Source organism: Caballeronia calidae (assembly GCF_900044055.2).
GTDB classification, from domain to species: domain Bacteria; phylum Pseudomonadota; class Gammaproteobacteria; order Burkholderiales; family Burkholderiaceae; genus Caballeronia; species Caballeronia calidae.
In genome coordinates, this window is record NZ_FCOX02000006.1 from 57,484 (window position 1) to 170,190 (window position 112,707).

General features: G+C 65.2%; 108 protein-coding genes and 1 pseudogene (2 of these 109 cut by a window edge). 54 read left to right on the plus strand and 55 right to left on the minus strand.

Annotated elements, in window-relative coordinates; translation table 11 throughout:
- Positions 1 to 761, plus strand: a pseudogene (locus tag AWB78_RS48240) (IclR family transcriptional regulator) (it extends 1,089 nt beyond the left edge of the window).
- Here the strand turns inward: AWB78_RS48240 and pdxY are convergent.
- Positions 758 to 1,639 (minus strand): pyridoxal kinase PdxY, encoded by an 882-nt coding sequence (pdxY, locus tag AWB78_RS08325; protein ID WP_062604093.1) that lies wholly within the window; start codon positions 1,637 to 1,639, stop codon positions 758 to 760. The pseudogene AWB78_RS48240 and the gene pdxY overlap by 4 nt on opposite strands.
- A 28-nt stretch (positions 1,640 to 1,667) precedes the next feature.
- The gene (locus tag AWB78_RS46370) at positions 1,668 to 2,060 is read right to left on the minus strand and encodes a hypothetical protein (protein ID WP_157697437.1); all 393 of its coding nucleotides are present in this window, start codon (positions 2,058 to 2,060) and stop codon (positions 1,668 to 1,670) included.
- Between the two features lie 96 nt (positions 2,061 to 2,156).
- Between AWB78_RS46370 and glgC the strand changes: the two genes are divergently transcribed.
- The 4 genes from glgC to AWB78_RS08355 are packed head-to-tail and all read left to right on the plus strand — an operon-like array spanning position 2,157 to position 7,258.
- Positions 2,157 to 3,431, plus strand: a complete 1,275-nt coding sequence (glgC, locus tag AWB78_RS08340; protein ID WP_062604096.1) for a glucose-1-phosphate adenylyltransferase — start codon at positions 2,157 to 2,159, stop codon at positions 3,429 to 3,431.
- Between the two features lie 34 nt (positions 3,432 to 3,465).
- The gene (gene glgA / locus AWB78_RS08345) at positions 3,466 to 4,929 is read left to right on the plus strand and encodes a glycogen synthase GlgA (protein ID WP_062604097.1); all 1,464 of its coding nucleotides are present in this window, start codon (positions 3,466 to 3,468) and stop codon (positions 4,927 to 4,929) included.
- Between the two features lie 57 nt (positions 4,930 to 4,986).
- Positions 4,987 to 5,787 carry an SDR family oxidoreductase gene (locus AWB78_RS08350; RefSeq protein ID WP_062604098.1) on the plus strand — a complete coding sequence of 267 codons (801 nt, stop codon included), beginning with the start codon at positions 4,987 to 4,989 and terminating at the stop codon, positions 5,785 to 5,787.
- Positions 5,788 to 5,821: 34 nt separating this feature from the next.
- Complete coding sequence (locus tag AWB78_RS08355) at positions 5,822 to 7,258, plus strand: dihydrolipoyl dehydrogenase (RefSeq protein ID WP_062604099.1); 1,437 nt, start codon at positions 5,822 to 5,824, stop codon at positions 7,256 to 7,258.
- A 69-nt stretch (positions 7,259 to 7,327) separates the two neighbouring features.
- Here AWB78_RS08355 and AWB78_RS08360 read toward each other — a convergent pair whose 3' ends face one another.
- The 3 genes from AWB78_RS08360 to AWB78_RS08370 all read right to left on the minus strand — a co-directional run bounded on the left by AWB78_RS08360 (position 7,328) and on the right by AWB78_RS08370 (position 10,393).
- Positions 7,328 to 7,684: a hypothetical protein gene (locus tag AWB78_RS08360; RefSeq protein ID WP_062604100.1), complete on the minus strand. Its 357-nt coding sequence runs from the start codon at positions 7,682 to 7,684 to the stop codon at positions 7,328 to 7,330.
- Positions 7,685 to 7,962: 278 nt separating this feature from the next.
- Positions 7,963 to 8,847: a 3-hydroxyisobutyrate dehydrogenase gene (gene mmsB, locus AWB78_RS08365; RefSeq protein ID WP_062604101.1), complete on the minus strand. Its 885-nt coding sequence runs from the start codon at positions 8,845 to 8,847 to the stop codon at positions 7,963 to 7,965.
- A gap of 13 nt (positions 8,848 to 8,860) precedes the next feature.
- Positions 8,861 to 10,393 (minus strand): CoA-acylating methylmalonate-semialdehyde dehydrogenase, encoded by a 1,533-nt coding sequence (locus AWB78_RS08370; RefSeq protein WP_062604102.1) that lies wholly within the window; start codon positions 10,391 to 10,393, stop codon positions 8,861 to 8,863.
- Between the two features lie 213 nt (positions 10,394 to 10,606).
- Here AWB78_RS08370 and AWB78_RS08375 point away from each other — a divergent pair, with 213 nt between their 5' ends.
- The 6 genes from AWB78_RS08375 (at position 10,607) to infA (ending at position 15,560) form a co-directional block, all read left to right on the plus strand.
- Positions 10,607 to 11,563 (plus strand): LysR family transcriptional regulator, encoded by a 957-nt coding sequence (locus AWB78_RS08375; RefSeq protein WP_062604103.1) that lies wholly within the window; start codon positions 10,607 to 10,609, stop codon positions 11,561 to 11,563.
- Positions 11,564 to 11,855: 292 nt separating this feature from the next.
- Positions 11,856 to 12,806: a M23 family metallopeptidase gene (locus AWB78_RS08380; protein WP_232477644.1), complete on the plus strand. Its 951-nt coding sequence runs from the start codon at positions 11,856 to 11,858 to the stop codon at positions 12,804 to 12,806.
- The gene (locus AWB78_RS08385) at positions 12,793 to 13,158 is read left to right on the plus strand and encodes a hypothetical protein (protein WP_062604105.1); all 366 of its coding nucleotides are present in this window, start codon (positions 12,793 to 12,795) and stop codon (positions 13,156 to 13,158) included. Before AWB78_RS08380 ends, AWB78_RS08385 begins: the two co-directional genes overlap by 14 nt.
- A gap of 60 nt (positions 13,159 to 13,218) precedes the next feature.
- Positions 13,219 to 13,653, plus strand: coding sequence for a bactofilin family protein (locus AWB78_RS08390; protein WP_062604106.1), 435 nt, complete (start codon positions 13,219 to 13,221; stop codon positions 13,651 to 13,653).
- A gap of 166 nt (positions 13,654 to 13,819) precedes the next feature.
- Positions 13,820 to 14,797 (plus strand): magnesium/cobalt transporter CorA, encoded by a 978-nt coding sequence (gene corA / locus AWB78_RS08395; RefSeq protein ID WP_062604107.1) that lies wholly within the window; start codon positions 13,820 to 13,822, stop codon positions 14,795 to 14,797.
- A gap of 496 nt (positions 14,798 to 15,293) precedes the next feature.
- Complete coding sequence (infA, locus tag AWB78_RS08405) at positions 15,294 to 15,560, plus strand: translation initiation factor IF-1 (protein WP_006999277.1); 267 nt, start codon at positions 15,294 to 15,296, stop codon at positions 15,558 to 15,560.
- A gap of 163 nt (positions 15,561 to 15,723) precedes the next feature.
- Here the strand turns inward: infA and AWB78_RS08410 are convergent, their stop codons facing one another.
- The 3 genes from AWB78_RS08410 to zwf are packed head-to-tail and all read right to left on the minus strand — an operon-like array spanning position 15,724 to position 19,033.
- Positions 15,724 to 16,608: a Cof-type HAD-IIB family hydrolase gene (locus AWB78_RS08410; protein WP_062604109.1), complete on the minus strand. Its 885-nt coding sequence runs from the start codon at positions 16,606 to 16,608 to the stop codon at positions 15,724 to 15,726.
- The gene (locus AWB78_RS08415) at positions 16,605 to 17,429 is read right to left on the minus strand and encodes an ROK family protein (RefSeq protein WP_062604232.1); all 825 of its coding nucleotides are present in this window, start codon (positions 17,427 to 17,429) and stop codon (positions 16,605 to 16,607) included. The genes AWB78_RS08410 and AWB78_RS08415 overlap by 4 nt, the downstream gene beginning before the upstream one ends.
- A 38-nt stretch (positions 17,430 to 17,467) precedes the next feature.
- Positions 17,468 to 19,033 carry a glucose-6-phosphate dehydrogenase gene (gene zwf / locus AWB78_RS08420; protein WP_062604233.1) on the minus strand — a complete coding sequence of 522 codons (1,566 nt, stop codon included), beginning with the start codon at positions 19,031 to 19,033 and terminating at the stop codon, positions 17,468 to 17,470.
- A gap of 203 nt (positions 19,034 to 19,236) precedes the next feature.
- Between zwf and AWB78_RS08425 the strand changes: the two genes are divergently transcribed.
- From AWB78_RS08425 to AWB78_RS08450, 7 genes are all read left to right on the plus strand, one after another.
- A complete protein-coding gene (locus tag AWB78_RS08425; protein WP_062604110.1) occupies positions 19,237 to 20,076 on the plus strand; it encodes an arylamine N-acetyltransferase family protein in 840 nt (279 codons plus the stop codon).
- Between the two features lie 52 nt (positions 20,077 to 20,128).
- On the plus strand, positions 20,129 to 21,832 hold the full coding sequence (locus AWB78_RS08430; protein ID WP_062604234.1) for a peptidoglycan D,D-transpeptidase FtsI family protein: 1,704 nt from the start codon (positions 20,129 to 20,131) through the stop codon (positions 21,830 to 21,832).
- Positions 21,833 to 21,960: 128 nt separating this feature from the next.
- Positions 21,961 to 22,326: a hypothetical protein gene (locus tag AWB78_RS08435; protein WP_062604111.1), complete on the plus strand. Its 366-nt coding sequence runs from the start codon at positions 21,961 to 21,963 to the stop codon at positions 22,324 to 22,326.
- An 11-nt stretch (positions 22,327 to 22,337) separates the two neighbouring features.
- Complete coding sequence (locus tag AWB78_RS08440; RefSeq protein WP_062604112.1) at positions 22,338 to 22,625, plus strand: hypothetical protein; 288 nt, start codon at positions 22,338 to 22,340, stop codon at positions 22,623 to 22,625.
- 86 nt (positions 22,626 to 22,711) lie between these two features.
- Positions 22,712 to 22,939 carry a hypothetical protein gene (locus AWB78_RS46375; protein WP_157697438.1) on the plus strand — a complete coding sequence of 76 codons (228 nt, stop codon included), beginning with the start codon at positions 22,712 to 22,714 and terminating at the stop codon, positions 22,937 to 22,939.
- Positions 22,920 to 23,228 (plus strand): hypothetical protein, encoded by a 309-nt coding sequence (locus AWB78_RS08445; RefSeq protein WP_062604113.1) that lies wholly within the window; start codon positions 22,920 to 22,922, stop codon positions 23,226 to 23,228. The genes AWB78_RS46375 and AWB78_RS08445 overlap by 20 nt, the downstream gene beginning before the upstream one ends.
- Before the next feature lie 197 nt (positions 23,229 to 23,425).
- Positions 23,426 to 23,758 carry a hypothetical protein gene (locus tag AWB78_RS08450; RefSeq protein ID WP_062604235.1) on the plus strand — a complete coding sequence of 111 codons (333 nt, stop codon included), beginning with the start codon at positions 23,426 to 23,428 and terminating at the stop codon, positions 23,756 to 23,758.
- A 12-nt stretch (positions 23,759 to 23,770) separates the two neighbouring features.
- Here AWB78_RS08450 and AWB78_RS08455 read toward each other — a convergent pair whose 3' ends face one another.
- Together AWB78_RS08455 and AWB78_RS08460 are read right to left on the minus strand one after the other, a co-directional pair.
- The gene (locus AWB78_RS08455) at positions 23,771 to 24,655 is read right to left on the minus strand and encodes a formate/nitrite transporter family protein (protein ID WP_062604114.1); all 885 of its coding nucleotides are present in this window, start codon (positions 24,653 to 24,655) and stop codon (positions 23,771 to 23,773) included.
- 82 nt (positions 24,656 to 24,737) lie between these two features.
- A complete protein-coding gene (locus tag AWB78_RS08460) occupies positions 24,738 to 25,805 on the minus strand; it encodes a HoxN/HupN/NixA family nickel/cobalt transporter (RefSeq protein ID WP_062604115.1) in 1,068 nt (355 codons plus the stop codon).
- Between the two features lie 185 nt (positions 25,806 to 25,990).
- Between AWB78_RS08460 and AWB78_RS08465 the strand changes: the two genes are divergently transcribed.
- From AWB78_RS08465 to AWB78_RS08495, 7 genes are all read left to right on the plus strand, one after another.
- Positions 25,991 to 27,007 (plus strand): fatty acid desaturase, encoded by a 1,017-nt coding sequence (locus AWB78_RS08465; RefSeq protein WP_062604116.1) that lies wholly within the window; start codon positions 25,991 to 25,993, stop codon positions 27,005 to 27,007.
- Positions 27,008 to 27,064: 57 nt separating this feature from the next.
- Positions 27,065 to 27,877 (plus strand): phosphate/phosphite/phosphonate ABC transporter substrate-binding protein, encoded by an 813-nt coding sequence (locus tag AWB78_RS08470; RefSeq protein ID WP_062604117.1) that lies wholly within the window; start codon positions 27,065 to 27,067, stop codon positions 27,875 to 27,877.
- Between the two features lie 116 nt (positions 27,878 to 27,993).
- A complete protein-coding gene (locus AWB78_RS08475) occupies positions 27,994 to 28,989 on the plus strand; it encodes an LLM class flavin-dependent oxidoreductase (RefSeq protein WP_062604118.1) in 996 nt (331 codons plus the stop codon).
- Positions 28,990 to 29,230: 241 nt separating this feature from the next.
- Positions 29,231 to 29,476 (plus strand): hypothetical protein, encoded by a 246-nt coding sequence (locus AWB78_RS08480; RefSeq protein ID WP_062604236.1) that lies wholly within the window; start codon positions 29,231 to 29,233, stop codon positions 29,474 to 29,476.
- A 444-nt stretch (positions 29,477 to 29,920) separates the two neighbouring features.
- Positions 29,921 to 30,172 (plus strand): H-NS family nucleoid-associated regulatory protein, encoded by a 252-nt coding sequence (locus tag AWB78_RS08485; RefSeq protein WP_374729451.1) that lies wholly within the window; start codon positions 29,921 to 29,923, stop codon positions 30,170 to 30,172.
- Positions 30,173 to 30,696: 524 nt separating this feature from the next.
- A complete protein-coding gene (locus tag AWB78_RS08490) occupies positions 30,697 to 31,101 on the plus strand; it encodes a helix-turn-helix domain-containing protein (RefSeq protein WP_062604120.1) in 405 nt (134 codons plus the stop codon).
- Positions 31,102 to 31,141: 40 nt separating this feature from the next.
- Positions 31,142 to 31,747 (plus strand): copper-binding protein, encoded by a 606-nt coding sequence (locus AWB78_RS08495; protein ID WP_062604121.1) that lies wholly within the window; start codon positions 31,142 to 31,144, stop codon positions 31,745 to 31,747.
- A gap of 178 nt (positions 31,748 to 31,925) precedes the next feature.
- On the opposite strand, the gene rhaS is transcribed toward AWB78_RS08495, so the two are convergent.
- The 6 genes from rhaS to rhaM form a co-directional block, all read right to left on the minus strand.
- Complete coding sequence (gene rhaS / locus AWB78_RS08500; protein ID WP_062604122.1) at positions 31,926 to 32,939, minus strand: rhamnose ABC transporter substrate-binding protein; 1,014 nt, start codon at positions 32,937 to 32,939, stop codon at positions 31,926 to 31,928.
- Positions 32,940 to 33,013: 74 nt separating this feature from the next.
- A complete protein-coding gene (locus tag AWB78_RS08505; protein ID WP_062604123.1) occupies positions 33,014 to 34,018 on the minus strand; it encodes an ABC transporter permease in 1,005 nt (334 codons plus the stop codon).
- Positions 34,011 to 35,021 carry an ABC transporter permease gene (locus AWB78_RS08510; RefSeq protein ID WP_232477652.1) on the minus strand — a complete coding sequence of 337 codons (1,011 nt, stop codon included), beginning with the start codon at positions 35,019 to 35,021 and terminating at the stop codon, positions 34,011 to 34,013. Before AWB78_RS08510 ends, AWB78_RS08505 begins: the two co-directional genes overlap by 8 nt.
- 29 nt (positions 35,022 to 35,050) lie before the next feature.
- Positions 35,051 to 36,565, minus strand: coding sequence for a sugar ABC transporter ATP-binding protein (locus AWB78_RS08515; protein WP_062604124.1), 1,515 nt, complete (start codon positions 36,563 to 36,565; stop codon positions 35,051 to 35,053).
- Positions 36,566 to 36,576: 11 nt separating this feature from the next.
- Positions 36,577 to 37,467 carry an amidohydrolase family protein gene (locus AWB78_RS08520; RefSeq protein ID WP_062604125.1) on the minus strand — a complete coding sequence of 297 codons (891 nt, stop codon included), beginning with the start codon at positions 37,465 to 37,467 and terminating at the stop codon, positions 36,577 to 36,579.
- Between the two features lie 30 nt (positions 37,468 to 37,497).
- Positions 37,498 to 37,812: an L-rhamnose mutarotase gene (gene rhaM / locus AWB78_RS08525; RefSeq protein ID WP_062604126.1), complete on the minus strand. Its 315-nt coding sequence runs from the start codon at positions 37,810 to 37,812 to the stop codon at positions 37,498 to 37,500.
- A gap of 163 nt (positions 37,813 to 37,975) precedes the next feature.
- Here rhaM and AWB78_RS08530 point away from each other — a divergent pair, with 163 nt between their 5' ends.
- Positions 37,976 to 38,929 (plus strand): LysR family transcriptional regulator, encoded by a 954-nt coding sequence (locus AWB78_RS08530; protein WP_374729452.1) that lies wholly within the window; start codon positions 37,976 to 37,978, stop codon positions 38,927 to 38,929.
- Between the two features lie 7 nt (positions 38,930 to 38,936).
- On the opposite strand, the gene lra1 is transcribed toward AWB78_RS08530, so the two are convergent.
- The 5 genes from lra1 to AWB78_RS08555 form a co-directional block, all read right to left on the minus strand.
- Positions 38,937 to 39,719 carry an L-rhamnose 1-dehydrogenase Lra1 gene (gene lra1, locus AWB78_RS08535; protein ID WP_062604127.1) on the minus strand — a complete coding sequence of 261 codons (783 nt, stop codon included), beginning with the start codon at positions 39,717 to 39,719 and terminating at the stop codon, positions 38,937 to 38,939.
- Between the two features lie 70 nt (positions 39,720 to 39,789).
- On the minus strand, positions 39,790 to 42,249 hold the full coding sequence (locus AWB78_RS08540; RefSeq protein WP_062604128.1) for a hypothetical protein: 2,460 nt from the start codon (positions 42,247 to 42,249) through the stop codon (positions 39,790 to 39,792).
- 133 nt (positions 42,250 to 42,382) lie between these two features.
- Complete coding sequence (gene rhmD / locus AWB78_RS08545; RefSeq protein WP_062604129.1) at positions 42,383 to 43,561, minus strand: L-rhamnonate dehydratase; 1,179 nt, start codon at positions 43,559 to 43,561, stop codon at positions 42,383 to 42,385.
- A 19-nt stretch (positions 43,562 to 43,580) separates the two neighbouring features.
- Positions 43,581 to 44,906 (minus strand): MFS transporter, encoded by a 1,326-nt coding sequence (locus tag AWB78_RS08550; protein WP_062604130.1) that lies wholly within the window; start codon positions 44,904 to 44,906, stop codon positions 43,581 to 43,583.
- 22 nt (positions 44,907 to 44,928) lie between these two features.
- Positions 44,929 to 45,690 carry an SDR family oxidoreductase gene (locus AWB78_RS08555; protein ID WP_062604131.1) on the minus strand — a complete coding sequence of 254 codons (762 nt, stop codon included), beginning with the start codon at positions 45,688 to 45,690 and terminating at the stop codon, positions 44,929 to 44,931.
- A 216-nt stretch (positions 45,691 to 45,906) separates the two neighbouring features.
- On the opposite strand from AWB78_RS08555, the gene AWB78_RS08560 reads away from it, so the two are divergent.
- The 3 genes from AWB78_RS08560 to AWB78_RS08570 all read left to right on the plus strand — a co-directional run bounded on the left by AWB78_RS08560 (position 45,907) and on the right by AWB78_RS08570 (position 48,403).
- Positions 45,907 to 47,391 carry a Fic family protein gene (locus AWB78_RS08560; RefSeq protein WP_062604132.1) on the plus strand — a complete coding sequence of 495 codons (1,485 nt, stop codon included), beginning with the start codon at positions 45,907 to 45,909 and terminating at the stop codon, positions 47,389 to 47,391.
- Between the two features lie 462 nt (positions 47,392 to 47,853).
- Positions 47,854 to 48,123, plus strand: coding sequence for a hypothetical protein (locus tag AWB78_RS08565; RefSeq protein WP_232477645.1), 270 nt, complete (start codon positions 47,854 to 47,856; stop codon positions 48,121 to 48,123).
- A 76-nt stretch (positions 48,124 to 48,199) separates the two neighbouring features.
- Positions 48,200 to 48,403 carry a cold-shock protein gene (locus tag AWB78_RS08570; RefSeq protein WP_062604133.1) on the plus strand — a complete coding sequence of 68 codons (204 nt, stop codon included), beginning with the start codon at positions 48,200 to 48,202 and terminating at the stop codon, positions 48,401 to 48,403.
- A gap of 49 nt (positions 48,404 to 48,452) precedes the next feature.
- Here the strand turns inward: AWB78_RS08570 and AWB78_RS08575 are convergent, their stop codons facing one another.
- Positions 48,453 to 48,971, minus strand: coding sequence for a DUF6622 family protein (locus AWB78_RS08575; protein ID WP_062604134.1), 519 nt, complete (start codon positions 48,969 to 48,971; stop codon positions 48,453 to 48,455).
- A gap of 133 nt (positions 48,972 to 49,104) precedes the next feature.
- Here AWB78_RS08575 and AWB78_RS08580 point away from each other — a divergent pair, with 133 nt between their 5' ends.
- A complete protein-coding gene (locus AWB78_RS08580; protein ID WP_074173413.1) occupies positions 49,105 to 49,773 on the plus strand; it encodes a TetR/AcrR family transcriptional regulator in 669 nt (222 codons plus the stop codon).
- Between the two features lie 193 nt (positions 49,774 to 49,966).
- On the plus strand, positions 49,967 to 50,821 hold the full coding sequence (locus AWB78_RS08585) for a helix-turn-helix domain-containing protein (protein ID WP_062604136.1): 855 nt from the start codon (positions 49,967 to 49,969) through the stop codon (positions 50,819 to 50,821).
- Between the two features lie 22 nt (positions 50,822 to 50,843).
- Here AWB78_RS08585 and AWB78_RS08590 read toward each other — a convergent pair whose 3' ends face one another.
- From AWB78_RS08590 to AWB78_RS08605, 4 genes are all read right to left on the minus strand, one after another.
- Positions 50,844 to 52,682: an ATP-binding response regulator gene (locus tag AWB78_RS08590; protein WP_062604137.1), complete on the minus strand. Its 1,839-nt coding sequence runs from the start codon at positions 52,680 to 52,682 to the stop codon at positions 50,844 to 50,846.
- Positions 52,683 to 52,685: 3 nt separating this feature from the next.
- Positions 52,686 to 54,323 (minus strand): ATP-binding domain-containing protein, encoded by a 1,638-nt coding sequence (locus AWB78_RS08595; protein WP_062604138.1) that lies wholly within the window; start codon positions 54,321 to 54,323, stop codon positions 52,686 to 52,688.
- 76 nt (positions 54,324 to 54,399) lie between these two features.
- Positions 54,400 to 55,071 (minus strand): glutathione S-transferase family protein, encoded by a 672-nt coding sequence (locus AWB78_RS08600; protein ID WP_062604139.1) that lies wholly within the window; start codon positions 55,069 to 55,071, stop codon positions 54,400 to 54,402.
- A 332-nt stretch (positions 55,072 to 55,403) separates the two neighbouring features.
- Positions 55,404 to 56,468 (minus strand): acyltransferase family protein, encoded by a 1,065-nt coding sequence (locus tag AWB78_RS08605; RefSeq protein ID WP_062604140.1) that lies wholly within the window; start codon positions 56,466 to 56,468, stop codon positions 55,404 to 55,406.
- A gap of 515 nt (positions 56,469 to 56,983) precedes the next feature.
- Between AWB78_RS08605 and AWB78_RS47585 the strand changes: the two genes are divergently transcribed.
- Positions 56,984 to 57,154 carry a hypothetical protein gene (locus AWB78_RS47585; RefSeq protein ID WP_198399239.1) on the plus strand — a complete coding sequence of 57 codons (171 nt, stop codon included), beginning with the start codon at positions 56,984 to 56,986 and terminating at the stop codon, positions 57,152 to 57,154.
- 45 nt (positions 57,155 to 57,199) lie between these two features.
- On the opposite strand, the gene AWB78_RS08610 is transcribed toward AWB78_RS47585, so the two are convergent.
- From AWB78_RS08610 to AWB78_RS08620, 4 genes are all read right to left on the minus strand, one after another.
- Entirely contained in the window at positions 57,200 to 57,610 is a 411-nt protein-coding gene (locus tag AWB78_RS08610) for a response regulator (protein ID WP_062604240.1), read from the minus strand.
- Positions 57,611 to 57,960: 350 nt separating this feature from the next.
- Complete coding sequence (locus tag AWB78_RS08615; protein ID WP_062604141.1) at positions 57,961 to 58,767, minus strand: AraC family transcriptional regulator; 807 nt, start codon at positions 58,765 to 58,767, stop codon at positions 57,961 to 57,963.
- 106 nt (positions 58,768 to 58,873) lie between these two features.
- Positions 58,874 to 59,020, minus strand: coding sequence for a hypothetical protein (locus tag AWB78_RS48245; protein WP_232477646.1), 147 nt, complete (start codon positions 59,018 to 59,020; stop codon positions 58,874 to 58,876).
- A 363-nt stretch (positions 59,021 to 59,383) separates the two neighbouring features.
- Positions 59,384 to 60,121 (minus strand): response regulator transcription factor, encoded by a 738-nt coding sequence (locus tag AWB78_RS08620; protein ID WP_062604142.1) that lies wholly within the window; start codon positions 60,119 to 60,121, stop codon positions 59,384 to 59,386.
- A gap of 528 nt (positions 60,122 to 60,649) precedes the next feature.
- Between AWB78_RS08620 and AWB78_RS08625 the strand changes: the two genes are divergently transcribed.
- The 3 genes from AWB78_RS08625 (at position 60,650) to AWB78_RS46380 (ending at position 63,739) form a co-directional block, all read left to right on the plus strand.
- On the plus strand, positions 60,650 to 61,942 hold the full coding sequence (locus AWB78_RS08625) for an MFS transporter (protein ID WP_062604143.1): 1,293 nt from the start codon (positions 60,650 to 60,652) through the stop codon (positions 61,940 to 61,942).
- 123 nt (positions 61,943 to 62,065) lie between these two features.
- Complete coding sequence (locus tag AWB78_RS08630; protein WP_232477647.1) at positions 62,066 to 63,520, plus strand: MFS transporter; 1,455 nt, start codon at positions 62,066 to 62,068, stop codon at positions 63,518 to 63,520.
- A gap of 51 nt (positions 63,521 to 63,571) precedes the next feature.
- Positions 63,572 to 63,739: a hypothetical protein gene (locus tag AWB78_RS46380; RefSeq protein ID WP_157697440.1), complete on the plus strand. Its 168-nt coding sequence runs from the start codon at positions 63,572 to 63,574 to the stop codon at positions 63,737 to 63,739.
- 81 nt (positions 63,740 to 63,820) lie between these two features.
- Here AWB78_RS46380 and AWB78_RS08635 read toward each other — a convergent pair whose 3' ends face one another.
- Positions 63,821 to 64,093 carry a hypothetical protein gene (locus AWB78_RS08635; RefSeq protein WP_062604144.1) on the minus strand — a complete coding sequence of 91 codons (273 nt, stop codon included), beginning with the start codon at positions 64,091 to 64,093 and terminating at the stop codon, positions 63,821 to 63,823.
- 124 nt (positions 64,094 to 64,217) lie between these two features.
- The gene (locus tag AWB78_RS08640; RefSeq protein WP_062604145.1) at positions 64,218 to 65,036 is read right to left on the minus strand and encodes a helix-turn-helix domain-containing protein; all 819 of its coding nucleotides are present in this window, start codon (positions 65,034 to 65,036) and stop codon (positions 64,218 to 64,220) included.
- Positions 65,037 to 65,300: 264 nt separating this feature from the next.
- Between AWB78_RS08640 and motA the strand changes: the two genes are divergently transcribed.
- A complete protein-coding gene (motA, locus tag AWB78_RS08645; RefSeq protein WP_062604146.1) occupies positions 65,301 to 66,173 on the plus strand; it encodes a flagellar motor stator protein MotA in 873 nt (290 codons plus the stop codon).
- Between the two features lie 30 nt (positions 66,174 to 66,203).
- A complete protein-coding gene (gene motB / locus AWB78_RS08650) occupies positions 66,204 to 67,184 on the plus strand; it encodes a flagellar motor protein MotB (protein WP_062604147.1) in 981 nt (326 codons plus the stop codon).
- A 77-nt stretch (positions 67,185 to 67,261) separates the two neighbouring features.
- Here motB and AWB78_RS08655 read toward each other — a convergent pair whose 3' ends face one another.
- The 4 genes from AWB78_RS08655 to kce all read right to left on the minus strand — a co-directional run bounded on the left by AWB78_RS08655 (position 67,262) and on the right by kce (position 71,195).
- Positions 67,262 to 68,053 carry an SDR family oxidoreductase gene (locus AWB78_RS08655; RefSeq protein WP_062604148.1) on the minus strand — a complete coding sequence of 264 codons (792 nt, stop codon included), beginning with the start codon at positions 68,051 to 68,053 and terminating at the stop codon, positions 67,262 to 67,264.
- A gap of 21 nt (positions 68,054 to 68,074) precedes the next feature.
- Complete coding sequence (locus tag AWB78_RS08660) at positions 68,075 to 68,815, minus strand: beta-ketoacyl-ACP reductase (RefSeq protein WP_062604149.1); 741 nt, start codon at positions 68,813 to 68,815, stop codon at positions 68,075 to 68,077.
- A 26-nt stretch (positions 68,816 to 68,841) separates the two neighbouring features.
- Positions 68,842 to 70,188, minus strand: a complete 1,347-nt coding sequence (locus AWB78_RS08665) for an MFS transporter (protein WP_062604150.1) — start codon at positions 70,186 to 70,188, stop codon at positions 68,842 to 68,844.
- 68 nt (positions 70,189 to 70,256) lie between these two features.
- Positions 70,257 to 71,195, minus strand: a complete 939-nt coding sequence (gene kce / locus AWB78_RS08670) for a 3,5-dioxohexanoate:acetyl-CoA acetone transferase (protein WP_062604151.1) — start codon at positions 71,193 to 71,195, stop codon at positions 70,257 to 70,259.
- Between the two features lie 154 nt (positions 71,196 to 71,349).
- Between kce and AWB78_RS08675 the strand changes: the two genes are divergently transcribed.
- Entirely contained in the window at positions 71,350 to 72,375 is a 1,026-nt protein-coding gene (locus AWB78_RS08675; RefSeq protein WP_062604152.1) for an AraC family transcriptional regulator, read from the plus strand.
- Positions 72,376 to 72,378: 3 nt separating this feature from the next.
- On the opposite strand, the gene AWB78_RS08680 is transcribed toward AWB78_RS08675, so the two are convergent.
- Entirely contained in the window at positions 72,379 to 72,711 is a 333-nt protein-coding gene (locus AWB78_RS08680; RefSeq protein WP_062604153.1) for a cupin domain-containing protein, read from the minus strand.
- 31 nt (positions 72,712 to 72,742) lie between these two features.
- Complete coding sequence (locus AWB78_RS08685; protein ID WP_062604154.1) at positions 72,743 to 74,074, minus strand: Nramp family divalent metal transporter; 1,332 nt, start codon at positions 74,072 to 74,074, stop codon at positions 72,743 to 72,745.
- A gap of 316 nt (positions 74,075 to 74,390) precedes the next feature.
- Between AWB78_RS08685 and AWB78_RS08690 the strand changes: the two genes are divergently transcribed.
- The 7 genes from AWB78_RS08690 to AWB78_RS08720 all read left to right on the plus strand — a co-directional run bounded on the left by AWB78_RS08690 (position 74,391) and on the right by AWB78_RS08720 (position 83,596).
- On the plus strand, positions 74,391 to 74,660 hold the full coding sequence (locus tag AWB78_RS08690; RefSeq protein WP_062604242.1) for a DUF4148 domain-containing protein: 270 nt from the start codon (positions 74,391 to 74,393) through the stop codon (positions 74,658 to 74,660).
- Positions 74,661 to 74,885: 225 nt separating this feature from the next.
- Entirely contained in the window at positions 74,886 to 75,152 is a 267-nt protein-coding gene (locus tag AWB78_RS08695; RefSeq protein WP_062604155.1) for a DUF4148 domain-containing protein, read from the plus strand.
- Between the two features lie 242 nt (positions 75,153 to 75,394).
- Positions 75,395 to 78,580: an efflux RND transporter permease subunit gene (locus AWB78_RS08700; RefSeq protein ID WP_062604156.1), complete on the plus strand. Its 3,186-nt coding sequence runs from the start codon at positions 75,395 to 75,397 to the stop codon at positions 78,578 to 78,580.
- 20 nt (positions 78,581 to 78,600) lie between these two features.
- Positions 78,601 to 79,839, plus strand: a complete 1,239-nt coding sequence (locus AWB78_RS08705) for an efflux RND transporter periplasmic adaptor subunit (RefSeq protein ID WP_062604157.1) — start codon at positions 78,601 to 78,603, stop codon at positions 79,837 to 79,839.
- The gene (locus tag AWB78_RS08710; protein ID WP_062604158.1) at positions 79,836 to 81,302 is read left to right on the plus strand and encodes an efflux transporter outer membrane subunit; all 1,467 of its coding nucleotides are present in this window, start codon (positions 79,836 to 79,838) and stop codon (positions 81,300 to 81,302) included. Before AWB78_RS08705 ends, AWB78_RS08710 begins: the two co-directional genes overlap by 4 nt.
- A 96-nt stretch (positions 81,303 to 81,398) precedes the next feature.
- Positions 81,399 to 82,112 (plus strand): heavy metal response regulator transcription factor, encoded by a 714-nt coding sequence (locus AWB78_RS08715; RefSeq protein ID WP_062604159.1) that lies wholly within the window; start codon positions 81,399 to 81,401, stop codon positions 82,110 to 82,112.
- On the plus strand, positions 82,109 to 83,596 hold the full coding sequence (locus tag AWB78_RS08720) for a heavy metal sensor histidine kinase (protein ID WP_062604160.1): 1,488 nt from the start codon (positions 82,109 to 82,111) through the stop codon (positions 83,594 to 83,596). The genes AWB78_RS08715 and AWB78_RS08720 overlap by 4 nt, the downstream gene beginning before the upstream one ends.
- Before the next feature lie 9 nt (positions 83,597 to 83,605).
- Here AWB78_RS08720 and AWB78_RS08725 read toward each other — a convergent pair whose 3' ends face one another.
- The 10 genes from AWB78_RS08725 to AWB78_RS08770 form a co-directional block, all read right to left on the minus strand.
- On the minus strand, positions 83,606 to 84,220 hold the full coding sequence (locus AWB78_RS08725; RefSeq protein WP_232477648.1) for a hypothetical protein: 615 nt from the start codon (positions 84,218 to 84,220) through the stop codon (positions 83,606 to 83,608).
- A 156-nt stretch (positions 84,221 to 84,376) separates the two neighbouring features.
- The gene (locus AWB78_RS08730) at positions 84,377 to 85,369 is read right to left on the minus strand and encodes a hypothetical protein (RefSeq protein ID WP_062604162.1); all 993 of its coding nucleotides are present in this window, start codon (positions 85,367 to 85,369) and stop codon (positions 84,377 to 84,379) included.
- Between the two features lie 146 nt (positions 85,370 to 85,515).
- On the minus strand, positions 85,516 to 85,863 hold the full coding sequence (locus AWB78_RS08735) for a hypothetical protein (protein ID WP_062604243.1): 348 nt from the start codon (positions 85,861 to 85,863) through the stop codon (positions 85,516 to 85,518).
- 123 nt (positions 85,864 to 85,986) lie between these two features.
- The gene (locus AWB78_RS08740; protein ID WP_062604163.1) at positions 85,987 to 86,337 is read right to left on the minus strand and encodes a hypothetical protein; all 351 of its coding nucleotides are present in this window, start codon (positions 86,335 to 86,337) and stop codon (positions 85,987 to 85,989) included.
- Positions 86,338 to 86,526: 189 nt separating this feature from the next.
- A complete protein-coding gene (locus AWB78_RS08745) occupies positions 86,527 to 86,688 on the minus strand; it encodes a hypothetical protein (protein WP_157697441.1) in 162 nt (53 codons plus the stop codon).
- 309 nt (positions 86,689 to 86,997) lie between these two features.
- Positions 86,998 to 89,733: a nitrate reductase gene (locus AWB78_RS08750; protein ID WP_062604165.1), complete on the minus strand. Its 2,736-nt coding sequence runs from the start codon at positions 89,731 to 89,733 to the stop codon at positions 86,998 to 87,000.
- A 22-nt stretch (positions 89,734 to 89,755) separates the two neighbouring features.
- Complete coding sequence (locus tag AWB78_RS08755; RefSeq protein ID WP_062604166.1) at positions 89,756 to 91,015, minus strand: NAD(P)/FAD-dependent oxidoreductase; 1,260 nt, start codon at positions 91,013 to 91,015, stop codon at positions 89,756 to 89,758.
- A complete protein-coding gene (nirD, locus tag AWB78_RS08760; RefSeq protein WP_062604167.1) occupies positions 91,012 to 91,356 on the minus strand; it encodes a nitrite reductase small subunit NirD in 345 nt (114 codons plus the stop codon). The genes AWB78_RS08755 and nirD overlap by 4 nt, the downstream gene beginning before the upstream one ends.
- 26 nt (positions 91,357 to 91,382) lie before the next feature.
- The gene (nirB, locus tag AWB78_RS08765; RefSeq protein ID WP_062604168.1) at positions 91,383 to 93,923 is read right to left on the minus strand and encodes a nitrite reductase large subunit NirB; all 2,541 of its coding nucleotides are present in this window, start codon (positions 93,921 to 93,923) and stop codon (positions 91,383 to 91,385) included.
- Positions 93,924 to 93,935: 12 nt separating this feature from the next.
- Positions 93,936 to 95,261, minus strand: a complete 1,326-nt coding sequence (locus AWB78_RS08770) for an MFS transporter (protein WP_062604169.1) — start codon at positions 95,259 to 95,261, stop codon at positions 93,936 to 93,938.
- 629 nt (positions 95,262 to 95,890) lie between these two features.
- Between AWB78_RS08770 and cobA the strand changes: the two genes are divergently transcribed.
- The 4 genes from cobA (at position 95,891) to AWB78_RS08790 (ending at position 99,015) form a co-directional block, all read left to right on the plus strand.
- Positions 95,891 to 96,658, plus strand: a complete 768-nt coding sequence (cobA, locus tag AWB78_RS08775; protein WP_062604244.1) for a uroporphyrinogen-III C-methyltransferase — start codon at positions 95,891 to 95,893, stop codon at positions 96,656 to 96,658.
- Between the two features lie 84 nt (positions 96,659 to 96,742).
- On the plus strand, positions 96,743 to 97,318 hold the full coding sequence (locus tag AWB78_RS08780; protein ID WP_062604170.1) for an ANTAR domain-containing response regulator: 576 nt from the start codon (positions 96,743 to 96,745) through the stop codon (positions 97,316 to 97,318).
- Positions 97,319 to 97,339: 21 nt separating this feature from the next.
- Complete coding sequence (locus AWB78_RS08785) at positions 97,340 to 98,470, plus strand: CmpA/NrtA family ABC transporter substrate-binding protein (protein WP_062604171.1); 1,131 nt, start codon at positions 97,340 to 97,342, stop codon at positions 98,468 to 98,470.
- 59 nt (positions 98,471 to 98,529) lie between these two features.
- Positions 98,530 to 99,015: an adenosine-specific kinase gene (locus AWB78_RS08790; protein ID WP_062604172.1), complete on the plus strand. Its 486-nt coding sequence runs from the start codon at positions 98,530 to 98,532 to the stop codon at positions 99,013 to 99,015.
- Here AWB78_RS08790 and AWB78_RS46385 read toward each other — a convergent pair.
- Complete coding sequence (locus AWB78_RS46385; RefSeq protein ID WP_157697442.1) at positions 99,003 to 99,257, minus strand: hypothetical protein; 255 nt, start codon at positions 99,255 to 99,257, stop codon at positions 99,003 to 99,005. The genes AWB78_RS08790 and AWB78_RS46385 overlap by 13 nt on opposite strands.
- Positions 99,258 to 99,340: 83 nt before the next feature.
- Here AWB78_RS46385 and AWB78_RS08795 point away from each other — a divergent pair, with 83 nt between their 5' ends.
- From AWB78_RS08795 to AWB78_RS08810, 5 genes are all read left to right on the plus strand, one after another.
- Positions 99,341 to 99,922 (plus strand): DUF2760 domain-containing protein, encoded by a 582-nt coding sequence (locus AWB78_RS08795; protein WP_062604173.1) that lies wholly within the window; start codon positions 99,341 to 99,343, stop codon positions 99,920 to 99,922.
- Positions 99,919 to 101,811 (plus strand): Hsp70 family protein, encoded by a 1,893-nt coding sequence (locus tag AWB78_RS08800; protein ID WP_198399240.1) that lies wholly within the window; start codon positions 99,919 to 99,921, stop codon positions 101,809 to 101,811. The genes AWB78_RS08795 and AWB78_RS08800 overlap by 4 nt, the downstream gene beginning before the upstream one ends.
- A complete protein-coding gene (locus AWB78_RS08805; RefSeq protein ID WP_062604174.1) occupies positions 101,812 to 104,598 on the plus strand; it encodes an Hsp70 family protein in 2,787 nt (928 codons plus the stop codon).
- Between the two features lie 152 nt (positions 104,599 to 104,750).
- A complete protein-coding gene (locus tag AWB78_RS46390; RefSeq protein ID WP_157697443.1) occupies positions 104,751 to 104,909 on the plus strand; it encodes a hypothetical protein in 159 nt (52 codons plus the stop codon).
- 295 nt (positions 104,910 to 105,204) lie between these two features.
- Positions 105,205 to 107,208, plus strand: coding sequence for an ATP-binding response regulator (locus AWB78_RS08810; RefSeq protein WP_062604246.1), 2,004 nt, complete (start codon positions 105,205 to 105,207; stop codon positions 107,206 to 107,208).
- Here AWB78_RS08810 and AWB78_RS08815 read toward each other — a convergent pair.
- From AWB78_RS08815 to AWB78_RS08835, 6 genes are all read right to left on the minus strand, one after another.
- Positions 107,199 to 107,717, minus strand: coding sequence for a fimbrial protein (locus AWB78_RS08815; RefSeq protein WP_062604175.1), 519 nt, complete (start codon positions 107,715 to 107,717; stop codon positions 107,199 to 107,201). The two genes, AWB78_RS08810 and AWB78_RS08815, sit on opposite strands and share 10 nt — an antisense overlap.
- Before the next feature lie 64 nt (positions 107,718 to 107,781).
- Complete coding sequence (locus AWB78_RS45200; protein ID WP_062604176.1) at positions 107,782 to 108,918, minus strand: fimbrial protein; 1,137 nt, start codon at positions 108,916 to 108,918, stop codon at positions 107,782 to 107,784.
- Positions 108,902 to 111,466 (minus strand): fimbria/pilus outer membrane usher protein, encoded by a 2,565-nt coding sequence (locus AWB78_RS08825; RefSeq protein WP_062604177.1) that lies wholly within the window; start codon positions 111,464 to 111,466, stop codon positions 108,902 to 108,904. Before AWB78_RS08825 ends, AWB78_RS45200 begins: the two co-directional genes overlap by 17 nt.
- A 142-nt stretch (positions 111,467 to 111,608) precedes the next feature.
- Positions 111,609 to 111,830, minus strand: a complete 222-nt coding sequence (locus AWB78_RS49555) for a fimbrial biogenesis chaperone (RefSeq protein ID WP_332460092.1) — start codon at positions 111,828 to 111,830, stop codon at positions 111,609 to 111,611.
- A gap of 26 nt (positions 111,831 to 111,856) precedes the next feature.
- Entirely contained in the window at positions 111,857 to 112,351 is a 495-nt protein-coding gene (locus AWB78_RS08830; RefSeq protein ID WP_332460093.1) for a fimbria/pilus periplasmic chaperone, read from the minus strand.
- Between the two features lie 101 nt (positions 112,352 to 112,452).
- A protein-coding gene (locus AWB78_RS08835) for a fimbrial protein (RefSeq protein WP_062604178.1) crosses the window boundary here: on the minus strand, positions 112,453 to 112,707 show its 3' end. The gene runs 282 nt beyond the window's last position; 255 of the gene's 537 nt are visible here — the last part of the coding sequence; the start codon falls outside the window, past its right edge — the gene reads right to left on this strand; its stop codon occupies positions 112,453 to 112,455.

The window sequence follows — 112,707 nt, forward strand, 5'->3', positions numbered from 1 at the left end:
GCGGCATCAACGCGCTCGACGCGACGGGCGAGCTCCTGCGCGCGCTGGTCGCGGCGGGCAGGCCGCTCACGCTGCGCGATCTCGCCGCCGCCGCCGGCATGCCGCCCGCGAAGGCGTTCGCGCATCTGGTGAGTCTCGTGAAGGTCGGCCTGCTCGCGCGCGACGACGCGGGTCTCTTCCACGCGGGTCAGTTGAGCCGCGAGCTCGGGCTCATCGCGCTGCAACGCCTTTCGCCGATCCGCGACGCCGAAGCGGAGATCGTCGCGCTGGCGGCGAGCACGTCGATGACGGTCGCTGCCGCCGCGCTCGGACCGCTCGGTCCGACCGTGATCCGGCTGGAGGAATCGGCGCGGCCGCAGCACGTGAGCTTGCGCGTGGGCACGGCGATGTCGCTCGTGAATACGGCGATCGGACGGGTGTACGCCGCGTATCTGCCCGCCGACATGCTCGCGAGCCTGATGGAGCAGGACGGCATCCGGCTCGCCGGAACGAAGGGCGCGAAGCCGGACCCGGCGCGCCTCGATGACATCAGGAAATGCGGCCTCGACACCGCCCTCGGCGCGCCGGTGCCCGGCATCCATACGCTGGCCGCGCCCGTGTTCGATCACACCGGCAGCGTGTGCCTCGTGATCGCGCTGATCGGCTCGGCGGGCGGCTTCGACAGCGCCGCGGACGGCCCGCTCGCGCGTGCGCTGCTCGCGGCGACACGGCGCTTGTCCTGGCGCTTCGGATGCATGGAAACGGGCGACGCAACGGCCTAGCTGCCCCTGACCAGTTCGGTGCCGGTCACGCGGATGGCGGGGAAACGGTCGGTGGGCTTCGCGATCTCGTCCTGCGACGCGACGATCTCCAGCTCATAGCGCCCCGCATCGTAAGTGGCCCTGACGACGGCATTGACCGCCGCGAGCGTGTGCTCGAGCGCGTTGCGCAGCGAATCGCCCTGCAAGGTGCGCGCGACGAACACCGCGCTCGTCAGATCGCCGACGCCCACCGGCTGCCGCGCGAACGGATAGAGCGGGCGCTGCGCGAACCATGCTTCGGTCGGCGTGACGGCGAGCATGTTGAAGGTGTCGGCGCGGCTGTTGCGATCGAGCAGATGCTTCACGAGCACGATGCGCGGCCCGCGCGCGATTACTTCCCGGCATGCGTCGACGGCTTCCTCCACTGTCTCGATGGTGCGCCCGACGAACTTCTCCAGCTCGACGTGGTTGGGCATGATCGCGTCGGCGATTCCGGGCATCGTCGTGACGAGGTAATCCTCGATGCCGGCCGCGACCGTGCAGCCGCCCGTCTGGCCCATCACCGGATCGCAGAAATAGAGCGCGCGCGGATTCACCGCCTTCACCATCTTCACGATCTCGACGACCGCGCGGCCCTGCTCCGGCGCGCCGAGATAGCCGGACAGCACCGCGTTGCAGCGCGCGAGCACGCCGATCGCGCCGATGCCTTCGATCACGTTCTGCAGTTCCTCGGCGTCGAACGCGCTGCCGGTCCAGCGGCCGTATTGCGTGTGATTCGAGAACTGCACGGTGTTGAGCGGCCAGACGTTGACGCCGAGACGCCGCATCGGGAAGACCGCCGCGCTGTTGCCCGCATGGCCGAACACCACATGCGATTGAATGCTCAGGACGTTGTTCATGTTCTGATTCCCGATGGATCGTGTCCGGTCAGGTGAAACGTTTGGCTTCGCGGAAGTCGTGCAGCGCAGCGCGCACGCCGCGTTCGTGGAAGACGGCCCGCGCTCGCCCCTTCACGCGCATGACAACCTTCGTATTGTGCCGCGCCTCGACGCACTGCGGCATGGCGTGCTCGTTATAAATTGCGCGGACGCGTTTTGTCGAGCAATGCGATCGATAGACGCCCAAAAGGTCGCGCGGCTGCAACACCGCGACGCTTTCACGCATCACGCGCGGCACGGCCGTTCGCGTTCGGCACGCGGCTTGCTCGATCCGCACCGGCCGATCCGCATGCAGCATCCGGCGAAAAAAACGAGCGACTTGAGTACACGAATTTGAACGCGCGCCGGATAATGCTTCAACGACGAAAACGCGCCGCGCCATCCTGGCCGCCGCGCCGCACGCATCGTACGAAACAGGCATACGAGGACGAACACACGGCAATACATCAATAGTCGCAGGTCAAATCAGGAGGCTGGCATGGAGACGCTGTCCAAGAATCGCACCGATTTGCAGAAGTCGACCCTCGCAATCGTTCTCGCCGGCGGGCGCGGCACCCGCCTCGGCCCGCTCACCGACAAGCGCGTGAAGCCGGCCGTTCACTTCGGCGGCAAGTACCGCATCATCGACTTCGCGCTGTCCAACTGCCTCAATTCCGGCATTCGCCGCATCGCCGTCGTCACGCAATACAAGGCGCACTCGCTCATCCGCCATCTGCAGCGCGGCTGGGGTTTCCTGCGCGGCGAGTTCAACGAGTTCATCGATATCTGGCCGGCGCAGCAGCGCGTCGATTCGAGCTGGTATCGCGGCACCGCCGACGCCGTGTACCAGAACCTCGACATCGTGCGCTCGATCGGGCCGGAGTTCGTCATCGTGCTGGCGGGCGACCACATCTACAAGATGGATTACACGCGCATGGTGCTCGACCATGTGGAGAGCGGCGCGGACTGCACGGTCGGCTGCATCGAGGTGCCGCGCATGGATGCGGTCGCGTTCGGCGTGATGCACGTCGATGAAAACCGCCGCGTCACCGACTTCCTCGAGAAGCCCGCCGATCCGCCCGCGATGCCCGGCAAGCCCGACATCGCGCTCGCGAGCATGGGCATCTACGTGTTCAGCGCGAAGTATCTCTACGACATGCTGCAGGAGAACATCGAGACGTCGAACACGGATCACGACTTCGGCAAGGACATCATTCCGCGCGTCGTGACGACGGGCAAAGCCATCGCGCATCCGTTCGGCATGTCGTGCGTGACGTCGAGCAGCGATCCCGAAGCGCCCGCGTACTGGCGCGACGTCGGCACCGTCGATGCGTACTGGGCCGCGAACCTCGATCTCGCATCGACGATTCCGGAGCTCGATTTGTATGACCGGAAATGGCCGATCTGGACCAACCAGGAACAACTGCCTCCCGGCAAGTTCGTGCGCGACCTTAACGGCCAGCAAGGCGCGATCACGAATCTGCTCGTGTGCGGCGGCTGTGTGATCTCGGGATCGCAGGTCTCGAAGTCGGTGTTTTCGTCGGCGGTGCGGGTGCACTCGTTCTGCAACATCAATGAGGCGGTCGTGCTGCCGCAGGTGACCATCGGGCCGAGTTGCCGGCTGCAGAAGGTCGTGATCGACCGCGGCTGCACGGTGCCCGAAGGGCTCGTGGTCGGCGAGGATCCGGACGACGACGCCGAGCGCTTCTTCCGCACGGAAACCGGCGTGACGCTCATCACGCGCGACGCGCTGGCGCGCTTGTCGCAGCGATAGACATCGACACCAAAATCAATCGACGGGAGCGCCGATGACCGTATGCGTGCTGCATGCCGCAGCAGAAATGTTTCCGCTGTTGAAAACCGGCGGCCTCGCGGATGTAGTCGGCGCGCTGCCGCCCGCGCAATCGCAACTGGGCACCGACGCGCGCGTCGTGCTGCCGGGCTTTCCCGCCGTGCTCGCGGGCCTCGCGGACCTCGAGCCCGTCGCCGATCTGGGCGGCGCGTTCGGCGCGGGCAACGTGCAGCTCGAGCGCGGTGTCTTGCAGCCGCACGGCGTCGTCGTGTATGTGGTGCGCGCGGACCGCTTCTACGACCGTCCCGGCAATCCGTATCTCGATGGCGGGCATCGCCCTTACGCCGACAACGACCGCCGCTTCGCGCTGCTCGGCTGGGCCGCGGCGCGCATCGCGACGGGCGCGGATCCGTCGTGGAAGCCGCAGATCGTGCACGCGCACGACTGGCACGCGGGACTCGCGCCGGCCTATCTGCGCGCGTTCCAGCGCGGCGGCGCGGCGCAGGTCGGCAGCGTGATGACCGTGCACAACCTCGCGTACCAGGGCACGTTTCCCGCGTCGGAGTTCGGCGCGCTGCAACTGCCGGCCGATTTCTACGCGATGGAAGGCGTGGAGTTCTACGGCCACGTCTCGTTCCTGAAGGCGGGCCTCTACTATGCCGACCGCATCACGACGGTCAGCCCGACCTACGCGCGAGAGATCCAGACGCAGGCTCACGGCGCCGGGCTGCACGGCCTCCTGCAGACGCGCACGCACGACATCACCGGCATTCTGAACGGCGTCGATTATTCGATCTGGAGTCCGTCCGCCGATGAAACCATCGCGGCGAAATACACCGCGTCGAAAGTGTCGGGCAAGTCGAAATGCAAGGCCGCGCTGCAGGAACGCATGGGCCTCGCGCGCGAGGACGACGCGCTGCTCTTCGGCGTCGTCAGCCGGCTGACCGAGCAGAAGGGGCTCGATCTGCTGCTCTCGGCCGTGCCCGATATCGTGCAGCGCGGCGGGCAGCTCGTCGTGCTCGGCACCGGCGACCCCGCGCTCGAAAACGGCATGAAGAACGCGGCGGCGGCGCATCCGGGCGCCGTCGCGGTCGAGCTCGGTTTCGACGAGGCGCTGTCGCATTCGATCATCGCGGGCAGCGATATCGTGATGGTGCCGTCGCGCTTCGAGCCGTGCGGCCTCACGCAGCTCTACGCGCTCGCGTACGGCTCGCCGCCGCTCGTGCATCGCGTGGGCGGTCTGGCCGACACCGTCGTCGATTCGTCGCTCGAAAATCTCGCCGACGACCTCGCGACCGGCTTCGTCTTCGATACCTTCGATCGCGCGGGCATCGTCGGCGCGATCCGGCGGGCCTTCGCGCTCAAGGCGCGGCGCACGGAATGGAAAGCCGTCGTCAAGCGCGCGATGGGCCGGAACTTCGGCTGGGAAGCGGCCGCGCTCAAGTACGCGGAGGTGTATCAGGGGCTGCCCGGCGCGTGAGATCCGGCGGGCGCGCATCTTGCGACGCGCACGGGGAAACCTCACACGAGAACGGACATGCACGAACCCCTCGCAGGGCAGATCGCGCTCGTGACGGGCGCGAGCTCGGGCATCGGCTCGGGCGTCGCGACGGCGCTGGCCGATGCGGGCGCGCACGTCGCCATCAACTATCACTCGCATGCGCAACCCGCCGAAAAGCTCGCCGCCGCGATCACCGCGAAAGGCGGCGAGGCGTTCGCCGTCGGCGCGGATGTGTCCGACGAAACGCAGGTCGACGCGATGTTCGATGCCGTCGTGAAGCGCTACGGCACCGTCGATATCGTCGTCGCGAATTCGGGTTTGCAGAAGGACGCGAAGTTCACCGCGCTCACGCTCGCGGACTGGAAGACCGTCATCGAAACGAATCTGACCGGGCAATTTCAGACGGCGCAGCGCGCGGTGCGCGAGTTCGAGCGGCGCGGCATGCGCGGCGTGTCGAAGGCGCTCGGCAAGATCCTCTGCATGAGTTCGGTGCACGAAGTCATTCCGTGGGCGGGACACGTGAACTACGCTGCGTCGAAGGGCGGCATCCAGATGATGATGAAGACGATCGCGCAGGAAGTCGCGCCGCTGCGCATCCGCGTGAACGGCATCGCGCCCGGCGCGATCCGCACGCCGATCAACAGGGATACATGGGACACGCAGGAGAAGCTCGACAAGCTGCTGACGCTGGTTCCCTATGGACGCGTCGGAGAGGTCGAGGATATCGGCCGCGCGGCGGTGTGGCTCGCGTCGGACGATAGCGATTACGTCGTCGGCACGACGCTTTTCGTCGATGGCGGCATGACGCTCTATCCGGGATTCGCGGACAACGGCTGATCCCGCGCGCAACACGAATCGAACGGGAAACGGGATGAACGACATCAAGGTGGACGTCGCCGTGATCGGCGCGGGCACCGCGGGCATGGCCGCGTTTCGCGCGGCGCGGATCGCGGGCGTGAGCGCGGTGCTCATCGAAAGCGGCGAGCTCGGCACGACCTGCGCGCGCGTCGGCTGCATGCCGTCGAAGCTGCTGCTCGCGGCGGCCAACGGCCTGCACGATGCCCAGGCGCTCGCGCCGCGCGGCATCGAAGGCACGCATGCGCTCGAAGCGGACTACGCGCATGTGCTCGACTATGTGCGGCGCGAACGCGACTACTTCGTCAAGGGCGTGCTCGACGAAATGGAAGCGCTTCCCGGCGGCATGCTGCTGCGCGGACAGACGCGCTTCGAAACGGCGACGCGGCTCATCGTCGGCGACGCTGCGCGCGTCGAGGCGAAAAGCATCGTGATCGCGACGGGCGCGGCGCCTGTCGTGCCCGACGAGCTCAAGGTGTTCGGCGACAAGCTCATCACGAGCGACGATCTCTTCGAACTGCGCACGCTGCCGAAGCGCGTCGCGGTGTTCGGCGCGGGGCCGATCGCGCTGGAACTCGGGCAGGCGCTCGCGCGGCTCGGTGTCGAAGTCTTCATGTTCGGCAAGGGCGGCCACGTCGCGGCGCTCACCGACACGCCCGTGCGCGACACGCTCGCCGCCGCGCTCGCCGACGAGTTCTACTTCGATCCCGACGCGAAGTTCGAAGGGATGTCGCTTGAAAATGGCCAGCCGACGCTGCGTTTCACGTCGCCGGACGGACGCGCGCATGTCGAGCGCTTCGATCTCGTGCTCGCCGCGACGGGCCGCGCGCCGAACCTGAAGCCGCTCGCGCTCGAACATGCCGGCATCGAACTGAACAAAAAGGGTGTGCCGCTATTCGACGAAGCCACGATGCAGTGCGGCAAAAGTGCGATTTTCATCGCGGGCGATTGCGACGGCACGCGCCCGTGGCTTCATGACGCGGCCGATGAAGGCAAGCTCGCCGGCGACAACGCGGCGCGCTTCCCCGACGTGCGGGCGATCAGGCGCAAAGTGCCGTTTTCCATCGTGTTCAGCGAGCCGCAGGCGGTGAGCGTCGGCGCATCGTACGACGATCTCGACAAGCAGATGACGGTGACCGGCGAAGTGAGTTTCGAGAATCAGGGCCGAAGTCGCGTGATGCGTCAGAATCGCGGCCTGCTGCATGTCTACGCCGATGCCAAAACCGGCAAGCTGCGCGGCGCCCAAGGCTGCGGCCCGGCGATGGAGCACATCGGGCATCTGCTCGCCTGGGCATTGCAACTCGAGCTCACGCTGGACGAAGCGCTCAAGCTGCCCTTCTATCATCCGGTGGTCGAAGAAGGCTTGCGCAGCGCGCTGAAGGACGCGGACAGAAAGTGCTACGAGGAACGGTCCGAAACGCCGCCCGCGCTGCCGAGCGCGGCAGGATGCTAAAAAAGAAAAACGCCGGTTGCGGGCAACCGGCGTTTCGTCTTCCGAATCAAACAAGGCTTTCGCTACGACTTAGCTTCCGCTCAAGCCATATTGCAGCGCGAGGTCGAAGCCCAGCACCACCATCGAGCAGAAAAGCCCGAGCAAAAGATTGGCCAGCCGATGGCCGACATCCTTGTGCTTCGTCAGAACGGCACCCGCGAGGAACGCGACTTCCACGATGATTTGCATACAGAACACGGCAATCATCAACGCGAACTCATAACCCATCGAGTTGAAGTTCATGAAGTTGAAGCCGTTCACCGCGACCCAGGAACCCACTCGCCAAGCTTCGTATGCCAATAGCAGCAACGGGAAGAAATAGCTGGCTACATAAGTCGGCACCGTGGCGTGCCGCAATTCCATATTTAAGTGACGTGTTACTTGCATCGCGTACTCCTCATCTGAGTGCCCGAAAACGACGGGCGTTCTACCTGCACCGTGGCGCAACCGGAGCGTTCTGAGTGAACGGCAGACGGGCGTCGTGCTTTCAGAATAGGACAATTTTCGGGAAAGCGAATCATCGTATTCCCGATGGTCTTTATCAGAGATGGAGTACACGCACGGTATTGTGCAGCGCAACTGAATAAAGCAGTTATATCCGGCCCTTGAATTCGGCACGCGCGTGCGTGCCGAATCAATCCCTTATTTGATTTATTTCGCGGATTTCAGTTCTTCGCGTACAGCTTGATAATGCCCGAAAAATCGAGTCCGCCGAGTCCTTGCTGGCTCATCGACTGATACAACTGTTGTGCCAGCGCGCCCATGAAAACCGGTTGCTTCGCGCCGCGTGCCGCATCGACGGCGAGGCCGAGATCCTTCAGCATCAGATCCGCGCCGAAGCCGCCCGAATAGCCGCGCGAAGCAGGCGCCGTTTCGACGATTCCCGGATAGGGATTACACGTATCCGAGCTCCAGCAACGTCCCGTCGATGTATTGACGATGCTCGCGAGTTTCGTCGGATCGATGCCGAGCGTTTCGCCCAGCTTCATCGCCTCCGCGACGCCGATCATGGAAATCCCGAGCAGCAGGTTGTTGCAGATCTTCGCGATCTGCCCCGTTCCGGTTTCGCCGCAGCGCACCATATTCTTGCCCATGCCGGACAAGACCGGACGCAATGTCTCGAAGAGCGCTTCGTCGGCGCCGACCATGAAAGTCAGCGTGCCCGCCTGCGCGCCGACGACACCGCCCGACACCGGCGCATCCGCGAACGGATTGCCCTGCTTCGCCGCCGCTTCGGCGATGAGCTTCGCCGTCGCCGGGTCGATCGTGCTGCTGTCGACGAGCGGCACGCCCTTCGCGACACCGGCGAGCACGCCGTCATCGTTCAGATAGACTGCCTTCACATGCTGCGCCGCAGGAAGCATCGTGATGACGACTTCCGCGCCTTCGGCAGCCGCGCGCGGCGAGGCGGCAAGCGTCGCGCCCGCCGCTTTCGCCGCTTCGAGCGCGGCGGGCACGAGATCGAACGCGGTGACCGCGTGCCCCGCTTTCAGCAGGTTCGCGGCCATCGGGCCGCCCATGTGGCCGAGACCAATAAAGCCGATACGCATCTCGTTCTCCTTTTCAGCGCAGCGCGATGGTCGTGTTGACGCCGTCGTTCACGGTGGCGTCGTCGAACCAGCGCGCGGTCACGGTCTTCGTCTGGGTGTAGAACTGCACGACCTGCTTGCCGTACGGCCCGAGATCGCCGAGCTTCGAGCCGCGCGAGCCCGTGAAGCTGAACGCCGGCACCGGCACCGGAATCGGAATGTTGATGCCCACCTGGCCGATGTCGATCTCGCTCTGGAACTTGCGCGCCGCCGCGCCGCTCTGCGTGAAGAGGCCGACGCCGTTGCCCATCGGATTGCGGTTGACGAGCGCGATGGCATCGTCGAGCGTGTCCGCTTCGACCACACACAGCACCGGGCCGAAGATTTCGGTCTTGTAGATCGACATGTCCGTATCGACCTTCGTGAAGATCGTCGGGCCGATGAAGTTGCCGCTCTCGTAGCCCTTCACGTCGACATCGCGGCCGTCGAGCGCGAGGGTCGCGCCCTCTTCCACGCCCTTCCCGATCAGCCCGAGGATGCGCTCCTTCGCCGCCTTCGACACGACCGGCCCCACATCCGTATTCGGCTCCGTGCCGCCGTTGACCTTGAGCGTCTTCGCTTTCTCGACCAGTTCAGGCACCCAATCCTTCGACGCCCCGACGAACACCGCCACCGATGTCGCCATGCAGCGCTGACCCGCCGCGCCGAAGCCCGCGCCCGCGAGCGCGTTGAGCGTCTGCTCCTTGTTGGCGTCGGGGAGCACGACGGCGTGATTCTTCGCGCCCATCATCGATTGCACGCGCTTGCCGTGCTGGCTCGCGAGGTTGTAGACGTGCGTGCCGACGGCCGTCGAGCCGACGAACGAAATCGCCTTGATATCGGGATGCGTGCAGATGGCATCGACGACTTCCTTGCCGCCGTGCACGACATTGAGCACGCCCGCCGGAATGCCCGCTTCGAGCGCAAGCTCGACGAGCTCCATCGTCGAAAGCGGGTCCTGTTCCGATGGCTTGAGCACGAACGTATTGCCGCAGACGATGGCCATCGGGAACATCCATAGCGGGATCATCGCGGGAAAGTTGAACGGCGTGATGCCCGCGCAGACGCCGATCGGCTGACGCAGCGTGTACGTATCCACACCGCCCGCGACGTTCTCCGAGAATTCCCCTTGCTGCAGCGTGCTGATCGAGCACGCGTGCTCGACGACTTCGAGGCCGCGGAAGATGTCGCCCTCGGCATCGGCGAGCGTCTTGCCCTGCTCGGCGGTCAAGGTTTGCGCGATGCGCTTCTGGTTCTGGCGCACGAGATCCTGGAACCTGAGCATCAGGCGCATGCGCGTGCCGAGCGGCGTCGTGCGCCAGGTCTGAAACGCCTTGTGCGCCGCGGCAACGGCGGCGTTCACTTCATCCATCGTCGCGAAGGGCACGCGGCCGACCACTTCCTGCGTCGCCGGATTGACGATGTCCCGCCACTCGGTCGTCTTCGAATCGACGAACTGGCCGTCGATGAGCAGCTTGGCCGTACGGACGGACGCACTCTGCGCCGGATGTTCAGCAGCGATATTCACGAGTCACTCCTTGATTGGAAAGATGCAACGTGCGGAAGGGATGGGAAGCGAAGACGCGCTGCAAACGCCTGTTGCGGCGCCGAGGAAAAGGCATGGCGTCTCCGTTTATAAGAAATCGGCCTGCGGCTTGGCAGGCTCGTTTCCTTGAGTATAGTTATGCAAAAGTCCATCATGGCACTATAAAAATACCCGATCGATATGCAAAAACAGGCCATGCAAAACACCGGCAAGCTCGACCTCGCCCGGCTCAACTGGGACGATCTGCGCTTTTTCCTCGAAGTCGCCCGGACGCAGCGCGCGAGCGGCGCGGCCAAGCGCCTGGGCGTCGATTACACGACGGTCGCGCGGCGCGTGCGCGCGCTCGAGGACGCGCTCGGCACGCTCCTGTTCGACAAGTCGCGCAGCGGCGGATTCATTCTGACCGCCGAGGGCCAGCGCCTGCTCGGCTTCGTCGATTCGATCGAGACGACGGTGCAGTCCGCGACCGAGCAGATCGCCAACACGGGACACGCGCTGTCGGGGCACGTGCGCGTCGGCTCGACGGAAGGCTTCGGCTGCTTCTTTCTCGCGCCGCAGCTCGCGCGTTTTCAGGACGCGCATCCGAACATTTCCATCGACCTGCTGCCGGTGCCGCACTTCGTGAGCCTCTCGAAGCGCGAGGCGGATATCGCGGTGACGCTGGAGCGGCCCGAGCAGGGTCAGTATGTCTACACGAAGCTCTGCGATTACCGGCTGAAGCTCTATGCGACCGCCGACTATCTGGAAACGCACGAGCCGATCCGCACGACCGACGACCTGCGCCGTCATCGCTTCGCAAGCTATATCGACGACCTCGCGTTCAGCTACGAGCTGTTGTATCTGGAACGCGCGGTGCCGGGCGCGGAGTCGCGCTGGCGCAGTACGAGCGCGATCGCGCAGTACTTCGCGGCGCTGCAGGGCCGCGCGCTCGCGATTCTGCCGTGCTTCATGACCTCGCCCGATCCGCGCTTCGTGCCGGTGCTGCCCGACGAGATCGTCGTGACGCGCGCCTTCTATCTGTCATGCCGCGAGGATCTGCGCAAACTGAAGCGCATCACGGCCGTCTGGGACTATCTGCGCGCGGCGGCCGAGGCGAACCGCGCCTTTTTGATGGGAGACGGCACCCACATGGCGTGGGTCGACGTCAAGTGATCCTGAAAGATCGAAGTAATTTGACAGCGAAAGCGCGGCAAACGTGCTAGCGAATCCACGCCCGCGCCCCGCGACAAAATTTGACTCGATAAGATCATGTAATTTTGCTTCGATATCCTGCTGAAAACACGAACGGCGCGCAAAGGGTACGGCATAATCGCCGCCCAGTTTCCTCGTTTGCCGTGGAGAGCGCGGCACACTGCATCCCCGTGATTTATTTTAGTTTTTTCCTTGCCGGCCTTTCGGGCCGCCCCGCGCGCTGATGGCTTTCGTCATCTGGTCACGGCGGACCATGTCCCACCAGCGCATCCGCTTCGTCGAGGCGCGCACGGCGCGCACGATCGCCATCGTCGGCGCGATCACGCTGCTGATCGCCGCGCTCGCGCTCGGCATCGCGATCGGCACCGTGTTCGCGCGCAGCCATCTCGGCGAGGAGCAGGCGCTGATGTCGCGCCGCTCCTATGAAATCGAAGAGCTCGGCCGTATCAACGCCTCGCTGATCGAGCTCACGCCGCGCGTCGAGGGGCTGTCCGCGAAAGTCAACGAGCTGCACGACTTCGACGAACATCTGAAGGCCGCGCACGGCACGAACGGGCCATCCGGCGTGCACGACGTGCCGCCGCTGCCCGACAGCGAAGAGCCCGCGGCGCCGCTCGACGGCGCCGGCGGCCCGGCGCTGCCGCCCCGCCTGTGCGATGTCGAGCGCGCCAACGGCGGTTCGTCGCGCCAACGCCTGAAGAGCACGCAGCGCATCATCGATTGCCTGAACGATCAGGTGTCGCAATTGGAGACGCAGACGCTCGCCCACTATGCGTCGTACATGGCGTTTCCCGGCCGCAATCCGGCGCCGGCGGCGCGCAGCGGCTCGCCTTACGGCAATCGGTACGATCCGTTCACCGGTCATCTGAGCTTTCATCCCGGACTCGATCTCGTGGCGCCCACCGGCACGCCTATCCTCGCCAGCGCGGGCGGACGCGTCGTGCAGGCCGGGGAGCGCAGCGGCTACGGCAATGCGGTCGACATCCGTCACAGCAATGGCATGGTGACGCGCTACGGACATGCGTCGCGCCTCCTCGTGCGGACCGGCGACTACGTGATGCCCGGGCAGGAGATCGCGGAGGTCGGGTCGACCGGACGCTCCACCGGCCCGCATTTGCACTTCGAAGTGATCGTCGACGGTGCGCAGCTCAATCCCACTCCTTATCTCGCGCTCTTCAAGCGCAAGCCGAATGCGCAAAGCTGATTCGAAGCGGCGGTCGCTGCAACTCACTCGCCAGTCCTATTCGCTCACGCCCAAGCGCGGCGCGAGCCTCTGGCTGGGCTCGATCGCGGCCGTGTGCGCCATCGCCGCGCTCGGCGCCGCGGGCCTCGCGCTCAAGCGCTCGCACGAAGACGTGCGCAAGCTCGACACGCTCTGCGCGCCGCCCGTCTCCGAGCAGAAGCTGCGCGAGCAGCTCGCCCACGCGCAGCTCGCGCTCGACCAGGAAGCGGCCAGCCGCGCGGCCCTCACGCAGCGCGTCACCGACAGCGCCGCCGAAATCCAGCGCCTGCAAACCGATCTCGCCTTTCTCAAGAAACAGCACAAACCCGATTGAGCAGCGTGTGCTTCACGCTCTCGCTTCGCGCAACCCTTCACCGCATCACAAGGATTCGACATGTTCTCATCGAAGAAAGACCCCCATAGCGTCAAGCTCGCCAAGCTCGCGACGCTCGTCGCGCATAACGTTCACATCTCGGGCGATCTCGAGTTCAGCGAAGGCCTGCGCATGGACGGCCAGGTCACAGGCAACGTGGCGGGCCGCCCCGGCGAAGAGACGCTGCTCGTCGTGAGCGATCAGGGCGCGATTCGCGGCAACGTGAGCGCCTACGACGTCATCATCAACGGCTGCGTCACGGGCGATGTGACCGTCGGGCACTTCGTCGAACTCCAGTCCAACGCGCGTGTGCTGGGCAACATCTACTATCAGCAATTGCGCATGGATATCGGCGCGACGGTGGAGGGCAAACTCACCAAGATCGATTCGCAGTCCGCGCATGTCCCGTCGCTGCCGGCGCCGCCGGAATATGGCGTCGACTACGTCACGAACTGACCGCGGGCAACGAGCGCGGCTCTACCCGCGCTCGTTGGCAACAGCGCGTCTGTCCAGCTAAGATTCGAAGGATGGAGGCCACGCGCTCGCGCCCCGCGAATCACGCGATTTCGAGCGCCCATCGACGCGTGGCCGGTGACATCGAAATGAATAAAAAGGGCGCCCCATGCTGGTCAATTGCGCGGCTTATCAGAACGGCCGAAAGCTCGCGGACGTGCTTATCGACGATATCAACTCGTATCGCGATCTGCCCGATTCTTTCATCTGGGTTGCATTGAAGGAGCCCGGACCCGGCGAGCTCGCGCACATGACGCAACAGTTCGGCCTGCACGAACTGGCGGTCGAGGATGCGCAGCACGGTCATCAGCGGCCGAAGATCGAGGAATACGGCGATTCCCTGTTCGCGGTCTTTCATACCGTCGAGTTCGATGAAGAAGGCGAAGTGCTCGTCGGCGAGATGAACGTGTTCGTCGGCAGGAACTACGTGCTTTCGGTGCGCAACCGCACGACGCAGGGCTTTCAGGAAGTGCGCAAGCGCTGCGAGCGCGAGCCGCATCTGCTCAAGCACGGGCCGGCCTTCGTGATGTACGCACTGCTCGATGCCGTCGTCGATCGATACTTTCCCGTGCTCGAAACGCTCGGCGCCGAAGTCGACGAAGTGGAGGAGCGCATCTTCGAGCAGAAGGGCTCGGTGGAATCGCGCGAGATCATCGAGGATCTGTATTCGCTGAAGCGCCGCATGACGATCCTGCAGCATCACACGGCGCCGCTGCTCGAAGCCGTCAGCAAACTGTATGGCGGGCGCTCGCCGGGCGTCTGTTCGGGCATGCAGGAATACTTCCGCGACGTCTACGACCATTTGCTGCGCATCGTGAAGACGATCGAGGGACGGCGCGAAATGATCGTCACGGCGATCCAGGTGAATCTCGGTCTCATCGCACTGGCGGAAAGCGAGGTGACCAAGCGTCTCGGCTCGTTCGCCGCCCTCTTCGCCGTGCCGACGATGATCGCCGGCATCTACGGCATGAACTTCAAGTCGATTCCGGAGCTCGACTGGGTTTATGGCTATCCGACCTGTCTCGCCGTCATGCTGGTCGTGGACGTCGTGCTGTACTGGCGCTTCAAGAAGGCCGGCTGGCTGTAGCAGAAAAAGTCCCTTTCAGGAACCTTCAGGCGAAATTCGTTGTCTAATCAAACGATTTGCGCGAGAATACCGGTTTGGCTTGCAAAATCGGCCATCGACCTTATATGACGTAAGCGCACGGCAGACGCGCTCACTTCCGCAGCTTCATCGCAGCACACGTCGCTTTTCCGATTCAAACCGCACGTCGGCCTTGCTGTTCGCCGATGTCGCCGTCCCGGTCATGCCGGCCACGGCGTGCCGCCTGCGCGGTTCGCCCTGTCGTCCAGCCTATGCCGTCAAGCTCACGACGAGCCTGAAGAGAGACGCGGCGCGCTCCGATCGCACGTTGTTCAACGTGCCGGACGTGCCAGGCCACGCTTTTGCTTCGCCTTTCATGAGCCGCGCGACGTTGCTTCCGGGCAGCCTCGCAGGATCGTTCATTGGCGTGAAACGCGCGTTCTGCACACTCTGCACGATGCGCGGCAGCACCCACTACAACTCAACACAGGAGCCCCATATGGCGAAAGAAGAACTCATCGAACTCGACGGTATCGTTGACGAAGTGCTTCCCGACAGCCGCTATCGCGTGACGCTGGACAACGGCGTCGTCGTGGGCGCGTACGCCTCGGGCCGCATGCGCAAGAACCACATCCGTATTCTCGCCGGCGACCGCGTGACGCTGGAGCTGTCGGTGTACGACCTGACCAAGGGCCGCATCAACTTCCGTCACAAGGACGAGCGCGCAGGCGGCGGCGCCCCGCGTGCACCGATGCGCCGTCGCTGAACGCCGCATTCTCTCTGTCGTATCCGTCATGAGCGTGAGCCCGATCCGCAGCGCACGCCCCTGAACCACCTCGCGGATCACCCAACTTCGACGCGGCCGCATGCCTCGCGCATCGCCGCACCGGCTGCGCCACGCGTCGATGCCCTCCTTCCTGCCTCAGCCTTCAGCACGCGCCGCGAGCAGCGAGCAGCGCGTCGATGCCGATCGCGAAGCCGTCCTCGTCGTTGCTCTTCGAGACCAGGCTCGCGCGACGCTGCACGCTGTCCGACGCCTGCCCCATCACGATCGACACGCCCGCGATCTCGAACATCGCCACATCGTTGCCCATGTCGCCGAGCACGGCCACGCGCTCGAGCGGCACGTTCGCGAGCTGCGCGAGCTCGCGCACGGCGGTGCCCTTGTTCGCTTCGAGGCTCGTGATATCGAGGTAGTAGGTCTGCGAACGCGCCGCATGGCCGCGCCCTTCGAGCTGCTTCTGCAAGCCGCTTTCGACGCGCGCGAGCAGCGCCGTATCGGCCGTCGAGCCGACGATTTTATCGACCGCATCGAGATCGACGTCGTCGAAGCGCGTGACGAGCACGCCTTCATAGCCGACCGTGCGCGTCTCGAGCGGCACGTAAGTGCCACCGGGATTCGTCAGATACCAGGCATCGTCGATGAACACCCACGCGTCGACGTTCGCGGCAGCGAGCGCTTCGAGCGACGTCTGCACGACCTCGCGCGGCAGCTTGTGCGACGACAGCACTTCCCACGTGCGCGGCCTGACGAGACTGCCGCCGTTGTACGACGCGTAGGGCATGTCGACCGACAGCGCTTCGACGATATGCCGCATGCCCTTGCCCGGCCGGCTGCTCGCGACCGTGAAGCGCACGCCCGCCGCCTGCAGGCGGCGCACGGCGTCCTTCGCGGGATCGCCCAGCGCCTTGTCGGTGTAGAGCAGCGTGCCGTCGCAATCGGTGACGACGAGTTCCGCCTTCGCGAGCGCTTCGAAGGCCGCGGCGCCGTCGCCGGTCGCGCTGTGCAGGCCGTATTTGCCGATGGCGTTCATCGGGCCGCCCCTTCATGCCGGGTGAAATGCGGCAACTGCCGCGTCTCGCGCACCGAGCGCGGGTGCCACAGCCGCGCGCCGCCTTCGATGCCCGCCGCGTTCGACACGATCGCCACGTTGTCCGGCAGCTTGAACTTGATGTGCGCCGCGTTGCCGCCGCCGATCCAGAGCCGGTCGTAGTTCACGAGCGTCGCGAGGATGCCGATGATCTTCTCCACGCGCCGGCTCCAGCGCTTCTTGCCCGCCTTCTCGCGCGCCGCGTTGCCGATGTATTCGTCGTAGGTCTTGTCCTTCGCGACCGGATGATGCGCGAGCTCCAGATGCGGCATCAGCTCGCCGTCACGAAAGAGCGCGGTGCCCGCGCCGGTGCCGAGCGTCAGGACCAGTTCGATGCCGCGCCCTTCGATCGCCGCGAGCCCCTGCATCTCGGCGTCGTTGATCATGCGCGCGGGCATGCCGCCGAGGCGCCCGGAGATCAGTTCCGCGAGCGGCACGCCGCGCCACGCCGGCGTGCCGAGATTCGGCGCGGTCAGCACGACGTTGTCGCGCACGACGCCCGGGAAGCCGATGGAGATATGCGTCGGCGGCTCGGCGACGATCGGCGCGACGAGCCCGACGAGCGTCTCGACGACCACGTCGGGCTTCGCCGGATGCGGCGTCGCCACGCGCAGGCGGTCGCTCTTCATCTCGCCGTCCTCGGAAATGACGGCCGCCTTCAGCCCCGTGCCGCCGATATCGATCGCGAGAATGCGCTCGGCCTTGATCGCGAGTTTGTCCGCCGTGACGTGGGTCTTCTGTCTGGTTTTCGATTCTGTTCTCACGCTCGTTGTCCTCTGGTTTTGCTCGTCGTTGGATGCGTTCAGTCCGTCTTGCGCGTATCGGTCAGCGAGCGCCACGCGCGGCCGTCCTGCGCCAGCAGGCGGTCCGCTTCGGCCGGTCCCGCGCTGCCCGCCGCGTAGCCGTGCACGGGAAGCGGACTCTCCGGATGCAGCACGCGATCGACCGCGGCCCACGCCGTCTCGATGCTGTCCGCGCGCTGGAAGAGCGTCGCGTCGCCGAGCATGCAGTCGTAGAGCAGCGTTTCATAGCCGACGTTCGCGCGCTCCGCGAAGAAATCCGCGTAGTTGAACGCCGAGCGCACCTTGCCGATCTGCATCAACGGGCCGGGCACCTTCACGTTGAAGTCGAAACCCGTGCCGTGCGCCGGATCGATGCGCAAGGTGAACACGTTCGGCGTGAGCGCATCGACGGGTGTGTCGCGAAACATCAGAAACGGCACGGCCTTCAACTGCACGGAAATTTCCGTGCGCCGTTCCGTGAGCCGCTTGCCGGTGCGCAGATAGAACGGCACGCCGGCCCAGCGCCAGTTCTCGACATACACGCGCGCCGCCGCATAAGTCTCGGTGCGGCTGTCCCTGTCGACGCCGGGCTCTTCCTTGTAGCCCGCCCCGGCAGGCCCGGCTTCGTACTGGCCGAGCACGACATCGTTCGGCGTGAGCGGACGGAACGCATCGAAGACTTCGGCTTTCCTGTCCCGCACGGATTCGGCATCGAACGAATTGGGCGGCTCCATCGCCACCATGCCGAGCAGCTGGAACAGATGGTTCGGCAGCATGTCGCGGAACGCGCCCGTATGCTCGTAGAACGGTCCGCGCCCCTCCACGCCGATCGTCTCGGCCGCCGTGATCTGCACGTTGTCGATGTACTCGCGCCGCCACACGGGCTCGAACATCGCGTTGGCGAAGCGCACGGCGAGAATGCTCTGCACCGTGTCCTTGCCGAGAAAGTGATCGATGCGATACACCTGCGATTCGTCCGCATACCTGAGGATGCAGGCGTTGAGCGCCCGCGCCGACGCCAGATCGCTGCCGAACGGCTTTTCGATCACGAGCCGCCTGAAGTTGCCGTCCTTCTCCTCGAGCAGGCCCGCGGCGCCGAGATGCTCGACGATCGGCGTGAAAAAGCGCGCGCCCACCGCGAGGTAGAACACGACGTTGCCGGACTTCGCCTTCTCGAGCCGCGCCTTGAGCCGCGCGAAGGTCTCGTCTTCCTCGAACTCGCCCGGAAAATATTCGAGCCGCCCGGCGACCCAGTTCCACGCGTCCTCGTCCAGTTGCGACGTATGGAAGGTCGCGGCCTTGTCCGCGGCGAACTTGCGCAGCGACTGCGTGAGTTCGTCGCGCCAGTCGGACGTCTCGCGCTCGCCGTGATTCACGCCGATGATTTCCATGCTGCCGTCGAGCAGCTTGTCGGCGGAAAGGTTGTAGAGCGACGGCATCAGAAGCCGCTTGGTCAGATCCCCGCCCGCCCCGAAGATCACAAGCGTGCAAGGTGGCGCGGGATGCTTGCCGGCGCATGTCGCGCTCGCCGGCTTCGCCTGATCCGCTGCGTTCGATGGATTCGCTTCGTTCGATTCTTTCGGCATGGCGTGTCGCCCCTTGTCAGTTGCGCTGAACCTGGAAAGACCTTCTTCGATGCGGCACAGTTCATTCGGATGCCGCGCCGCAAGGCCGCGCGACAAAAACGTATGCTGTTTGTAATTTATAAGCTTTCGTGTCGTAAAATATGCGCGCTTGCGACTGTGCTCGCGGACATTACGACATCGCACGACTCCGGCCGGGATTCCACATGAACGCACACGAAACTTTCATCGACCTCGACGCGTACTTCGAGCGCATCGGCTTCGGGGGCCGCTCGCGCCCCGAGCCCACGCTCGACACGCTGCGCGCGCTGCACCTGCTGCATCCCCAGGCCATCCCCTTCGAAAATCTCGATGTGCTGCTCGGCCGCCCCATCCTGCTCGATCCCGCATCCATCCAGCGCAAGCTCGTCGTCGCGCGGCGCGGCGGCTACTGCTACGAACACAACCTGCTGTTTCGCAGCGTGCTTCAGACGCTGGGCTTTCGCGTGCGCAGCTACGCGGCTCGCGTCCTGTGGGGCCGCGACGCGTCCTCGGGCATGCCGGGGCGCACGCACATGCTGCTCGTCGTCGATCTCGACGAAGGCCCCTTCCTCGCCGATGTCGGCTTCGGCGGCATGACGCTTTCCGCGCCGCTCGCGTTCGAAACGGGCCTCGAGCAGATCACGCCCCACGGCGTGTTCCGTCTCGACGATGCCGGCGGCGAGCCGCGCAGCACCATCCTGCAGGCGCTCGTGAACGGCGCATGGACGAGCGTCTACCGCTTCGACCTCGACCCGCAGTATGACGCCGACTACGAAATGGCCAACCATTTCGTGTCGACATATCCGCAGTCGATATTCGTGCACAACCTGCTTGCCGCGCGCCTCGCGCCGGGCAAGCGCTACGGCCTTTTCAACCGGCGTTTCTCGGCGCACGACGAACGCGAAGGCACCGTCCACTGCGAACTCGCGGACGCGGCCGACCTGCGCCGCGTGCTCGAAAACGAGCTCGGCATTCGTCTGCCGGATGGCGCCGATCTCGACGCCGCCCTCGCACGCCTGCCATAAACGCGTCCCCGACGCGTCCCCCGGCACAACCAAGCTTAATCACAAGACCACGATGTTCAAGAAGAAGACGCGCGGCGGCAGCGATTTCCAGACGCATCATCGCAGCACGGTGCTCGCAACCCAGTTGCCCGCGTGGCGTTCGCGCCTCGTCATCATCGGCGTGACGGCGGCCTTCATGGCGCTCGCCGGGCGCGCGCTCTGGGTGCAGGTCATCGATCACAAGTTCTATATCGGCGAAGGCCAGAAGCGCTATCAGCGCACGCTGGCGCTCTCGGCGACGCGCGGGCGCATCGTCGATCGCAACGGCGCGATGCTCGCCGTGAGCCTCGCCACCTACGAAGTGTGGGCGACGCCCAGGCTCTTCGACGGCGACCACGGCAACGAGATCGCGCGTCTGCTCGACATGCCGCCGAAGGATCTGCAGCGGCGCATCGACGGAAACCGCGCGTTCGTGCTGCTGAAACGTCAGGTGGAAGCGGAAACCGCCGAGCGCATCGCGACCATCGGGCGCGCGGGCATCACGCTCGTGCCGGACACGAAGCGCTTCTATCCCGAGGGCGAATCGGCGGCGCATGTGGTCGGCTTCACGAACAACGAGGATCACGGTCAGGAAGGCGTCGAGCTCGCCGCCGATGCGCGTCTCACCGGCGAAGCGGGCCAGCGCGAGGTGATCCGCGACCGGCTCGGGCGCATCGTGTCGCAGATCGGCGAGATCGACCTGCCGCAGAACGGCGAAACCATTCAACTGACGATCGACCGGCGCATCCAGCAGCTCGCGCACGCGCAGCTGAAGGCGGCGATCGCGAAGCACAAGGCGCGGGCGGGCAGTGTCGTCGTGCTCGACGCGAAGAACGGCGAAGTGCTCGCGCTCGCCAACTATCCGAGCTTCGATCCGAACGATCGCGCGCGTCTCACCGGCGAGCAGTTGCGCAACCGCGCGCTCACCGACACCTTCGAGCCCGGCTCGACGATCAAGCCGCTCGTCGCGGCACTCGCGATCGATCTCGGCAAGGTTCGGCCGGATACGCGCATCGATACCGGGCCGGGCAGCTTCAAGCTGGGCCCCAACGTCATCCACGACACGTCGAACCACGGCGTCATCACCGTGGCGCAGGCGGTGCAGATGTCGAGCAACATCGCGCTCACGAAGCTCGCGCTGCAACTGCCCGCGCAGACGATCTGGGACAAGTATCGCGAATACGGCATCGGCCGCGCGCCCGAGCTGACCTTTCCGGGCGCGGCGACGGGGCGTCTGCGCGCGCCCGAGCGCTGGAAGCCGATCGAGCAGGCGACGATGGCCTACGGCTACGGCATGTCGCTGTCGCTCGTGCAGATCGCGCAGATCTACACCGCCTACGCCGGCGACGGGCGCTTTCACGCGGCCACGCTGATCCACCGCGAAACGCGCCGCGAGCCGCTGCAGGTCACGAAGCCGGCCACCGCGAAGGCCGTGCGCGAGATGCTCGAAATGGCGATCGGCGATCACGGCACCGGGCGCGCGGCGGCGGTGGAGGGCTATCGCGTCGGCGGCAAGACCGGCACCGCGCGCAAGCAGATCGGGCGCTCCTACGCGGCGAACAAGTACCGCGCGTCGTTCGTCGGCATCGCGCCGATGAGCGATCCGCGCGTGATCGTCGCCGTGATGATCGACGAGCCCACGGGCGGCACCTACTACGGCGGCACGGTGGCGGGGCCGGTGTTCTCGGGCATCGTCGGCGCGACGCTGCCGCTGCTCGGCGTGCCGCCCGACGCGTGAAGGGCCGCGCACGCGGGCGCGGGCCTTGCTGCATCGACCGGAACGTCCGAAGCGCGGACCCGGCGGGACTGTAAAGGGCTTGTGCTCTAATGTCGGGTCCGGCACCAAGGGATCCAATGGAAAAGACCATGAACAGACTTGCCGCGGCGCTCGCGCTGCCTGTGCTCCTGGCCGCCTGCGGCCAGTTCCACAACGAAGACGCGGGACAACCCGAAGTCGAAAAATCGGCGACCGACAACAGGGTGAACAGCATCGTGCAATGCATCGCCGACGAAGCGAAGAAGCACGACGCCAAATATCAGCGAACGGCCATCCCGCAAGGCGTGATGCTCGAATTCGGCGATTCCAACGTGATCAAGGTCCGCTACGACAACGGCGAGACCACGTATCGCTACTATCCGGGCCAGCGCCATCCGTCGAACCTGTGGATCGAGGGCGCGGGCAAGAAATGCGCGCCCGCGGACCCGACCAGCCAAGACTCACCTCAGAAATAATCACGCGAATCATGCGCTCGACCAAAGCCATCAGCGCCGTCGAACGGCTCAAGACCCGCAGCGGCAACGCCGGCTACGCGGCCGTCTCAATGCCCGGCGGCTACTTCTATCTCGCCGAGCGCTCGCCCGAAGGCACGAAAAAGCTCTCCGAGCCGATGCCGATGGACGACTTCGTCGCCTTCGTCAATGCGCGCGAGCCGGGCAAGCCGCGCAAGGTCAGCAAGCTCGATCTCGCGATGGAAGAGCAGATCGGCCGCAGCGGCAAGCGCACGGCGAAAGCGCCCGAGGGCGAAGCGTAAGCGCGGCACCGGCAGCCGCCCGCTGCGCTGCGCCTCGATCCGCAGCGCAACATCGAAAGCCTGATCCTCCCCCACATGAATGTGCGATGACAGACGGTGCCGCGAGGCCCCCGTTGCGTACATTTTTGCTAACGGTCGAAGTCCGCAAAGACGGCCAACGATCGGTCATCCGAAGAAAAGAGCAAGGGCCGCCCGCGACGGTTCAAAAATATGGCGCGGGTGAACGGGGTGCCTGGACGGCGCGCGTGTCCGATGTCGGGATCACGCGCCGCACGGCCGAGAGGAAGACCACAGATGAAAAAGAAAAAAAGTGAGGCCAAGGGCAGCCTTCTGCCCTCGGCATTGGCCGATATCGAGCTTCAACACATCGAGCGTGCGGTCGCACAGCTTCGCACGATGAACAAACAATCTTCCGGCACGCTCAACGTCGAGTACTGGCGCGAGCGTCTCACGGCCGTGACGAAGGGCTATGCGCTCGTTCCGGCGCAAAAGCAGCGCATCGAGGCGCTGCGCATCGCACTCGACACCGTCGACAGCGGCCCGCGCGACGGCTCCGGCGGGCGCAGGAAGTCCACCAACAGGCTTTGGGCGAAAGCGGCCTGACACACCGCTTTCGCCACTCGCGCCTCGGCGCGATCCCCGCGTTCGCGCCCGCGTCTCGCATCGAGCCGGCGCGCGACGGTCATTCGAACCGACGACGATTCACGGTCCGCCGCACGCGCGTTGCGAACGCGTGCGCCCGGCCCGTCAGGCGCGCTTCCTGCTCGAAAGCAAGTCTTTCGATCTTGCAGGGAGCCGCCATGTCCGTTCATCGACACGAACCCACGCACGGCCCGCGCCGACGGCCATCCGTGCTCGTCAGCGCGATCCTCGCCGGCGTCATCGCTACGTTCAGCACTTACGGCGTCGCGCAGATCACGAACGGCGGCGGCTCGGAGCGCCAGGAGAGCCGCCAGTCCGATTCGAGCCAGCGTGCCGATCCGTCCGGCAGCCCGATGCACGAATCGCACAAACCGCAATCGAAGGACGCGGCGCAGGGGCGCAAGGCGACCGCTGACAAGAACCAGAAGTCGGAAGGCAATACCGGCTTCGGCAATGGCCTGTACGGCACGGGCGCCGGCAACAACAAGTGATGCGGCGCGCGCTCAGTCCTGGCGCCGCTTGGGCACGCTCGTGATCTCCGGCGCGATGGCCGCGTGATTGATGATCGCGACGAGCGACACGCCGCCGATCACGTTGCCGATGAACGTCGGCACGAGGAACACGAGGAAATAATCGGAGAGGCCGGCCGCGCCGATCATCACCGCATACGCCGCTTCGACCGATCCGGCGATCGCATGCGTGAGCTTGCTCACGGCGACCGTGTAGGTCACGAGCAGGATCGTCAGCAGACGGCCCGAGCGCGCGCTCGGCAGCAGCCACACCATCAGCGCGATGAGCCAGCCCGAAAACACGCCGCGCACGACGGTCACGCCGAAATCGGCGGAAAGCGGCGTCATCGCGACCTCGGCGAGCGCTTCGGTCACTTCGGGCGAGAACACGCCGCGAATCTGCAGGATGCCGGCGAAGATCGCGGTGCCGATCAGGTTGAAGAACAGCACGATCGCCCAGAGACGCAGCGCCTTGAACAAGGTCGCCGCATCGCGCCGCGTGAGCACGGGCAGCACCGCCGTCAGCGTGCTCTCGGTGAAGAGCTGCTGGCGCCCGAGGATCACGAACACGAAGCCGATCGTATAGCCGAAGCTCGATATCAATCCGCTCCAGTGCGCCTTCGGCAATGCGCTTTCCAGTATCGACTGGACGAGAAACGAGAAGCCCATCGACAGGCCGGCGGCGAGCGCCGACCACATCAGCGCGGCGAAGGTGCGCTCCATCGCGACTTCGCCCTCCTCCCGCACGATCTCATGGATGACGAGCGGATGCGGCGCGGAATGCTCGGCGGCCTGCTCCTGTTCGGCGCTGTCGAGATGTGGGGAATCCGCCCCTGCGGAAGTCCCCTTGGGGGGCGCCCCTGCTTGCGGATCGTTCATGATCGTTCTCCCTGAACGCCGCTCGATACGAGAAAGGGGATGAGCGGCTGGCGCAACCACGAAGCAGGAAGAATGCCCGCGCCTAGCGGGCGACGCGTCCGTCGAGGCCGTCGTAGCCGCGCCACTTGTAAATCAGCGCGGAGACGAGCCAGCACGCGGCGAACAGCGCGACGATCCCATAGCCGAGCATCCCGAAGTGCGCCGACAACGACGACGCCGCATCCCACAACCCGCCCTTCAGCTGCAGCCGGTCCGCGACGAGCCCGAGCGCCTCGATGCCGCCGACCAGCACCGCGATCAGCACCGACACCAGCGTGACCGTGAGGTTGTAGTAGAGCTTGCGGACCGGCTTCATGAACGCCCAGCCGTAGGCGCCGGTCATCAGCAGACTGTCGGCGGTGTCGATGAGCGACATGCCCGCCGTGAAGAGCGCCGGAAACACGAGGATCGCCCACACCGGCACGCCGCGCGCCGCTTCGGCCGCCGCGATGCCCATCAGACCGATCTCGGTGGCCGTATCGAAGCCGAGCCCGAAGAGAAAGCCGAGCGGATACATATGCCAGCTCTTGCCGATCAGCCGGAAAAGCGGCCGCGCGATGCGCGCGAGCGGGCCGCCGCCGACGGCGAGCATGTCGATGTCCTCGTCGCGGCACGCCTCGCCGCGGCGCACGCGCCTGAACGCGCGCCAGACGCCACGCAGCACGAAAAGATTCATCGCCGCGATGGCGAACAGAAAGAGCGACGACACCGACGTCCCGATGATCCCGCCGATCTCGCGAAACTCGGCGAAGCGCCCCTGCACGGCCATCGCGGTTGCGGCGATCAGCGCGCTGGCCGCGACGACGATCGTCGAATGCCCGAGCGAAAAGAAGAACCCGGCGAAGAGCGGGCGCTTGCCTTCCTGCATCAGCTTGCGCGTGACGTTGTCGATGGCGGCGATGTGGTCGGCGTCGACCGCGTGGCGCAGCCCGAGCGAATACGCGAGCAGCGACGTGCCGAGCAAGAGCGGATAGTGACGGAACGCGACGAGCGCCCAGAGCCACGCCAGCACGTTGAACGCGATCAGCCCGGCGACGAGCCGCGCCGATTTGCGCGGCAGTGCGCGATGCGCCGGATGCGGCGCGGAAGCGGGCTGGATCGGGTCGGTCATTTAAGCGCGCGGTGAGGACGGAGGAACCAAGAATACCGTGCGCAACGTGGCCGCCAATAATCGGCCGCGTCGCGAATGCTTATTGCGCCGATCGCGGAAACCTTAGCCGGATTCCTTGGTTGGGACGCGCAACACGCGCCGCTACGATGGCGCTTCGCCCTCAACGGAACAGCGCGAAGTCCGCCATGCCCCGCTATCTCGACGACGCCCAACGCCACGAACTCCAACATCAGCGCGAAACCCGGCGCTGGCGCAGCGAATGGCCGACCTGGGCGGTCATCGTCGCGATCTACGGCGGCTGGTTCGGCGTCGCGCTCAACGCGCGCACGCTCGGCCTCGCGCCGGCCATCGCGCTGCTCGCGGTGCTGTCGTGCTGGTATATGTCGCTTCAGCACGAACTGATGCACGGACATCCGACGCGCTTTCCGGCCGTCAACAAGCTGCTCGGGCTGGCCCCGCTTGCGGTGTGGTTTCCGTACGAGGTCTATCGCGACTCGCATCTGCGTCATCACGACGACGCGCATCTCACCGAGCCCGGCCGCGATCCCGAAAGCTATTACGTGACGCCCGCCCAGTGGGCGAGCGCGGGCCCCGTGCTGCGCGCCGCGCTCGCCGCGCGCAATACGTTTCTGGGGCGTGTGCTCATCGGGCCGTGGTTCTCGATCGCGGCGTCGTGGCGGGAGGCGGCGCAGGCCGTCGTCGAGCGGAAATGGCGCATCGTCGCGAGCTGGGCCGTGCATCTCGCGCCGCTCGTGCTGCTCGCGAACTGGCTCGACACGCGCTGCGGCATTCCGTGGCGCGCATTCGTGTTCGGCGTCGGATATGGGTCGCTGGCGCTGGCATCGGTGCGCTCGTTCCATGAGCATCGCGCGGCGGAACGCGAAAGCGAACGCACGGTCATCAACGAAGCCGCGTGGCCGTGGCGGCTGCTCTTTCTCAACAACAACTACCATGCGGTGCATCACGACCTGCCCGGCGTGCCGTGGTTCGCGCTCGGCGAGATCTACGCGCGCCGGCGCGACGCGTATCGCGCGAGCAACGGCGGCTTCGTCGTGCGCGGATACGGCGAATGGGCGAGCCGCCATGCCTTTGCACACGCTGCGGCGCCGGTGCATCCGTTCGCCGCTCCGGGCGAATCGCGCGCGCCGGCCGTTCCAGCCCGAAACGCGCGCAGCGCCGATGCCGCCCGCCTCGCGGGCTGACGCGCCGCCCTGTACGATTCGGCATCGTCTTCCCGCTCGCTCGCCGTTTTTTTCACGATGCACTGGATCGCCGCCCTGCCGATGTACAACGTCACGCCCGCGCTCGCCGCGGACTGGCGCACGCTGCTCGAGCGCGTCCGCGAGCGTCTCGCGGAATGGCTCGGCGCGCGCGGCGATACGCTCGGCATCGTCGATGCGGGTCCGGATCTCACCGCCTTCTGGCTGCGCGACGACGTGCTGCTTTCGCAGACCTGCGGCTATCCGCTCGTGCACGCGCTCGCGAATCGCGTGCGGCTCGTCGCGGCGCCCGACTTCGATGTGCCCGGCTGCGAAAACGGCACGTATCGCAGCGTGATCGTCGCGGGCGCGCATGTCGCGGCGACGTCGATCGAAGCCTGCCGGGGCCTGCGCGCCGTCTACAACGACGACGATTCCAACAGCGGCATGAACCTCTTCCGGCACGCCGTGGCGCCGTTCGCGCTCGACGGACGGTTCTTCGCGTCGGTGACGAAAACCGGCGCGCACCTCGCGTCGCTGCGCGCGCTCGCCGAGTCGCGCGCCGATATCGCCGCGATCGATTGCGTCACGTTCGCCTATGCGCAGGCCCATCTGCCGGAACTGGCCGGCGCCGTGCGCGTGATCGGCACGACGGCCGATGCGAGCGCGCTGCCGTTCATCGCGTCGACGCGCGTGCCGCACGACGCCATCGACACGCTCTTTCAGGCGCTCGCGGACTCGCTCGCCCAGGACGCCGCGCTCGCCCGGCGTCTCCGGCTCAGGGGCTTCGTGCGCCGCACGCCGACGGATTACGAACCGATCCTCGGCTACGAGCGCGAAGCCGTCGCGCGAGGCTATCCGCGCCTCGCCTGAGCGAATCCGGGCAACGCGCGCCGGTCCGTTCCGGCAGATTTTCCGGAGTTTCGGCACAATCGGTTTTTTCAGCGCGTGGCCCGCAGCGCGCGCCGCCACGCTTTCGGAAAGCCGCAATGATCCCCTTCTCGCTACTCGACCTTTCTCCGGTTCCGCTCGGCGCGACGCCCGCCGACGCCTTCGCCCATTCGCTCGATCTGGCCCGGCACGCCGAACGCTGGGGTTATCAGCGCTACTGGCTCGCCGAGCATCACAACATGACGGGCATCGCCAGCGCGGCGACGGCCGTCGTGATCGGCCATATCGCGGCGGGCACGAAGACGATCCGCGTCGGCTCGGGCGGCATCATGCTGCCGAATCACGCGCCGCTCGTGATCGCCGAGCAGTTCGGCACGCTCGCCTCGCTGTTTCCGGGGCGCATCGATCTCGGGCTCGGACGCGCGCCCGGCACGGATCAGACCACCGCGCGGGCGCTGCGCCGCGACCTGCAGGGCAGCGCCGAATCGTTCCCCGACGACGTCGTCGAGTTGCAGCGCTATTTCGCCGATCCGGTCGAAGGCCAGCGCGTGCGCGCGGTGCCCGGCGCCGGTCTGCACGTGCCGGTCTGGCTGCTCGGCTCGTCGCTCTTTTCCGCGCAGCTCGCCGCCGCGCTCGGGCTGCCGTTCGCGTTCGCGTCGCATTTCGCGCCGGATTACCTGCTGACGGCGCTGGAGGTCTATCGCACGCAGTTCCGCCCGTCCGCGACGCTGAAAAAGCCGTACGCGATGGTCGGCGTCAACGTCTTCGCCGCCGACACGGCCGACGAGGCGCAATTTCTCTTCACGTCGCTGCAGCAGCAGTTCATCAATCTGCGCCGCGGCACGCCCGGCCAGTTGCCGCCGCCGACGCGATCGATCGCGTGGACCGATGCCGAGCGCGCGGGCGTCGAGCACTCGCTCGCGTGCTCCGTCGTCGGCGACCCGGCGGATGTCGAAGCCGGCCTGCGCTCGGTCATCGCCCAGACCCAGGCCGACGAGCTGATCATCACGGCGCAGATCTTCGACCACGCCGCGCGTCTGCGTTCGTTCGAGATCGCGAGCCAGGCGCGGGACGCCATCGGCCGGAACGCCTGACGGCAAGCAATCGGCCGAAAATAACGGGGCCGCAAGGCCGCCGACTATCCTCACGCTGGACGCGCGCACTTTCGACAGGCAATAATGGGGCAACCGGAGGGCGGCGCGGGCCGCGGCGTCCTTCGCGTCCGCTTCATTCGCCAAGCCGAAATCCCACGTAACGCGCCCGAATTTCGTGCACGCCGGTGGCGGCGCGGCGACACAACAACAATGACGTCGCAAGACGGGAGGAAGAATGTCGATGCCGAGAAGCGCCGTCACCGGCGCCATGACGCTCCTGACGGAATACGACGAAGCCAGCGGACAGGAAGTCCGTTCGCTGCGCCTCGAACCGGCGGCGGACGGCAAAGCCGTACTGCTGATTGAAATCGACGAGCGCAAACCCGGCATTCACCGCCAAGTGCGTTATGAAATTACCCCGGCGGAACTGATTGCCGCCATTCGCGCGCATGGTGCGGAATTACCGGGAGAACAACACAGTCGTTAAAACGATTTAACAGTTGCCATAAGCAGCATACAATAGAGTTAGCGAGGTTTTCGGCCGCCAGCCGTATCGGCGGCGCCGGCTTCGTCTCCGGTTCGTGGCTCCCGGCGTGACTTTCCGCGTGCATCCGTTGCGCGCGTCCGTCACGACGATGTTCGGGCGGGCGAACGTTCGCATTCGGGGCAATGTCCGCATTAAAGGCAAAGTCGCCGGGCGAATTAATAGACGTGCGGTAAATACACTAATTGACGTGAGGCAAGCGCTGCGTCACGCTTCATAAAACACATATATTCAAGTCATCGAACCGCCCCGGTCCGCGCGGGGTATCGGTTCGTCCTTTGAAAATCAAAAAGCTGAATCAGGAAAGCCGTGGACGAAAGAAAGCGAGACAGCATCATTGCGTATTTGCGCAGCCGAATGGTCGAGTTCGGCATTACGGAAAGAGCGTTGGCCGAAGCATTGGCCGAAGCGCCGGTGGTGACCCCACCGCCCTCCTTCACCAAGACCAACGGGACTCATGGCGCGCCCAAGGCAAGGCGGCCGATGCCGCAATTGCCGTCACTGCCGCATTCGGCGGGTGGCGCGGAGCCGATATTCCGCAACGCGAACGGCGACACGTGGGACGGACTCGGCGACATGCCCGAGTGGCTCAAGCGCGCGGTGCACGCGGGTCAGGACATCGAGTTCTATCGCGTGTGACGCGTCGTGGCCGTTGGCCCGGGCAGCCGTCGAAAGACGCGCGGTGTCCCGCGCACGCGCAGCGCATATGAAAGACATGCCGTCATCCGCGGGCATCGGCCTGCTGGATGACTCCGTGCATCCCATCGAACACGCGTTGAAACGGACGCGCGCCGCGTTGCGCGCGCCGTGTCGCCGTCTGCCGGTCTGCTGCTCATAGGCAATTCACGGGGATTTATCAAGGCCAAAAAATTTTCGCCGATGGTTGCCCATCGAGCCTGAAAACGTTTATTGGTACGTCTCTGTAAGACGGCTCGCTCAGAGCCGCGCATCGACCAGACGTCAAGCACGCCCGATCCAGTCCCGCCGTCTCCACTCGACGAGGAGGCACGCATGAACGCATACGGACGCCGCAACGTTGCACCTGCCTCCCGCGCGCATCGGCGCGAACAAGGACGAGCGCCGGACGCCGACGCCGGTCCGCAGCGCCGCGCCTGACTTCTCAGGCAATCGCAAGCAATCCGAACCATCGAGCGGCGCGCGCCATGCTCTCCCGTCCCGACACACTGCCGAGCGTCGTGCGGCGCATGACCGCCGGCCGCATGCTGCTCGAAGGCGCTTCGGTCGAGACGGTGGCCGAGCAGCTGCATCTGTCGACGCAGACCGTGCGGCGCTACAAGGCGATCGTCTCCGAGGGCGGCCTCGATGCGCTCGCGAAGATGGGCGTCGGCGGGCGCGCGTCGGTGCTGGATCGCGAGGCGCTCGACTGGATCGCAACCGCATTGCGGGGATCGGCGCGCGAGCACGGCTTCGAGAGCGACACATGGACCAATGGGCGTCTGCGCGAGTTGATCGAGCGGCGCTACGGCGTGCGTTACTCGCGCGTCTATATCTGGCAGATCGCCACCAATCTCGGACTCGGGCATTTGCTGTCGAAGTCGCGCCGCTGAGGGCGCGGAACGCCATTCATCGAGACAAAGGAGACAACGCATGGTTCGCTGGACATCTCAACGCTCACATCGCTCATTCAAGGTGACGATGGCAGGCGCGGCGCTCGCGCTCGCCGCGATCGGCAATGCATCGGCGCAGGACGCAGCGTCCGCCACGACGGCGCGCGGCGCGGCCGCAGTCGCGCAAGTGCAGGCGCGTGTGGTCGGCATCGATCCGGTGACCAACAGCGTGGCGTTGCAGGGGCCGCACGGGGGCGTGGTCGAAGTGGCGGTCAACCCCGAAATCGGCGATGTCAAGAAGCTGCAGCTCGGCGATATCGTGAACATCGACTATCGCAGCGCGCTGCTGGTGCGCGCGACGAAGGTGAAGTCGGATGGTATCCGTCAGCGCATCGACACCGAAGCGGCGATTCCGGCGTCGGGCGGCGTGATGGCGGAGTCGCGGATTGTCGAGGTGATCGGGACGATCGAGCGCATCGATGCGAAAAAGCGGCTCGTGACCTTGCGCGGACCGAACCGCACAGTGACGCTCGAGGTCGCGCCGGATGTGTCGCTGGCCGGATTGAAGGCGGGGGACACGGTGCATGCACAGTTCGAATCGGCGACGGCGGTGCAGGTGTTGAGGGCCGGGCAGACGGTGAAGTGAGTGCGTGGTTATCCACAGTTTCTGTGGAGAGCTTTGTGGATAGCACTAGGAGCATCACCTCAACTCACTGATCCAAAAGGATTTTCCAACCCGCATCGCCAATGCGGCAGGCGCTGAAAAAACGAAACGCCCCGAAGGGCGTTTCGTCGTCTCTCAGGCTCTCGAATGCCCTTCGGTTTTAAAAATTGAAGTTGTCGATATTCGCCGCATCGAACGTGGTCGGCGGCCCGAGAATCACTTCTCCGCTCTTGCCCACGGTCCGTTTGCCCAGCTTGCCCGCGTCGAACGAATCGCCTTCCTTGCCGGTGATGGTCCCCGACGCGAGATTGGCCGCCGCGAACGCCGCGAGATATCCCAACTGGCCCGGGTCCCACAACTGGAACGCCTTGACCGTGCCGTTCTTCACGAACGCCCGCATCTGGTTCGGCGTGCCCAGGCCCGTCACCACGACCTTGCCCTTCGCGGGTGAGCTCGAGATATAACGCGCCGCCGCCGCGATCCCGACCGACGTCGGCGCGACGATCCCCTTCAGATTCGGATACGCCTGCAGCAAGCCTTGCGTCTCGACGAAGGACTTCTGATCGTCATCGTTGCCGTAGGCGATCTTGACGAGCTTCATCTTCGAATACTCGGGCTTCTTCAGCTCCTCCTGCATCCACTTGATCCAGGTATTCTGATTCGTCGCGTTGGGCGTCGCGGAGAGAATCGCGAACTCGCCCTCGCCGCCGATCAGCTTCGACAGCAACTGAATCTGTCCGCGTCCGATCGCCTCCGAATCGGCCTGATTGACGAAGATCTGCCGGCCCTCGGGCGCGGTGTCCGAATCGAAGGTCACGACCTTGATGCCCTGCGACATCGCCTTCTTCAGATACGGCACGACCGCGTTGGCATCGTTCGCCGCGATCACGATGGCATTCTGACGCTGCGTGATGAGCGTGTTGATATAGCTCACCTGCGACGACGCGCCCGCATCCGACGGCCCCACCACCTTGCCGTCGCCCTTCATCTCCTTGATCGCGGCCATGCCGCCGTCGTCGGCGATGACCTCGTACGGGTTGTTGATCTGCTTCGGCAGGAAGGCGATCTTCAGGCCGCTCTTGATATCGGCGGCGCTCGCGCTCAACGCGACGGTCGCGGCGAGAAAGGCCGCCGCCAGCGCCGGGCCGCGCGGGAATCGAATGGGCTTCTTCATGTCGTCAAGTCTCCTGTCTTTGCGCATGATTGCGCTGGTTTGCAACGAATACCCGCAACGGACATCGCACTGCGTCAAAGCGCCTGCGCCATCAGCCGCTTTTCGCGCGCCGCCCGCCAGCGCGCGACGAGATTCGGAATCAGCACCGACGAGAGCAGCAGCGCGCCCGTCACGATCGTGAGCGTTTCGCTCGATACATCCGCGAGCGTCAACGCATTGCGCAGCACGCCGATGATGACGAGCGACAGCAGCACGCCGATCATCGAGCCGCGGCCGCCGAAGATGCTCACGCCGCCGAACAGCACCGCCGCGATCACGGACAGCTCGAAGCCTTCGCCGTTGTCGCCGCGCGCGCTCGTGAAGCGCAGCGTATAGACGATGCCCGCGAGCGCCGCCATCGCGCCCGACATCATGAAGAGCTTCAGCTTCGTCTTCGCCACGTCGATGCCCGAGAACCGCGCGGCCGTCGGGTTCGCGCCGATCGCGAAGAGGCTGCGGCCGAAGGGCGTCGCCTGTAGCAGCACCGTGAAGACGATGGCGCCCGCAATCACGAGGATGAACGGCATCGGCATGAAGCTGTCGCCGATAGTCTCGATGCCGAATGCCGTGTACGACGCGGGAAAATCCGCGATCGCCTGATCGCCGAGCAGCACATACGCGAGACCGCGAAACAGCGCGAGCGTGCCGATCGTGACGGCCAGCGACGGCAGTTCGAAGCGCACGATCACGAGGCCGTTCAACAGGCCCGCCAGCGTCCCGAAGAGCAGCACGAGGACGATCACGAGCGGCATCGGCAGGCCGATGTGCCAGAGCACGCCCATCAGCGCGCTCGATGCGCCGAGCACCGACGCCACCGACAGATCGATCTCCGCCGCGACGATGATGAGCGTCATCGGCAGCGCGATCAGCGCGATCTCGGTGAAGTCCGCGAGCATGTTCGAGATATTCGCCGCCGACAGAAACAGCGGCGACAGCACCCGCCCCGCGACGAGCGCGACGACGAGCACGATCGCGAGCATCGCTTCCCATTGCAGGTGGCGGCGTCTGGTCGTTGCGAGAGCGGAATCGGGCTTAGCCATGATCGCGTTTCCTCATCATGCGGCGCGCGACGGAACGCGCGAGCAAGGTATCGAGCGCGATCGCCGCGACGATCAGCGCGCCTTGAATCGCCTGCTGCCAGAACGGCGACACGCGCAGCACCACCAGCGCGATGTTGATGACGCCGAGCACGAGCGCCCCGAGCGTCGCGCCCGCGATCGTGCCCACGCCGCCCGTGATCGCGACGCTGCCGACGACCGCCGCCGCGACCACCTGCAGCTCGATGCCCTTCGCGGTGCTGGCATCGACGGTGCCGAAGCGCGCGAGCCACAGCACGCCCGCAAGCCCCGCGATCGCGCCGGACAGCAGGAAGCCGATCATCACGCGCCGGTCCACGCGTATGCCCGCGAGACGCGCGGCTTCGGGATTCGAGCCGATCGCATAATGCTCGCGCCCGCCGCGATACTGCTTCAGATACACCGACAGCGCGATCAGCACGACCAGCGCGATCAGCACCAGATTCGGCACGCCGAGCAGCGAGCCCGTGGCGATGGACGCGAATGCGTCGGGCAGGCTCGTCGCGTTGATCTGACCGCCGTGGACCCACGCGTAATCCGCGCCGCGCACGATATAGAGCGTCGACAGCGTCGCGACGAGCGAAGGCACGCGCCCGAACGTGACGAGCGCGCCGTTCACCGCGCCGATGACGAAGCCGATGCCGATGCCCGCGAGCATCGCGACGATCACCGGCATGTGCGGGAACATCACGAAGAGGCTGCCGACCGCATACGCGCTCACGCCGACGATCGACGCCACCGACAGATCGATATGCCGCATCAGCATCACGATCGTCATGCCCGCCGTCAGCAGGCCGATGATCGATACATTGAGCAGCACGTCGCGCAGGTTTTGCAGATTCAGGAAGTCGGGCTTGACCGCGGCCGTCGCGCCGATCAGCACGAGCAGCACGATGAAAAGCGTCAGCTCGCGGCTCTTCGCGATCGAGACCGCGAAGCTCTCGCGTGTGGTTTCGGCCGGCGCCATCGCGGGTAGTGTTGGAGAGTGTCGTGTCATCATGCCGCGCGTCCTAGAGCTTGCGGTGACGCGCCCAAAGCGGCGCTCATCACCCGTTCTTCATTCGCATCGGCGCGGGCGATATCCGCGCTGATGCGGCCTTCGTGCATCACGAGCACGCGGTCGGCCATGCCGAGCACTTCGGGCAGCTCGCTCGATATCATCAGCACGGCCATGCCCTCCTTCACGAGTTCCGCGAGCGTGCGATACACCTCCGCTTTCGCGCCCACGTCGATGCCGCGCGTCGGTTCGTCGATGATGAGCACCTTCGGATTGGTCGCGAGCCATTTGCCGAGCACGACCTTCTGCTGATTGCCGCCCGACAGCGTGCCGACGGGCGCATCGAGATCGCCCGCTTTGAGACGAAGCCGCTTGCCCCAGTCGGCCGCGAGCGTCGACTCGCTTCTCGCCGTGATGAGCCCGTGCCGCATCAATCGGCCGAGCACGGTCAGCGACGCATTGCGCGCGATGCTCAACTCGAGCGCGAGGCCTTGCGCGCGGCGGTCTTCCGGCACGAGCGCGAGGCCCGCGCGCACGGCGGCGGCAGGACGGCCCAATGGAAGCTGTCTGCCCGCGATCTTCACCTCGCCGCCATCGACGGGATCGATGCCGAAGATCGCGCGCGCGACTTCGCTGCGTCCCGCGCCGACCAAGCCGGCAAGCGCGACGATCTCGCCCGCGCGCACATCGAAGGACACGTTCCTGAACACGCCTTCGCGCGTGAGATTGCGCACCGAGAGACGCACGTCGCCGGGCGTCACATCGGCTTTCGGATAGAACGTGTCGAGATCGCGGCCGACCATCCTGCTCACGATCGAATCGATGTTCATGTCCTGCGTGAGCGCGTCACAGACCTTCATGCCGTCGCGCATGATCGTCATGCGCTGCGTCAGCGCGAACACTTCGTCGAGACGATGCGTGATGAAAAGGATCGCCACGTCGCGCTCCTTCAATGCGCGCACGATGGCGAACAGACGCTCCACTTCGGGCAGCGAAAGCGCGGCGGTCGGCTCGTCCATGATGAGCACGTTCGCATCGAGCGATAGCGCCTTCGCGATCTCGACCACCTGCTGATCCGCGATCGACAATCCGCGCACGAGCCGCTGCGCGCGCAGGTTCACGCCGAGCGACGACAACAGCGCATCGACCTCGCGATGCATCTCGTCATAACGGATGCGCCCGAAGCGATCGCGCGGCTGCCGGCCCATGTAGATGTTCTCGGCAATCGAAAGATCGGCGAAGAGCGTCGGCTCCTGATAGATCACGGCGATGCCCGCATCGCGCGCTTCGGCAGGATTCGCGAAGCGGCGCGCGATGCCTTCGACGAGCAACTCGCCCGCATCGGGCCGATACACGCCCGCGAGCAGCTTCACGAGCGTCGATTTGCCCGCGCCGTTCTCGCCGAGCAATGCGTGGACTTCGCCGGGAAAGAGCTGCAGGCTGCCATCGCCGAGCGCGCGCACGCGGCCGAACGATTTGCTCGCGTGTCTCAGTTCAAGACGGGGCGTCGTCATGTCTTCACCTCTCAAATGCGATAGATGCGTTCCGCGTTGCGCACGAAGAGCGCTTCTTTCTCGCTGTCGCTCGCGTCGCTCACGATCCGCGCATACGCGTTCCATAACGCCGTATAAGTGCCGAACAGCCGGTCCACCGGAAAGTTCGACGCGAACATCGCGCGGTCGCGGCCGAAGGTGTCGATCACTTCGTGCACGTAAGGACGCAGGCTCTCGATGGTCCATGCGTGATCGAACATCGCGAGACCGCTGATCTTCACGGCCACGTTCGGGCACGCAGCCAGCGCGCGCATGCCCTCACGCCATGCGCGATAGCCCCGCGTCGCGTTGCGGTCCACGAACATCCCCGCGTGATTGACGATGAACTGCGTATCCGCGTGTTCGCGCGCGAGTTGCGCGGCCTCTTCCATCTGCGACGGATAAAGCTGCAGATCGAACGACATGCCGAAGCGCTTCAGCAACGCGAAGTGCCTGCGCCACTGCGGCTCGCGCATGTAATGGCGTCCGACATAGTCGTAGAGCTTGTTGTCATGCACGTTGAGGATCTGGCGGATGCCGCGCGTATTGGCGAACGCCGCGTGCGCTTCGAGCACGGCCTGCGCGTTATCCGCCGATAAATCCGCGCCCGCGACGATGCCGTTCGGCATGCCGCGCCCTTCTCGATCGGCGATGCTTTGCAGCCAGCGCGTTTCCTCGACGGGATCGGCGGGATCGTGATTCGCGTCGACATGCACGAGCTTCAGCACGTCGATGTCTTGTGCATCGCGCAGCAGATCGGCGAGCAGATAGTCGTGCTGCAAGTCACGCGCATCCCCGACGAACGACGTGCGCGGATTCGCGAGCCACGGGTAATGATGCGTCTTGAGGTCCCACAAATGAATATGCGGATCGACGACCTGCATGGGGCGTACCTCGCGAAAGAGGTGAACGTTTCAGGGAAGATGAAAGACCGGCACGAGCGGCACCGTCACGGGCGCATTGTCCGCGTGCGTCTCCATCAGCTCGGCCATGTAGTCCCACCACTTGCGCATGATGGGCAGCGCGGGCAGCGCATCCGTCGTGTGGGTGTCCGTGCGCTGATAGATGGCGAAGAGATGCCCGGTGGATTCGTCGAGAAAAATCCGGTAATCGCGGATGCCCGCGGCGCGCAGCGCATCGGCCAGTACGGGCCAGATCTCGCGATGGCGCTTTTCGTATTCCTCGCGCATGCCCGGCTTCAGGGTCATGCGAAATGCCACTGTCTCCATGGCGGCCCGCCTTCTTTTGATTGGTGAATCCCTGTGTTCGGGACTCGTTGTGCTGCGACTATAATTCGCCGGCCGATAACACGACAATCCGAAAGCAGGATTGGCCGATCGCAAAAACGTATCGCTGCGCCGTATGATCGCGCGGTTCAACGCGGACTGTCGAATGAACCAGAACGTGTCCCAAAGTGTGTCGCCGAATGCGCTCGTCAATCGGCTGAAGTTCAAGCATCTGGCGCTCTTGGTCGCGCTCGACGACGCGCGCAACCTGCATCAGGCCGCCGAGACGATCAACGTCGCGCAGCCGAGCGCGAGCCGCATGCTCGCGGATATCGAGGAAGCGTTCGGCTTTCAGCTCTTCGAGCGCAACGCGCGCGGCATGCGGCCGACGCCGCTCGGCACCGCCGCCCTCGCCTACGCGCGCCGCTCGCTCGCGGATCTCACGCGCTTCGCCGACGATCTCGACGCGAAGCGCCGCGGCGGCCACGGGCAACTGACGGTCGGCGCGATCATGGGCGCCGCGCCCGATGTGCTCGCGATGGCCGTCGCCGAACTGAAATCCGAGCGGCCGCTTTTGAACGTGCGCATTCTCGGCGAGACGAGCGATCAGGTCGTGCAATTGCTGCATCGCCGCGAGGTCGATCTCGCGCTCGGACGTCTGACGACACCCTTGCAGCACAACGATTTCGACTTCGAGCCGCTCGCGCGCGAAGCGATGCGCCTCGTCGTGCGCGCGGGGCATCCGCTCGCCGGGAAAACCGAGATCGCGCTGGAGATGCTCGTCGGATGGCCGTGGATTCTGCAGCCGATCACGAGCCCCGCGCGCGGCCTCTTCGAAGACGAGCTGGCGCGCGCCGGGTTGACGACGCCCGCGGATATCGTCGAATGCGCGTCGATCTTCGCCACGCTGCAGTTGTTGCAGAACAGCGAAGCCGTAGCGATGCTGCCGGAGTCGGTCGTGCGGGATTATCTGCGCGCGCAGTTGCTGATCGAATTGCCGATCGAGATCGGCAAGAGCCTGTCCGGTTTCGGGCTGTTGCGGCGCAAGTCCGAAACCTTGAGCGAACCTGCCGAGTACTTCATCGCGCTGCTGCGCAAGTACTCGGCGGTTTCGCCCTGATCCGGCGTTATTGAAGGTTGACGAAAAGCCCGCCGTCCACCAGCAGCGACGCGCCCGTCACATAGCGCGCGCGGTCGGAGGCGAGGAACGCGACGCATTGCGCGACGTCGTCCGGATCGCCCAGGCGTCCCAGGGGAATGCGCTTTTCCATGTACGCGCGCTTGTCCTTGTCGGAGAGATCCTCGGCGTTCAGATCCGTTGCGATGGTGCCCGGCATCACCGAGTTGCAGCGGATGCCGTAAGGCCCGAGCGCGATGGCGCAGGATTGCATCAGCGAATGCACGCCCGCCTTCGTCGGCGTGTAGTGCGTCTGCATGCCGCCGCCGACGAGCGCGCTGATCGAACTGGTCGCGACGATCGCGCCGCCCGTGCCCTGCGCTTTCATCTGATTCGCGGCGGCCTGCGTCACGTAAAACGCGCCGTTGAGATTCACCGCGACCGTGGCTTCGTAGACGGAAGCCGGCATGTCGAGAAACGCGTGGAACGGACAGATGCCCGCGTTGCTCGACAGCACATCGACGCGGCCGAACGCATCGACCGTACGCCGGATCAGTTCGATGCCCGTCTCGCGTTCGGCCACATTGCCTTCGACGGCGATCGCGCGCCGCCCGAGCGCTTCGATCTCGCCGATGATCGACTCGACCGCCGACGCCTTGCCGTACGACTTGTCGTTGTCGCGCCAGTAGTTGATGGCGACATCCGCGCCCTCGCGCGCGCTCGCGAGCGCGATCGCCCGGCCGATGCCGCGCGAACCGCCCGTCACCACGACGACCTTGTCTTGCAACAGCATGTCTGTCTCCTCCGTGTCGGGCGGATGGCGGCTCGCACCGCCATCCGCGCCGGGTTGCGCGCCAGTGCGCCTAGCGGCGGAAGCCTCCGCCGTGGAAGCCGCCGCCACCGCGCCGGTTGTCGAAACGCTGATCGCCGGTGCTGCGCGCCTGCCGCATCTGATCGAGATTGTTGTTCAACGTCGTGTCGCCATGATCGACCGGCTGCCATCCGTTCGACGTATGTTGCTGCCAGCCGCTGTCCTGCGTGTGCTGATAGACGTTGCCATCGTGCGCGGCGTAGACATCGCCGTTGTTCCAGGCGACCGCATTGCCGCGCGACGCGTTCGTGACGACGCCCTTGTTCACCCTCTGCGCGGTGCCGTCCTGCACGTTGCCGGTGACGCCGCGCTCCGCGACGCCCGCGCGGCCGGTCTGCGCGTTATACCCGCCGACCTGGCGTCCCGCCGCATAGTTGCCGTTATACGCGTTGCCTTCGACGCCCGCGCGGCCGGCCGCGCCGCGGCCCGTGACCGGATTGGCCACGGCACCCGAGCGCCCCGCCGCGTAATTGCCGGTGTACACGTTCCCTGCGACACCCGCCCGGCCCGCGCCTGCGCGACCCGTCGTCGGGTTCACGAACGAGCCCTGACGTCCCGCCGCGAAGTTGCCCGAATACGGATTGAATGCCGCGCCGCGGCTGCCTTGCCAGCGCGCGCCCGTCGCCGGATTGAAGCCCGCCGCCGAAGTGCCGCGCCATTCGTTGCCGGTCCACGGGTTATAGCCGACCGTGTGCGTCACCGTGCCCGCGCCCCAGCGTCCATAGAAGTTCTGCTGGTTGATGTTGACGTTGGCCCAGCCGCCGCCGCCCCAGTATCCGCCCCAATACGGGCCCCAGTACGGCGAGCAGGAACCCCAGATCGCGCCTGCCGCGAAGCCGAACGCGAAGCCTGCTGCGGCGCTCAGGGCGAAGCCCGCGTCATATCCGTAGGTGGGCGGATAGCCGTAGTAATACGTGGCGCCGACATACGGCTGATACACGTAGCCCGTGCCGTACACGACCGTGCCATCGTTGCTGACGACGACGCCCATGTACCCCGGCGTATAGCCGACCACCACCGTCTCCGGCGTGACGGAATAGATTCGCACATAGGTCACGTAGTGCACCGGCGAGCTTGCGGGAATCGTGTAGATGACGCCGGGCACTTCGGTCGCGACACGCCACGGCCCGGTCGCGGCGCTCGCGACGAACCATACGCCGTTCGCCACCGCATAGAACTGCGCGCCGCTCACTTCGATCACCGGCGTCGCCGTGTTGACCGCGTACTTCAGCGACGTGCCGGAGATCGCGTCGAAGCGCGGCGAGCCGTCGTACGAGACGTTCATCGCGGCCTTCGCGCGCGATACCGTCGCGGTTTGCGGAATGGTCGCCGCGATCGCGGCTTCCTTCGCCTGCGGCGTGCCCGGCACGGAAACCAGCACGTTGGCCTTCGGGTCGTTCGGGGAAATCTTCGCGAATTCGGGCGGCAATTCGTTGCCCGGAACATATTGCCACGGCCCCTTCTCCGAAGCCGCCCGGAACCAGCGGCCCGAAACCAGCACGTAGGTCTGGTTCGTCTGCGGCACGATGAACACCGCGTGATCGGTATTGGTCACCGTCAGCAGGTTCGTGCCGGCGACCGGCTCGAGCTTGGGCGGCCCGTCGGTGACGACGAGTTCGCTCGGATGCGTCGTGAGCAGCACGGCGGGCGCGCGCGGCGCGGGCTTGCCGTTCTGCGGCAACATCGGATCGGATTCCTGCACGGCGTCCGCCTTTTTCGCCGCCGCGACGAGCGCCTGCGGCAGCGCGCCCAGTACGCCCCACGGCCCCTGCAGCGCGTTCGCCGCGTACCAGTAGCCCGCCGCACGCAGGTACAGATGGCCGCTCACGTCCCTGAGCAACATGGCGCGGCCGTTGATCGCGCGCTGATACGACGCGCCGCTCACGTCGCGCCAGACGGGCTCGCCGTCGAGCATGACGAGGATCGTCGGCGTCGGGGCGAAGACGATGTCCGGCACCGGATTCTGCACCGCGACCTTCTCCATGCTGCCCACCTGCTTCGACACGGCGTAGCTCGTCTGCAACTGGTCGAGCGACACGGTCATGCCTTGCGCCGGCAAGTGGCCGACGATCGCGGTCTTCACATCGCCCGCCATGCCCGGGTTGGTCGGCACGCTCACATCGCCGATGCGGATGTTGGTGAGCCGCACGAGACCCGACGCCTTGTCGATGTCGGCATCCGCGGTGAACTGGGCGACGCCGTAGGTCGGCGACGCGTCTCCGCTCGCCGCGCCCACGGCCACCGCGGCACGTCCCGCGATGTGATCGCCGTTCCATTGCTCGATCTGAGGTTGATACATTTCGATGCGCCGAGTGGACGTGTCGAGCTCACGCGGCCATTCGAGTTGCGCCGCGGACGACGCCGGAGGATTCGCCGCGTAAGCCGACGACAGACCGAAAGCAAGGCAGGTGGCCGTCACCAGCACCGACAATTTCTGTGATAACGCTGACATTCGAGCGACTTCCTATAACAGTTTTTTATTAGCAAACCCAATCAACTGCCCGACCATCATAGGGCACGCGGGTAGGACAAATTCGACGTTTATGTCTCAAACTGTCACAGATGAAAAAGCCGCCCGGCATCGGTCAATGCGTATGAGGCCGCGTCAGCGCGCACTCGGGATTCAGACGCACGCCGAAGCCCGGCGTCTCCGGCACCTTCATGCGGCCGTTCACCGGCACGGGCTCGTCGAGCAGCAAGGGCGTGAACATCGGCACGACCTGATCGGCCTTGGGCGCCATCATCAGGAACTCCGCGAACGGCGAGTTGTGGCGCGTCACGACGAAGTGATAGCTGTACACCGACGAGCCGTGCGGCACGACCAGCACGTTATGCGCGTCCGCGAGCGCCGAGATCTTGATCAGCTCCGTGATGCCGCCGCACCAGCCCACGTCAGGCTGCACGAGATCCGCGCAGCCCATCTCGAACAGCATGCGAAAGCCCCAGCGCGTCGCTTCGTGCTCGCCGGTCGTCACCATCATGCCGCCCGGCACCGAGCGGCGCAGTTCGGCGTAGCCCCAGTAGTCGTCGGGCGGCAGCGCTTCCTCGATCCACTTCAGCCCGTATTCGCGCGCCGCGTTCGCGAGACGCTTCGCGTAGTTGAGGTCGAGGCTCATCCAGCAATCGAACATGAGCCAGAAATCGTCGCCGACTTTCGCGCGCATATCCGCGAGCTTCGCGATGTTCTTCGCGAGCCCTTCCTCGCCTTCCGCCGGCCCATGCTGCAAGGGCATCTTGCCGCCGATGAAACCCATCTGCTTCGCGAGATCCGGACGCGCGCCCGTCGCATAGAACTGCAGTTCGTCGCGCACGGGTCCGCCGAGCAGCTGAAACACCGGCTCCCTGCGCACCTTCGCGAGCAGATCCCACAACGCGAGATCGACGCCCGAAATCGCGTTGAGCACGATGCCCTTGCGTCCGTAGTAAAGCGTCGCGTTGTACATCTGATCCCACATCTTTTCGATGTCGGTCACGCGCTGGCCTTCGAGAAAACGCGCGAGATGCTTCTCGACGATGAACGCGCCGATCTCGCCGCCCGTCGTCACCGCGAAACCGACGGTGCCGTCGCTCGCCTCGATCTCGACCACGAGCGAGCCGAGCACGTTCAGCCCGAACGACTGGCGGCTCTTGCGGTATTCGGGATAGCGGGCCATCGGCGTGGCGATGTGATCGTCGATCCAGTGATCGGCGCCCTGGTCGTGATAGTCGGCGCCGCCGCCGCGGACCGTGAAGGCGCGCACCTGGCGAATCGTGGGCATGGACATGAGTCAGTCTCCTGGTTGTTTAGGACGCTTTCGCGGGCTTGCCGCGCGTATCCGGAATCGTGCTGCTTTCACGCGTGCGCACCAGCGCGACGATGACGATCGCCGCGAGCACGCTCGCGCCGCCGAGCACCGTCAGCCCGGCGCTCGTCGAGTGGAAGGCCGCTTCGGCGGCGGTGCGGGCCATCGGCGCGAAGAAGCCGCCGAGTCCGCCGAGCGAGTTGATGAGCGCGATCCCGGCCGCGGCGGCCGCGCCCGTCAGATAGCGCGTCGGGAAAGTCCAGAAGAGCGGTTGTGCGGCGATGAAGCCGCTCGCCGCGCAGCACAGCGCGATGAGCGAGACGACCGCCGATCCCGCGAGACCCGATACCGCGATCGCGATGCCGGACATCACGAGCAGCGCCACCGCGCACAGGCGATGCGTGCCCGTGCGATCGGCGTAGCGCGGCACGATCCACGTGACGATCACGGCCGCGATCCACGGCAGCGACGTGACGAGCCCGACGCGCAAGCCCACTTTCGTGCCGAGCAGCGCCGCCACCTGTTGCGGCAGATAGAACACGACGCCGTAGACCGCCGCCTGGATCAGGAAGTACACGCAGCACAACACGAGCACGCGCGCATCGACGAGCGCTGCCAGCACGCTGCGCGGCCCGTGCGACGACGCGAAGCGGGCGTCGTCGTCCAGCCGCCGGGCGAGCAGCGTGCGCTGTTCGTGCGTGAGCCAGCGCGCCTTCGCGGGTTCGTCGTCGAGATACCAGAACGCCCACACGCCGACGATCGACGCGAGCAGCCCTTCGACCAGAAAGAGCCATTGCCAGCCCTTCAGCCCGAGCGCGCCGTGCAGATCCAGCAGCAGGCCGGACAGCGGCGCGCCGAAGATGAACGCGAGCGGCGCGCCGAAGTAAAACACGCCGAGCGCGCGCGCCCGCGACGATTGCGGGAACCAGCGCGTCAGGTAATAGACGATGCCGGGAAAGAAGCCCGCCTCGGCCACGCCCAGCAGAAAGCGCAGCGTATAGAACGTGGTGGCGCTGTGCGCGAAGGCCATCGCCGCCGAGACGAGGCCCCACGTCACCATGATGCGGCACATCCACAGCCTCGCGCCGACGCGATGCAGCAGCAGATTGCTCGGCACTTCGAAGATGGCATAGCCGACGAAGAACACGCCCGCGCCGAACGCGAACGCGGCATTCGACAAACCGGTGTCCTGCTGCAGCGCCTTCTGCGCAAAGCCGATGTTCGCGCGGTCCAGAAACGCGAGCACGTACATCAACAGAAGGAACGGCAGCAGCCGGCGCATCACGCGGGACGTGACAGCGCCTTCCGACTGTGCGGAATCGTTCATGTGATTCTCCCGATGACGCGGCTCAGTACGTCGCGCGACCGCCCGACAGATCGAACACCGCGCCCGTGCTGAACGCGCAGTCCTCGGACGACAGCCAGAGAATCAGCGAAGCGGCTTCCTGCGGCATCAGGAACCGGTTCATCGGAATCTTGGAGAGCATGTAGTCGATGTGCTGCTGCGACATCGAATCGAAGATTTCGGTTTTCGCGGCGGCGGGCGTGACGGCATTCACGAGGATGTTCTTGCCCGCCAGCTCCTTGCCGAGCGATTTCGTGAGCCCGATCAGCCCGGCCTTCGACGCGCTGTAGTGCGACGCGTTCGGATTGCCTTCCTTGCCCGCGATCGACGCGATATTGACGATGCGCCCATAGCCCGCCTTCAGCATGTGCGGCACCACGGCGCGGCATGTCAGATACGGCCCGATCAGGTTGACGTCGATCACGCGGCGCCACACGTCGGGCGCGAGCTCCCAGGTCGCGCCGTTGCCGCCGGTGATGCCCGCGTTGTTGACGAGCACGTCGATCCGGCCATGTGCCGCGAGTGTCTTCTTCACGGCGGCGTCGACGGACGCTTCTTCGGTGAGCTCGACGACCGCGTCGCTGATCCTGCGCTCCCTGAACTTCGTCGAGAGTTCGGCGCTCGTGCGCGCGAGGCGCTCCCCGTCGACATCCCACAGCGACACATCGGCGCCCGATTCCAGCGCGCGCTCGGCCACCGCGAGTCCGATGCCGCGCGCGCCGCCCGTGATGATCACCACGCGGTTTGCCAGGTCGATACGGTTCATGGGTTCGTCTCCTTTTCGTTTTCGTTGCTTTGGTTGTCATGCCGTGAGAGGCACTATAGTCCCACGCCAATAGCGCAACAATTCGAAAGGGCAATCGTTCGATAGCAAAACCGGATCGAAGCGTCGGGCCGAACGGGCGATGGTTAAGATTTCTCGATGAATCCCAGTGAAATCGGCGTAAAGTTACGATTTCTCGATAATCGTTAAGAAATCTCGATGACGCCGATCGGTTATGCCCGTCTCATTGCCATCGGCGAGTTGCGCGTGACGCCGCCGCAGCGGCTCGCGTACGCCAGTTCGTCGGTGAACCGGCGCATCGACAGCGAAAGCCAGATTCTCTTTCCGAACAGTGTCGCCTTCGACGATACGCCCGTCGGACATCTGGAGTTCGCGCTGCGTCACGAAGGCGTGAATCTCGAAGTCATCGATGCCGCGTTCGAGCATATGGAGCCCGGCGAACTCATCGCGCGTTTGCGCGAGACGCCGACCGGCGAGCAGATTCGCCGCGCGTGTTTTCTCTGGGAATGGCTGACGGGACGGGACCTGGATGCGGGCGTGACCGTCAAGGGCGGCTATGTCGATCTCTTTCCGGCCGACCTCTACTACACCGCGCCGCAGCCGACGCGCGCGCCGCGCTTTCGCGTGCGCAACAACGCGCTCGGCACGCCGGGGTTCTGTCCGATCGTCCATCGCGCGGCCATCCCCGACGATCCGCCCCTGGCCGACCTCCTGCTCGAAGCGCAAAGCACACTCGATGCGATGCAGGACCCGGAGCTGTATCGGCGTACGCTCGCGTTCCTGTATCTGTCGGAAACGCGAGGCAGCTACGCGATCGAATCGGAGACGCCCAGCTCGGACAAGCAGGAGCGCTTCGTTCAGCTTCTGCGGCGCGCGGGCGAGCAGGCGATCGTCGATGAAGAATGGCTCGTGCAGCTACAGAACGTGATCGTGCGCGATGTCTACAGCCAGGAAGCGTCGTACCGGAGCAAGCAGAACTGGCTGGAAGACGCGGCGGGACGCGTCGACTTCTTTCCCGCGCCGATCGGCGATCTGCGGCGCGTGATGGCCGACTGGGAACACTTCATCAACGATCCGAAGCGTTGCCCCGACGTGCTCGTGAAGGCCGCGTGCGCCGCCTTCGGCTTTGTCTATCTGCATCCGTTCTTCGACGGCAACGGCCGGCTGCATCGCTTTCTCATTCAGCACGTGCTCGCGCGCTCGGGGCTGCTCGCGGCGGATACCGTGATCCCGGTTTCGGCGGTGATGGAGCGCAATATTCCGGCTTATCACGCCGTGCTGACGGCGTTTTCGCGCCCGGTGACGCGGCTGTGGGACTACCGGCGCATCGATACGGAGCCGCTCGTGCTGAGCGCGCCTTCGAGCCGCGCGTATCGCTTCTTCAACGCCGACCGCGAAGTGGCGTTTCTCCACGCGATGATCAAGGAGGCCGTGCGTGAGGAAATTCCGCGCGAGATCGCCTGGCTGCAAGACTACGACGTCGCGTTTGCGCGCCTGAACGATGAATTCGATCTGCCGCGCAAGGACTTGTCGGCGCTCATCCGCATGGTCCAGTCCAACAAGGGCGTGCTGTCGGTGCATCGCCGAAAGCAGTATCAGCACATTCCCCGTCCCGTGCTCGATCGCATCGAGGAAGTCGTGCGCGACGCGTTCACGAACCACCCGGCAGCATCGGGAAATTAGGCTTTTTCGAAGCGAGCGCGCAAATCTCGCCAAAAATTAAAATTTCTCGATAAACGTCAAGAAATTTCGATGCGGTGCGCTCACGACGATCGCTCCTCGACCGTGCGCTTGCGTGACACAGGCGCCGCTTTCGTCGCGTTGCTAGGGCCATCGGAAACGGACAGCGAATCGTTGAAATGCCTGTCCGCGGCAAGCGCGAACGCAAAAAGCGCGGCGACTCCAATCGGGCAAAGCAAAAGAACAGTGAGCAGCACGGCGGCCTCCGATCATTGATGCATCGCAGTGTAACGCGCATAAAGGCGCCAATTGTCGCGAAAAAAGGCAATACTCCATTCAACAATCGCGAACTTTATTTCACTCCGGAGTCGACGAACGTCAGCGCAAGGAGCGCGTCAGGTCTCAGGCACGGTCGTTGCTCAAGGCTTCGGCCTTTAATCAGACGATCACTCGAGCAATCACAGCATGTTCACTCCGAAAGCCTGCACCGCGACCTGCGTACTCGACGGAATGCCCGTCACGCTGACTTATCATCCCGACACCACCTTGTTGCGCATCACCGACGCCAACGGCCGCTGCGTGCGCGAAACCCGCTGGCCGGCGCCGTGGCGGACGCTGCTCGCGACATTGCGCGAGTTCGGCGGACGCGAATCGCAAGATGCGCTTTCGATGTTGCTCGACGAAATCCCCGCCGCGCACCCGCCCGCACGCGAACGCGCGTCCGCGCTGGCCTGACGCGTCCGCATGTTCTGATAACGATCCACTTACGCGAGGACAATCCTCGCCCAACGCTGCAGAAGAAGAGGAAACGATGGCAACTGGCACTGTGAAATGGTTCAACGATGCGAAGGGCTTTGGCTTCATCAAACCCGACGACGGCGCGCCGGACCTGTTCGCGCATTTTTCGGAAATCCGCGCCGACGGCTTCAAGTCCTTGCAGGAGAACCAGCGCGTGCTGTTCGAAGTGAGACAGGGACCGAAGGGCTTGCAAGCCGCCAACATTCAGCCGCAGTAAACCTTCGTGGCCGTGAAGCCTGGCAACGGCTTCACGGCCACTTGAGCGGTTACGCGCGCTCCAGAACGGGCTCCGCCGTCGGCCGCAGCGCCAGCCAGTAGATCAGAAAGCGCCCGGCGAAGATTCCCGCCACGATGCCCGAGACAAGACCATTCAGCACGATGAAGGTCGAATCCACGCCGATATGCGCCGCCGTCGCGAGCTCGAAGCCGATCCAGAATTTCATCGCGAAGGTCAGAAGGATCAGCGCGAGCGGCACCGCCGAGCCCGGCAGCGTGACCGTGCGAGCCATGCGGTCCACCGTCAGGCCGCTCTTCCTTGCGATTGCCGCGCCGACTCCCACACCCAGCGCGCCGCCCGCGACCCACATCAGCGCCGTATCCCAGCCCGCCGCCGGATCGGACAGCACATGCAGCAGCCCCCAGACCGCGAAAACGGCCGGCACGATGCCGAGTTTCGAGAGCGGCGCGGTGCCGCTCTTCATCGCTTTCATGCCGCGCGAGACCAGCACGGCGAGCAGGACCCAGACCCACGTAGGCGTACCCAGCAAGATGTCTTGGAAGGACATGACGTTCTCCTGTGATCGGTGAGGCGCTTCGCGCCGTTAATCTTTACGGTGGAAAGATTTTGACTTTCAAGCGCTTTTGCGTCAACATAATTTTCCATTGTAAAGATTGATCGACCAGCGAGTCTCCATTCCTATGCAGAACGTCACGCCAGCAAGAAAACGCGGCCGCCCCGCGAAAGCGGCGGAAGCCGCGCCGCATCCCTATCATCACGGCTCGCTGCCGGAGGCGCTGTTGCATGCCGCCGAAACCGTGCTGCGCCGCGACGGGCTGCGCGGTCTCACGCTGCGCGCCATCGCGCGTGAGGCCGGGGTATCGCACACGGCTCCGCAACATCATTTCGGCGACACGGCGGGTGTGCTGGCCGAACTCGCGGCAAGCGGACATCGGCGGCTCGCGCAATCGATGAAAAAGCGCGCCGCCGACGTGAAGCCCGGCGTCGAACGCGGCCGGGCGATCGCGCACGGCTATATCGACTTCGCGGCGGCCAATCCCGACCTTTTCCGGCTGATGTCGCGCAATGAACTGCTCGACACGGACCGGCCTTCGCTCGTCGAAGCGCGGCGCATGTCGGCGGCCGGCCTCGCCGACGTGTTCGATTCCGTGCCCGACATCGCGCCGGGCAGCAAGAGCGCGTTCGGCACGATGACGCAGGAGCAGACCATCGCGATGGCATCGGCGTGGGCGCACGTGCACGGCCTCGCGTCGCTGCTGATCGACAACCGGCTCAACGCGCTCGCCGCCGCGCCGGGCACCTTCCGCACGCCGCGCGATCTGGTCGACGCCGTGATCGACAACATGTGAGTCACGCGCGCGCCGGCGAACCGCGGCCCGACGCATTTCGCCAATGACATCAAGAATTTGCGCCGCGATGAGCGGTGCATTTTGAGTACGCCGGGCCGCGCCATTTACAATGTCGAAACAACTGCGCATGGCCGCCCGGCCCGCGCCGGGCCGCGCCTTCCGCAGTTCCACTCTTACGCATCCCACTGGCTGAATGGTCACTGAAACGTCATCTTCGGAATCACTCGCCGTCGCGGAACGCGTGCGCGAACTCATGAGCCGGCACGGCATCGGCAAGCGGCAGCAGACCGCCGAGTTGTGCCGCATTCTCGACCTGAGTTTTTCGCAGGGGCATCGGAAGCTGCGCGGCAACAGTCCGTGGACGCTCGCGCAGATCCGCCGCGTCGCCGATGCCTTCGACGAGCCCGCGCTCCAGCTCTTCGACTCCATCAACACGCGCCCCGACGAAACCGAAGGCACCGCGCACGACGCCGTGTTCAAGCTCGGCTCGGTGGAAATCCCTTGCATGGCGTGGGTCGGCAACGCACTCGAGGCGGGCAGCCGGCCGGATTTCATCGCGCAGAAGCTCAACAACCGCTGGATCGTCACCAAGCATGAGGGCGTGCTGCTGCAGGAAGCGTGCGACGTCCACAAGATCGAGATCCAGCCGCGCCGCCCGGACACCGACAAGCCGATCATCGCCGTGGTCGACGACGATCACGCCTCCGCCGACAACCTGCACGACTATCTCGAAGCCACCGGTTTCGCGGCGATGGCCTTCTACGGTCTCGACGCGTTTCGCGAAGCGCTGCAGACGCAGGTTTTCGATGCCGTGGTGATCGACTGGCTGTTCGGCATGCATACGTCGGCGGACGCGATCCGCGCGGTGCGCGAGTCGGACAATCCGGACGCGCCGGTATTCGTCCTCACGGGCGAGCTCACCACGGGCAAGGCGAGCGAATCCGAGATCAGCCAGGTCATCCGCGACTACAACGTGGCGTGTTTCGAGAAGCCGGCGCGGCTCGGCATACTCGTCGCGGATCTGTCGAAACGGCTGATGCGCAGCTAGCCGCCAGCGCTGGACCGTTCCGTCATGTCACGCGCCGGCGCGCCCTCACCGCGCGGTGGACGGCGCCTTTCAGCACTTCGTAGCGCACCGGCTTCAGCAGATAGTCGAAGAACAGGACCACCGCGCTCGGATCCACCAGCTCGGGCGCATACGCGCTCACCGCGATGATCGGCACGCTCGCGCCCGGCGCACTGCGCGCGCGGTACGCGTTCGCGAACGAGTAGCCGTCCTTGCCGGGCATGTGCAGGTCGGCGAGGATCACGTCGGCGTCGTTGGCGCGCAGCCACGCGAGCGCGCTGTCCACATCCGGCAAGGCGACGGCCGAATAGCCCAGGTGCGTGAGCATCTCGCTCAGCGAATCGCGGATCGACTCGTGGTCGTCGATCACGAGCACGCGCGATTTGCGCAGGTCAGGTGCGCCGGCTTCCTGCTCGCCGCGCTCGGGCATCCGCGCCGCCGAAGCCGCCGGCAGGCTCACGCGAAACGCCGCGCCCTGTCCCACTTCGCTCGACACCTCGATCTTCCCGCCGAGCAGATCCACGAGCCCGCGCACGACGGCGAGGCCCATGCCCGCGCCATCGAAACGCCGCGTGCTCGACGAGTCGAGCTGGGTGAATTCCTGAAAAATGAGCGGCAATTGTTCGCGCGAAATGCCCGGGCCGGTGTCGATCACGGAGATATCGAGGCGCTTTTCCGTGCGGGCGAAATGCACGTCGATGGAACCGGCTTCGGTGTATTTGATCGCGTTGGTCACGAGATTCGTCACGATCTGCCGCACGCGATGCGGATCGGACTCGATCGGGCCGGACTCGCCCACGTAGTCGCCGCGCAATTCCAGGCCCTTGGCGGAGGCGGCGGGCGTGTTCGCATCGACGATGGATTCCAGCAATTCGCGCGGATCGAACACGGCCATGCGCAGTTCGAGCTTGCCCGCGCCCAGACGCGCGTAGTCGGTGAGATCGCGCATCTGCGCTTCCAGATGACGCGCGCCCGTTTCGAGGCGCTGCATGATCCGGCGGTCGGCGTCCCCGCGCGCGTTCAGGCCGAGCAGCTCGACCGACGAGACGATCGCGTGCAGCGGCGTGCGCAATTCATGGCTGATCATGCCGAGGAAGGTGTCTTTCGCGACGCCCGCCTCGCGCGCCACGCGCGTCGCCTGATGCTCGGCCGCGAGCGCGGCCCGCTGCTGCTCGATGAGCCGCGTGCGCCGATAGCCGTTCAACAGCAGCAGCACGGTCGCCGCCGCGGAAAGCACGCCGAGCAGGATGCCGCCGTAGATCAGATAGCGGCGCTTCGCCTCGAAGTCCCGCACGATCGCCTCGCGCTCGGCAACATCCATGAGCCGCCGCCCGCTCGCCAGTTCGGCGACGGCCGGCGCGTTCTGGCGCAGCACGCCGATCACGCGCAGCGTGTGCTGGCGGTCGCCCTGCAGCTGATCGACGTGAAACTGGATGGAATCGAGCGCGGTCTGCAGTTGCCGCATGATTTCGCGCTGCCGGTTCAGGAGCGCTTCGTTGCCGCGCGAAAGCCCGGTCGATTCCGACACTTGCGTGAGCCGGGCGCGCAGCAGGCGATAGCTCGCACGCACGGCACTGGCGTCCTCGTCGATGCCGTTGCGGTAGAGCAGCACCTGATTCTGGAAGCGCTCGTAGGCGATCTGCAGTTGCGCGGCATCCCAGTAGACGTCATGGGGCACGACGAGCCTGTGCGTCTCCCGCGCCAGCAGCCCCGAATACAGCATGTAGCCGACCGCCCCGATCGGCGGCGCGACGGCGAGCGCGATCAGCGCCGCATACCACAGGCGGCGCAGGGGGCGCGCGGCGTGCGCGCGCAGGGACGGTTCGGTGCTCGTGACAGCCATCCGTTACTGCAGCGCCTCGATGGCCCGGGCCGCGCGCCCGGATGCGACCACGATCAGCTTCATCGTCGCCCGTGTCGCGCCGACGAAGATCTTGCGCGCGGCCTGCTCGTCGAGCGCGTCGAAATCGACTTCCGTGAGGACGACGCACGGCGCCGACTGCCCCTTGAAGCGATAGATCGATTCGAGCAGCACGTCGCCCTCGCGATACTCGGGGTTGCCGAAGAGATCGTAGGTGCCGGTGAAGGCGCGCAGCCGGTGCGGCCCGAGCTGATCGACCGCGGTGAGCGCCGAGCCTTCGCGGCCCCGGAACGACAGCACCGCGATGTCCTGCTTGCGAAAGCCGAGCGACAGCGCGTGCGTGATCGCGCGCTTGGTCGCCTCGATGATTTCGTCGGGCTGTCCGTCCTCGTAGGTGGAGATGCTGACGTCGGAGCCGTCGAACGGGCTGCCCGCGTCGAGCCGCACCTCGGGTCCGACGATCTTGCGGATGAAGCCGAGCAGATCGCGCGGGCTGCGATAGTTCGTCGTTTCGCGCAGGATGGTCCAGTCCGGCAGCGGCACCGGCTCGCGCAGATAGAGGTTCTGCATCGGGTCTTCCAGCCACCACCACGCGCCGCCGGGATTCAGCAGGCGTTCGAGCGCCCCGACCCATGCCGCCTGGAAATCCTGGCCTTCGTCGACGATCAGCACATCGGTCTTCCAGTGCTCGGGCACGGGCACCGCGGCAAAGCGCTCTTCGAGCGTCGTGAAGACATCCGGCTGGCTGAAATCGGGCGGACTGCCCGCATCGCGCGCGACGGCCGCGCTCAGTTGATGGTAATTCGCGATCTTCGCCTCTTTCGGCGCGATCGCGCGGATATGGTCGGCGAGCGGCCGGTTGAAGCATACGTAGAGCACGCTCTTGCCTTGCGCCAGCGCGTCGCGCATCACGCGCACGGCGAGTTGCGTCTTGCCCGCGCCGGCGGTCGCGATCACGCGCAGGCGGAACGGCTCGAATTCCAGCCGGCGCGCCCAGGCCGCGAGCCCGCCCGACAGGCGCGTGACGAGCGTGTTCGCCGCGCCGACGAGCGCGTTGGTATCGGGCGTGAGCGAGAGTTCGTCGGCGAGAAAGTGATGGATGCGCGCCGCCGATTCGAAGCGCGGCTCATCGGGCGGCAGGATGTCGAGCACGACACGCGCGAGCTGCGACTTGCGGCTCGCATCGACGATGCGCGCGGGCGAGACGCCGGCGATCGCGGCATTCTTCACCGTGTAGTCGGGGCAATACAGCAATTCCTCGATCCGGTACGTGCCCGCGCCGAACGCCGCCGTGAAGCGCCGATGCAGATTCTCCAGCGAGCGCGCGAGTTGAATGGCGACGTTGCGCTCCTTCTGCAGGTAGACCTTCACGAGCCCCGCGCCCGTTTCGCGCAGGAAGCCCGCTTTCATCTCGATCATCAGCACGCGGCCCGACGGCGCGACTACGACGAAGTCCGCTTCGCCGAATACGGAAAAGCCTTCGTTGATGCGTGTCCAGTGCACGCCGTGATAGACCGTGTAGTCGTCGGGCAGTTTTTCGAGGAGCGCGAGCGTCTCGAGCTCGCGCGCCGCGGCGCCGGTCGCTTCGAGGTTCTTCCAGTCGTCGGGAACGATTCGGGCCATGCGTCGCCTTTCGCCAGTGGTTGCGTGCGACTCATTGTACGCAACGCGCCCGGCGAGGCGGCAGTCGGCCGAACGGCTAGGTGGCGTAGTCGTATCGTCCGCCGCGTTCCAGCGCGCGCTGGTAAGCGGGCCGCGCATGGATGCGCTCGAGAAACGCGCGGACATGCGGCAAGGATTTCGCGCCCGCGCGATGGCTGCCGGTTTCGAGCGGAAAGCTCATCTGCACGTCGGCGGCGCTGAACGTGTCGCCCGCGAACCACGTCGACTTCGCCAGCTCGGCATCGATATAGCCGAAATGCAGCCGCAGTTGCGGGTCGATGAAGCTGCTTTGCATCGTCTGCGCGATGCGCCGCGCGATCGGCTTCGCGAAGAACGGCATCTTCGCGCTTTCCAGCCGCCGCGCGACGAGCTTCAGCAAGAGCGGCGGCATCGCCGATCCTTCCGCGTAATGCATCCAGTAGTTGTAGCGCACGCGCTCCGGCGATGCGCCCGGCGGCGGCGCGAAGCGCCCTTCGCCGTAGCGGTCGACCAGATATTCGATGATCGCGCCCGACTCCGCGAGCGTCAGCGCGCCATCGGTGACGACCGGTGCCTTGCCGAGCGGATGCACCGCACGCAGCTCGGGCGGCGCGAGCATCGTGCGCGGGTCGCGCTGATAGCGCTTCAGTTCGTAGTCGATGCCGAGTTCCTCGAGCATCCACAGCACACGCTGGGAGCGGGAGTTGTTGAGGTGGTGGACGGTCAGCATGGCGGGTTGGTGTTTTGAGTCGCAAGGCGTTTCGTAGAGCGAGTGTCGCATGCCGCGCGAATCGCGCTTCCAATATCGCCGCAGCGCGGCTCCTGATACTCTGCCCGCCCGCCAGTTATCGGCGAGCGTTCGCCTGTCGCGGACACCGACGCGAGGAGCACCGAAGGACTGTCGGAGATATTCATCGTTCCGTCAAACCAGCTACGACGTGTATCTGGCGGGTGCTGTGTTAGCGACATGCAAACGCCTTATGTCGCATGGGTGAACATAAAAAAGCCGCCCGAAGGCGGCTGTGAAAACAGGCGATGCTCGGACAGAAGCGTCCGGAAGCGTCAGGCCGGACGACTCTCGACAGAGGTGAAGCGGTCTTTCAGGAGCAAAAACGGACGCTCGATCACGCGGTACGAGCATTCGGCGAGTACTACTGTGAGAATGACGGCGGCTCCGAACCTTGCGGCTGATCCATGTAGTTCCAATTTATCAAGCAGAACGGCCGATTCTGCCAACGCGAAGATGTGAAACAGATATATGCCGTATGAAAGCTTTCCCAAATGGCGAATGGGCCGGCAGCTGAACACCGTCTGCATCGATGGCGACAACGAGACCGCATATACGATCAGGCAACATGTGCCCGCCATCACTGGATAACCGAAAATCTCGCAAAGGTTCGAAGCGCCCGGTGGCCCGATGCGAACGAGCGCCACGATCAGGAAAGCCACTGCCGATATGGCGAAGAAAGATCGAGTGCGCGACGCCTCGTTCGAACCACCAATGCCGGTACCGAGCCCCATGAAGATACCGAACAGGAAGGTGTCGGCTCTAAGAGGCGAAACCCAGAGGAACGGGTGGCTTCTGCCGATCAACACGATTCCCACACGCATCACGACGAACGCCAATGCCGCGCTTGCCAGAGCAATGAGCAACCCCCTTTGATGTCCTCGCGAAAAGTATGTTGCCGTCGCGATCGGAATCAGCAAATAGGCCTGTTCCTCCAGCGCGATCGTCCACAAGTGCGCGGAAAACGGAAACGGCGAATACCCGTGATATGCGGCTTCAATATTCTGCGTGAAGGTAAGATGTGCGATGTACCAACCGACGAGTTGAGCGGAGGCTCCGTCGTTAACAATGCCCCAAATCAACGCGAAAGTGACGAACACTACATAAAGCGGCCAGATTCGAAGCGCACGCCGAATGTAGAAATTCACGATCCCCACGTCACCCGTCCTCTCCCTCTCAAGCAACAACAGGCGCGACAGCAAGAATGCGCTGAGCACCAGAAAGAGGTCGACGCCGAACCAACCAAGAAAGTTTCTTAAAGCCGCCAGTGAAGGGGCAGCGAGAAGGTCGCTGTGATGCACGACTACGGAGAATGCTGCGACGGCTCTAAGGCCGTCCACGGTACATAGAATCTGTTGCTGTCTTTTTTCATTGCGCGCTCAAGTGACGCGCAATGGTAACAAATCGCGTTCACGACGATATGTAGTCGTGCCCTACGCCGATTCGCGCTCGTCCGCCGGCTTTCGTCGTGACGAGGCGCTGACGCCGCTTATACATTTGCCGGGCGTCAGAGCCATGATTAAGCGTAGGGCGCCCTCGCCGATCGCAATATGGCCGCGTGTGATAGCGCTTTCGGCTTGAGCGTCATAACCGATTGCGATGTTTTTCGTGACTCACCAGATGCCGCTAAGCGCGCTTGGTGAACGCAATGACGCAGCCAGTCGTCCCATTACCGTCCGATCACGCCTTCTGAACGACGGTCAGCATGCTTCAACTCTCGTTCGTGTTCGTCGATGCCGCCCGCGGTACGCCGCTTGCATGGCACGAACATGTGCGCGCCGGAACGTCGAAAGGATTCCGCTCCTTCATGAGGCCGCACGATCATTACCAGCACACAACGTAAAAGGAGAATTCGATGACGCTGATCATTTATCTCGTCGGCTGGCTGATTCTTATCGGGGGCGTGTCGTGGGCGCTCGTCGCGATGCATGTCGCGCAGCATACGATCCTGATCGTCGCCGTGATCCTGCTGGGCATCGCCGTCATCACGGGCGCCACGCGTGCGCGCAACCGCGACCGGTCGTAAGCCGGGGGCCGCCGCCGAAAGGCGGCCCCGAACCCTCGCGCCGCTTCAGATCACCACGCGCGCGCCGGCCGCATCCTTGATCAGCGTGACGAGCTCGTCGGGATGAACCGGCTTCGTCATGAAATGCTGAAAACCCTCGCCGATGCTGCGTAATCGGTACTCGTCGCCGTCGTGCCCCGTCAGCGCGATCGCCACGGAGGGCGGCAGGTTGCCGCGTATTTCGTGATCGCGCAAACGTTGGATGAGATAAAAACCGTCCATCTCGGGTAGGTCGAGATCGCAGATCACCGCATCGGGAAGGTGTTCGATCGCCGCTTGCGCGCCGTCTTCGGCGTCGGCCACGGCGATGACTTCCGCACCCTCTTCTTCCAGCAACATCTGCAGTGATGCCCTGCTCTCCGGATCGTCTTCGATCAGCACGATCCGCATATGCCCCAGTCTTGCCACTTCGTTCATGATGTTCTTTTCAACTGCCGAAAACGGAATTCTCGCGGCGGTCTCCACCTCTCGCCGCCGCGCGCGCTGATGCGCGCATTTGATTGACACGAAAACGCGGCGGGAATTCCGAACGCACCGTTATTTATGCCGCGTGTGCGCCGGTGCGGAACGCCTCGCGGTTTTGGCAGCGCCGGCGCGCAAAATTGTCCGGTCGCGGTGTGCCCCATCAAGCAAAAAGCGGACCGGCTGGCAATGCATCGCCATGGATGCCACGTCCCGCGGGCATTCCAGCCGATGCGCGCCCCGCGAACCCGCGCCGCGCCCGCACGGCCGTGTAATTCAGGGACGAGCCGTACCCCGATTTCCCATCAGACGTTTGCCTCTCGTGCAGAATCGGCGCGCGATGCGCTCGATGTCCCCATCTGCAGAAGCGCCCGATATTCGCTCGGCGTGATGCCCACCGTCGCCTTGAACTGGCGCGTGAAGGCGCTGTGATCGGTGTAGCCGCAGAGCGCGGCGACATCGGTGACTTTTTCATCGGACATGAGCAGCGCGGTGGCGGCGTCCAGCCGCGTCTTCAGCAAAACCTGACGCGGTGTCAGGTGAAAGACCTTGTGAAAGTAGCGCTCCAGTTGCGCGATGGACATGTTCGCCATCTGCGCGAGCTGCCGCATGTTGAGCGGCTGCACGTAATTTTCCTGGATATGCTGCACGACCGCCGCAAGCCGGCTGTATGCGGGATGTGTGCCTTCGGCCGCCTGCAAGTCGCGCGATATGCCCGCAAGTCCGACGATGTTCCCGTGATCGTCGTGCAGCGGCTGCTTGCAGGTCATGCACCAGCCGGGCTCGCGTCCCGGATAGAGATGCAGTTCGAGCTGATCGATCAACTGATGCCCCTGCGCGATGATCGCCTGGTCCTGCGCCGTGTAGACGCGCCCGAAGCGCCGGGGAAACACGTCCTCCGCGGTCTTGCCGAGGAGCGCCGACTTGTCGTCCTTGTGGCCGCAGCGTCGCGCGAGCGTGCGGTTGACCATCGCGTAGCGCGCGTCGCGGTCTTTCACGAAGAAGACGATGTCGGGCATCGCGTCGAACACAGGCGCGAGCAACGCGAAATGCGCGAGCATGTCGGAAAGCGTCGATGCCGGAGGGTGCGCGATCGTCGCCGGGTTCGTCATGAGGCCTGTCGTGCTCGTCATGCGTGATGGTGTCGGTTGCGCTGGAAGAAATCAGGCGTCCGATTATAGGAGCGCGCAGGCGCGGACAAAATTGGCGCTGGCCCCACTATGAAACGGGCGAACCGGCGTCATCGCGCGCGGCGATCGGCGTGTCGATGCGCACTGGCGCGAACGGCGGACGCGCCGCCACGCGCGGCCAGCCGAAGTAGACCGCGGCCGCCTCGCCGCGGATGCGCCCCTGACACGGCCCCATGCCGCACCGCGTCTGCAGTTTGGCGTCGCGCTAGTCCGCGTGCGCGGCGGCCTCGCCGATCGAGAAATCCTCGCAGCGGCACGGCAAGGTGTCCGGTGACGGCATCGCGCACGAGGCGCGCGAATCGAGCGTCGGCGGGCAGGCCGAGCGCCGCATGAGCCGCGAGCGCGCCCTCCACGCTCGCCGGCTCCAACCCCGGTGCGCCCGCCGCGTCTGCCGCTCGCGGGCGAAGCGCGCAAGGAGGTCGAAGCGCTGATCCGCCGAAGTATCGAGACGCGTCCCGAACGGCCGGCGGTCCGAGGGCAGGCGTAAATGAAAATGCCGTCATCGCGACGGCATTTTTTTCATTGCTGGCTAGCTGATTCAGGCGGCGATCTGCGGAGGGTCGGCGAGATCGCCGTCGATGCCTTCGCCTTCATCGTAGAGATGCAGCAGGCGATAACCGCTCTTGTACACCGGCTGCAGACGGAAATTGTTGACCGGCTCGATCTCGAGCGCGAGCCGCAGACGCGACACGTGGCTGTCGATCGTGCGCGTGGTTTCGCGGAACTCGCGGCCCCACACCATCGCGAATATGTGATCGCGCGACAGCACACGGCCGATATTCGAGAAGAAAAGCTGCGCGAGGCGGAATTGCGTGCCGCTCAGCTGCACCGGCTTGCCGCGCACGGTCACGGTCTGCTGGCGGGCGTCGAAACGGTACGGGCCGACTTCGAGGCACGCGCTCGACGTCGCGGGATACGCGCGGCGCAGGAGCGCTTCGATGCGCGCGCCGAATTCGCCCGGGCGAATCGGATAGACGACATAATCGTCCGCGCCTGCGGTGAGCGCGCAGACCACGTTGTGCTCGGCGCCGTCCGGCGTCGCGAACATGACCGGCACGCGCTCGCCGAAGCTCGAGCGCACGGATTTCAGCAGATCCAGGCCGCACAGGCCCGTGGAGTTCCAGTCGAGAATCAGCAGATCGACCGTCGAGCGGGACAGCGCTTTCGACAGCACGAGGCCGTCGCCGAACGTGACGCACGTGTGGCCGAGTCGTTTGACGACATCGCTGATGAGATTTCGGTAGCTTGGGTCGGTTTGCAAAACGGCGACGCGCATGGTGTCTTACCTGATGAGTCCAAGGGACATGGGGCGGCGCCGTGCTTCAGGCGCCCGCCGGGCGTCTCGTCGCGGGATGAGACGGGGATTCAAGCTGCGCATTCTGGCCAGCGGCTTGAACCTTTCCCATCGGACTCATCCGAATTGTCAACGCATGTGACGGTGCAGGCGCGTGGAACCCCCGCGACGTCTCACGCGCGCAACCATCTCGAAAAATAGAACGGCTTTTCTCTTTTGCCCCCCTTTCATCCTGTAACATGCCGCGTTTGGCTCAAAAACTCCCGCTTCCGCCGTTTTACCGAGACGTCGTGTAGCAAGCTGCGCCGCGACTGTCCGTCGCATCCCGCAGCGCGGATGACGGGCGGCGGCTTGCGAATCCGCGCCCGCTGGGTCCTTGCCTGGCGCCTTGCGCGCCTCGCCCGGTCCTGCGCTTCGCGTCCACCCGGCGCGTTTAGTCACTCCCGCAGGGCAAAGCCTCGTTCTACCGCGCGTCACGCGTGGCTTTTCCACTCACGGGTTCTTTTTTCGATGCAGGCAACACCTCTGTCCGACGCCCCGCGCGCGGCCGGCCGTGCGCTCACGCGCGGCGATTACAAGACGCTCACGCTCGCCGCGCTCGGCGGCGCGCTCGAGTTCTACGACTTCATCATCTTCGTGTTCTTCGCGCCGGTCATCGGCCAACTGTTTTTCCCGCCGTCGGTTCCTGACTGGCTGCGTCAATTGCAGACTTTCGGCATCTTCGCGGCGGGCTATCTGGCGCGTCCGCTCGGCGGGATCATCATGGCGCACTTCGGCGACCTGCTCGGCCGCAAGCGTATGTTCACGCTCTCCGTGCTGCTGATGTCCGTCCCGACGCTGCTGATGGGCATGCTTCCCACCTACGCGTCGATCGGCCTGATGGCGCCCGTCCTGCTGCTTCTGTTCCGCGTGATGCAGGGCGCGGCGGTCGGCGGCGAGGTGCCGGGCGCGTGGGTGTTCGTGTCGGAGCACGTGCCGGGCCGCCATATCGGCTATGCGTGCGGCACGCTGACGGCCGGCCTGACGGCGGGCATCCTGCTCGGCTCGCTCATCGCCACGGCCATCAACAAGGCGTTCGCGCCCGCCGAAGTCGCCGATTTCGCGTGGCGCCTGCCGTTCCTGCTCGGCGGCCTGTTCGGCCTGTGCTCGGTCTATCTGCGCCGCTGGCTGCATGAAACGCCGGTGTTCGCCGAGCTGCAGAAGCGCAAGTCGCTCGCGGCGGAGATTCCGCTCAAGGCCGTGCTGCGCGACCACGGCCGCGCCGTCATCGTTTCGATGCTGCTCACGTGGATGCTGTCGGCGGCGATCGTGGTCGTGATCCTGATGACGCCGACGCTCCTGCAGAAGCAGTTCCACATCGCGCCGGCGACGGTGCTCGTCGCGAATTGCGCGGCGACGCTCTGTCTCACGATCGGCTGCGTGCTCGCGGGCGCGATCGCTGGCCGCATCGGCGCGGGCAAGACGATTTTCATCGGCGGGATAGCGCTCGCCGTGTCGTACTGGCTGATGTTCCAGCAAGTCGCGCTCGATGCCGCCGTGCTGCTGCCGTGGTATGCATTCGCGGGCTTCACCGTCGGCGTGATCGGCGCGATTCCGTTCGTGATGGTGAAAGCCTTCCCGCCCGCCGTGCGTTTCTCGGGCATCTCGTTTTCGTACAACGTCGCGTATGCGGTGTTTGGCGGGCTTACGCCGATCGTCGTCTCGCTGATGATGAAATCCAGCCCGATGGCACCCGCGATGTACGTCGGCGCGCTCTGCGTGGTCGGCGCGCTGACGACGCTGTTCATCAAGGAAGCGCGCTGATCCATTCGTAGCGCATTCCTGAAAATGGCGCGCCGTTCACGCGGCGCGCCATTTTTTTGCCCTGCTTTCACGTTTCACCTCACGCCGAAACGTCGCACGCGCGCCACGCCTACGATGTTCGGCATGAACCCGAACCTCTCTCCTTCAGAAACGCATCTGTCCGCGCGGCAGATGCTCGTCGTCGCGGCGACCAGCGTCGGCTTCGTCGTCTCTCAGCTCGATGTGTCGATCGTGAATGTCGCGCTTGCGAGCATCGGACACGATCTGGACGCGGGCGTCGCGAGCCTGCAATGGACCGTCGACAGCTACGCACTGGCGTTCGCGTCGCTCATGCTCTCGGCGGGCGCGCTCGGCGACCGCTTCGGCGCGCGGCGGATGTTTCTCGGCGGGCTCGCGCTCTTCGCGCTGGCATCGCTCGCGTGTGCGTTCTCGCGCGATGCGCCGCAACTCATCGCCGCGCGCGCCCTGCAAGGCGTCGGCGCCGCCGCGATGCTGCCGAACTCGCTCGCGCTGCTCAACGCCGCGTGCGGCCACGACCGGCGCCTGCGCGCGCGTGCGGTCGGCCTGTGGACGGCGGCGGGCGCGGTGTCGATCGCGGCGGGGCCGGTCGTCGGCGGCGTGCTGATCGCGGCGTTCGGCTGGCGCAGCATCTTCTGGGTCAACGTGCCGATCTGCGCGGCGGGCGTGCTCGCGACGCTCGCGTGGGTCGGGAAGACGCGTGCGCAGGACGCGCACCCCGCGCGCGGCATCGACCTGCCCGGCCAGGCGCTCGCGATCGTCGCGCTGGCGGCGTTCGTCGGCGCGGTGATCGAGCTGCGTCCGCTCGGGCCGGCGCATCCGCTCGTCGCGGGCGGCCTCGTGCTGGCGCTCGCGGCGGGCGGCGCGTTCATCGCGATCGAGCGCACCAGCCGCGCGCCGATGCTGCCGCTTTCGCTCTTCGGCGAGCGCACGTTCAGCGCGGCGGTGGTCTTCGGCATCGGCGTGAATCTCACCTACTATGGAATGGTGTTCGTCCTGAGCCTGTACCTGCAGCGCGTGCTCGGCCAGACGCCCTTGCAGACCGGCCTCGCGTTCCTGCCGCTGACGGGCGGCTTTCTCGTCTCGAACCTGGCGAGCGGTCCCGTCGTGGCGCGCTTCGGCTCGCGCGGTCCGATGATCGCCGGCGCGCTCATCGATGCCGCCGGTTTCGCCGCGCTCGTCTTCGTCGATGCGACGACGCCCACCGCCGCGCTGCTCGTGCCGTTCCTGCTGATTCCGTCGGGCATGGGTCTCGCGGTGCCCGCGATGACGACCGCCTTGCTCGGCACCGTCGGCCAGCAGCGCGCGGGCACGGCGTCGGCTGTGCTCAACACCGCGCGGCAGGCGGCGGGCGCGATCGGCGTCGCGATGTTCGGCGCGCTCACGGCGCACGGCGACGGCGCGGCGAGCCCGCAACATATCGTCGATGCGGTGCGCTGGTCGGCGGGAATATCGGTCGCGCTGCTGTTGTGCGCCGCGCTGATCGCGCGTCATGTGCGCAATCCGGCGAACGAGATGCAGCGGGAACGCCCGTTGCACCGGTCAGGCGAAGCGCGTTGAAAAGCGACCGGCGCGCACGCCATCGACTCTATGAGGAGAAAGGAGAAGACCATGTCGACGATGCCCCGCTCCCCCGAGGAGCCGCGCGAGCCGGACCCGGACAAGCTGCTCGACCCGGACGCCCCGCCGAATCCCGAAGATCCCGACATGCCGGACGGCCCGGATTCGGCGACGCCCATCGTTCCCGCCGATCCGAAGAACGGCGAACCGCGCATGTAGGAGCTGTCCTCCGTCACGCAAAAATGCCCGCGCGGCCTTCCGACCGCGCGGGCATTTTTGCGTGATGCGCCACGAGAAAGACTACAGGCTCGTCGTCTGCACGGCGCCGGTTTCCAGCGCGCGCTCGATCAGCGCTTCCTGCTGCGCCTTGCGCACGGCATCGGCGACGAGCGTATCGGGCGCCTCGACCTCCGCCTTGATCGTGCCGATGATGCCGTCGGCCTCGACGATCACGAGCGATTCCGCCGAATCCGCCCGGCTGATGATGACGCGCGGCGGGCCGCCGCCTTCCGCGATGCTCGCGCAGAACTGCATCTTTTGCCCGCCGATCACTTGCTCGAATGTTTGAATCATCGCTGTCTTCCGCGTTGGTTGGACAAAAGCTGACACAGGCCGCGCGCTGCGCAGCCTGCTTATCGATTGATCCGCGCGCGTGCGCCAGGTTCAATTTTGTAAGCACGCGGGCAGCGATGCAAGTTCAGCGTCGTGCGTCGGCGAGATCGCGAAGGATATCGGCGGTAGCGTCGTCGGCGGGAAAGAAGGCTTCGATCGCGAGCTCCGACAAGGTGATATCGACCGGCGTGCCGAAAACCGTCGTCGTGCTGAAGAACGACAGGACGCCGTGCGGCGTGCGCATGCGCAAAGGCACGACGACCGGATCGGTCTCGCCGCGCGATGCGTCCCCGGCATGCACGGGCGCGGGATACGCCTCGAGCTCGGCGAGCAGCGCGACGAGCGTAGCATCGCCCGACACCTCGATCTGCCGGCGCAGCCGTGCGAGCAGATGCGCGCGCCATTCGTGCCAGTTGTCGATGGCATCGGCGAGACCTTGCGGATGCATCGACAGGCGCAGCACGTTCACCGGCGGCGCGAGCAGTTCCTCATGCGCCGAGGCGACGAGCGGCGCGATCGCCGCATTGGCCGCGACCATCGTCCAGTGACGATCCACCGCGAGCGCGGGATACGGCTCGTGCCCTTTCAGCACGAGATCGACCGCATGCCGCGCCGCCGCGAGTTGCGGATCGACGAGCGCGCGCTCGCGATACAGCGGTGCGTAACCGGCCGCGACGAGCAGCGTGTTGCGCTCGCGCAGCGGCACGTCGAGGCGCTCCGCGAGGCGCATCAGCATCTCGCGGCTCGGCAGCGAGCGGCCCGATTCGACGAAGCTCAGATGGCGCGTGGACACGTCCGCCTCGCCCGCGAGATCGAGCTGGCTCATGCGACGCCGCTGGCGCCATTCGCGCAGCAGCGCGCCGACGGTGGAATGCGCAACAGGGAGTGCGAGGGTCGAGTTCATGCGAGCCATGTTAGACGAAGCCAAAGCACGCGATCCATTACCCGCGACGTAAGCGGCGGCGCGCACAACATTCGGCAGCAGATCGAACGAACGTAAGATTTACTCCGCAAACATTTGCGCAGAAAAACTTGCACGCGCCACCCTAAATATCCGGGCGTTCCGAGCCGATAAGCCCCACAACAAGCGAACAATGCGTCGCGAGCCGTGCGCGTCTCAAGCCCGAGCACGCACGGCCCGCGGCGCGCGGATATTTGCGGAGAAATCATGTTTGTCATCATCGGATGGGTGGTGGTCATCGGCTCGGTGATCGGAAGCTTCATCGGCGTCGGCGGCCACCTCGCCGCGCTCGTGCAACCGTTCGAGCTGCTGTGTATTTTCGGCGCGGCGATCGGCGCGTTCGTCGTGTCGAATCCGACGCCCACGCTCAAGAAAACCCTGCAGGCGATCCCGAAGGTATTCAAGGGCGGCGGCTACACGAAAGAGAAATACCTCGCGCTGATCGCGCTGCTGTATGAACTGCTGCAAAAGGCGCGCAAGGAAGGGATGATGGCGCTCGAAGCCGATGTCGACGCGCCCGAGTCCAGCCCGCTCTTCCAGAAGTACGAGCACGTGATGGCCGATCATCATCTGCTCGATTTCATCGTCGACTATCTGCGCATGATGTCGGCGGGCAATGTCAACGCGCTCGAAATGCAGGACCTGATGGACGAAGAGCTCGAGACGCATCACGCCGAAAGCTCGGTGGCCGCGAACGCGATCCAGAAGATGGCAGACGGCCTGCCCGCGTTCGGTATCGTCGCGGCGGTGATGGGCGTCGTGCACACGATGGGCTCGGTCGGCGCGGCGCCCGCCGTGCTCGGCGAGATGATCGCGGGCGCGCTCGTCGGCACCTTCCTCGGCATTCTGCTGGCGTATGGCTTCATCGGCCCGCTCGCGGACCTGCTCAACGCGAAGGGCGCCGCCGAAGCGAAGCCGTTCCAGTGCGTGAAGTCCGTGCTGCTCGCATCGATGAACGGCTACGCGCCGACCGTCGCCGTCGAGTTCGGCCGCAAGGTGCTCTTCACCGCCGACCGTCCGAGCTTCAAGGAGCTCGACGACGCGGTGCGCGCCACCAAGATGCCGAAGTCGGCATCCTGATCACGCAGCGCACGCAAGGGAATTCCGCACATGGCTGAGAAACCATCACGCGATCCGCTGCAGTCGGTGCTCGCGCCTACTGTCGTCGTGAAACGCAAGAAGAAGGCGCACGCTCACGGTCATCACGGCGGCGCATGGAAGATCGCGTACGCCGACTTCGTCACCGCGATGATGGCGTTCTTTCTGTTGATGTGGCTGCTCGGATCGACGTCGAAGTACGACAAGGAAGGCATCGAGCAATACTTCAATACGCCGCTTTCCGCATTGTTCGGCAATGACGGCGGCGCGTCGGCGCATACGAGCGTCATCACGGGCGGCGGCAAGGATCTGTCGAGCTCGCGTCCCGGCGAAGGCCACAAGAGCCAGACGCAGCCGGTGCCGCAAACGATCGCGCGCGCGGCCGTCGCGATGGATGACCTGCAGAAGTTGCAGCAGCTCAAGCAGAAGCTCATGGCGCTCATCGAGCAGATGCCTGCATTGCGCGCGTTCAAGGATCAGATCCGGATCGCGATCACGAGCGAAGGCTTGCGCATCGAGATCGTCGATTCGCTCAATCGGCCGATGTTCGCTTCCGGCAGCTTCAGGCTGGAAGCTTATGTGACGACGATTCTGACGAACATCGGCGCATCGCTGAACGATGTCGATAACCGCGTGTCGATCGCGGGGCATACGGACGCCGTGCCTTATTCCGGGAGTCAGACGGGTTATTCGAACTGGGAACTGTCGAGCGAACGCGCCAATGCGGCACGGCGCGCGCTCGTCGCGGGCGGGATGAAGGAGAGCAAGGTGCTGCAGGTGCGCGGTCTCGCCGATGTCCTTCCGCTCAACAAGGACGTCGTCGATGAGCCGACCAATCGGCGCATCAGTATTCTCGTGCTGAACAAGGCCGCCGAGCAGGCGTTCTTCCGCGATGGCGGACGCACGACGGTGGATCAGACGCAGACCGTCGATGCGGCGATTCCGGCGGCGGTGGCGGTCAAGTCGAATGCGCCGGTGGCGGTGGTGAAATAAGCGCGCCCTGACTGCGCGGAATGCAAGCGCCATGCTCGTGAGGGCATGGCGCTTTTTTTACGTAAGCGCCGCGCGTTTCAAAGATACTCGACGTTGCCGTCCACGCTGATCGCCTGTCCGGTGATGTTGCCGGCGGCCGGCGAGGTCAGGAAGAGTGTCATTGCGGCAATGTCGTCGATGGTGACCATGCGCCGCAGCGATATCTTCCTGAGATAGTCATCGCGCATGGCTTCGAACGTGATGCCCAGCGCCGCCGCGCGCGCGGCGATCACGCGATCCATGCGCTCGCCCTGAACCACGCCGGGCAGGATCGCGTTGACGCGAATATTGCTCGGGCCCAGCTCGATCGCGAGCGACTTGGTCAGCCCGACGAGCGCCCACTTGGTGGCCGCATACGGCGTGCGAAACGCATAGCCGAGCCTCCCCGCGACCGACGACATCGTGACGATGCTCGCACGCTCCGACGTTTCCTTGAGCAAGGGCACGGCCCTGCGCAGAAAGTAGAACTGGCTGTTCAGATTGGTGGTGACCGTGCGTTCCCATTGCGCGGGATCGAGTTCTTCGATCGATCCCGTGGGGCCGGAGATGCCCGCATTGTTCACGAGCACATCGAGACCGCCCAGCGCTTGCCGGGTTCGCTCGATGACCTCATCGACCTGATGCGGATCACCGACATCCGCGACGCAGCCGTGCAGACCGACGTGTCCGGCTGTGAACTCGTCGATGGCTGAACCGTCGACATCGCAGATAAAGACCTGTGCGCCCGCTTGCAGAAACGCTTGCGCAATGCCCGCGCCGATGCCCGATGCCGCGCCGGTGATCAGCACGCGCAAGCCGGGTTGCGGTTTCAAAAGCTCGAATGCATTCATGTTCGTCGTGTCCGATGCCTGTCAGAGCGTCATGCCGCCGGATACTTCGATCACAGCGCCGTTGATGTAGCTGGCTTCGTCGCTGGCGAGGAACGCGTAGACGTTGGCGATTTCTTCCGGCTTGCCGAGGCGCGCGAGCGGCACTTGCGCGCGCATCCTGTCGAGCACGTCGCCGGGAACGGTGGAGAGGATCGGCGTATCGACGAAGCCGGGCGCGACCGCGTTGACGCGTATGCCTTTCGGGCCGAGCTCGCGGCTCCATGTCTTGGTGAAGCCGATCACGCCGAACTTCGCCGCCGCGTAGTTGGTCTGCCCGTAGTTGCCGTAAATGCCGACGACCGAGCTCGCGTTGAGAATCACGCCCGAGCCGTGCGCGATCATGCTGTCGACCACCGCCTGGCTCGCATGAAACACGCTTCGAAGATTCACGTCGATCACGGCATCGAACTGATCGAGCGTCATCTTTTGCAGGCGCGCATCGCGCGTGATGCCCGCGTTGTTCACCAGCACGTCGATGCGTCCGTGGCGCCCGAGCACCGCCGCGACCATTTCGTCGACACTGCGGCGTTCGGACATGTCGATGCAAAAGGCGCTCGCGTCGCCGCCCGTCTCGCGGCATTGCGCGACGACATCGCTCACCGATGCCTGGTTCACATCGCATGCGACGACCGTCGCGCCTTCTCGCGCGAACTTCAGTGCGGTCGCCGCGCCGATGCCTTGCCCCGCTCCGGTGACGATCGCCACCTTGTTTTCCAGTCTCATGGTTCCGTTCTCGTTCGTTGTGTCAGTCATGAGCGCATGCCCGCTGCATTGCCGTTGTCCATCGGCGCCGATGCGCCCGCTTCGCGTCGGATCGCTCTCGCGAACACCGGCACGAGCGCGAGGCCGAGCACCGATGCCGCGACGATCACCAGAAAGCCCGAATCGCTGCGGCCCGTGACGGTTTCGGTCATGCCGAAGAGATACGGCCCCACGAAGCCGCCGATCAGGCCGATCGTGTTGATGAACGCAAGCCCCGCCGCCGCCTGAATGCCCTGAAGGCGCTTCATCGCGATGGCCCAGTACGAGGGCAGCACGCCGCCGCCGAAGAATGCCGTGACGGCCAGCAGCACCATGCGCCCCGCCGGACTCGCCGTCGCGATGAACGCGCACGCGCCCGCGACGAGCCCCACCGTCAGGATGCCGAGATACACGCAGTCGTTGCCATGACGGCGATGCAGCCGCGGCAGGATCAGCACGCCGAGCAGAAAGCCGACGCCCACGCTCGCCGACAGCAGCCCCACGATGAACGGCGTCTTGATGTGCATTTGCTGGATGATCGCGGGCGTGAAGAAGTACAGCCCGACGAAGGCCACCTGATTCAGGAAATAGATCAGGCCGATGAGCACGGTCGTCGGCCGCTTCAGCGCAGCCAGCCAGTCCGCCGACGTGAGTTCCGGATGCCCGTGCGTATCGATCACGGCGCGCGCTTCGAGCGCCTGCGCTTCTTCGGGCGAGAGCCAGCGCGCATCGCGCGGACGCTCCGGCAGCTTGAAGTACAGCAGCACGCCGGCGAGCACGCTCGGAATGCCTTCGATCATGAACATCCATTGCCAGCCGTGCAGACCGCCGATGCCGCCGAGCTGCATCAGCGCGCCGCCGATCGGGTTGCCGAGCACGAGCGCGAGCGCCGGCGCGGTATAAATCCAGCCCACCGCGATCGGCCGGTCCTGCGGCGCGAACCACAGCGTCACCATGTACATGAGCGCGGGAAAGAGCCCGGCTTCGGCGATACCGAGCAGCACGCGCAGCGCATAGAACGACCACTCGCCCTGCACGAACATCATCGCGGTGGAGAGGATGCCCCAGCTCACCGCGATGCGCGCGATCCAGCGTCTCGGGCCCACGCGATGCGCGGCGAGATTGCTCGGCACTTCGAGCAGCGCGTAGCCGATGAAGAAGATGCCCGAGCCGAGGCCGTATGCCGCCGCGCTGATGCCCACGTCGGCGGCGAGCTGCATCTTCGCCAGCGCCACATTGGTGCGGTCGAGGAAGGACATGAAGTAGATCGCGCACATGAGCGGGATGAGCCGCAGCATCGCTGTGCGCGTCGCGGCGCGATGCAATGCGTCGATACTTGATTTGACGGTATCCATGTTGTCTCCGTTTGGATCGGCTGCTCTTGTCGTGCGATGGCAGCGTGGGTCGAATGATTGAGAAAGCGTCAGAGCGTGACCTTGTCGCGCCCCTTGAGACCGAGCATCGCGCGCGCGTCCTCGGGCGTCGCGATGTCGAACGAAAGTGCTTCGAGAATGCGGCGAATCTTGCGCACCTGTTGCGCGTTCGATTCCGCCTTCACGCCCTTCGCGATATACACGCTGTCTTCGAGGCCGACGCGCACGTTGCCGCCGAGAATGGCGCTCATGGTGACGAGCGGCATCTGATGACGGCCGGCGCCCAGCACCGAGAAGTGATAGTTGTCGCGCCCGAACAGGCGATCCGCCGTCGCGCGCATGACGGTCATGTTTTCGGGGTCCGCGCCCATGCCGCCGAGAATCCCGAACACCGACTGAATGAAGAACGGCGGCTTCACGAGCCCCTGATCGACGAAATGCGCGAGATTGTAGAGATGGCCGAGGTCGTAGCATTCGAACTCGAAGCGCGTGCCTTTGCCGCCCAGCTCCAGCAGGATGTGCCTGATGTCCTTGAACGTGTTGCGGAAGATCATGTCTTCCATGCCTTCCACGTAGTCCTTCTCCCAGCCATGCCGCCACGACGACACCTTCGACGCGAGCGGATGGATCGAGAAGTTCATCGAGCCCATGTTGAGCGAGCACATCTCGGGCGCCGCTCGGAGCGGATACGCGAGCCGTTCTTCGAGCGTCATGCGCGTGCTTCCGCCCGTCGTGATGTTGATGACCGCATCCGTCGCTTCGGCGATGGCAGGCACGAACTGACGGAATACATCGGGGCTCGGCGTCGGACGCCCATCGACGGGATCGCGCGCATGCAGATGGATGATCGCCGCGCCCGCCTCGGCCGCTTCGATCGCCTGATCGCGGATCTGCGCCGGCGTGATCGGCAAATGCTCCGACATCGTGGGAACGTGCGTCGCGCCGGTCACGGCGCATGAAATGATGACCTTCCGGTCTGCCTTGCTCATCTTTGCTGTCCTCGTCTCCATGCCTGCACTGGACCGTCCCGATGACGGACGGCGGCTTGTGACGGTCATCTTATTGAGCTAGCATCCTCTCCGTAAGGTCATTTTCGGACACGCGGGAGTCCCGCGAGGACAATGTGAATCGGGGGAGGACAGCATGTCGGTGAACCGGCCACCGCTCAACGAGCGCATGTACGCGCCGTACAAAATTGCCGCGCTGGTGGAGGTGCTGGCCGAGCAGGGCATCGCGCCGGAGGACAGCCTGCGCGGCAGCGGTGTCAGCGTGGACGCATTGCAGGACGCGTCGGTGCTCACGTCCATCGGCCAATATGCGGCGGTGTGCAAGAACGCCTTGTCGCTGTCGCGCGATCCGTCCACGCCGTTCAAGGTCGGCGGAAAGCTGCACCTGTCGGCGTACGGCATGTACGGATACGCGCTGATGTCGTGTCTTTCCCTGCGCGATTACTTCAAGCTGGGCGTCAAGTACCATCGGCTCGCCACGCCGATGGTCGCGATCGAATGGACCGAATATCCGGACCGGATGGTCTGGACGTTCCCCGACGCCTTCATGTCGAGCCCGTCGAAAGAGCTGCGCGAATTCGTCATCGAGCAGCAGTACACGCAGCACGTCACGCATCTTCAGGATGTCGCGGGCGGCGTGTGCCCGCCGCTCAAGGCGTGCTTCTCGTATCCCGCGCCCGCGCACGCGAATATCTATCCGGACTATCTGGGCTGTCCGTGCTACTTCGATCAGGAGCAATGCGAGCTCATCTACGACAGCGCGATACTCGACCGCAAACCGCAACTCGCGCATCAGCTCACTTCGACGCTGCTGCAGGAAACATGCGACCGGCTGATCGGACAGGCGAAGACATCCAGCGGCGTATCGGGCGAGGTCTACCAGATTCTGATGAGCACGCCAGGCGTCTTTCCCGGCATGGAGACGGTCGCCGAGACGATGCACATGACGACGCGCACCTTGCGGCGGCGGCTCGAAGCGGAAAGCACTTCGTTTCTCGCGATCGTCGATGATGTGCGGCGCTCGCTCGCGCTCGAGTATCTGAAGACGACCAAGATGAGCACGGACGATGTCGCGATGCTTCTCGGCTTCAGCGATACGGCCAATTTCCGCCGCGCACTGAAGCGCTGGACGGGCAAAGGTCCCGGCGAACTGCGGGGTTGAAGTTCAACGCTCGTAATAGATCGCAAGCCAGATGGTTTGCTCTTCGCCATGCGTCCACGCGACCCGATGCCGGCAATGCGGCTCGATCAGCACGTAGTCGCCCGGACGCATCTCGTGCAACGTCGAGTCCTCTTCGAACTCGAGCGCGGCCGCGCCCGACAGCAGCACGACCCATTCGGCGCGTGAGTCGTCGTACCAGAAGCCTTCGGGGCTCGCGTGTCCCATCGACACGATCCGCTCCACGTTCAGGCGTTGCCCCGTGACGATCATGTCGATCCGCTCGTCGGCGCCGCCCTTCGCTTCGAAGCTGAACAGGTTACCCGTTTGAAGTTGCATGGCTCGACCTCACGTCAACGTTTGCTTCACTTCACCGAAGCCACTCTCCCACCGTCTGCACCACGAGCCAGACATTCGCCGCGCTGATCACCGCGAACAGCGCCCACGCGACGACCTTCGTGTGCGGCCTGTTCACGAACGTGCCCATCAGAGCGCGATCGCTCGTCATGCGGATCAGCGGATACAGCGCGAACGGCAACTGCAGACTCAGCACGACCTGGCTCGCCACGAGCAGCTTCCCGACCGCGCCATTGCCCATCACATACACGCCGATCAACGCCGGCACGAGCGCGAGCGCCCGCGTGATGAAGCGCCGCTGATAACACGGAATCTTCAGCCGCAGGAACCCTTCCATGATGACCTGCCCCGCGATCGTCCCGGTAAAGGTCGAGCTCTGTCCTGAAGCAAACAGCGTCACCGCGAAGAGAATCGCCGCGAGCCCCGTCCCGACGATAGGCGCGAGCAGCTTATAGGCATCTTCGATTTCGGTGACTTGCGTATGCCCCGTCGCATGAAACGCCGAGGCGGCAAGAATCAGGATAGCCGCATTGATGAGCAACGCAAGCACGAGCGACACGACGGTATCGAGCCGCGAAAGGCTGATCGCCGACGCGAGGCTCTTCGCAGCGCGATCGACCACCCGCGTCTGCACGATCGACGAATGCAGATACAGGTTATGCGGCATCACGGTCGCACCGAGAATCCCGATCGCGAGATAAAGCGGCTCCCGATCGCTCAACGCATGGATCGAAGGCACGAGGCCCGCCGCGACCGATGGCCAGTGCGGCTTCACCAACGCGAGCTCGACGACATAGCCCACGCCGATCGTTGCGATGAGCCCGAGCATGATCGCTTCGAGATCGCGAAAGTTCTTGCCCTTCAGGCCCAGCACGATGAGCGTATCGAACGCGGTAAGCACGACGCCCCACATCAGCGAGACGCCGAACAGCAAGTGAAACGCGAGCGCGCCGCCGAGCACTTCCGCCAGATCGCACGCGATGATCGACAACTCCGCGAGCATCCATTGCACATTCGCCACCGGCTTCGCATAGCGCTCGCGCGATAGCTGCGCGAGATCCTTCCCCGTGACGATGCCGAGGCGCATCGACAGACATTGCAGCACCATCGCCGCGAGACTCGACAGCAGGACGACGAAGAGCAGGCTATAGCCATAGCGCGATCCGGCTTCGATATCGGTCGCCCAGTTGCCGGGGTCCATATAGCCGATGGAAATGAGCAGGCCCGGCCCCGCGAACTGCAATAGCTTCTTCCAGAGCGGCGCGCCCTGCGCGACGGCGACAGAGCCTTTGACTTCGGATGGACAGAACGGCGCGGTGGCCGTGGTCGGCAGATTGAACGGCAATTTATCGGTTCCTGATGCGGTATCGGGACAGTCCATGATGCGCGCGATGAATCGTGCGCAATGTTCTTCCAGGCGACTTACAAAACGCCTCACGCGGGCGAGTCTATCACCGGCCGTGCGCGATCACAGACGCCCTCTCGACGGCTTCGCGGCACATTCTGCGCACGCACCAATCTGACCAAAGGGCCATCTGATGGCCAGCATGTCGTCACCGTACGACAAATAGAATCGAGGGGTGGCTGTGGTGGCCGTGGCGACGCTGTATATCGCGCAACCGCACGCCGCGTTCATCCTTCACTCGCATGAGGAGTACGCCATGAAACTGGTCACACGCATCGCCGTCGTCGCGCTCGCCGCCGCGCCGCTCGCCGCGCTCGCGCAAAGCGAAGGCCTCACACGCGCCCAGGTGAAGCAGGACCTGCAGCGCGTCGAGCAAGCCGGCTACAACCCGTCCGAGCGCGACGCATTCTATCCGGACAACATCCAGGCAGCGGAACAAAAGCTGCAGTCCTCCACCGCCTACGGTTCATCATCCGATGGTTCGTCCGCATCGGGGCAACCCGCGATGCAGCAGAACTCGCAATAGCGCTTCATCGGTCCAGCCAATGAGACACGCGCGGCTCCCGCCGCCCGCGAACGATCCCGCGCCGTCTCCATCTCGCTCTTCGTTTCGCTTCGCGCAATCGTTCCATTCATCCCTGCCTCAGGCGAAGCGCGCTCATATCGACAACCTACAATCGCGAAGCGGCTGTCCGCACAGCACGCCCGCGTAGAGCCGCGTTCATCCCATCATTCGCATGAGGAGTCCGCCATGAAGCTTGTCACGCGCATCGCCTTCTTCGTTCTCGCCGCCGCGCCGCTCGCCGCGCTCGCTCAATCGAGCGCACTCACGCGCCAGCAGGTCCGCGAAGATCTGGTGCAGGCCGAGAAGGCCGGATACCGCCCGGGAGAAAACGACGGCCGATATCCCGGCAGCTTCCTCGACATCAAGGAAGGCATCTATACAGGCGCGAGCGTGTATCGCATGCAGCCGGGTTATCCGAACCTCGCTCCCAATGCGGAAAGTTATCTGCGCTGAAGCGAATCTATTCCCGTCATGTTCGAAAGATGCGCGCGGCCCTGACCGCGCGCTTTCGTATGCTTGCTTTCAAAACGCCTAATCTGACGAAAGCGCCATATTCACGTCATATTGTCGTTGGTGCCCGGCCACTACCATAGCGGCACTGATGGCGAACCGCACGCCTCGCTCCGTCATTGCGTCCCGCGCGCCGCCTTCGTCTCACTCGCAGCGCCCTTCCCCAGCATCTTCCGAACGACTCAATGTGGATAGTCAACGTTGCGCTCAAGCGGCCTTACACGTTCATCGTGATGGCCATCATGATCCTGCTGGCAACGCCCTTCGTCCTCGTGACGACACCAGTGGACGTGCTTCCCGAAATCGATATTCCCGTCGTCAGCATCATCTGGAACTACACCGGCCTTTCCGCGCAGGACGTGGCCAATCGCATCACGTCGGTCAACGAGCGCAGCCTCACGACCACGGTGAACAACATCGAGCATATCGAGTCGCAATCGCTGCAAGGCATCGCGATCATCAAGCTCTTTCTGCAACCCACGGCGAACATTCAGACCGCGATTGCGCAGACGGTCGCCGTCGAGCAGGCGCAACTCAAGCAGATGCCGCCGGGCGCGACGCCGCCGCTCGTCATCAGCTATTCGGCGTCGAGCATTCCGGTGATCCAGCTCGGACTGTCTAGTCCAAGGCAGTCGGAGCAGGACCTGAACGACACCGCGCTCAACTTCCTGCGCCCGCAGCTCGTGACGATTCCCGGCGCGGCCGTGCCCTACCCTTACGGCGGCAAGACGCGGCTCATCTCCGTCGATCTCGACACGCGCGCGCTGCTCGCCAAGGGACTCACGCCGACCGACGTCGTGCAGGCCGTCAACGCACAAAACCTGATCTTGCCGACGGGCACCGCGAAAATCGGCCCGAAGGAATACACGATCAACATGAACGGCTCGCCCGCGACGGTCGCGGGACTGAACGACATTCCCGTACGCACGATCAACGGCGCGACGACCTACCTGCGCGAGGTCGCCCACGTGCGCGACGGCTTCTCGCCGCAGACCAACATCGTGCGGCAGGACGGTCATCGCGGCGTGCTGATCTCGGTGCTGAAGAACGGCAACGCGTCGACGCTGTCCATCGTCAACACGCTGAAGGATCTCTTGCCGCAAGCGCGCGCCTCGCTGCCGCCCGATCTCAAGATCAGCGCGCTCTTCGATCAGTCGGTGTTCGTGAAGGCCGCCGTGCAGGGCGTGGTGCGCGAGGCGCTGATCGCCGCCGCGCTCACCGCTGCGATGATCCTGCTCTTTCTCGGCAACTGGCGCAGCACGTGCATCATCGCGATCTCGATACCGCTCTCGATTCTCTCGTCGCTGATCGTGCTGCATGCGCTCGGGCAGACCATCAACATCATGACGCTGGGCGGCCTTGCGCTCGCGGTCGGCATTCTCGTCGACGATGCGACCGTGACGATCGAAAACATCGAGCGGCACCTGCACATGGGCACCGATCTGCACGATGCGATTCTCGAAGGCGCGGGAGAGATCGCGGTGCCCGCGCTCGTGTCGACGCTATGCATCTGCATCGTGTTCGTGCCGATGTTCTTTCTCACCGGCGTCGCGCGCTATCTCTTCGTGCCGCTTGCCGAAGCGGTCGTCTTCGCGATGCTCGCTTCGTACATCCTGTCGCGCACGCTCGTGCCGACGCTCGCCATGCTCCTGATGGGCCACGCACACGCGCCCGATGCGAAGGCAAGGCCGAATCTTTTCATGCGCCTGCACCGCCGTTTCGATCGCGGCTTCGAGCGCATGCGCGGCGCGTATATTGTGATTCTGTCGAGCCTGCTGGTGCGCAGGCGTCTTTTCGCGGCGCTCTTTCTGGGCTTCTGCGTGTTATCGGCCGGCCTCGTGTTCGTGCTCGGCGAGGACTTCTTTCCGAGCGTCGATGCCGGCGATATCCGCATGCACATGCGCGCCCCGACGGGCACGCGCATCGAGGAAACCGCGCGTCTCGCCGATGAAGTCGAAAAGGTCGTGCGCCAGGTCGTGCCGCAGGACGAGCTCGCGACGATACTCGATAACCTCGGCCTGCCTTATAGCGGCATCAATCTGTCGTACAGCAACGCGGGCACGATCGGCACGCTCGACGGCGAGATTCAGGTCGCGTTGAAACCCGATCACGCGCCGACTCAAAACTACATCGACGAACTGCGCGCGCTTCTGCCGCGCCGCTTTCCCGGCGTCGAGTTCTTCTTTCAGCCCGCCGATATCGTCACGCAGATTTTGAACTTCGGCCTGCCCGCCGCCATCGACGTGCAGATTCAAGGGCAGAACGGCCGAGCGAACTTCGAAGTCGCGAGCAGGCTGATGAAGCAGATCCGCATGATTCCCGGCAATGTCGACACCCACATCCAGCAGAAGCTCGACGAGCCCGCGATCGACCTGCAGATGGACCGCACGCGCCTGCAGCAACTCAATCTCTCCGCGAGCAATGTCGCGCAGAACGTGCTCGTCTCGCTATCGGGCAGCTCGCAAACCGCGCCGGGATTCTGGTTCAATCCGCGCAACGGCGTCGAGTACAACCTCGCGGTGCAGACGCCGCAGTATCAGGTTTCGTCCATCGACGAACTCCTGCGCACGCCCGTGTCCGCATCGCTCAACGGGCCCACGCAACTGCTCGGCAATCTCGTGCGCCTCTCGCCGCAGACGCAGTTCGCGGTGGTCACCCACTACAACATCCGGCCCGTGATCGATCTCTTCGTGAGCGTGGAAGGGCGCGATCTCGGCGGCGTCGCGCGGCAGGTGAATCATCTCGTCGATGAAGCGCGCAAGACGCTTCCGCGCGGCAGCCAGATCGTCGTGCGCGGACAGGTCGAAACGATGCGCACGTCGTTCCTTGGCCTTGGCCTGGGCGTCGCGATGGCGATCGTGCTCGTGTATCTGCTGATCGTCGTGAACTTCCAGTCGTGGATCGATCCGCTCATCATCGTGAGCGCATTGCCCGCGGCGCTCGCGGGCATCATCTGGATGCTCTTTCTCACCGGCACGCATTTGAGCGTGCCCGCGCTCACCGGCGCCATCATGACGATGGGCGTCGCCACCGCGAACAGCATCCTCATGGTCTCGTTCGCGCGGCAACGGCTGAACGCGGGCATGCCGCCGCTCACCGCCGCGCTCGAAGCGGGCGCGAGCCGCATCCGTCCCGTGCTGATGACCGCCTTCGCGATGATCATCGGCATGGTGCCGATGGCACTCGGTCTCGGCGAAGGCGCGGAACAGAACGCGCCGCTCGGCCGCGCGGTCATCGGCGGCCTGCTGTTCGCAACGGTTTCCACGCTCTTTTTCGTGCCGCTCGTCTTTGCAGGCATTCATGCGCGTCTGGCGCGGCGCGCCGCGCGCAAGAACACGCGCCCGCATGAACACGACAGCGGCCAACACTGACTTCACGGCATTCGACGAACATGACCGAAAAGAATCACGCATCGCTTGCGATTCCCGCACGCGACCCGAACGAAGGGCCCGCGCTGCCGCCGCGCAATGCCGAATGGAAGCGCGCGAAGATCGCGCTCGTCATCGTGCTCGCGCTGCTTGCGATCGGCGCGGCGCGCACCGTCGTCACCGACGTGCTGCATAACCGCTCGATGGCCGCACGCACGCAGCAGAACGCGCAGCAGTATGTGAATGTCGTGCAGCCGTCGCAAACGGACGGCGGCGGTGAGACGACGCTGCCCGGCACCTTGCGCGGCTTCGTCGAATCGCCGATCTATGCGCGCGCAACGGGCTATCTGCTGCACTGGTATGTCGATATCGGCACGCGCGTGAAGCAAGGCCAGTTGCTCGCCGATCTCGATACGCCCGAGATCGATCAGGAACTCGCGCAAGCGGTCGCGCAGCGCGACCAGACCGCATCGAGCCTCGGTCTTGCGAAGAGTTCGCTCGAACGCTGGCAACAACTGCGTCAACGCGATGCCGTGTCTCAACAGGAACTCGACGAACGTCAGAGCACATTCAACCAGGACGTCGCGAACCTCGCCGCCGCCGATGCCAACGTGAAGCGTCTGCGTCAGCTCGAATCGTTCAAGCGCATCGTTGCGCCGTTTGCCGGCGTCGTCACGCAGCGCAATGTCGATGTGGGCGATCTCATCGATGCGGGCAGCGGCACGAGCCGCGCGCTCTTCGCACTCGCGCAGTCCGATCCGTTGCGCGTGTTCGTGCAGATGCCGCAGGCGTATGCGCAGAACGTGGCGGTCGGACAGGACGTGGCCGTCTCGCAGGCGGAACTGCCGGGCGAGCAGTTCCACGGCAAGATCACGCATATCTCCGGCGCGATCGACGTACCCACGCGCTCGCTGCAGATCGAAGTGACGCTGCCCAATCCCGATGGCCGTCTGCGCCCCGGCGCGTATGTGCAGGTCGCGCTGCCCGCAACCGCGCATGCGCGCCTGCTCGTGCCCGGCAATGCGCTGCTGTTTCGCTCGGAGGGCCCGCGCCTCGCCGTCGTCGATGCGAACGGACAGGTGCATCTGCACAAGATCGTGATCGCGCAGGATCTCGGTCAGTCGCTCGAAATCGAGAGCGGCATCGAGGCGAGCGACAAGATCATCATCAACCCGAGCGATTCGATCGCGGACGGCGATCATGTCGTCATTGCGCCGCACGGGCTGCAACAGCCTGCATCGGGCAACAAGGCCGCATCATGAAAGCCGCGCTCTGCATCATGCTCGTGCCGATGCTCGTGGCCTGCACCGTCGGGCCCGACTATCATCGGCCCGTCGCGGAGACACCGCCGACATGGAAGACCGATTCGTACTGGCGCGTCGGCGAACCGTCACATGCGCCGCTCGCGCTCGACTGGTGGCAAGGCTTCGACGACGCCACGCTCAACACGCTCGAAACGCAGGCGCTCGCGCAGAACCAGACGCTCGCCGCCGCGAGCGCGCATTACGCGCAGGCACGCGCGACGCTCGCGCAAACCTCCGCGCTCGCGCTGCCCGAAGTCGATCTCGGCGCGAACGCATCGCGCTCGCGCATTTCGACGAATCGCCCGGTCAACAACTACGCGACGCCGAACAGCTCCACCGTGCAGAACGATCTGAAGCTCGCGCCGACCGTCAATTACGACGTCGATCTCTTCGGCCGCATCCGGCGCGAAGTGGAAGGCGCGCGCGCATCGGCCGATCAATCGCGCGACGATCTGGCGAATGCGCGGCTCGTGCTCACGACCGATCTCGCCAGCGATTACTTCTCGATGCGCGAGCTCGATGCCGAAATCGACGTGCTGAACCGTTCCGTCGATCTGCAGATGAAAGCGCTCGATTACGTGAAAGCGCAGCATGATCTCGGCGCGGTCTCCGGCCTCGATGTGCTGCAGCAACAGGCACTGCTCGACCAGACACGCGTGCAGGCGCAGTTGCTCCTGAATCAGCGCGCGCAATTCGAACATGCCATTGCCGCGCTCGTCGGCACGCCCGCGCCGCAATTCTCCATCGCGCGCGAGTCGAACGATCGCCCGCTTCCGCCGATACCGCTCGGCGTGCCGAGCGATGTGCTGCAACGCAGGCCCGATGTCGCATCGGCCGAACGCGCGATGGCCGCGGCCAATGCGCAGATCGGCGTCGCGAAGGCGGCGTTCTTCCCGAGCCTCACGCTGAATGGCACCATCGGTTGGGAAAGCACCGCGTTTTCCAGCCTCATTTCAGCACCGAGCCTGTTATGGACCATCGGCACGATGGCGAGCCAGGTCGTGTTCGACGGAGGGCGACGCGCCGCCGCCGTCGATTTCGCGAACGAAGGTTACGTCGCGGCGGTCGCGAATTATCGGCAAACGGTGCTCGGCGCGTTTCAGCAAGTGCAGGACGGGATCGTCGGATTGTCGGTGCTCGATGGCGCGGCGAAGCAATCGCACGCGGCGGTCGAAGACGCGCAACGCCTGCTGTCGCTCGCGAACGATCGTTATTCGGGCGGGCTCGTCGCCTATCTCGACGTCATCACCGCGCAGCAGCAATTGCTCACGAGCGAACGTCAGGACGTGCAGATTCGCGGGCAGCAGCGCACGGTGTCGGTCGCGCTCGTGAAGGCGCTGGGCGGCGGCTGGGACGTCCAGGACGCGACACGCGATAGCGAAGAAGTTGCAAATGCAAGCGATAGACCGACGCCGCGCTGACACGGGACGAAATCAAGCAGGAAGGCTGCGAGGCTCGTATAGTAAGCAGTTGAACGAACACGGTAAACACACACTGAACGCGCACAGGTGCCAGGCATGAAAGTCCTGATAGTCGAAGACGAACATAAAGTGGTGGACTACCTGCGCTCGGGCCTGACCGAGCAGGGCTGGGTCGTCGATGTCGCGATGGACGGCGAGGAAGGCACGCATCTCGCCATCGAATACGACTACGACGTGATCGTGCTCGACGTGATGCTGCCAAGACGCGACGGCTTCGCGGTGCTGAAGGCATTGCGCATGCAGAAGTCCACGCCGGTCATCATGCTCACCGCGCGCGATCACATCAACGATCGCGTGCGCGGCTTGCGCGAAGGCGCGGACGACTATCTGACCAAGCCGTTCTCGTTCCTCGAGCTCGTCGAGCGATTGCATGCGCTCGCGCGCCGCACGCGCGCGCAGGAATCGACGCTCATTTCCGTCGGCGATCTGTATGTCGATCTGATCGGACGCCGCGCGACCCGCGACGGCGTGAGGCTCGATCTCACCGCGAAGGAGTTCCAGCTGCTTTCGGTGCTCGCGCGCCGTCACGGCGACATTCTCTCGAAGACCGCGATCACCGAGCTCGTCTGGGAAGTCGATTTCGAAAGCCACACGAATGTCGTCGAAACGGCGATCAAGCGCCTGCGCGCGAAACTCGACGGACCGTTTCGCACGAAACTGCTGCATACCGTGCGCGGCATGGGCTACGTGCTCGAAGTGCGCGAAGCCCGCGAGACGCGCGAAGCAAGGGAAGACGCGAGACCATCATGAACACGAAGTGGGCGTCGTTGCCGCAGCATGAGGCGCGTGAGCCGCGCACGCAGCGCTCCATTTCACGGCGTCTCGCCGTGATGTTCGCGCTGGTTGCGCTGTTCGTGTTTTCGCTCGTCGGCTCGGGCTTGTTTCTCGTGCTGCGCGTGCAGCTCGAGCAGCACTTGCGCGATTCGCTCGACAATCGCGCGGAGATCGCGCGGCTCATCGTCACGCACGTATCGAATCCGGACAAATGGAAGATCGCGAAAGAGAAGCTCGCGGACATCACGCCGCGCGACGGCTCGACGCTCTTCGCCGTATCGAGCAACGATCCGCGCTATGAATACGGCGCGCCGCCGCAGGGCCGCGTCGTCAAGCGCGTGATGGGCGGCTATGCGCGCTTCCGCCCCGCGGATCACACGTACGACATGCTGATGACCACGCTGACGATCCCGCCGAATGCGGACCGTCCGCCCTTGCAGTTGTTCGTCGCGATCGACTGCTCGCCGAACGTCCACACGATGCGCGCGTTCGGTCTCGCGCTCGCCGCATTGATGGCGCTCGCCACCGTCGCCGTGCTGGTGCTGAGCTATTCGGTCGCGCGACTCGGCCTCGCGCCGCTCACGCGGCTCACGCGCGACGCATCGAAGCTGAGTCCGAACAACCGCTCGCAGCGCCTCAACACGCGCGCGCTGCCGATGGAACTGGAAGATCTCGCGAAGTCCTTCAACGGCGCGCTCGAACGGCTCGATCACGCTTACGGAAGGCTCGAATCCTTCAATGCCGATGTCGCGCACGAGCTGCGTACACCGGTCACGATACTCATCGGTCAGACTGAAGTGGCGTTGACGCGCGACCGTTCCATCGAAGAATTGCGTCACACGCTGCAATCGAATCTCGAAGAGTTCGAGCGCGTGCGCGCGATCATCAACGACATGCTGTTCCTCGCGCGCGCCGATCAGGGCGAACGCGCAACGGGTCTCGTCGAGGTATCGCTCGCGGCGGAAGTCGGCCGCACGCTGGAATTTCTGGAGATTCCGCTGGAGGAAGCGCAGGTCCGCGCGGTGGCGAGCGGCGATGCGCGTGCCTTCGTGAACACGTCGCTGTTCGGGCGCGCGCTGTCCAATCTCGTGATGAACGCGATCCAGCACTGCCCGCCGCATGCGACCATCTCCGTGTCGATCTCGCGCGAGCATGGGCGCATCCGCATCGCGGTGGCGAATCCCGGCGAGCCCATTCAGCCGCATGTGATGGCGCATCTCTTCGACCGCTTCTATCGCGCGGAAAGCTCGCGCACGAACAGCCGCGAGAATCACGGCCTGGGCCTCGCCATCGTGAAGGCGGTGGCGGAGATGCATCGCGGCACGGTGTCGGCAACGAGCGAGAACGGCGTCAACACGTTCTCGTTCTCGGTCGCGCGTTTCGGCAACGAGCCGCGGCGCGCGGAGGATGTGGCGTTGCCGGTGCCGCCGGTCGTCGAGACGAAGTCCGCCGCGACGTGACGGCGTTCGTCACTGACAGAAATATTCGTCCGATGCCGCGACCGGCGCCTCCGCGGTCGCCGGCTTGAAATGACTGTACTTGCGGTACGTCTTGCCGTTCACCGTGACGGACTCCGCCGCTTCCGTCTCGCCCGAGCTCGATGCGATCGCGCTGCTGTGCGCTTCCACGTTGCCGTTGCTCCAGCTGCTCGCGCGCGCGAACGCTCCGCCTTTCGACGTATCGGTCTTGTTCTCCGTCGAGATCGCGTTCGTGACGGGATTGCCGAAACTCTTCGTATCGATCGACGATTTCGGCGGCTCATACCCCCACTTCGACGTGAGCGTGCTCATGTCGATCACCTGCGGCTTCCAGCCGATCACCTTCGGGCCGATCGCGAGGGGCGACAGTTCCACCGCGACGATCTGCGTGCCGCGCCGCGCCACCAGCAGGCACTTGCCGCCCGATGTCTGCAACGGCACGTAGCCGCTCGACGGCAACAGCGCGAGCGCCTGCGCGTCGGGCATCGACTGCACGCCGACCGGGTTCGCGGCCCAGATCACGCCGGCGCTCGCATCGGCGTGCGCGCTCATCGGCATCATCGAGACCATCGCACTCGCCGCGAGCGCGATGGCCGCCGTTTTCATCTGACTCTTCATCGCATGCCTCAGCGGGAAAACGAGGGTTGACTCTCCGGGACCAGTCTTTCAGAGCCAACCCTTCAAAGGGAGAGACGGCCTGATTGCTCAGACGCGTCTCTTCTGCTCCATGGCGCCACTCTGCCAATGGACGGGGCTGCTTCCTCACTGCACCAGCGAGACTTCGATCTTTTCGCCGATGGGCGCGTTCGCCACTTCCACGCCATCCGTGTCCGCAGCCTGATCGTACATCCGCGCCGCGACCGGCGTCGGCTGCGCCACCTGCTTCGCGGGCGCCGGCTGAGCCTGCTTGGCCTCGTCCTGGGTCTTCAGGTTGACGTCCGGATTGTTCGCGGCCGTCACCGGCAGGCCGAGACGCGCGCGGATCAGCGGGTCGCGATACTTTTCGTCATCCGACAGCACCGCGTCCGCGCCCGACTTCGCGAGCGGCGTGGTCATGCCCGGGCACAGATGGCCCGTGGCTTCGACCGCGCGGCGGTTCGCTTCGCTCTGGCACAGCAGCGCGAGCGCGACATCCGTCAGGCCCATCGCGCGGAATTCGCGTGCATCGAGACGGCGTACGCAAGCCTGGTCGACGAGCGTCGTGCCACCGGTCGCGCCGAAGCCCGTGATCGAGAGGCCGAAGCTCGCGGAGCCCATGCAGGTATCGGAAAGCGTCGTCGTCAGTGCGGGGGCGGCGATCGCCGGCGTCGTGCGCACCGAGTACGAGCTCTGGTTGTAATCGACCGTCGTGCGCGTATCGAACGCGCTCGTGCCGGGGCCGCTGGTGGCCGCCTTGCCGGTCGCATCGGTGCCGCTGCTCGCGCCGGTGCCGTTCGCGCCCGTGCTCGAATTCGCGAGGGCCGGCATCGTCAGCGAGATGTTGACGTTCGACGAGCCGCCCTGAGCGGACGATCGGCCGCCGTTCGCGTTCGCGACACCGAGGCCGCCCACCGACGAAGAATTGGAACTGGTGTTGGCCGTCGAGTTCGCCGACGTGCCGATGTTGTTGAGACTGGAGCCGCCACCCTGGCCGATGCCCGTCGAAGTCGAACCCGAGATCGAACCCGACGTGGAATTGGACGTGGTGTCAGCATGGGCGAGTTGCGCGGCGCAAAACAGGACCGCGCATGCCAGTTGCAAAGTGGTCTTCTTCATTATGGTTCTCCGGAAAGAAAGGGGAACGCCACAGCGCATGACGGTCCCGGACGACTTAGAGTTTTTTTATGGGTTTCGGCAAAGGCGGTGTCCGAGAAGCAGTTGCCTCATCGTGACGCCGCCTCCGCCGTGGCTCACGGGCCGGCTTAACGCCAGCCGCCGCCGAGCTTGCTCCATGCATTGGCCGCTGCATCCGCGCCCGAGACACCGCCCGCTTGCGCGTTGCCGTGACCGAAGCCGCTCACGTTCGACGTGTTGCTGTGGCTCGTCGTGGCGTTGGTGGCATTGCCCGTCGCCCCGAACAGATTGCCGGCGACCGATTGCGCGTTGCCGTTTGCCGTGCCGTAGTTGGTGGCGGTGAAATGACCGAAGCCCGAGACCGAAGCGGAGGTCGTGCCGCCCGAGGTCGAGCTCGAGCTGGAGTTCGCGGAAGCGGCCATCGCGCCGACGGAGACGAACGAGAGCAGTGCAGCAGCGATCAGAGTGCGTTTCATGATTTGCATTCCTTATCGAGTCAGTAAGATTGGATTTCGTTGTTTTCTCTTCGAACCACGATCACACCGATTTCGGAGAGCGAACCCCGTTGCGGGCGAAGTCCGCCGTCCGTCACGGAGTGCTTAGCGCCAGCCGCCGCCGAGCTTGCTCCAGGCGTTGGCCGCAGCGTCAGCGCCCGAGACGCCCGTTGCCGTCGAACCGCCGAAGCCCTTGCCGCCGACCGACGACGTGTTGATGTGGCTGGTCGTGGCGTTGGTCGTGTTGCCCGTCACGTTGTAGCCCTTGCCGGCCGTCGCCGATGCGTGGCCGTTGGCGGCGCCGGCGTTGGTCGCGGTGAACGAGCCGAAGCCGTAGACGGCCGCTGCGGTGGTGCCGCCCGAGGTCGAGCTCGAGCTGGAGTTCGTTCCCGTTGCGAAAGCAGCGGCGGAAACGAGCGAGAGAGCGGCGGCGGCTGCGATCAGTTTGCGTTGCATGGTGAAGTCTCCAAAGTAGGCGCACGGTCGATTCCAGCTACATCGCGCCGGGACGTAGCGGACACAACAAGAAACTGTTTTCGTTAGCAATCCTATTTCAACGGCCTGACCGACATTCGCTTTGGTGAACCTGAGCGAAGATCAGCGGGCGTTTGAAACGGGATGCGCGTCAGGCGCGGGCCAACGAGATCAGAGGCGGTAAGAAGCGCGAACGCCGCGGACTTCGATCAGGCGAAGTCGCCGCTCGTGCATGAGGTCGAGTCTGGGTTGTGACGGAAGGTCTGTGTCCGTCGAGCGGATCGCGGCGCGCTGGCCTTCCGCTATCTCGATTTGTTTTGCGTTGTTCTTCATCGCAATCCCCGTATCACTTCTTGTGATGTTTTCAGGCATTTGGTCTTTACTTCGTGCCTGTTGTTTTGAAGTGACTGTACGCAACATGAATCGGGCGAAGCGTGGGAGAACCAACACTAAGCTTCAGGTCACACCAAATCGTGAGAAATTTGGTTGGAAACCCCTCATATGATCAGGCGAACGGGCCGCAGCCCCTTTGTTTTCGTGGGTCTTCGCGGGTTTTCACGGATCAGCGCGCATGAGGCGAGCGCATGAAAACAAAAACGCGGGCGACATGCGCCCGCGTTCGTGCAATAGTCCGCGCAGCCGTCAGACCGTGCTGAGACGCGCCATCTCCGTTTCGACGATGAGCTTCTTCAGCTCCGGCACACACGATCCGCAATTGCCGCCCGCCTTCAGGCACGACGTGACTTCCGCGGCCGTCTTCAGCCCTTTGTCGAGAATCGCGTTGCAGATCGTGTTGCGTCCGACACCGAAGCACGAGCACACCGTCGGTCCGGTGTCCTCGCCCTTCGCGGCAGGCTGGCCGAGCAGGAGACTCGCGCGGTCTTCGTCGTCGAGACGGTCTTTCTCGAAGAGCGTCGCGAGCCATGCGCGCGCGGGCAGATCGGGACGCTCGGAGATGAACACGCAACTCTCGATGCGATCGTCGACCACATGCGCCGCGCGATACACGCCCGCGCTCTTGTCCTCGTATTCGATCCAGTCCGCATGATGATCGTCGATGCGAAAGAGAGCGCGCGCCCAGTCGTGATGATCGTCATGCGATGCATCGAAGCGATTGCGCCCGGCCATCTCGTAGCGCACGAAGCGCGCGCCATGCACACGCGTCCAGTGCGTGACCATGTCCAGGTCGGGCGCGGCGCGCGAGAGCGAAAAGCCATGCCACGTGACGTGGAATTTCTCCACCGCGACAGGCGTGTGCTTGAACTCCGGCTCACCCGACACCGGATCGACGACGGGATTCACCACCGCGCCGACGCGCGCATCGGAGGCCACCTGATCGTTCCAGTGAATCGGCACGAAGACGCTGCCGCGCGGCATGCCGCCGCCATGCTGCACGCGCGCGATCATCGAGCCCCAGCGGCTCGATACGCGCGCGAGCTCGCCTTCGCGCACACCACATGCAAGCGCGTCCTGCGGATGCATGTCGATGAACGATTCGCCGATGTGCCCCGCGAGCTTCGCGGAGCGGCCCGTGCGCGTCATCGTGTGCCATTGGTCGCGCACGCGCCCCGTGTTGAGCACGAGCGGATAGTCTTCGTCGGGCGCGTTGACGGGCGCGCGCGGCGGTGTCGCGACGAAGCGCGCGCGGCCATCCGCGTGACTGAAGCGGCGCGCCTCGAAGAGCCTCGCAATGCTGCCTTCCTCCACGCTGCGCAGCGGCCATTGCGTCGGCTGCAATGCATCGTACGCCGTGCGATCGAGACCGCTCAGGCCGCCGATGTCGAACGCGCGATGCACGCCGCTCGACGCATCGTTGCGCCAGGCGCTCAGGCGCGCGTGTTCGTCGAAGATCTCGTTCGGCCCCGTGAAATCGAAGCCTTCGAAGCCCATGCGCTGCGCGACATCGCACACGATGCGCCAGTCCGCGCGCGCGCTGCCCGGCGCCGGAAGGAACGCGCGCTGCCGCGAGATGCGCCGCTCCGAGTTCGTCACCGTGCCGTCCTTCTCGCCCCAGCCGAGCGCGGGCAGAAGCACATCGGCGAATGCGTTGGTATCTGTCTTCTCGATGATGTCGGATGCGACCACGAGTTCGCACTTCGCCAATGCGCGCTTCACGCGATCGCCATCGGGCAGGCTCACGACCGGATTCGTGCCCATGATCCACACGGCCTTCACGCGGCCCGCCTCGATCGCATCGAACAGTTCGACGGCTTTAAGGCCCGCGCGTTGCGCCACGACCGGCGAGTGCCAGAACGTCTGTACGATCTCGCCATGCAACGGATCGCCGAACTCCAGATGCGCGGCGAGCGTGTTGGCGAGACCGCCGACTTCGCGGCCGCCCATCGCGTTCGGCTGGCCGGTGAACGAGAACGGCCCCATGCCCGGCTTGCCGATGCGCCCCGTCGACAGATGACAGTTGATGATGCTGTTGACCTTGTCCGTGCCCGCGCTCGACTGGTTCACGCCTTGCGAGTACACCGTCACCACGCGCTCGGTACGCGCGAAGAGCCGATAGAACGCCATCAGATCGTGTTGATCGAGCTTGCAGTCTTTCGCTGTTTGCGCGAGATCGGAAGGCCCGGCAGCGGCGAGCGCGGCATCGAACCCATTGGTGTGGGCATCGACGAATGAAGCATCCGTTGCGCCGTGCTCCGCGAGAAATGCGAGCAGGCCATTGAAGAGGCGCACATCGCTGCCGGACTTGAGCGGCAGATGCAGGTCCGCCATTTCGCACGTCGCGGTATGACGCGGATCGATCACGACGATCTTCACGTCCGGCCGCTGCTCCTTCATCTTCACGATGCGCTGAAAGAGAATCGGATGACACCATGCCGTGTTCGATCCGACCAGCACGATGAGGTCCGCGAGCTCGAGATCCTCATAGCTCGTCGGCACGAGGTCTTCGCCGAACGCGCGCTTGTGCCCCGCCACCGACGACGACATGCAAAGCCGCGAGTTCGTATCGATGTTCGCGCTGCCGATATAACCCTTCATCAGCTTGTTCGCGACGTAATAGTCTTCGGTGAGCAACTGGCCCGACACGTACAGCGCGACCGCGTCCGGACCATGCTCGGCGACGATGCGCGAGAAGCCGCTCGCGACCGTGCCGAGCGCGTCGTCCCACGATGCGTCGGTCAGCGCGCCCGTTCGTCTGTCGCGCAGTTTCGGTTCGAGCAGGCGCCCTTCGAGTCCGACCGTATCGCCGAGCGCCGATCCCTTCACGCACAGACGCCCGAAGTTCGATGGATGCGCGACATCGCCCGCGATCGTGACTTCGGTCGCGCTCGTGGGCGTTGCCTCGACGCCGCAGCCGACGCCACAATACGGGCACGTGGTTTTGACGGAAGACGTATGAACCGGAATGATGGGGATGCTCACGTTTGAATTCCCTTACCTAGCTTCACGCTTCACAAAGCGTCTTGCCGAACAGAAGCTTGCCGCGCAGATGCGAAACGTCCGTGCGGTTCTGAATCAGATCGAAGTACCAGCCGCCGTCTTTCACGTCGCCATACAGCACGGCGCCGATCAGACGTCCGGCCTGCAACACAAGCCGCTTGTAGACGCCGCGGCGCGGATCGCGCAGCACGAGATCCTCGCTGCCGTCGCCGCCAATGAAATCGCCGGCCGAATACAGATCGACGCCCGTCACCTTCAGCTTGGTCGCGGTCGCACTCTGCACATAGCGTCGATGCCCCGCGCCCGCGAGATGCGCGCCCGCGACGCGCGCCTGATCCCAGATCGGCGCGACGAGGCCGAACGTCGCCGAGCGATGCTGCACGCATTCGCCCACCGCGTAGACGCGCGGATCGAAGGTCTGCAACGTGTCGTCGACGACGATCGCGCGTTCGCAATGCAAGCCCGACGCCTGCGCCAGCGCGATGTTCGGCCGCACGCCGGCCGTCATCACGACGAGGTCCGCGTCGATCTGCGTGCCGTCCGCGAAACGCACGGCGCGCACGCGGTCCTCGCCGACGATCTCGGTGGTCTGCGCGGCCATCGCGAAGCGCAGGCCTTTCGCTTCGAGCGAGCGCTTGAGCAGTGCGGCCGCGCTCGCATCGAGTTGACGGTCCATCAGGCTGTCGGTCGCATGCACGACCGTCACCGACATGCCCTGACGCTGCAAGCCGTTGGCCGCTTCGAGCCCGAGCAGGCCGCCGCCGATGATCACCGCGCGCCGATGATCGCGCGCGGCTTCCATCATCGCTTCGACATCCTGGATATCGCGAAACGCGATCACGCCGGGAAGATCGCAGCCGGGCACCGGAATGATGAACGGCTTCGAACCGGTCGCGATCAGCAGACGGTCGTAACGCGCCTCGACGCCCTTCTCCGAACGCACGATGCGCCGCGCGCGATCGATCCCGGTCACGGCATCGCCCGCATGCAGCGTGATGCCGTTCGCGTCGTACCACTCGCGCGTATTGAGGATGATGTCGTCGACACTCTTCTCGCCCGCGAGCACCGGCGACAACAAAATGCGGTTGTAGTTGCCGTACGGCTCTGCGCCGAACACGGTGATGTCGTAGAGCCCCGGCGCGATCTTCAGCAGCTCTTCGACCGTGCGCATGCCGGCCATGCCGTTGCCGATGACGACGAGACGCTGACGCGGCGCGGCGTCCTGCAGCGACGCCATGCCCGCAACCGCATATTCGGTCTTCATGCCGCGACCCACACCTTGCCGCCCGCGACCTTCACGCGATACGCGCTCACCGAAAGCTCCGGCGTTTCGAGGCATTCCCCGGTGCGAAGGTCGAAGTGCTGCTTGTAGATCGGCGAGGCGACGACGATGCGCTCGCCGAGACTCCCGACGATGCCGCGCGACAGCACCGCCGCCTGCGAATGCGGATCGTAATTGTCGATCGCGTACACGGCCGCGTCTTCGCCCGCGAGATGAAACACCGCGACCTGCGCGCCCTTCACGAGCGCGCAGACGCCCGTGTCCGGCACGATGTCGTCGAGTTCACAAACGGCGGTCCAGTCCTGTTCGATGCGGTCGTTCATGATGATCTCCTTGAGTGTGCGATGAGTCAGGCGGTTTCGACAATGACGGGGATATCGCTCAATCGGGTCCTGCGCTCTTCGATCGTCGCGGGGCGAATCTGGCCGCGCTCTTCCACGAAGGCCACGTTCGCATCGCCGGCGTCGCTGTTCACGAAGTGACGGAAGCGCTTGCGCGTATGCGGATCGGTGACGGCCTTCTTCCATTCGTCCTCGTACGTATCGACGACGAGCTGCATCTCGGCTTCGAGTTCAGCGGCGATATCGAGCTTGTCGTTGATCACCACGTCGATCAGATAGTCGAGCCCGCCTTCGAGGTTGTCGCGCCATACGCTCGTGCGTTGCAGGCGATCCGCCGTGCGCACGTAGAACATCAGGAAGCGGTCGATATAGCGCACGAGCGTGTCGTGATCGAGATCGGACGCGATGAGTTCGGCATGGCGCGGCTTCATGCCGCCGTTGCCGCAGACATAGAGATTCCAGCCCTTTTCCGTCGCGATCACGCCGACATCCTTGCCTTGCGCCTCGGCGCATTCGCGCGTGCAACCGGACACGCCGAACTTGATCTTGTGCGGCGTGCGCAGGCCCTTGTAACGGTTCTCCAGTTCGATCGCGAGACCGACCGAATCGCCGACGCCATAGCGGCACCACGTCGAGCCGACGCACGATTTCACCGTGCGCAGCGCCTTGCCGTAGGCATGACCCGATTCGAAGCCCGCTTCGATGAGCTCTTCCCAGATGAACGGCAATTGCTCGACGCGCGCGCCGAACATGTCGACACGCTGCCCGCCCGTGATCTTCGTATAGAGGCCGTACTTCTTCGCGACCTGGCCGACCGCGATCAAACCATCGGGCGTCACTTCGCCGCCGGGCATGCGCGGCACGACGCTGTACGTGCCATCGCGCTGAATGTTGGCGAGGTAGTAATCGTTCGAGTCCTGCAGGCTCGCGTGCTCCTTCTTCAGAACGAACTCGTTCCAGCACGATGCGAGAATGCTGGCGACGGCGGGCTTGCAGATATCGCAGCCGCGCCCCTTGCCGTGCTTCGCGAGCAGCGAGCCGAACGTGCGATGCCCTTCCACGCGCGCGATGTGATAGAGCTCCTGACGCGAATACGGGAAGTGCTCGCAGAGGTGATTGTTCACCGCGAGACCTTGCCGCTTCATCTCCGACTTCATCACCTGCGTGACGAGCGGCACGCAGCCGCCGCACGACGCGCCCGCCTTGCACGACGATTTGATCGCGCCGATGCTGGTCGCGCCCGCGCACACGGCCGCGCAGATTTCCGCCTTGCTCACGTTGTTGCACGAACAGATTTGCGCGGCATCGGGCAAGGCTTCGACGCCGAGCGCGGGCTTGGCCTTGCCGTCGCTCGAAGGCAGGATCAGGAATTCGGGCGCTTCGGGCAGCTCGATCTTGTTCAGCATCATCTGCAGCAGCGTGCCGTACTCGGTCGCATCGCCGACCATCACGCCGCCGAGCAGGAACTTGCCGCAATCGGACACGACGATCTTCTTGTAGACCTGCTTGCGCTCGTCGCTGTACTGATACGTGCGGCTGCCCGGAGTCTTCGCGTGCGCATCGCCGATGCTCGCGACATCCACGCCCATCAGCTTGAGCTTCGTGCTCATGTCCGCGCCCGCGAACGCCGCTTCCTCGCCGATGATCTGCTTCGCGACGATGCGCGCCATGTCGTAACCCGGCGCGACGAGGCCGAACAACTGGCCCTGCCACAACGCACATTCGCCGATCGCGAAGATGGCGTCGTCGCTCGTGCGGCACGCGTCGTCGATCACGATGCCGCCACGCGCGCCGATCGTGAGACCGGCGGCACGCGCGATGTCGTCACGCGGACGGATGCCCGCGGAGAACACGATCATGTCGGTGTCGAGATGCGTGTCGTCGGCGAAGTTCATGCGGTTGACGGCGCCCTCGCCATCGACGATCGCGAGCGTGTTCTTGCCCGTGTGCACCGTCACGCCGAGTTCCTCGATCTTGCCGCGCAATACGCGGCCGCCGCCGTCATCGACCTGCACGGCCATCAGGCGCGGCGCGAACTCGACCACGTGCGTTTCGAGGCCCATGTCGCGCAGCGCCTTCGCCGCTTCGAGACCGAGCAGGCCGCCGCCGACCACCGTGCCCGTCTTCGAGCGCGCGCCGAACGCCTGCATCGCTTCGAGATCTTCGATCGTGCGATACACGAAGCAGCCGTTGCGGTCCTTGCCTTCCACTGACGGCACGAACGGATAGGAACCCGTCGCGAGCACGAGCTTGTCGTACGCGAGCACGTCGCCGTTCGACACCGTGACGGTGCGCGCCGCGCGATCGATCGCGACCGCGCGCGCATTCAGCTTCAGCGCATAGCCCGAGCGCTCGAAGAAGCCTTCTTCGACGAGCGAAAGATCGTCCGCGCTCTTGCCCGTGAAGAATTCGGTCAGATGCACGCGGTCGTACGCGGCGCGCGGTTCTTCGCACAGCACCGTCACGTGCAGCGCTTCGTTGCCGCTCTCGGCGAGACATTCGAGGAACTTGTGGCCGACCATGCCGTGGCCGATGACGACGATTTTCATGTCGGGACCTTCTCAGTTTGCAATGACGTTATTGGCGGCAAGCGCGCTTTCGCGCAGTGCGGCTTCGCGTGCCTTGTGTTCGGGAGAGAAGCGCACCGCGAGCGCGCACAGCGCCGTGCCCGCGACGACCACGCCGAGCATCGAGAGCGTCGCCTGCGCGTTGCCGAGACCCTTCATCAGGAAGCCCGCCGCAACCGCGCCGACGTTGCCGCCCGCGCCGATCACGCCGGCCACGCCGCCGAGCGCGCGGCGATCGATGAACGGCACGAGCGCGTAGGTCGCGCCGCATGCCATGTGGGTGAAGAGGCCGAATACGAGCATCGCGACGATGGCGAGCACGACGCTGCCCGCGTGGGCAAACGCATAGAGGCCGATGCCTTCGCCCGCGATGAGCGCGAAGAGCAGCGTCGCGCGGATATCGAGGCCTTTCTTCGCGGCGGCCTTATCGGAGAGCCAGCCGCCGAGCGCGCGGGCGAAGAGCGCGAGCAGGCCGAAGCTGCCCGCCGCCATGCCCGCCTGGCCGAGCGTGAGATTGAAGTGATCGACGTAGTACACCGCCGCCATGTTGTGGATGAACACTTCCACGCCGAAGCAGGCGCCGTAGGTCACGAAGAGCATCCACACGCGATAGTTCGAGCATGCGGTCACGAAGCTCTGCCAGCCGCCCTTCTTGCCGCCGTCGATGGCGATGCCCGCGCGGCGCAGCGTCGCGAAGTCGCCTTGCGGGCAATCCTGCGTATAGCGCCAGTAGAAGAAGGCCATGACGGGCATCGCGATGCCCGGCACGATCAGCGCGACGCGCCATGCCGATGCCTCGCCCGCACCCAGCGCGATCGCAGCCGCGACGAGCAGCGGGATGATCGCCTGCGCCGCGCCCGCACCCGCGTTGCCCCAGCCGGCGGTCGTCGCGTTCGCGGTGCCGACGACGTTCGGCGCGAACATGACGGAGGTGTGGTACTGCGTGATGACGAAGCTCGCGCCGATCGCGCCGATCGCGAGACGGCACCACAGGAAGCTGTCGTAGCCCGTCGAGAGAGCGGCGCCGAGCACCGGCACCGAGCCCGCGAGCAGCAGCGCGCTATACACCTTGCGCGGGCCGAAGCGATCACACATCGGGCCGACGACGAGGCGCACGAGTATCGTCACCGCGACCGCCGCGATGTTGATGTTCGCGACCTGATCCGCCGTGAGGCCATATTCGCGCTTGATGAGCGGCATCAGCGGCGCGCACGCGAACCACGCGAAGAAGCACACGAAGAACGCCATCCACGTGAGATGGAAGGCGCGCATCGGCGCGGTACGCATGCTGAAGAGATCGATCCGGGTGGCTTTGTCCATCGTCTTTCCGCAAAAAAGAAAGGCGTCCCGCGCATTCGACCGGTCAGCCGAATGCGGGGGACGCCGTTGTCCGATGCCCGCATGGCTGCAACCTGCCGGGCGCTGTATTCAGGACGGATCGCCGTTGATCCGATGGCGAGACATAAGGCAAGGGCTATGCCATGCGCGATGCATCGGCTGGAGAAGCTTGCTGTGCAAGGGTTTGCGGGATGCCTGCACCGCTTGGGCGCACGCGCGTCACGTCGCGTTCCGATGCGGACAGGCACAAGGATGGTGCGACGCAGCACTGATGCCGTGCGAACGTGCGCGCAGCGACGTTTCGCGGTACACGATTTTTGTACTATTCGGTTAGGCCGGGCGTTCACTCGAACGAAGCACGCTCGCGCCGAAGCGGTGCCGCGCATGCGGATCGCGCACAAGGACAGTGCGGGGCAAGCCAGCAAAGTCCCTGTTCGACGCAATGGCCCGCTTATTGCATTGACGCCTGCGCTGCGGACAACGGCGTTCGCGGCAGATCGAATCGAAGGAACGAGGACAAGGGCGTCCCCATCGTGCAGCGACACGAGCGGACGCTATCGGCGTTTGCCGCGCCGATGCGCCTCACATACGCAAAGAATCAGGAAGCAACGATGAGCAACTTCAAAGGCAAAGTCACGCTGCTGAGCGCAGGCCCCGGCGACCTCGACCTGCTGACCCTGCGCGCCGCGAAAGCACTCGCCTGCGCCGACATCCTGCTCGTCGACGATCTCGCCAACGCCGATATCGTCACGCTCGCGCCGCAAGCGCGCGTGATTCGCGTCGGCAAGCGCGGCGGTTGCAAGTCGACGCCGCAAGCGTTCATACAGCGCCTCATGCAGCGTTACGCGAAGAAAGGGCTGCACGTGGTGCGCGTAAAGGGCGGCGATGCGCTGCTCTTCGGCCGCGCGGGCGAAGAGATCGCCGCATTGCGTGAAGCGCATATTCCAGTCGACATCATCAACGGCGTGTCGTCGGGATTCGCGGCGGCGGCGGGGCTCGGCATCTCGCTCACGCATCGCGATCATTGCCAGGGCGTGACCTTCGTCACCGCGCACATGCAGGATCACAGCCAGCCCGACTGGGCCGCGCTCGCCGCCACCGGCACCACGCTCGCGATCTACATGGGCATGAGCCGCATCGCGAGTCTCACGGCATCGCTGCGCGAAGCGTTGCCCGCAAGCACGCCGGCCGCCGTCGTGCAGAACGCGGGATCATCGATGGAAAAGCGTCTCGTCACGACGCTCGACCGGCTCGCCGAAGAAGCCACCGCCGCCGGTCTCGGCAGTCCCGCGGTGATTCTCATCGGCGGTGCGATCGGCGAAGCGGCTGAGTTCACGGCGCGCGCTGCGTACGTCAAAGGCTTTGCGCATGCCGCGTGAAGCTGGTTCTCAAACGGCGAACGGCGCGTTACAGTCCAATGAACCGCTTCCGCCGTTCTTCGCATGACCCCTTCCGCTTCCCCCATGCTTCGCGTTCTTCTCGTCACCGACACCGACAAGCCCATCGGCGACCTGCGCGAGCAGCTCGCGCGCATGGGCTATGACATGCTCGCTGAAGTCGCCGCGCCCTCGGCGCTGCACAAGGCCGTCGAGAGCCAGAAGCCCGATGTCGTCATCATCGATACCGAATCGCCGTCGCGCGACACGCTCGAACAGCTTGCCGTGATGAACAAGGCCGCGCCGCGTCCGGTGCTGATGTTCAGCAACGACGCCGATCAGCAGTTCATCCGCGCGGCGGTGGGCGCAGGCGTCACCGCGTATTCCGTCGAAGGGCTCGCGCCCGAGCGGCTCGCGCCGATCATCGAAGTCGCGCTCGCGCGTTTCGCGCATGAAGCGCAGTTGCGCCAGCGCCTCGCGCAAGTGGAAAGCGAGCTGGAGCAGCGCAAGGTCATCGACCGCGCCAAACGTCTGTTGATGGACAAGCGCGGCATGTCCGAAAACGAAGCTTATGCGGCGCTTCGCAAGCGCGCGATGGATCAGGGCGTGAAGGTCGCGGAGATCGCGCGTCAGCTTCTTTCGATGGCCGATCTGCTGCGCTAGCCGACGCACTCAAGAACCGATATGAATCCGCCCGACACGAACTTTCCCGCGCCCGAGCGCACGCATCTGCGGCTCGGCTTCGTTGCGCTTTCCGATGCCGCGCCGCTCGCCGTCGCCGCGTTGCGCGCGCTCGGCGCACGCTACGGCATCACCATCGAGCTGTGTCGTCAGCCTTCGTGGGCCGCCGTGCGCGACAAGCTGCTCTCCGGCGAAATCGACGCCGCGCACGCGCTCTACGGGCTCGTGTATGGCGTGCAGCTGGGCATCGGCGGTCCGCAGGCGGACATGGCCGTGCTGATGGTCCTCAACCGCAACGGTCAGGCGATCTCGCTGTCGCGGCCGCTCGCCGAGGCGATCGATCAGGGCGCGAGCGTCAGGGAGGCGCTGCGTTCGCTCGGACGCACGCCCGTCATCGCGCAGACCTTTCCGACCGGCACGCATGCGATGTGGCTGTACTACTGGCTCGCGGCGCACGGCGTGCATCCGTTGCGCGATATTCAGAGCATCGTGATTCCGCCGCCGCGCATGGCCGATGCGCTCGTCGAAGGCGCGCTCGACGGTTTCTGCGCCGGCGAGCCGTGGCATGCGGTGGCCGAGGCGCGCGGCGCGGGAAGGACGGTCGCGTACACGAGCGAAATCTGGCCGGATCATCCGGAGAAGGTGCTCGCGTGCCGGCGCGATTTCGCCGCGCTCTATCCGAACACGGCGCGCGCGCTCGTGCGCACGATGCTCGACGCCTGCGCATGGCTCGATGCGAGCGCGCATCGCAGCGAGATCGCGGAGGCGCTGTCGTCGGCGGAACTGGTCGGCGTGCCGCGCGCGCTGATCGAGCCGCGCCTTGCCGCTACCCACGGCGTCGACGCCCGCGCGCTCCCGGTGCGCTTCTTCGATGGCGGCGCGGTCAACTATCCACGCGTGTCGGACGGGCTGTGGTTCATCACGCAGTATCGGCGCTGGGGCATGCTCGATGCCGATATCGACGATGCGCGCATTGCGGCGAGCGTCAACCAGACCGCGCTCTATCGCGAAGCGGCGCAGGCAGCGGGCATCGCGCTGCCCGGCGAGCGGCGCGCGGCCACCTTCTGCGACGGCCGCGCATGGGACGGCGGCGACGCGGCCGCGTATCTCGCCGGCTTCGAAATCAGGGCGTAAAAATGCGGGCGTAGAAAAGCGCCTACCATGGAATCTCCAGCGCGCACCGGAGATTCGCCATGGAATTGCTCGCCATCGCCATCGACAAGCCCGAGGACACCAACTTCATCCTCGGCCAGTCGCACTTCATCAAGACGGTCGAAGATCTGCACGAGGCGCTCGTCGGCACGGTGCCCGGCATCCGTTTCGGGCTCGCGTTCTGCGAGGCGTCGGGCAAGCGGCTCGTGCGCACGTCGGGCACGGACGACACGCTCGTCGAGATGGCGGCGCGCAATGCGCAGAGTATCGGCGCGGGGCACAGCTTCATCATCGTGCTCGGCGACGGCTTCTTTCCCGTGAACGTGCTCAATACCGTCAAGGCCGTGCCGGAGGTCTGCCGCATCTTCTGCGCGACCGCCAATCCGACGCAGGTGCTCGTCGCGCAGACGGATCAGGGGCGCGGGATCGTCGGCGTGGTGGACGGGCTGCCGCCGCTCGGCGTCGAAACCGCCGAAGACGTGCAGTGGCGCCGCGACCTCCTGCGCAAGATCGGCTACAAGGCCTGAAAATCCCCGAAACGCCCGCCACGCCTTGACTTGGCGGCGCAAACCGCGAGAATGTGGCCCGCCGCCGCGCGCTCTGGCCCGCGTTTTTTCCGGCCGGGGCGCGACATCATGGAAAATACCGAGATACGGTATAAAGGCCGTAACGCTTTTCGTGCTGTTTTATCGTGCTGCTTTTTCGTGCGCTTCTGCGCGCCGCCGACGGCGCGCGCCTGAAAACCGCACGAACCGATCACTCCCGGCATCACCCGCCGACACGGCACCGAACACCGGCCACCCGCGCCGCCCGAGGATAGGGTCGTCCTCGCGCGGCCAACAGGAGCATCACATGACCGACATGAATCCAGGCTTTTTCGGCAGGATAGGCATCGCCTTCGGGGCCTTCTTCGGCATTCTGGGCAATGCGGCGTTCGCCGGCCGCGTGCAGCGCCTGCGCGAAGCGCCCGACGCGCCCGATTTCGCGGCCGAAACGCCCAAGCCCGCCGCCGCGCCCGTCGAGGCCGCGCCCGCGCCGTCCGCGCTGAAGGAAGCCAGCCCCATCGCCGCCTTGCAGCTGCTCGGCCTTCTGCAGCGCGACGCGCGTTTCATCGATTTCGTCGAAGAGGACATCGCCAATTACAACGACGCCGATATCGGCGCGGCCGCCCGCCTCGTGCACGACGGCTGCCGCGCGGTGCTGCGCGAGCATTTCTCGATCAAGCCCGTGCGCACGGAAGCCGAAGGCAGCCGCATCACGCTGCAGGAAGGCTTCGACGCAGCAGCGGTGCGCCTGACGGGCAATGTCGTCGGCAAGCCGCCTTTCAGCGGCAGCATCAGCCATCGCGGCTGGAAGGTCGAGGACACGCGCCTGCCGAAGCTCGCGCCGTCCCATGATGCGAGCATCGTCGCGCCGGCGGAGGTGGAACTGTGAGCGATATCAACGAAAACCAGAGCCAGGCGCGCTATTCGATCGGCGTCGATCTCGGCACGACGCATTGCGCGCTCTCCTATGTCGACATGAGCGCGAGCGACGGCGAAAAGACCGCGCAAGGCGTGCTGCCCATCTCGCAACTGACCGCGCCCGGCGCCGCCGAAGAGCGCGATCTCCTGCCCTCGTTCCTCTATCTGCCGCACGAAAACGAGCTCGCGCCCGGCGATCTCACGTTGCCGTGGACGCAGGAGCGCACGTTCATCGTCGGTGAACTCGCGCGCAGCCGTGGCGCGGGCACGCCGATCCGCCTCGTTTCCAGCGCGAAGAGCTGGCTGTGCCATCCGGGCGTCGATCGCCGCGCGGCGATTCTGCCGTCCGATGCGCCCGAGGAAGTCGAGCGCGTGTCGCCGCTCGAAAGCTCGGTGCGCTATCTGACGCACCTGCGCGAGGCGTGGAATCACCAGCATCCGGACGCGCCGTTCGATCAGCAGGACGTCACCGTGACGATCCCTGCTTCCTTCGATCCCGCTGCGCGCGAACTCACCGCCGAAGCGGCGGCGGCCGCCGGCTACACGCGCATGACGCTGCTCGAAGAGCCGCAAGCCGCGCTCTATAGCTGGATCCAGAAGTCGAGCGGCAACTGGCGCAAGCAGGTCAAGGTGGGCGACGTGATTCTCGTCGTCGATGTCGGCGGCGGCACGACCGACCTTTCGCTGATCGCGGTCGTCGAGCGCGAAGGCAATCTCGAGCTGCATCGCGTCGCGGTCGGCGAGCATATCCTGCTCGGCGGCGACAACATGGACCTCGCGCTCGCGCATACCGTCGCGCGCAAGCTCGCGGCGGCCGGCACGCAGCCCGATCCGTGGCAGTTGCGCGCCCTGACCTACGCGTGCCGCTCCGCCAAGGAAGCGCTGCTGTCCGATCCGTCCGTCGACGCCGTCCCGCTCGTCGTGCCGAGCCGCGGCTCGAAGCTGATCGGCGGGTCGCTGCGCACGGAACTCACGCGCGCCGAACTAACGCAAATCCTGCTCGAAGGCTTCTTCCCGCAGGTCGATGCCGCGGCGCGACCGGTTTCGCGCGCTCGCGTCGGCCTGACGCAGCTCGGTCTGCCCTACGCGCAGGACGCCGCCGTCACGCGTCATCTCGCGGCGTTCCTAGGCCGTCAGGTGAACGCGCTGGCGGAAGTCGAAGGCTTGCAGCGCGAAGCCCCGCAAGGCGCGACGATGCTGCATCCGACCGTCGTGCTGTTCAACGGCGGCGTCTTCAAGTCGCCGCTGCTCGTCGAGCGCGTGATGACGACGCTGAATGCCTGGCTCGCCGCAGAAAACGCGCCCGGCGCGCGTCTGCTCGAAGGCGCGGACCTCGATCTGGCGGTGGCGCGCGGCGCGGCCTATTACGGCTACGTGCGGCGCGGCAAGGGCGTGCGCATCCGTGGCGGCACGGCGCGCGCGTACTACGTCGCGGTCGAATCGGCGATGCCGGCCGTGCCCGGGCTGGAGCCGCCCGTGCAGGCGCTGTGCGTCGCGCCGTTCGGCATGGAGGAAGGTACCGACGCCGAATTGCCCGCGCAGGAGTTCGGGCTCGTCGTCGGGGAGCCGGTGCATTTCCGCTTCTTCGGCTCGTCGGTGCGCCGGCAGGATCAGGTCGGCACGCTGCTCGAATACTGGCAGCCGGACGAGCTGCAGGAACTCGAGGAGATCGAGGCATCGCTGCCGCCGGAAGGCCGCACGCCCGGCGAAGTCGTGCCCGTCAAGCTGCATGCGCGCGTGACCGAAGCGGGCACGCTCGAGCTCGAAGCGATTCCGCGCGGCTCGTCGGAGCGCTGGAAAGTCGAGTTCGACGTGCGCGGCGGCGCGGCCTCGGGCGTGGATCAGGGCATGGGCCTGTAAGTGTCCGCGCGCAAGAAACGGGCGTCGGGCGCGCGGTACAGCGTCGGCATCGATCTGGGGACGAGCAATACCGTCGTCGCTTACGCGGAAATCGGCTCGAACGACATCCGCGTGTTCGAGATCGAGCAGCTCGTCAGTCCCGGCGAAGTGGCCGCGCGGCCGCTGCTGCCGTCGCTGCGCTATCACTTCGCGCCGGGCGAACTCAAATCCGCCGATCTGCAGCTGCCGTGGGGCGAGATGGAAGCGCCCGCGGTCATCGGCGAAATCGCCAGGAAGCTCGGCGCGCAGGTGCCCGGACGGCTCGTGTCGAGCGCGAAAAGCTGGCTGTCGCACGCGGCGGTCGATCGCCTCGCGCCCATTCTTCCGTGGGGCGCGGGCGACGATGTCGAAAAAATCTCGCCCGTGATCGCGAGCGCGAGCTATCTGGCGCACGTGCACGCGGCGTGGAACGAGCGTTTTCCGGATGCGCCGCTCGACGTGCAGGACGTCGTGCTGACGGTGCCCGCCTCGTTCGACGAAGGCGCGCGCGCCCTCACGCTCGAAGCGGCGCGCATGGCGGGCCTCGAAACGCTGCGCCTGCTGGAAGAGCCGCAGGCGGCGTTCTACGACTGGCTGTTTCATCATCGCGAGACGCTCGGACGTGAGCTCGCGTCCACGCGTCTCGTGCTGATCGTCGATGTCGGCGGCGGCACGACCGACCTCACGCTCATCCAGGTCGCGATGGAAAACGGCGAGCCGCGCCTGACGCGCATCGGCGTGGGCAACCACCTGATGCTCGGCGGCGACAACATGGACCTCGCGCTCGCGCATCTCGTCGAGAAGCGGCTCGCGAGCGGCGACGCGCGGCTGTCCGCCGCGCGTCTGTCGCAACTGGTCGAGCGCTGCCGGGCCGCGAAGGAACAGCTGCTCGGCGCGAACGCGCCCGCTTCCGCGTCGATCACGCTGCTGGGCGCGGGCTCGAAGCTCATCGGCGGCGCGCGCTCCACCGATGTCACGCGCGACGAGATCGAGCAGATCATCGTCGAAGGCTTCTTTCCGATGGTGTCCGCGAGCGACCGGCCGAGCCGCGCGCGCGGCGGCATCGTCGAATTCGGGCTGCCTTATGCGAGCGATGCGGCCATCACGCGGCATATCGCGGCGTTTCTCGGCCAGCACGCGGGCGAAGCGCGCAAGGCGCTCGACGTCCCAGCCGAAAAGCTCGCCATTCCGGACACCTTGCTTTTGAACGGCGGCGTCTTTCGCGCCGCTCCGCTCGCGCGGCGCATCGCCGACACGCTTTCCAACTGGCGCGGCGCAGCGGTCAATGTGCTCGCGAACGACCATCCGGACGTGGCCGTCGCGCGTGGCGCGGTGGCGTATGCGCTCGCGCGCGCGGGCCACGCGCCGAAGATCGGCGGCGGCTCGGCGCGCAGCTTCTTCCTTCTGCTCGAAGACGACGCCGACGCGACGCGCGGCGTCTGCGTGCTGCCGCGCGGCACGGAAGAAGGCCAGCCGATCCATCTCGCCGATCGCACGTTCGCGCTCACGCTCGGCGCGCCGGTGCGCTTTCACCTGGCGTCGTCGGTGGCGGAGACGGCTCATCAGGCGGGCGAGCTCGCGGACCTCGGCGCCGCATCGGGCGATTTCGTGCGTCTGCCGCCGATCGCGACCGTCGTCGATCCGCGCGCCGCGGACCACGGCAAGGCACGCGAAACGCCCGTGCAACTGACGACTTCGCTCACCGAAGTCGGCACGCTGGAGATGCACTGCATCGCCGTCGACGATCCCGCGAAGCGCTGGCTGCTCGAATTCCAGCTGCGCCGCGAGACGCCTCAAAGCGACGAGGCCGTCAGCGAATCGCATCCGGCGCTGCCGAAAGCCATCGAGCTGATCGACCGCACGTTCGGCGCGAAGTCGCAGGACGTCGGGCCGAAGGAAGTCAAACGCCTGCGCGCGCAGCTCGAACAGACGCTCGGCGCACGCGATACCTGGGACATCGCGACGTTGCGGGAGCTTTTCGGCGCGCTGTTCGAACGCGCGAAAAAGCGTCGCCGCACCGCCGATCACGAGCGCCTGTGGCTCAATCTCGCGGGCTATTGCATGCGGCCGGGCTTCGGCCATCCGCTCGACGAATGGCGCGTCGAGCGGTTGTGGACGCTCTTCGATCAGGGCATTCAGTACAGCAACGAAAGCCAGATCTGGTCCGAATGGTGGACGCTCTGGCGCCGCGCGGCGGGCGGGCTGCCCGAAGCGGCCCAGTTGCGGTTGCTCGACGACATGGCCTTCGTGCTCCAGCCGCCCGGCACGAGCCGCTATCGCAAGGCGGCGGGCGCGGCGCGCGCGGGCTATGAGGACATGGTGCGGCTCGCGGCATCGCTGGAACGCGTGAGCGTCGAACGCAAGATCGAGGTCGGCGAGTGGCTGCTCACGCGCCTCAGGAAACCATCCGAGAACGTGCAGAGCTGGTGGGCGGTGGGCCGCATCGGCGCGCGCGCGCCGTTCTACGGCAGCGCGCACGGCGTGGTGCCGCCGGACATCGCGGTCACCTGGCTGGATGCGATCCTCGCGCTCGACTGGAAGAAGATCGATCCGGCCGCGTTCGCCGCCGTGCAGATCGCCCGCATGACCGGCGACCGCTCGCGCGACCTGCCCGACGAGGCCCGCGCCGCCGTCGTGCAGCGCCTCGAGACGATGGGCGCGGCAGAGGCGTGGATCGCGATGGTCCGCGAGACCGTCGAGCTGGATCGCGCCGACGAAGGCCGCGTGTTCGGCGAAACGCTGCCGGCGGGGCTGAAGCTCATCCGTTGATCGCTTGCGGCGCGCATCGCGTCGAAATGCTTCGTCCTCAGAAGTTTTTGGCCGATACGTTGCGCGCAGGCCGCGCCACGTCTTGAATACCGGCTGACCGCATCCTATGGTTATCAATGTGTCGATATGGACACGCACTGAAGGAGGTCAGCATGCCATCCCCACGCAAGGCTCAGGCGAGCCAGCCCGCTGAAACGGAAATGTCGAGCCGCAAGAAAACCGCCGGCAGCAAGGCGTCGCCCGCGAAGGCCGCAGGCACGAAGGAGATGCAGGTCACGAAGCGCACCACCAAGGCCAAACCGAAATCCTGAGCGGATTCGGGTCCGTGCAGAACCGCCCTCGTCATCGTGCGGGGGGCATATGTTGTGGCTGTCCTTCGAATCGGCGAGCGAAAATCCGACGCTCGCCGTTCGGCTCCGGAACCGACCCGGCCTTCTTCCCTCCTCGCCTCGCCCGTCCCGCCCCCGACACGCCGATAAGACGCCAATAAGTCGCCGTTAAGACGCAATATTTTCCGGTCATAACGGCTGATTGCTAAAAAAAGGCGTATTGGTATGACCGCATTGGCCTAAAGTAGAAAACCCGATTCCGTGAGCGAGCATGAAGATGGCCGTCCCCCAACGCGCCGCCAGCGTGCGCAATCCAGGAATGCTGTTCGCGGCTGCCCGTGAGGCGGGCGCGAGCCTGGTGCGCAATCTCTCGATTCCGGCGCCGTTCTCCGATCCCGCGCTCGAGGCGCAGTTTCTCGAAGACCACAGTCAGCGCTTTTGCGCATTCAGACGTGCGTCGACCCTGCTCGCGCTCGCCATCTGGACGTGCTTTCTCTGGTGGGACCTGAGCTTCGCGCGCGGCAACCAGGCGCTCAACGCGCGCCTCCCGGATGTCCTCGCGCTGCGCTTCGCGGGCATCGCGCTGCTGTTCTTCGTGGGCGTGCTGGTGCTGCGGCCCTCGTTCCGCTCACACGCGCGCTCGCAGCGGATCATTCTCACCGGCATCTACGGGCTGCTGTGCCTGATCCTCACGATGGTGGCGATCACGCCCGCGCCCTACAACTTCACGCAGCACTTCAACGGCCTCTGTCTCGCGCTGTTCTTCCAGTTCAGCTTCTTCTACCTCCGCTCGCGCATCGCGCTGATCGCCGGCGTCGTCACGCTGGCGTCCATCGTCCTGCTGCAGATCAGCTTTCACCTGCTCAGCTCCGAGGACTTCTTCGCCGGGGTGTTCTACATGTTCAACGTCGTGGTCGTCGGGCACGGCGTCTGCACGCACGCCGAGCGCGTGTCGCGCGAGCGCTATAGCTCGGAGCGCGCGCTCGCCGCGCTCAACGACGAATTGCGCACCGCGAACGTCTCGCTCGGCCGCAAGAACCGCGAACTGGAAGTGTCGAAGAAGGATCAGGAAAACAAGACGAACGCGCTGCTCGAGCTGCGCGAGCAGCAGATGATCGCCGCGCAGACCGCGAGCCGCGAAAAATCCAACTTTCTCGCCGCCGCGACGCACGACCTGCGCCAGCCGATGCACGCGCTCAACCTGTTTCTGCAGGCGGCCGCCGAGGCCATCCGCAACGGCGAGTTCGATCAGGCCGAGCGGCTCATCAACGAATGCGGGCGCTCGTCGGTGATCCTCGCGCGGCTTTTGAACGCGGTGCTGGATCTGTCGCGGCTGGAGTCGGGACGCGTCGTGCCGCGCTATCACGTGTTCGACGTGCGGCAGATCGTCGAAGAAGCCGCCGAGCAATTGCGTCCGTTCGCGATGAGCCGCGGTGTCGAGTTGCGGCTGCGGCTGCCGAAGGAAGATATCGTCTGCGTGCGCAGCGACGCGCACTGGCTCGGACGCGCGGTCGCCAATCTCGTGTCGAACGGCATCAAGTACGCGGACACGAGCAAGACCTCGAAGCCGACGGTGATCGTCGGCGTGGTGCGTTCGCCGACCCGCGCGCGCATCGATGTGCTGGACAACGGCATCGGCATTCCGGCCGATTATTTCGACGCGATCTTCCAGCCGTTCTTTCAGGTCGACAATCCCGAGCAGGATCGCGACAAGGGCCTCGGCCTGGGGCTGTCGATCGTCAATGCGGTGATTTCCATGCTGGATCAGCACCGCATCGAGCTGAAGTCCACCGAGGGGCGCGGCTCGCGCTTCTCGCTGGAAATGCCGCTGTGCGGACCGTCGCCGGACACGCCGTCGGCGCGCGCGCCGGCGCGCTCGGAAGCCGCCGAGGCGGCGCACCTGAGCGGGCGCTACGTGCTGCTCGTCGAGGACGACGGTCTCGTGCGCGCGTCCACCGAAGCGCTGCTCTCGCAATGGGGCGTGCTCTACGATTCCGCCGCGACCTTCGACGAATACGAGGAAATTCTCGCGACGGTCGAGCGTTTCCCCGACCTCATCATCACCGATTACCGTCTGCGCGACTTCAAGACGGCGCGCGAGGTCGCGATGCTGGGCACGACGAAGCTCGGGCGGCCCTGCCCGTGCCTCGTCGTGACGGGCGAGCCGGCCGCGACGATCGTCCCGCTCGCGTGCGACCATGACGTGCTGTCGAAGCCCGTGAGCCCCGCCGAGCTGCGGCGCGAAATGGTGACGCTGATCGCGGGCGAAGCTCAGTTGTAGCTGAAGTTCACCGTGGCGCTGGACGCCACCGTGCCGGCGGTCATCGTGCCGAGCCGGTAATACTGCGCGACCAGCGGGATGGTCATCGCGCTGGTGGCATCGACGGTGCCCAGGCCGAGCGCGGAGTTGATCGTGATATTGGTGCCGGTAATGTCGCCGACATTGGTCGCCTTGAGCAACTGAATACCGACCTGCGTAGCGGTGCCGGTGTTCTTGAGCACGCTTGCCACGGTGTCCGTCGTGCCGCTCACGGTCATCGTCACGTTGGTATTCGCCGTGCAATTGGACAGCTTGATATTGAAGGCCTTGGGCTGCGCGACGCTGCCCACGGCGGCGAAATCCGTGGTCTTGGCCGTATCGAGCGCGACGGTCTGGGTGCCGGAACCGGTCACCACCGTGCAGGTCGGCAGGATGATCGTGCCGGTGAACGTCAAGGTAGCGTCCGCTGCGAGCGCGTTGGCCGCGCCGAACAGCAGGGGCACTGCAAGGGCTATGGTGTGTTTGAACATGTCGAGTTGTCTTGAGTGAAAAGCGGCGATCTCACCCTATCGCCCTGAACGAAAGCGCCGTTTCCTAATCGTATGTGACCGTCAAGGTCATGGTGGCGTTGCCGGGGCCCGGGGTGACGGTTCCCGTGCGGTAGTACCTGGCGGTCATCGGCACCGAATAGCTTTGCGCGACGCCGGGATTGAATCCGCTCAAAGCCTTGTTTACGCCCAGCGGAAACACCGCGCCGGTGCTGTCGAAAAGCTGGATGCCGACGCCGCCGGCCGCCGGACTTCCGCTCAGCGCCGCCACGTTCGAGAAACCCGAAACCGTGCCGTTGCCAGGGTCGATCCGGTACTGGACGCTGCTCAGCAGGCCTGCGCTCGTACCGGACACGAGGCTGCCGCTCGGGCAGTTATTGAACTGCAAATTGAACGATGCGGGATTCGGCGACAGGGAACCGACGCCCGGCATGTCCATCGGTCCATGCGTGCCCATGTTTATATTCATATTGGGCGTCTGGCAGGTCAGCGTGGTGACGCTCACCGGTGTAATGGAGAAGCTCTGGATGCCCGCGGCGGCGTTGTCCGTAGAGTGTCCAATCGGAGCGCCCTCCGACGAGTACGCCTGCGACACCATGCCTGACACGGTGCCGGGTGCGATGTTCCCGATCTTCACCAGCGCAACGGAAAGCTGACCGCCGTTCGTCACCGTCCCGTTCGTATTGCACTGTCCTCCCAGGTTCGGCATGTCTTTCCAGGGCCACCACCCGCACCCGTTGGCGTAGACCCTCCCCGCCATGGCGATACCCACTCCGGCGACGTTCGTGGCGTAAACGGAAACGCTGATTCCGTTGTACGTCACCGTGTAGCCAGAGGGACTCGTCGACGCGATGCCCGCCGGCCAGAAATCGCTTCCGGTGCCAGACGCGCTCGTCACCGTGCAAGTCCAGTAATTGGTCGTCGCCGGCGTGCTCACCCAATTGGTCAGCAGCGAGCCGTTCGGCAGATCGCGCGCCACCGCCACCGAAGAAGGCAGGTTCAGCGTCCAACTGCTGTAATTCGCCTTGCACGAAGACGTGGCATGCGCAGCCGGCGCGCCTGCCAGGAGAAGGAGCGAGAAAAAGAGCGCCAGGCAGCGCGCCAGTGCCGGAAAAAGCAGCTTCAACGGATTCATATTCGAAAGCTTCATGAGGTTGCGACGAGCGTCATCGGCATTCGCCATCGAGAATGGCGAACGGTGTCTTCGGCTTCTTCGAATCAGGCAATTGGTAGTGGATCGTGCAGGACTGCGCCGCCTGCGCGCCCCACTTCACCGACAGATCTCCCGCGTCGGCCTTGAGCCCCGTCGCGATGATGCGGCTGCCCTGCGCGACCGTTCCCACGGTCTCGCCCGCTTCGTCGTAGACCTGCGAGCCGAACGGCAGCGAACCACCGTTCGGCCGCGTCACGCGCAGCACGGCGGACTTGCCCGTGTCCTGCGTCTCGAACTTCGTGACGACGACCGCGCCCGCGGTCGGCGCCGTGCGTTGCACCGACGATTTGAGCTGGATGTTGAGCGGCAGGCCTTTGGGGTCCAGTTCGATGTCGTTGTTCGAATACGGCTGCAGGCCCGAGACGATCGCGTGTCCCCAGTGATCCACGCGCAAGCCGGAGCCGTTGTTCAGACGCGCGCCCGCGGCGTCGGGCGCGTCGACGATCGCGACGGTCTCGCTCATGTTCGGCGTCATCGCAAGGCCGCCGCCGTAGAGGACCGCGCCGCCCGACATGCCCGCACCGACCTGGCTGTAGCGGTCGCTTCGGCTCGCATTGACCGTCAGCAACGTAACCGGCGATGAATAGGCGACGTTTCCGCCCACCGTGGTGGTGGCGCCGCCGCCGCCGTTGGCGTAGTTGGCGTTGACGCCGTAGCTGAATGCGCTGTCCTCGCCCAACGTGCCGCTGAGCGACGTCTGCAGGCTGTTGCTGTCGTTCAGGGAATCGTGCTGGTAGCTGGTCGTGGTCCGCGGCGCATGCGCGTCCAGGCCGAGCGGAATGTTCAGCGTCAGCATGACGCGGTTATCCCAGTTGCCGGCGTTGACGTCGTATTGGCGCGAAAGCGACAGGCCATAGTTCAGCCACTTCCACCGGTTCTCGTAGCCGAGCTGAAGTTGCGTATCGTGGCTGCCGCGATTCCAGTAGTTCTGCACGGAACCCGTCGCGTACAGCGAACCGTAGCGGTCGCCGAGACTCTGACTGATGTCGAACTGCACGCGCGACTTTTGCAGACGAGGCGCCTGCCCTGGGTTACGCACGTCGATGAACTGACGCAGGCGCATCGCATCGGAAAGGCTGATGAAGCCGCTCGTCGAGTAGCGATACGCTGCGATCGCGATGTTCGTGTTGGTGGGCTCCAGCACGCGGCTGTAGCTGAGCCTCAGGCTCGTGCCGTTGCGATCGCCGATGTTGCCGCCGAGGCGCGCCGATGCCTGGGTCACGTCGAATCCGAACGCGCCCAGCCGCGTGTTCAACGCCGTGCCGAGTATGCCCGACGTGTACTGCTCCGCCGCGATCACGCCCCCGTAGAGCGTGACCGTGTTGGTCAGGCCGCGCTGCAGCGTGAATTGCGAGACGAACGGGTGCTGGCTCGTGGTTGCATCGCGATACTGGCCGACGACGGCGTTATACCGCGTGACGCCTGGGCGAAGCGCGTTCACCGCCGCCGCGTAGGGCACCGTGGAAATGTGCTGCGAACCGTCGGCTTCCGTGACGATGACCTGCAGGTCGCCGCCGTAACCCGTCGGATATAGATCGTCGATCTCGAACGCGCCCGGTGCAACGGTGGTTTCGTAGATGATGTTGCCGTTCTGCCGTATCTGCACCTTGGCATTCGTATTCGCAATGCCGTGAACCACCGGCGCGTAGCCGCGCTGCGACTGCGGAAGCATGCGATCGTCCGAGCCCAGCTTCACGCCGCGCACGCCGTAGCTGTCGAAGAGCTGCCCGTCGGTGAAGGTGTCGCCCACCGTGAGCTGGCCCCTGATGCCGACGATGTCGCGCTGAATATAGGTCGACAGGCTCTGGTAATGCGTGCCGCCATAACTGCTGTGGTTGACGTTGCCCTGGTAGCGGAAGCGCCACGCTCCCGCATTGATGCCGCCGGTCAACCCCAGGTAATCCGACTGCTTCGACACGCCGCCGGCATTCGAACGATAGGTATTCGCGTTGTACTGGAGCAACGCCGCAGGCACGCCCTCGTCCCAGTACTTCGGATCGACGTAGCCCCGCGCGCGCGAGCTCAGTGCGATCTGCGGAATGCTCACGTTCAGGCGCAACTCGCCCGAGTCGAAGTCCGCCTTCGCATCTGGAATCAGTCGCTGAATCGGTGCGCATGTGTCGTGCGCCCGATCGAGAAGCGCAAGCGCATCCGGCGTCAGCTTGCGCACATCGGCGCCGAGATGCTCGAGCAATTCCGTATCGAAGCACGGTTGCACGGCATCCGTGCCGTCTCCGACGTCCTTGATCGCGATGCTCATCTTGCCGACCCACGTGTCGTTCACGTAGGTATCGGCGCGATAATTACCCGGCAGCGGCTCGTCGCTCTTGTTGAAACGCGATATATCGGCCTTTGCGCCACTCCCGGATTGCAGAAACTCCTGGTTGAACTGCACTGAGTCCTGCTGCGTTTCGTCCGCCCACGCGTGCGTGCCGAAGCCCGTGGCAGCGAGCGTCTGAACGACGAGGCAAAGCTCCTTCAACCGAAACCTGGGTGCACGGGTATCGCTGTCTTTCATTTTTATTTGGTGCAGGCAAAGGCTCGCCCCGGCGCCCGCGCAGGGCCGCGACGCTATCTCCCATGCTTACGCAGAGAGTTCGACTTGCAGGATTCGCGGCGACGCGTATCAGGCCGCCGGTATGGCTCTTGGTGTGGCCGGCTCAGGGAGCCAGCGCGGCGTCGCCGTCTTGCAGTCCGCCGTAGTCGTTGATCGCGAAGTAGTGAAGCTTCGCGCCCGCGGGCTGGACATCGCCATTGAGCTGGAACGCTTTCGATCCGCCGGGGTCGACCATGCCGCCAAACGTGGTTTCGGCATGCTGGGCGCCGTTGCTGACGCTCAGGCGCTCGACGGACACGTGATATTGCGTCGGGTTGTGCGCCACGATTTCAGTCTTGCCGTTCTCCTGCTTCAGGCGCCAGACGATCTGTGCGGCGCTTCGACGGCTTGCCCTTTCAGCCCCTCGGGCCGAAAAAAGAACTTGATGCGGGTGCGGAACGCCAGTTGCAACTGATTGGCGGAGGCCTCGTCGCCCGTCGGCTTCGGCGGGATCTCGAGCACGTTCAGATAGAAACACAGCTCTTTATCGGACGGCAACGGCTCGCCGGTATAGATGATCCGTAGCGTTTGCGACTTGTTCGGATTGATGCGCGTGACGGGCGGCGTGATCGTGAACGGAAGATCGATCGTGTCGGGCTTCGCGCTGGGATCTCCCTTGTCGAGCCAGATCTGCACGAGGCCAGGCAGCTTGCCGTTATTGCTCAGCCTGACCGTGACTTCCGAATCGGTCTGGTTATAGACCACGCGTGTACCGGCCACGACCACCGACGCCTGCGCATCGATGCCGAAAACAAAGCTCAGTGCGAATAGCACCGTTGCTATGGTCACTCTGCAGATCTGTTTCATGTTCGAAGGCCTTGCCCGAAGAAATCCAAACTTTCGAATGAGGCGGAACAAAGTCCGCCTCATTCGAATCGTCGCTTCAGAAAAGCGGTTGCCCGCCTGGCTTACAGGTAGTCGACGCTGTAGACGACCGACGAATTGGCCGCGCCGGCACCGGTCGCGCCGGTTGCGTAGTACTGGACCTGGTAGCTGAGCGTGGCCTCGCCCGAGGTGATGTCGGCTGGTTCGGAGTTTTGCAGATCAGGCGAATAGCCTGCCTTGATCTGCGTGCCATCCGAGTTCAGCAACTGGAGCTTGACGTTGGTTGCACCGCCCGACGCGACCACAAGACGGCCATCGCTCGCGTCGACCGTAGCTCC

Excerpts from the sequence above, each read along its gene's own strand:
- AWB78_RS08680 (WP_062604153.1), bottom strand. The coding sequence starts at position 72,711 with ATGCAACTTCAAACGGGTAACCTGTTCAGCTTCGAAGCGAAGGGCGGC.
- AWB78_RS08480 (WP_062604236.1), top strand. The coding sequence starts at position 29,231 with ATGCCGAGAAGCGCCGTCACCGGCGCCATGACGCTCCTGACGGAATAC.
- AWB78_RS08755 (WP_062604166.1), bottom strand. The coding sequence starts at position 91,015 with ATGAAGACCGAATATGCGGTTGCGGGCATGGCGTCGCTGCAGGACGCC.
- AWB78_RS08360 (WP_062604100.1), bottom strand. The coding sequence starts at position 7,684 with ATGCAAGTAACACGTCACTTAAATATGGAATTGCGGCACGCCACGGTG.
- AWB78_RS08615 (WP_062604141.1), bottom strand. The coding sequence starts at position 58,767 with ATGACGAACCCGGCGACGATCGCGCACCCTCCGGCATCGACGCTTTCC.
- AWB78_RS08385 (WP_062604105.1), top strand. The coding sequence starts at position 12,793 with ATGCGCAAAGCTGATTCGAAGCGGCGGTCGCTGCAACTCACTCGCCAG.
- AWB78_RS08795 (WP_062604173.1), top strand. The coding sequence starts at position 99,341 with ATGACCGACATGAATCCAGGCTTTTTCGGCAGGATAGGCATCGCCTTC.
- AWB78_RS08505 (WP_062604123.1), bottom strand. The coding sequence starts at position 34,018 with ATGGCTAAGCCCGATTCCGCTCTCGCAACGACCAGACGCCGCCACCTG.
- AWB78_RS08720 (WP_062604160.1), top strand. The coding sequence starts at position 82,109 with ATGAACACGAAGTGGGCGTCGTTGCCGCAGCATGAGGCGCGTGAGCCG.
- AWB78_RS08440 (WP_062604112.1), top strand. The coding sequence starts at position 22,338 with ATGCGCTCGACCAAAGCCATCAGCGCCGTCGAACGGCTCAAGACCCGC.
- AWB78_RS08585 (WP_062604136.1), top strand. The coding sequence starts at position 49,967 with ATGGTCACTGAAACGTCATCTTCGGAATCACTCGCCGTCGCGGAACGC.
- AWB78_RS08510 (WP_232477652.1), bottom strand. The coding sequence starts at position 35,021 with ATGGCGCCGGCCGAAACCACACGCGAGAGCTTCGCGGTCTCGATCGCG.
- nirD (WP_062604167.1), bottom strand. The coding sequence starts at position 91,356 with ATGAACGACCGCATCGAACAGGACTGGACCGCCGTTTGTGAACTCGAC.
- AWB78_RS46370 (WP_157697437.1), bottom strand. The coding sequence starts at position 2,060 with ATGGCGCGGCGCGTTTTCGTCGTTGAAGCATTATCCGGCGCGCGTTCA.
- AWB78_RS08520 (WP_062604125.1), bottom strand. The coding sequence starts at position 37,467 with ATGCAGGTCGTCGATCCGCATATTCATTTGTGGGACCTCAAGACGCAT.
- AWB78_RS48245 (WP_232477646.1), bottom strand. The coding sequence starts at position 59,020 with ATGGGGCCGTGTCAGGGGCGCATCCGCGGCGAGGCGGCCGCGGTCTAC.
- mmsB (WP_062604101.1), bottom strand. The coding sequence starts at position 8,847 with ATGCGTATCGGCTTTATTGGTCTCGGCCACATGGGCGGCCCGATGGCC.
- AWB78_RS08565 (WP_232477645.1), top strand. The coding sequence starts at position 47,854 with ATGTTCACTCCGAAAGCCTGCACCGCGACCTGCGTACTCGACGGAATG.
- AWB78_RS08600 (WP_062604139.1), bottom strand. The coding sequence starts at position 55,071 with ATGCTGACCGTCCACCACCTCAACAACTCCCGCTCCCAGCGTGTGCTG.
- AWB78_RS08380 (WP_232477644.1), top strand. The coding sequence starts at position 11,856 with ATGTCCCACCAGCGCATCCGCTTCGTCGAGGCGCGCACGGCGCGCACG.
- AWB78_RS08610 (WP_062604240.1), bottom strand. The coding sequence starts at position 57,610 with ATGAACGAAGTGGCAAGACTGGGGCATATGCGGATCGTGCTGATCGAA.
- cobA (WP_062604244.1), top strand. The coding sequence starts at position 95,891 with ATGAGCAACTTCAAAGGCAAAGTCACGCTGCTGAGCGCAGGCCCCGGC.
- AWB78_RS08595 (WP_062604138.1), bottom strand. The coding sequence starts at position 54,323 with ATGGCCCGAATCGTTCCCGACGACTGGAAGAACCTCGAAGCGACCGGC.
- AWB78_RS08705 (WP_062604157.1), top strand. The coding sequence starts at position 78,601 with ATGACCGAAAAGAATCACGCATCGCTTGCGATTCCCGCACGCGACCCG.
- AWB78_RS08770 (WP_062604169.1), bottom strand. The coding sequence starts at position 95,261 with ATGGACAAAGCCACCCGGATCGATCTCTTCAGCATGCGTACCGCGCCG.
- AWB78_RS08570 (WP_062604133.1), top strand. The coding sequence starts at position 48,200 with ATGGCAACTGGCACTGTGAAATGGTTCAACGATGCGAAGGGCTTTGGC.
- AWB78_RS08375 (WP_062604103.1), top strand. The coding sequence starts at position 10,607 with ATGCAAAACACCGGCAAGCTCGACCTCGCCCGGCTCAACTGGGACGAT.
- AWB78_RS08460 (WP_062604115.1), bottom strand. The coding sequence starts at position 25,805 with ATGACCGACCCGATCCAGCCCGCTTCCGCGCCGCATCCGGCGCATCGC.
- AWB78_RS08435 (WP_062604111.1), top strand. The coding sequence starts at position 21,961 with ATGAACAGACTTGCCGCGGCGCTCGCGCTGCCTGTGCTCCTGGCCGCC.
- motA (WP_062604146.1), top strand. The coding sequence starts at position 65,301 with ATGTTTGTCATCATCGGATGGGTGGTGGTCATCGGCTCGGTGATCGGA.
- AWB78_RS08575 (WP_062604134.1), bottom strand. The coding sequence starts at position 48,971 with ATGTCCTTCCAAGACATCTTGCTGGGTACGCCTACGTGGGTCTGGGTC.
- rhaM (WP_062604126.1), bottom strand. The coding sequence starts at position 37,812 with ATGGAGACAGTGGCATTTCGCATGACCCTGAAGCCGGGCATGCGCGAG.
- AWB78_RS08690 (WP_062604242.1), top strand. The coding sequence starts at position 74,391 with ATGAAACTGGTCACACGCATCGCCGTCGTCGCGCTCGCCGCCGCGCCG.
- AWB78_RS08490 (WP_062604120.1), top strand. The coding sequence starts at position 30,697 with ATGCTCTCCCGTCCCGACACACTGCCGAGCGTCGTGCGGCGCATGACC.
- AWB78_RS08785 (WP_062604171.1), top strand. The coding sequence starts at position 97,340 with ATGAATCCGCCCGACACGAACTTTCCCGCGCCCGAGCGCACGCATCTG.
- AWB78_RS08450 (WP_062604235.1), top strand. The coding sequence starts at position 23,426 with ATGTCCGTTCATCGACACGAACCCACGCACGGCCCGCGCCGACGGCCA.
- AWB78_RS47585 (WP_198399239.1), top strand. The coding sequence starts at position 56,984 with ATGACGCTGATCATTTATCTCGTCGGCTGGCTGATTCTTATCGGGGGC.
- rhaS (WP_062604122.1), bottom strand. The coding sequence starts at position 32,939 with ATGAAGAAGCCCATTCGATTCCCGCGCGGCCCGGCGCTGGCGGCGGCC.
- glgC (WP_062604096.1), top strand. The coding sequence starts at position 2,157 with ATGGAGACGCTGTCCAAGAATCGCACCGATTTGCAGAAGTCGACCCTC.
- AWB78_RS08665 (WP_062604150.1), bottom strand. The coding sequence starts at position 70,188 with ATGGATACCGTCAAATCAAGTATCGACGCATTGCATCGCGCCGCGACG.
- glgA (WP_062604097.1), top strand. The coding sequence starts at position 3,466 with ATGACCGTATGCGTGCTGCATGCCGCAGCAGAAATGTTTCCGCTGTTG.
- AWB78_RS08430 (WP_062604234.1), top strand. The coding sequence starts at position 20,129 with ATGTTCAAGAAGAAGACGCGCGGCGGCAGCGATTTCCAGACGCATCAT.
- AWB78_RS08540 (WP_062604128.1), bottom strand. The coding sequence starts at position 42,249 with ATGTCAGCGTTATCACAGAAATTGTCGGTGCTGGTGACGGCCACCTGC.
- infA (WP_006999277.1), top strand. The coding sequence starts at position 15,294 with ATGGCGAAAGAAGAACTCATCGAACTCGACGGTATCGTTGACGAAGTG.
- AWB78_RS45200 (WP_062604176.1), bottom strand. The coding sequence starts at position 108,918 with ATGGCGAATGCCGATGACGCTCGTCGCAACCTCATGAAGCTTTCGAAT.
- AWB78_RS08830 (WP_332460093.1), bottom strand. The coding sequence starts at position 112,351 with ATGAAACAGATCTGCAGAGTGACCATAGCAACGGTGCTATTCGCACTG.
- AWB78_RS46380 (WP_157697440.1), top strand. The coding sequence starts at position 63,572 with ATGTCGACGATGCCCCGCTCCCCCGAGGAGCCGCGCGAGCCGGACCCG.
- AWB78_RS08815 (WP_062604175.1), bottom strand. The coding sequence starts at position 107,717 with ATGTTCAAACACACCATAGCCCTTGCAGTGCCCCTGCTGTTCGGCGCG.
- rhmD (WP_062604129.1), bottom strand. The coding sequence starts at position 43,561 with ATGTCCATGCCCACGATTCGCCAGGTGCGCGCCTTCACGGTCCGCGGC.
- AWB78_RS08655 (WP_062604148.1), bottom strand. The coding sequence starts at position 68,053 with ATGAATGCATTCGAGCTTTTGAAACCGCAACCCGGCTTGCGCGTGCTG.
- AWB78_RS08790 (WP_062604172.1), top strand. The coding sequence starts at position 98,530 with ATGGAATTGCTCGCCATCGCCATCGACAAGCCCGAGGACACCAACTTC.
- AWB78_RS08780 (WP_062604170.1), top strand. The coding sequence starts at position 96,743 with ATGCTTCGCGTTCTTCTCGTCACCGACACCGACAAGCCCATCGGCGAC.
- AWB78_RS08580 (WP_074173413.1), top strand. The coding sequence starts at position 49,105 with ATGCAGAACGTCACGCCAGCAAGAAAACGCGGCCGCCCCGCGAAAGCG.
- AWB78_RS08560 (WP_062604132.1), top strand. The coding sequence starts at position 45,907 with ATGACGCCGATCGGTTATGCCCGTCTCATTGCCATCGGCGAGTTGCGC.
- AWB78_RS08590 (WP_062604137.1), bottom strand. The coding sequence starts at position 52,682 with ATGGCTGTCACGAGCACCGAACCGTCCCTGCGCGCGCACGCCGCGCGC.
- pdxY (WP_062604093.1), bottom strand. The coding sequence starts at position 1,639 with ATGAACAACGTCCTGAGCATTCAATCGCATGTGGTGTTCGGCCATGCG.
- AWB78_RS08470 (WP_062604117.1), top strand. The coding sequence starts at position 27,065 with ATGCACTGGATCGCCGCCCTGCCGATGTACAACGTCACGCCCGCGCTC.
- AWB78_RS08825 (WP_062604177.1), bottom strand. The coding sequence starts at position 111,466 with ATGAAAGACAGCGATACCCGTGCACCCAGGTTTCGGTTGAAGGAGCTT.
- motB (WP_062604147.1), top strand. The coding sequence starts at position 66,204 with ATGGCTGAGAAACCATCACGCGATCCGCTGCAGTCGGTGCTCGCGCCT.
- AWB78_RS08740 (WP_062604163.1), bottom strand. The coding sequence starts at position 86,337 with ATGCAACGCAAACTGATCGCAGCCGCCGCCGCTCTCTCGCTCGTTTCC.
- zwf (WP_062604233.1), bottom strand. The coding sequence starts at position 19,033 with ATGCCGAAAGAATCGAACGAAGCGAATCCATCGAACGCAGCGGATCAG.
- AWB78_RS08530 (WP_374729452.1), top strand. The coding sequence starts at position 37,976 with ATGAACCAGAACGTGTCCCAAAGTGTGTCGCCGAATGCGCTCGTCAAT.
- AWB78_RS08625 (WP_062604143.1), top strand. The coding sequence starts at position 60,650 with ATGCAGGCAACACCTCTGTCCGACGCCCCGCGCGCGGCCGGCCGTGCG.
- AWB78_RS08730 (WP_062604162.1), bottom strand. The coding sequence starts at position 85,369 with ATGAAGAAGACCACTTTGCAACTGGCATGCGCGGTCCTGTTTTGCGCC.
- AWB78_RS08810 (WP_062604246.1), top strand. The coding sequence starts at position 105,205 with ATGGCCGTCCCCCAACGCGCCGCCAGCGTGCGCAATCCAGGAATGCTG.
- AWB78_RS08635 (WP_062604144.1), bottom strand. The coding sequence starts at position 64,093 with ATGATTCAAACATTCGAGCAAGTGATCGGCGGGCAAAAGATGCAGTTC.
- nirB (WP_062604168.1), bottom strand. The coding sequence starts at position 93,923 with ATGAAAATCGTCGTCATCGGCCACGGCATGGTCGGCCACAAGTTCCTC.
- AWB78_RS08735 (WP_062604243.1), bottom strand. The coding sequence starts at position 85,863 with ATGAAACGCACTCTGATCGCTGCTGCACTGCTCTCGTTCGTCTCCGTC.
- AWB78_RS08515 (WP_062604124.1), bottom strand. The coding sequence starts at position 36,565 with ATGACGACGCCCCGTCTTGAACTGAGACACGCGAGCAAATCGTTCGGC.
- AWB78_RS46375 (WP_157697438.1), top strand. The coding sequence starts at position 22,712 with ATGACAGACGGTGCCGCGAGGCCCCCGTTGCGTACATTTTTGCTAACG.
- AWB78_RS08455 (WP_062604114.1), bottom strand. The coding sequence starts at position 24,655 with ATGAACGATCCGCAAGCAGGGGCGCCCCCCAAGGGGACTTCCGCAGGG.
- AWB78_RS08425 (WP_062604110.1), top strand. The coding sequence starts at position 19,237 with ATGAACGCACACGAAACTTTCATCGACCTCGACGCGTACTTCGAGCGC.
- AWB78_RS08620 (WP_062604142.1), bottom strand. The coding sequence starts at position 60,121 with ATGCGCGTCGCCGTTTTGCAAACCGACCCAAGCTACCGAAATCTCATC.
- AWB78_RS08710 (WP_062604158.1), top strand. The coding sequence starts at position 79,836 with ATGAAAGCCGCGCTCTGCATCATGCTCGTGCCGATGCTCGTGGCCTGC.
- AWB78_RS08550 (WP_062604130.1), bottom strand. The coding sequence starts at position 44,906 with ATGAACGATTCCGCACAGTCGGAAGGCGCTGTCACGTCCCGCGTGATG.
- AWB78_RS08675 (WP_062604152.1), top strand. The coding sequence starts at position 71,350 with ATGTCGGTGAACCGGCCACCGCTCAACGAGCGCATGTACGCGCCGTAC.
- AWB78_RS08495 (WP_062604121.1), top strand. The coding sequence starts at position 31,142 with ATGGTTCGCTGGACATCTCAACGCTCACATCGCTCATTCAAGGTGACG.
- AWB78_RS08630 (WP_232477647.1), top strand. The coding sequence starts at position 62,066 with ATGAACCCGAACCTCTCTCCTTCAGAAACGCATCTGTCCGCGCGGCAG.
- corA (WP_062604107.1), top strand. The coding sequence starts at position 13,820 with ATGCTGGTCAATTGCGCGGCTTATCAGAACGGCCGAAAGCTCGCGGAC.
- AWB78_RS08555 (WP_062604131.1), bottom strand. The coding sequence starts at position 45,690 with ATGAACCGTATCGACCTGGCAAACCGCGTGGTGATCATCACGGGCGGC.
- AWB78_RS08350 (WP_062604098.1), top strand. The coding sequence starts at position 4,987 with ATGCACGAACCCCTCGCAGGGCAGATCGCGCTCGTGACGGGCGCGAGC.
- AWB78_RS08390 (WP_062604106.1), top strand. The coding sequence starts at position 13,219 with ATGTTCTCATCGAAGAAAGACCCCCATAGCGTCAAGCTCGCCAAGCTC.
- kce (WP_062604151.1), bottom strand. The coding sequence starts at position 71,195 with ATGAGCAAGGCAGACCGGAAGGTCATCATTTCATGCGCCGTGACCGGC.
- AWB78_RS08695 (WP_062604155.1), top strand. The coding sequence starts at position 74,886 with ATGAAGCTTGTCACGCGCATCGCCTTCTTCGTTCTCGCCGCCGCGCCG.
- AWB78_RS08445 (WP_062604113.1), top strand. The coding sequence starts at position 22,920 with ATGAAAAAGAAAAAAAGTGAGGCCAAGGGCAGCCTTCTGCCCTCGGCA.
- AWB78_RS08475 (WP_062604118.1), top strand. The coding sequence starts at position 27,994 with ATGATCCCCTTCTCGCTACTCGACCTTTCTCCGGTTCCGCTCGGCGCG.
- AWB78_RS08640 (WP_062604145.1), bottom strand. The coding sequence starts at position 65,036 with ATGAACTCGACCCTCGCACTCCCTGTTGCGCATTCCACCGTCGGCGCG.
- AWB78_RS08725 (WP_232477648.1), bottom strand. The coding sequence starts at position 84,220 with ATGAAAACGGCGGCCATCGCGCTCGCGGCGAGTGCGATGGTCTCGATG.
- AWB78_RS08715 (WP_062604159.1), top strand. The coding sequence starts at position 81,399 with ATGAAAGTCCTGATAGTCGAAGACGAACATAAAGTGGTGGACTACCTG.
- AWB78_RS08660 (WP_062604149.1), bottom strand. The coding sequence starts at position 68,815 with ATGAGACTGGAAAACAAGGTGGCGATCGTCACCGGAGCGGGGCAAGGC.
- AWB78_RS08355 (WP_062604099.1), top strand. The coding sequence starts at position 5,822 with ATGAACGACATCAAGGTGGACGTCGCCGTGATCGGCGCGGGCACCGCG.
- AWB78_RS08465 (WP_062604116.1), top strand. The coding sequence starts at position 25,991 with ATGCCCCGCTATCTCGACGACGCCCAACGCCACGAACTCCAACATCAG.
- AWB78_RS08745 (WP_157697441.1), bottom strand. The coding sequence starts at position 86,688 with ATGAAGAACAACGCAAAACAAATCGAGATAGCGGAAGGCCAGCGCGCC.
- AWB78_RS08700 (WP_062604156.1), top strand. The coding sequence starts at position 75,395 with ATGTGGATAGTCAACGTTGCGCTCAAGCGGCCTTACACGTTCATCGTG.
- AWB78_RS46385 (WP_157697442.1), bottom strand. The coding sequence starts at position 99,257 with ATGCCGGGAGTGATCGGTTCGTGCGGTTTTCAGGCGCGCGCCGTCGGC.
- AWB78_RS08410 (WP_062604109.1), bottom strand. The coding sequence starts at position 16,608 with ATGAACGCCATCGGCAAATACGGCCTGCACAGCGCGACCGGCGACGGC.
- lra1 (WP_062604127.1), bottom strand. The coding sequence starts at position 39,719 with ATGCTGTTGCAAGACAAGGTCGTCGTGGTGACGGGCGGTTCGCGCGGC.
- AWB78_RS46390 (WP_157697443.1), top strand. The coding sequence starts at position 104,751 with ATGCCATCCCCACGCAAGGCTCAGGCGAGCCAGCCCGCTGAAACGGAA.